This is a genomic window from Starkeya sp. ORNL1, assembly GCF_012971745.1.
Lineage (GTDB): Bacteria > Pseudomonadota > Alphaproteobacteria > Rhizobiales > Xanthobacteraceae > Ancylobacter.
The window spans coordinates 4297598-4410991 of the sequence record NZ_CP048834.1 but is presented as its reverse complement, the minus strand read 5'-3'; the positions used below and the strand labels follow the sequence as shown (position 1 = coordinate 4410991).

Below are 113394 nucleotides of genomic sequence, written 5' to 3'. Positions count from 1 at the left end.
AGCGTCATCTCGAAGAAGCGCGCCTGGGTATGGCCGTTGGTGAAGGCCCCGCCCTGGATCGCCTCGTTGACGATGCGCTTCGGCACGTCGAGCGACCACCAGTAGAAGGGCAGCGACGCCAGCACATAGCCGAGCACGATCAGCTGCTCGCGCCGGCTGTAGCGCCAGACATATTGGAAGAAATTGACCAGCAAAGCCTTTGCGCCCTTCGAAAGCGGACAAGTCCGGGCAGCGGCACAGGCGCAGAGCAGCGCCTTGTCACAGAAGCATTATATAAATCCGGGTTGCACGGACGCAATGTCGATGATCGCACGCCGCGGGTGCTAGGCCTTGACGATGCGTTGAGGCGTCAGGCCGAGGCGGGCGAAGGCGTTGCGGGTGTCGACGATGAGCCGCGCATGCGCGGCGACGAGGGCGTAGTCGATCGCCTCATGGTCGGTTGCCACCAGCACGGCGTCGAAACCGGCGATCGTCGCCGCGTCGAGCGGGGTCGACGGCTTGCCGGCGAGGCGCGGGTGCCGGCGCGTCGGCGGCAGCACCGGCACATGCGGGTCGTGGTATTCGCATAGGCCGCCGCGCTCGTCGATCAGCTCCATCAGCTTCAGCGCCGGGCTCTCGCGGGTGTCGTCGACATCCTTCTTGTAGGCGGCGCCGAGCACCAGGATGCGCGCGCCCGACAGGCCGCGCCCGGCGCTGGCATCGAGCTCGGCGGCGAGCCGGTCGACCACCACATACGGCATGCGGGTGTTGATCTGGCCGGCAAGCTCGATGAAGCGGGTCTCGATATCGAACTCGCGCGCCTTCCAGGTGAGGTAGAACGGATCGATCGGGATGCAGTGCCCCCCGAGACCGGGGCCCGGATAGAACGGCATGAAGCCGAACGGCTTGGTCCGGGCGGCGTCGATCACCTCCCAGATGTCGATGCCCATGGCGGCGTAGACGGTCTTCAATTCGTTCACCAGCGCGATGTTGACCGCGCGGAAGATGTTCTCGGTGAGCTTCACCGCCTCGGCGGTCTGCGTCGAGGACACCGGCACTACGCGCTCGACCAGGCCGGCATAGAGCGCTTCCGCCAGTTCGCCCGCAACCGCGCCGTCGCCGCCGACCACTTTCGGGATGGTGGCGGTGGAATAGCTCGGATTGCCGGGGTCCTCGCGCTCCGGCGAGAAGGCGAGGAAGAAGTCGCGGCCGGAAACGAGGCCGGTCTCCTCCAGGATCGGCTTGACCACCTCGACCGTGGTGCCGGGCCAGGTGGTGGATTCCAGCACGATCAACTGGCCCGGACGCAGCGACGTGGCGATGGTGCGGGCGGTGGCGACGACGAAGGACAGCTCCGGTTCGCGCTGGCGTGTCAACGGCGTCGGCACGCAGATCACCAGCACGTCGCAGCCGCCAAAGGCGTCGACGCTGGCGGTAACCTCGAAGCGCCCGGTGGCGAGCGCGGCTTCCATGCGTTCCGCCGGGATATAGCGGATGACCTGCTTGCCGGCGGCGATCTCGGCAACGCGCCTGGCATTGATGTCATGGCCGAGCACGGGAAAGCCGGCCTCGACCGCGACCAGCGCCAAGGGCAGGCCGACATAGCCGAGCCCGATGACGCCGATGCGCGCGCGGCGCTCGGAGATCAGTCCCTTGAGCTGAAGGGCGGGCGAAGCGTCTGGCTGCATGGCGGATCTCGGGCGGGTTGTGCGTAGGTCTTAAAAGCACGGGCGCCGATGATTGCCAATGCGCGGGCGACGGCGGTCAAATCATACCGCCTTGCCGCAGCGCCGCGATCTCGGCCTCGGTGAGGCCGAGCACATCGGCCAGCACCTCCTCGGTATGCTGGCCGAGCCGCGGCGGCGCCGCAGCATCGTCCATCGGGCTGTCGGCGAGCCTGAGCGGACTGCGCACCCCCGGTGCCACCACCCCGCTGGCATGCGGCAGGGCGAGGGCGAGGCCCCGCGCCAATGCCTGCGGCTCGGCGAAGGCCTGCTCGATGGTGTTGATCGGGCCGCACGGAATGCCTTCCTTCTCCAGCGCCGCGATCCAGTCGCGCGTCGTCCGCGCCCGCATGGCCGCCGCGATGAGCGGGATCAGCGCCTCGCGGGTCGCCACGCGGCCGGCATTTGTGGTGAAGCGCGCATCCGCCGCTACGTCCGGCAATCCGGCGACGCGGCAGAAGCGGGCGAACTGGGTGTCATTGCCGACGGCGAGGATGAGATGGCCGTCGGCGGTCTCGAACGCCTGGTAAGGCACGATGTTCGGGTGCGCATTGCCGAGCCGCTGGGGCACGCGCTCGGAGACCAGCTGGTTGAGCGCCTGATTGGCGAGGCTCGCCACCGCCACCTCGAACAGCGCGAGGTCGATATGCTGGCCGCGGCCGGTGGCGTGGCGCTGCTGCAGGGCGGCGAGGATGGCGATTGTGGCGTTCAGCCCGGTCAGCACGTCGACCAGCGCGACGCCGACTTTCTGCGGCTCGCCGCCGAGTGCGCCGGTGATCGACATCAGGCCCGACATGCCCTGGATCATGAAATCATAGCCGGCGCGTCCGGCTTCCGGGCCGGTCTGGCCGAAGCCGGTGATGGAGCAATAGATCAGCCGCGGATTGATCGCATGGAGGCCGGCATAATCGAGCCCATAGGCCTTGAGGCCGCCGACCTTGAAGTTCTCCACCACCACATCGCTCAGCTCGGCGAGGCGGCGCACCAGCGCCTGCCCCTCGGGGCGAGCGATGTCGATGGTGACGGATTTCTTGTTGCGGTTGGCAGAGAGGAAATAAGCGCTCTCAGCGGTAGGCTTGCCCTCCGCGTCGGCGAGCCAGGGCGGACCCCAGCCGCGGGTATCGTCGCCGGCACCGGGCCGTTCGACCTTGATGATCTGGGCGCCGAGATCGCCGAGCGTCTGCGTCGCCCACGGCCCGGCCAGCACACGCGAGAGATCGAGCACGCGGATGCCGCTGAGCGCCTTCAGTCCTGTCGTCGTCATTTCACGCCTGCGAAGCTTGCCAATCACCGGAGCCGCTTCGTGAAGCTTGCGAATCCGGTCCACCCAGACCTTCGCCGTTCGGCGTGTTTTGTCCAGCGGGGGACCGTCACCTGTTGAAGCGGCGCGCAATGAGGTGGTCGAGCGCGACGCGCCCCGGACCCTGCGCGATCAGTATCAGGAAGCATGTCGCCCAGGTGCCGTGGATCGGCCACGCATCGGGATAGACGAAGATCTCGATCACCAGCGTCATGCCGAGCAGCGCCAACGCGCCGAAGCGGGTGGCAAGCCCGAGCACCAGCAGCACCGGGAAGAAATGCTCGGCAAAGGCGGCGAGATGCGCGGCGATCACCGGATCGATTAGCGGCAGGCGATACTCGTTCTGGAACAGATAGATGGCGTTCTCCGAGACATGCCAGCCCTCGACCTTGGTCTGGCCGGACTGCCAGAACACTGCCGCCATCGACAGGCGCGCGACCAGGGCCGTCAGGTCGTAGGGGATGCGGCTGAGGAGGCCGATGACCGCCGGCTGCCGCCGCGTCTCCGCAATGCCGGGCGTGATCGTCATGGTGTGAGCGTCGGACATGGCTTCTCTCCCGTCCTGGATCTAGCGGAAGGCGGCGAAGACGCCGGCCTCGAAGGCGCCGGTCAGGTTTGCCGTCAGGTCGAACTGCGGATCGTCGGCAAACGCCACCTCGGCGGCGGCCCCCAGCGCGGCGCCACCAGCGAGCGCCCGAAGGAACGCCGCGCCGCCCGGCGGCAGTCGCCGCACCAGCACGTGAAGCGCCGGACGGATGATGAGCGCGTCCTCGCCGGTCCAGGCGTCGAGCGGCGCCAGCGGCATCTCCCCGGCATTCATCGCCCAGATGGTGACCACCGGATGGACCGAGCGCAGCACGCTCAAAGAGGGGTGTGGTTCGAAGACGAGGTCGAACAGGCGCTCTTGCGACACGCCAGCAAGCGCGGAGGGCGCGAGCGGCGCCACGTCGGCGGCGTGATAGGCGTGCCCGCGCGCCGCCTCCAGCCGGATCACGTCCGGCAGATAAGGCAGCTCCGCCGCCGGCGCGAAGCCGGCGACGAAATCGGCGAATTCATCGCCATAGAACAGCAGCAGCGGCGTGCGCGGCGGATGCGCGGCGATGAAGGCGCGCGCCATGCCGGCAAAGAACTCCTCGCCGACCAATTTTTCTGCCACCGGGAAGCGCGCCGCAAGCGCGCGGCCGAGCCCGTAGGCGACATTGTTGCGATAGACCTCGAAACGCCGTTCCGGCCGCGGGCCGTTCCATGAGGTAATACCCTCGGGAACGCCGTCGGCCTCGTGCAGGGCACCGGCGAAGCGGCTTTGCGTGGCGAACGACATGGCCCGCCCTCACGCCGCCTTGCCGAGCCGCGCCGCGCGGTCGAGGGCCGCCTGCGCCGCCAGCACCTCGGCGCGCAGCACCGGCCATTCCGGCACGTCATTGTCCCATTCGACCAGGCTGGCGATCGAGCCGGTCCGCGCCAGCACCGCGTCATAGAGCGCCCAGACCGGATCGGTCACTGGCGTATCGTGGGAATCGATCAGCAGCGGCGCGCCGGCATCATCCACCGTCTCGGAATGGCCGCTGAGATGGATCTCCCGCACCAGATGCAGCGGGAAGTCCGCGAGATAGGCGCGCGGATCGAGCCGGTGATTGGTGGCGGCGACGAAGACATTATTGACGTCGAGCAGCAGGCCGCAGCCGGTGCGCTTCGCCACCTCGGCGAGAAAGACGGTCTCGGCAATCGTGCTCTGCTCGAACAGCACATAGGTCGCCGGGTTCTCCAGCAGCATCTGCCGGCCGAGGAAATGCTGCACCTCGTCGACATGCTCGGCCACCCGCGCCAGCGTCTCCTCGGTATAGGGCAGCGGCAGCAGGTCATTGAGGAAGACGGTGTCGTGGCTCGACCAGGCGAGATGCTCGGAGAAGCTTTCCGGCTGGTAGCGATCGCACACCGCCTTCAGGCGGGCGAGATGATCGCGGTCGAGCGGCTGCATCGAGCCGATGGAAAGGCCGACACCATGGACCGAGAGCGCATAGTCTTCGCGCAGCCGGCCAAGCTGGGCATGCGGCGGTCCGCCGGCGCCCATGTAATTCTCGGCATGGACCTCGAAGAATCCGATGGGCTGTGGCGCGCCGTTGATGGCGGCGAAATGCTCCGGCTTGAAACCGACGCCGGCGCGGGGAGGAAGCTGTGAGGGGGTCATGGTCTGCCTCGCCTGAAGCTATTCCAGATACGGAAGGAGGCGGCGCGACGTCTCCCGCCGCGCCGCGCAGTCGGGTAGCGTCCGCGATCAGGTCGGCGCCGGCCCCTGCGTGAGCGAGCCGATGCCGTTCGGGGTCTTGATGGAGACGCAGGTGCCGGCCGGGACCAGCTTCCAGGCGTTCTTCTGGTAGTCGACCCTGGAGGTGCCGGCGCAGGTGGTGCCGGGGCCGGCGGCGCAGTCATTCTGCCCCTTCATCGCAATGCCGTAGCATTTCTCCTTAGCCGGCTCCTGGGCAGAGGCCGGAGCGGCGGCGACGGTGAGCGCGGCGGCCACGGAAGCGGCCAGCGCGGCAGTGGTGAATGTGTTCATGGTGAGCTCCTGAACAGGATGCGAGGCGATGCGCGGGCGCTCAGGCCTTGCCGGGCTTCAGCGAGCCCATGCCGTGCGGCGTCTTGATGGTCATGCAGGTGCCGGTCGGTACCAGCTTGAAGGACCCCTTGTCGTAATCGGCCTTCGAATGGCCGGCGCAATCATGGTTGCCGGCGGCGCAGTCATTCTGTCCCTTCATGGCGACGCCGTAGCATTTCTCCTTGCCGGCATCCTGCGCCGAAGCCGGAACCGCCACTGCGGCAATGGCGGAGGCCAGCGAGCCCGCAAGCGCGATGGTGAGCATGCGATTGTTCATCGGGAAATCCTCGTTAAGAAGAGCAAGCCGGAAGTGGCTGGCATGGGGCTCTACGGAACGAGGTCGGGTCGTGTTACGCAGGCAGGGGAAAAATTCGTCGTCGCGATGCACACGAATATTTTCTCGAAACGTGTGTAACAAAGCGAGGTACGCTCGCGTAGTGAGATACGTCGCGTGAAAGCTTCGATGCGCGAAGACGAATGGGCCTCGTGGATGCGTGCGGCGATCGCGGGCGACGCCGACGCCTATCGGCATTTCCTGCAGGCGCTGACCCCGCATCTGCGCGCCATGGCGCGGCGGCGCTGCGAGCAGATGGGCATGCCGCGCAGCGATGCGGAGGATCTGGTGCAGGAGGCGCTGCTGACCATCCATGTGAAGCGCGGCAGCTGGGATGCCGCGCGCCCGATCGGGCCATGGATCTCGGCCATCGTGCGCAACAAGCTGATCGACAGCCTGCGCCGCCGCGGACGCACCATCCACGTGCCGATCGACGACGTGATGGAGACGCTGGAGGCCGAGGATCACGGCGACGGCCTCGATCATATCGACGTCGAGCGCCTGGTGATGCAATTGAGGGAGCCGCAGCAGAGCATCGTGCGCGCCGTCTCGCTCGCCGGTGCCAGCATCCGCGACACCGCCCTGAAGCTGGGCATGAGCGAGGGCGCGGTGCGCGTCGCACTGCACCGCGCGCTCAAGACCCTGGCCGCGCTGTACCGGAGTGAAGTGCCGTGAAGACCGACGACCTCATCAATGCCCTCTCCCAGGACGCCCCGGTGCGCTGGCGCTTTGGTCGGACGCTGATGCTCGCCGTCGCCGGCGGCGCGCTGGTGGCGGCGTTGCTGTTCTTTGCCCTGATGGGACCGCGGCCGGATTTCATGGATGCGGCCGGGACGGTGCGCTTCCTCTTCAAGTTCGTTCTCACCGTGATCCTGGCCACGACCGCGACCGGCCTGATCCTGCGGCTGGCACAGCCCGGGGCGCCGACCGGCGGCTGGCGCTGGGCACTGATCCTGGCACCGGCGCTGCTCGCCATCGCCGTCGTCGCCGAACTCATGGTCATGCCGGCGGAGACCTGGGGTACGCGCCTCGTCGGCACCCATGTGCGCTTCTGCCTCACGCTGATCCCGATGCTGGCGATCGGCCCGCTCGCGCTGCTGCTGCTGGCGCTGCGGCAGGGTGCGCCGACCCGTCCGGGCGTTGCCGGCGCGGTGGCCGGGCTGGCGGCGAGCGGCATCGCCGCGACCTTCTATGCCGCCAATTGCACCGACGACAGCCCGCTGTTCGTCGCCACCTGGTATCCGATCGCGATCGGCTTCGTCACGCTGGTCGGCTATCTCGTGGGGAATCGCGTGCTCAGGTGGTGAGAAGCGGCACGCCTTCGATTTGCGCGTTGCGGCGGATCGCCTGCGGCGGCTGACCGAAGGCGCGGAGAAACGCGCGGCGCATGCGCTCGCGATCGGCAAAACCGGTCTCGCTGGCCACCACATCGATCGGATGTCGGCTGCTCTCCATCATCAGCCGCGCCGCTTCGACCCGCAAATGCTCCACCGCTTTCGCCGGTGACTGCCCGGTCTCCGAACGGAAGGCGCGGCTGAACTGGCGCGGGCTGAGATGCGCCGCCTCGGCAAGCTGCTCGACCGAAAGCGCGGTGTGCAGGTTCCGCTTCGCATAGTCCAGCGCCACCTGGATGCGGTCCGACTTCGGTTCCAGCTCCAGCAGCGCGGAGAATTGCGACTGGCCGCCGGCCCGGCGATGATAGACCACGAGCTTGCGAGCGACGCTTCGGGCAAGCGCGGCGCCATGGTCCTTCTCCACCATCGCCAGTGCGAGATCGATGCCGGCCGTCATGCCGGCCGAGGTCCATATCGGCCCGTCAATGATGAAGATGCGGTCCTCCTCGACCCTGACCTTGGGAAACTGCGCCTGAAGCTGGCGCGCGAAGCCCCAGTGCGTGGTCGCGCGCCGGCCGTCCAGCAGCCCGGCTTCCGCGAGGACGAAAGCGCCGGTGCAGATCGCGGCGACGCGCCGCGCGATCGTGGGCGCCGCGCGTACATATTCGATCAGGCCCGGTGTCGATTCCACCGGCTCGAGCCCGCCGCCCGCGATCAGCGTGTCGAACGGCGCATCGCCGAAGGGTTCGGTGTCCATCGTCAGCCCGAGGGAGGTGCGCACCGACCCACCATGCTCCGACAGGAAATGCAGATCATAAAGTGGGGCGTTGCCGGTGACGTTGGCGATCTCGAACACCGAAACCGCAGCGAAGGTCATCACCTGGAAGTCGGGGAACGCGATGAAGCCGATGCGTTGCATGGGCGGGCTCCTGTGGCGGACGCATATGTCCTGAAACGAGGTATATACGACATATGAGACAGGAGGCAGCGGATGTAAACCCTTTGCCCATGGAGCCGGCCATCGCCGGCAGAGCAAAGGACTTACCCAATGACCACCCTCTCCAAAGGTACCGCCCTCGTCACCGGCGCTTCCAGCGGCATCGGCGCCGTCTATGCCGACCGGCTGGCGCGCCGCGGCTATGATCTCATCCTGGTAGCCCGCCGCCGCGACCGGCTCGACGCCCTCGCCCGCCGCATCTCGGACGAGACCGGCCGCTCGGTCGAGACGATCGGCGCCGATCTCGGCAATGCCGCCGATCTCGAGCGCGTCGCAGCCACGCTCGCCACCGATGCCAGCATCACCTTGCTGGTCAACAATGCGGGCTTCGCCGCCACCACGCCGCTGCTCGCGTCCGATGCCGGCAAGATGGACGAGATGATCACGCTGAATGTCGGCGCACTCACCCGGCTGACTTATGCCGCGGCGCCCGGCTTCGTTGCCCGCGGCGGCGGCACCATCATCAACATCGCCTCCATCGTCGCCATCGCGCCGGAACTGCTCAATGGCGTCTATGGCGGAACCAAGGCCTATGTGCTCGCCTTCACCCAGTCCCTCCAGCATGAGCTGGCGGACAAGGGCGTGCGTGTCCAGGCCGTGCTGCCGGGAGCTACCGCGACCGATTTGTGGAGCAACGCCGGCATGCCGATCGAGAATCTGCCGAAAGAATGGGTGATGAGCGCGGAGGATATGGTCGATGCCTCCCTCGCCGGGCTCGATGCCGGCGAGATCGTGACCATCCCGGCACTGCCGGACATCGCCGAATGGGACACCTTTGAAGCCGCGCGACGCGCCTTTGCGCCCAGGCTTTCCGCCATCAAGCCGGCCACTCGCTATGGCGCTACGCAGCGTCCGGCAGCCTGAGCGCCGCCGATCCGGGAGACAGACCCATGTATATCCAACGCAGCATTGCTGCCGCCGGCCTCCTGCTGGCCACCATTGGCAGCGCACAAGCGCAGACGCTGAAGCCGGGAGCGGCGCATAGCATCGACATCGCCGGCGCCGCGGGCTGCGCCTATTACACGGTCGCGGCGGACGGCTTCCATCTCGTCGCCACCCTCGCCCGCGTTGAGACCGGCGAACCTCCTCTCCGCGTCAGGGCCGTGCTGGCGCCGGGCCAGAGCGTGACCTTTTCCGCACCCGGGCCGGCCGGCACGGCACCAGTCGCGCTGGAATTCAGCCGGCAGGATGACCGGCTGATCGTGTCCCGTCTCGCGAGCTCGGACTGAGCGCCGCCGCTGGAACGGTGCTCGCCGGCGCCAGCAGCGCCAGCGCGCAGCCGACGAACATGGCGAGCGCGAGCATGGCCCAGGCCTCGTTGATGGCCTGGGTCAGCGCCACCTTCTCCACCAGCGGACGCACAAAGGCCTCGATGTCGGGGTCGATCGGCAGCGTGATCGGCCCGGTCAGCGTGCCCGGCGGCAGGCCGATGAGGTCGGCCGCGGAGGCGTCGCCGGCCACCAGGCGCTGCCTCAAGGCTTCGCCAAGCACCGGCGCCCGCCCGAACATGACGGTGTCGATCAACGCGATGCCGATGGCGCCGCCGAGATTGCGCATCAGATTGAACAGGCCGCTGGCATCGGGCACCTGTTCGGGCGCCAGCCGGCCGAGCGCCAGGCGGGTCGGCGGCAGCAGGCACAGCATGATCGCGGCGCCGCGTACGATCTGCGGCCAGAACATGCCGTCATAATCGGTCTCGCGGGTCGAGAACGCGCTTAATGCGAGGCCGATGCCGAACAGCAGGAAGCCGGCGATGGTGAGTAGCCGCGCCTCGGTCCGGCGCTCCAGCGCCACCGCCAGCGGCGAGGTGACGAGCTGGGTGACGCCGGTGACCAGCATCACCACACCGATGGCGAGCGGCCCATGTTCGCGCACGAAGGCGAGGAACACCGGCATCAGATAGACCGAGCCATAGAGCCCCATGCCGAGGATGAAGCTGAGCGCGCAGCCAATGGCGAAGCCTCGGTCGCGGAACGTGCGCAATTCGACGATCGGCGTCGCGCCGCCGAGCATGCGCCGCACGAAGAAGCCTCCGGCGAACAGGCTGGCGCCGAGCAGGGCGAGCACCGCGGGCGACAACCAGCCGCGCTGCGGTGCCTCCTTCAACCCGATCTCGAGGCTGGCGAGGCAGATGGCGAGCAGAGCGAGGCCGAACGCATCCAGCGTCCGCAGCAGCGCGCGGTCGGTATCCTCCCGTGCCAGCATCATGAGGCCGATGGCGCAGGCGAGGATGCCGGGCACGACATTGACCAGGAACAGCCAATGCCAGGAGGTGGTCTCGGTGATCCAGCCGCCGACCACCGGGCCGACGGTCGGCGCCAGCACCGCGAGCATGCCGGCGAGAGTGGTGGCGAAGCCCTGCAGGCGGAACGGGAACAGCAGGAACACCGCGGAGAACACCAGCGGGATCAGCATGCCGCCGGAGAACCCCTGCACCACCCGCGCCGTCACCAGCGAGGCAAAGCCGGTACTGGCGGCGCAACCGATGGAGGCGAGTGTGAAGGCGCCGACCGCAAACGCGAACAGCCGTCGCATGCCAAGCGCGCGGGTCAAAAGGCCGGTCAGCGGGATCGCGATCACCTCGGCGATGAGATAGGCGGTCTGGATCCAGCTCATCAGCTCGGCGGGGATGCCGAGCGCGTCGCGGATCGCCGGCAGCGAGGTCGCCACCACCTGGATGTCCAGCACCGCCATGAACATGCCGAGGCACATGGCGGCGAAGCCAAGCCAAGTCTGTGCCTGCACCGTCTCGGGAGGCGGCGCGGCGTCCGCCTTCACGCCTGCACCTCCCGCCCGCCACCGATGCCGAGCGCGGCATTCTCCGTGCGGATGCGGACATAGAGGATGACCGCGTTCAGCGCCGAGAACAGCACGGCGAACCAGATGAGGCCGAACATCAGCGGCAGCACCGCGATCTCACCGGCAACCACCACATAGTTCGGATGCGAGAAGAACCGGTAGGGGCCGCGCTGCACCAGCGGGGCGTCGGGCAGCACGATGATGCGCGTGGTCCAGCGCCGGCCCAGCGAGCCGATCACCCAGACCCGCAGCACCTGCAGCAGGGCGTAGACGACCAGCAGCAAAAGGCTGACCGGCCGTCCGGGAGCGAGCCACCACAGCCCGGCCAGCCACAGCGCGTGCAGCGCGACCATATAGGCATAATGCTCGCGCCCCACCTCGCGCGCCCCGCTCGCCTTGAGCCGCGCCGTGTTGCGGTTCGAGAGTACCAGTTCGCCAAGCCGTTGCAGCGTGACGAAGCCGAGGATGAGGATGGCTTCCATAGCTCCCGCCCTCTCAGGCCGCGCGGGCGAGCGAAACGCAGGAAGCGGTGAAGCCAGGTCCCATCGAGACCAAAGTCGCCCGCTCCGGCAATCCATCCGCGATCACGCGCTCGAAGATGAATAGCACGGTTGGCGCCGACATGTTGCCGAACTCCGCCAGCACGCCGCGCTCGTGATCGAGCGAGCCCTGGTCGAGACCGAAGGAGCGCTCGATCGCCGCCACCACCTTGGTGCCGCCGGGATGGCAGACGAAGCGGCCTATATCCTCCAGCGTCAGCCCGATCCGGCCGAGTATATTGGTGACGGCGGGCTTGAGGTTGGTGGCGGCGAACGACGGCACGTCCGGCACCAGCACCACGCCGAAGCCGACCGGATCGATGCTCCAGCCCATGATGCCGAGCGTGTCGGGCCAGAGATGCTCGCCGGCGCCCTCGACCAGTGCGATGCCCTCTTCCCCGGTGCGCAGCACGCACGCCGCGGCGCCGTCGCCGAACAGCGCGGTCGAGATCAGGTTCGCCTTGTCCGGCCGGTCGAGGCGGAAGGCCAGCGTGCTGAGCTCGACCGTCACCATCAGCACCGTCGATCCGGGCCGCGCCTGGGCGAGGCGCGCCGCCACCGCGAGCCCGGTGACGCCGCCGGCGCAGCCGAGGCCGAACACCGGCACGCGCTCGACATCGGGACGGAACCCCATGCGCTCATGCACCACCGCATCGATGCTGGGGGTGGCGATGCCGCTTGTGGAGATGAAGACAATTGTATCGACGTCCGCGGCGGTGCAGCCGGCACCATCGAGGGCGCGCCTCGCCACCTCGACAAACAAGGCGCAGCCGGTCTCCATATAGACGGCGGTGCGCTCCGGCCAGCCGCGCGGCTCCAGATACCAGTCGAGCGGGCGCGCCGCGTAGCGCTGGCGGATGCCGGTCGAGGCGAAGATGCCGCCCATGGTCTCGGAATTGGCAAATATGTCGGCGAAGAACCGATGCATCTGCGTGGCGACTTCGGATTGCACCAGTACGTGCTCGGGCACCGCGGTGGCGAGCGAGAGCAGGCTGGCACGCGGCACGCGCTCGTCGCGGGCCGGCACGCCGCGCGTGTCAGCGTAAGTGTTCGGGGCAGAGGGATCGCTGTCGGATATCAGGCGCATGGATGTCACTCGTGCGGAGCCCCCGCTTCATGAGGCAGACGCCGCCCCGCGCGCCGGCATTCCATCGCGTCGCCGTGAACGTGATCACGACCTCGTTACACACCGCCTGAGTGGGAAACGGGAATGAATCGCATGTCGCCGACGTCCATAGGGCGGCTGTTGCTACCAGCCCGCCCGGACCCCGAGGCCATGGAAGAGATCGCCACCCTTGTCGAACCGCACATACCGGCGCTGCGCCGCTTCGCCTGGGCGCTGCTGCGCGACGAGGAAGGCGCCGACGATCTGGTGCAGGACTGCCTGGAGCGCGCCATCGGCCGCTGGCACTTGCGGCGGCGCGACGGCAATGTCCGCGCCTGGCTGTTCACCATCCTGCACAACCTCTTCATCAGCGGCCTGAGGGCACGGCGGCGGCGCGGCGAGCACGTCACCTTCGAGGATGACGACATCCCCGCCACCGGCGAGAGCGATCCGGAGGGACGGCTGATGCTGCGCGACGTGCTGGCCGGGGTCGACGCCTTGCCGGCCGAGCAGCGCAGCGTGCTGCTGCTCGTGGGCGTCGAGGAGCTCGAATATCAGGAAGTGGCGCGGATACTGGATGTGCCGATCGGCACCGTCATGTCGCGCCTCAGCCGCGGCCGCGAGCGGCTGCGGCAATTTCTCGGCACCGGCCAGGCCGGTTTGAGGAGGGTGAAGTGAGTGAGCCCGGCGGCCCGATCGGGGAAGACGACCTGCAGGCCTATGTCGACGGGCGGGTGGCGCCATCGCGCCTCGCCTTCGTCGAAGATTTCGTCCACGGCAATCCCGCGCTGGAGAACCGGCTTGCCGCCTATCGCAGCCATCGCGACCAGCTGGCCGCGCGCCTGCGCCACCGCGCCGAGGCGCCGATCCCGGCGCGGCTGCGCATCGCCGCCATCGCCGCCCATCGCAATCGGCGCCACCGGGCGCTGCTCGGCCGGGTCGCCGCCGCGTGCCTGATCTTCACCGCGGGGGCCGGCACCGGCTGGCTGGCCAACGCCATGAGCGGGCCTGCGCAGCAGGCGGCCATGTCCGCGCCGGACCAGGTCGCCCAGCTCGCCGTCGCCGCGCACCGCCTGTTCGTTTCCGACGCTGCACACCCTGTCGAGGTCGGCGCCGAGCGCGGCGACCATCTCGCCAACTGGATCTCGACGCGGCTGAACCATGTGCTGCCCGTGCCCGACCTCAGCGCCAATGGCTTCCGGCTGATCGGCGGGCGGATCCTGCCGGGGGGCGAGGATGCGGCGGCGCAGATCATGTACGAGGATGCGCAGCACCAGCGCCTGACCATCTACATCAAGACGGGCGAGACCGGCACGAGCCGCCCGGAATTCATCAGCCATGCCGGCGTCTCCACCTTCGTCTGGCGCGACGATGGCTGTGGCTATGCGATTGCCGGCAAGTTCGACCGCGCGCGGCTCGGACAGGTCTCGGACGCCGCCTTCGAGCAGATGGAGGCAGCGGAGGATTCGAAATCCTGACCGCCTTGATATCGGACTAGGACTTCCCTCTCCCCGATGGGGAGAGGTGGAGAAAACTCCTCGGACCGCCCAGATTAAATTACGTGTCAAACACCTATGAACCGACACGCCGCAGCATCAGCGCCGCCAACCCGGCGGCGAAAGCTGTCACCCCCGCACACACCGTCGCCGCGATGACAAGCGCGTGGGCGAAGGCGCCATGCGCGGCGGCCAGCAGCGGCGCGGCGATCTCCGGCGATAGTTTCCCGGCGGCGACCACCGCGCCGTCGAGCGTGCGCCGCGCGGCAGCGAGCGCGTCCGCCGGCACATCCAGCGCGATATCCGCCATGGTGAGACGATAGAGCGCCGCCACGATGCTGCCGAGCACGGCAATGCCGAGCGCGGCGCCGAATTCGAAGCTGGTCTCGGATATGGCGGAGACTGCCCCGGCCCGCTCCGGCGGCGCCACCCGCATCACCAGATCGGTGGTCAGCGTGCCGACCGGCGACAAGCCCAGGCAGAACATCACGATGGCCGGCACCAGCACCGGCAGTGGCGCCGCCGGATCCATCTGCGTCATCAGCGCAAAGCCGAGGGTGGCGAGCAACAGGCCGCCGACCACGACATAGACCGGCCGGACAAAGCGCACCACGAAAGGCGTGCCCAGCGAACCGGTGATGAAGGCCAGCCCGGACGGCGCCGTCCACAGCCCGGCTTCGAACGGCCCCATGCCGATGACCAGCTGGAGATATTGCGAGATGAACAGGAAGATGCCCATGGCGCTGAACAGCGCCAGCATGTTCACCGTCAAAGCGGTGCCAATCGCCGGATCGCGGAACAGGCCGAGATCGATCAGCGGATCGGCCAGCCGATGCTGGCGGCGCACGAACAGCGCGCCAACGGCGATGCCGATGAGGATAGCGAACAGGCTTTCCGAACCGAGCCCGTCCTCGGCGATCCGCTTCACGCCATAGATCACCGCCAGCACCGCAATGACTGACTGCACGGCGCTGAGGATGTCCATGCGCCCGGCATGGTCGTCGCGATATTCCGGAAGCAGGAACGGGCCGAGCACGAGCAGCAGCAGCATCACCGGCACGCCGAGCAGGAACACTGCGCCCCACCAGAAATGCGCCAGCACCGCACCGCCGATCAGCGGCCCGATGGCGGCGCCGGCGGAGAAGCAGGCGATCCATACACCGATGGCGAAGGTGCGCTGGCGATCGTCGAGGAACATGTTGCGGATCAGCGAGAGCGTGGAGGGCGCCAAGGTCGCCCCGGCAATGCCGAGCAGCGCCCGCGCGGCGATCAGCGTCGCCGCGCTGGTGGCGAAGGCGGCGAGCGTCGAGGCGAAGGCGAACGCCGCCGCCCCGATCAGCAGCAGGCGACGCCGGCCGATGCGGTCGCCGAGCGTGCCCATGACGATGAGTGCGCCGGCCAGCAGGAAGCCGTAGATATCGATGATCCAGAGCAGTTGCGCGGCGGACGGCGCGAGATCGAGGGCAAGGTGCGGAACGGCGAGGTTCAGCACGGTGAGGTCCATCGAATAGACCAGGCACGGCAGCGCGATCACCGCCAGCCCGATCCATTCCCGGCGCGTCGCCCTGGGCGCCGCCGACGTACCGGGCTGCAACATGATCGGTGTCTCCGCATCAAGGCACTGCCACCGGAGAACTCCGGCGGGGAGCGATGGAATAGCCGAGACCTTCCGCAATGGCCACCCGATTGCCCTGAAGGCAGCGGCGGTGAACGGCGTGCGCCGGCCGCGCGCCCCAGGGACGCGGCAGAAGAAACCTGTCTCCACGCAATTGCGCGAAGCTGATCGACATCATGCGACCAGAACAAGTTGCGCTTTATAAGTATTCAAAAACATAGCGATTGAGAACGCCGGTTGGTTCGGCTAATGCCCGCCGATCCGGGAAGATGCCCGGCAGGCGAACGCGGCGACGATGGCGACCACGGCCGGCGACCTCTTGAAGCTCTTCCTCGCCGAGCGCAGCCGGCTGGTGCGCGCCATCGGGCGCATCGTCGGCAGCCATGCGACCGCCGAGGACATTGCGCAGGACACCTATCTGCGGCTCCAGGGCCAGCCTGTGACCGGCAGCGACAAAGGCCTGCTGTTTCGCACCGCCCGCAACCTCGCCATCGACCATCTGCGCGCCGGCAAGGTCCGCGCCGCCTATGCCGAGAGCGTGCCGCGCCAGGAGGCCGGCGACGAGCCGCAGGCCGACGAGGCGATGATCGCCCGCGAGGAGTTCGCGCACTTCATGGCGGCGCTGCGCACGCTGCCCGAGCGCACCCAGCGTGTCTTCCTGCTCAACCGGCTGGACGGCATGACCTACAAGGCCATCGCGGCCACCCTCAAGGTGTCGGTCAGCACGGTGGAGAAGGACATGATCCGCGCGCTGGAGCTGTGCCGGCGGTTCAGGAATGAGTGGGCGATGAGGGATTCCGATGGGACGGACGTTCCATGAGCGGAAGCCGCACCGCAGGAAGGCGTACCGATTTGACCGATCGAAACGGGCCGGATGAGATCTCCGAGCGGATCGCCCGCGAGGCCACGGCCTGGTTCGTGCGCCTGAACGACCCCTCGGCCAGCACCGCGGACCAGGCGGATTTCCAACGCTGGCACTCCGCGAGCCCCACCCACGCCGCCGCCTATGCCCGCATGGGCGAATTGTGGGAGGGGACGCGGGAGGTCGCGGGCGCTCTGGGCGCCGGCCATTGGTATCGCACGCCGCAGGAAGCCGAGACGCCGCACTGGCGTGGAGGCCTGCTCACCCGCGCCGCATTCGCCGTCGCCGCACTGCTGCTGGTGGCGGGCGGCGCGATCTGGCGCGATCCCGGCCTGTTCGACCGGCTCACCGCGGACTATGCCGCCGCCCCCGGCTCGCATATCGAACGCACGCTCACTGATGGCACCCGGCTCTATCTCGATGGCGACGGCGCCGCCGATGTGCGGATCGATGAGCGCACCCGCGAGCTGACGCTGCTGCGCGGACGCGCCTTCGTCGATGTCGCGCACGACGCCGCCCGGCCGTTCCGCGTCCATGCCGGCGGCGCCGAGGTGCAGGTGCTCGGCACGGCGTTCGGCGTCGCGCGCGACGCGGAAGCGGTCGTCGTCACTGTGGAGCGCGGGCAGGTTGCAGTTGCCGCCCAAGGCACTCCGGCAGGCAACGCCCTGCTGACACCGGGCCAGCGGGTGAAGGTGGCGGACGGCAAGGTCAGCGCCACGCAGACGGTGGATACCGAGACTGCGCTCGCCTGGCGCCGCGGCCTTATCGTGTTCGACCGCGCCTCGCTCGCCGAAGTCGTCGAGGATCTCGACCGCGCCATGCCCGGCCGGGTGGTGCTGACCGACCCGCATTTGCGCGCGCTGACCTTGTCCGGAGTGTTCCGCGCCGATGAACCGGGCGCGGTGCTGGAAGCGCTGCGCAGCGCGCTCGGCTTGAGGACGGTGTCGATCCCCGGCATTGCTACGCTCATCATGAGATAATTCACCGCGACACTTCTATCGCCAAGGTGTTTAGGCCAATTCTAATCTTTGAAAAATCTTGAGGACTCGATCACTGCCAACCGTTCCATAGCTGAAGGCAGCAAAAGCGGCCACGAATGCTATGGGGTACGGGGAATGAAGAGACGTGTCTCGGCGCGTCGGCGCCTGCTGTGCGGCGCCTCCGCGCTGGTGCTGACGATGGCGGCGATGTCGCTGCTGCATCCGGGAGCAGCGCTCGCGCAGGCGGCGGCGCAGCCGCAGGCCAGATCCTGGCAATTCAACATCCCGGCCAAGCCGCTGCTCGCCGCGCTGGCCGACTTCACCGCCTTGACCGGCGTGCAGGTGGTGCGCTCGAGCGGGGAAGCGCTGGGCGGCTCCTCGGCGCCGGTCTCCGGCACGCTCACCGCGGCGCAGGCGCTGGCGAGGTTGCTCGCCGGCACCGGACTTTCCGCCCGCTTTACCAATGCCTCGACGGTCGTGCTGTCGCGGCCCGGCGAGGCCACGCGGCCCGTCGGCGTCGCGCCGGACGGATCGGAAGAACTCGATCCCATCGACGTCACCGCCAATGTCCCGCCGGCCGACGCGCCTTACGCGACGCCGGGGCCGGTGAGCTATATTTCCGGCGAGCAGGTGGAGCGGCTGCCGCCGACCTCGCTCGGCGACATCTTCCGCGACACGCCCGGCGTAATCGCGACCGGCAACCGCATCGGCGCCTCGGTGGACCTCAACATACGCGGCCTGCAGGGCCAGAACCGCATCAATGTCATGGTCGACGGCACCCGCCAGACCAACAGCTCCTATCGCGGCTATCGCGGCAGCCGCAACGAGGTCTATATCGACCCGGACTTCATTGGCGGCGTCGACATCAACAAGGGTCCCTATGGCGGCGCCGGCGGCGTCGGCGCCATGGGCGGCGTCGTCAATATGCGCACCATCGAGGCCGGCGACATATTGAAGCCCGGCGCCGAGTATGGCGCGCGGCTGAAGGGCAGTCTCGGCAGCAACACCGTCACGCCGCCCGGAGCCCATTCCTACGACTACGAGACCAGCGCCCCCGATTTCTTCAATGGCGACGCATGGTCGGGAAGCGTCGCCGCCGGCTTGAAGAAGGACAATTACGAGTTCGTCGCCGCAGCCTCACGGCGCAAGGCCGGCAATTACTTCGTCGGCACCAATGGCGCCGACAGCTTCCTCGACGATCGAACCGGCGGGACACCGGTCGAACGCGCGTTGTCGCCGATCAAGCCGGGATGGGAGGCCTTCAACACCTCGCAGGATGTCGCCTCGTTCCTCACCAAGGGCAAGGTCGGCTGGGGCGACGGGCAGGCGCTGGAACTCGGCTATATCTATTACAACAATAAATATGGTGACTATAATGAGACGCTGCTGTCCTTCGTCGGTCATCCGACCATCATAACGCCTTATGAACAATTCGGTCTTGCCGAGACGACGACCAATACCTTCACCTCGAAATATACCTACGATCCGGACAGCGACTACATCAACTTCACCGCCCACGCGTGGGTCTCCGATGTCGAGACCTTCAGCCAGGTGCTGAAGGATTTCAACGCCGTGCCGGAAGCCGACGGCAAGACCCATATCCGCACCTATGGTGGCGACGCCGCCAACATTTCGCTGTTCGACACTCCGCTTGGACAGCTGCGCGTGAACAACGGCGCAGAAACGGTCTATGAGATGGCGGACGAGAACCCCGTCTATTCTTACGGGCTCCAGAGCAAGAACCCGAGCGGTAATCGGCTTCTGCTCAGCGCCTTCAACCAGTCGAAGCTGGAGATGACGGACTGGCTCGCCCTGCTTGGCGGCCTGCGGTACGATTATTACGAGCTCACGCCGACCGACCAACTCAGCGACTATCCCGCAAAGGATGGCGGCCGGCTCAATCCGTCGGCCGGCGTCGAGCTTACTCTGGCGAAAGGCTTCCAGCTGTTCGGGCTCTACACCGAGGGCTGGCGGCCGCCGAGCCTGCGTGAATCGGCGTCGCTGACCTTCGCGACCGTGCTGCCGAACCCGGACCTGGAGCCGGAGACGTCCAAGAATGCCGAGTTCGGCACCAACCTGCTGCGTGATGATGTCTTCATCGCCGGCGACAAGCTGCGGCTGAAGGCATCCTATTTCAACAACAACTACGACAATTACATCATCCGCACGCGCATTCCGGACAACCCGTCCTATTATACATGGACGAATATTCCGCGGGCGAAGTTCGTAGGCTATGAATTGTCCGGCTCCTACGATGCCGGCAAATTCTTCGTCGAAGCCAGTTTCACCAGATACACCGATATCCAGTTCTGCGGCGAAGGCGGCGTATGCGGCTTCGATGTGGCCTCAGGCGACTACGGCCTGGTGAGCATTCCCCCGGAATATTCGGGAACCATCACCGCCGGCATCCGCCTGTTCGACGAGGCGCTCACGCTTGGCGGCCGGGCCTATTTCTTCGGCGAGCGCTATGGCGGCTATCGCCTGCTCGGCGGTGCCGTCAATGCGCCCACCTACTGGACGTCCAACACCATCGTCGACTTCTTCGGCAGCTACAAATTCAACGACGACGTCACCTGGGATTTCAGCCTGGAGAACGCCTTCGACCGCTATTATCTCGACCCGCTCTCGACCGGCCTGCTGCCCTCGCCCGGACGAACCATGCGCACCAGCGTGAGCTGGCGGTTCTGATAACCCGATCCCGTCATCCCGGAACGGCCGCAGGCCGTATCCGGGATCGCGTGACGCCAATGGGCTCAGTCGATTCGGTATCTTCCCTCCTCTCCCCGAGGGGGAGAGGGTCGGGGTGAGGGGGCTCTACGGCTCCGCAATGGAGTTCCCCCTCACCGACCCGCTTTGCGGGCCACCTCTCCCCGCCGGGGAGAGGGAAAGTTTCAGTTTGATCACCCGGCATTCAATTCCTGCCCGACGAGTTCGAGCACATAGCTGAATGCCGCTACCGCGCCGGCCTGGGCGCGCAGATCCTCGTCCGGCGTCAGCTCCACGGCGTCGAGCGCCGCGGTGAAACGGCGCCAGTGCAGCCCGCGCCCTTCGGCGTGACCGGCGAGGTGCCGCGCGCCGAAACCGTCCGACAGGCCAAGCTTGCCGGCTTCCCTGGCGAGGATGGCGGCGCCCATGTTCGAGCCTTCGACCACATAGAGCCAGCCCAGCGCCTCCGGCACCGGAAGCGCAGGCGCGCGCTCGTCCAGCTCCGGCACCGACAGGCCGAGATCGGCGAAGTCGCACTCCACCGCGATGAGGCGAGCGCGCTCCGTGAGGTCCGGCAGCACGGCCTGGAGCTGTGCATCCGCATGGAGCGGCGCCACTCGCCGATGCAGGCGGTGCTGGAAGTGCAGGAAGCGCGCATAATGCTCGCGGCTGGCAAAGGGCTCCGCCGCCATCACCGCCTGGTCGACCTGCTCATGCAGCGCGGTGGAAGCCGCCCTCAGCCGCTTGGCCCGCCCTTCCGGACTGATATTCGTTGCTGCTATCGTCATGTTGTTCCACTCCAATACCCCTCAATACCAAGACGTTTGAGCGATGCAATTCCCCACCTGCCATCGCCGATAACTCTGGAATCTTTCTATCTGCCGATGAACCATGTGTTTCCGCTCCCCAGCCACGACACGGGCGCCACCTTCGCCGTCCAGTGCGCGCCTCCCTGGCTCACCGTGCGCTTCCGCGCGCCGCAGCGGGCGGTGAGCTGGTCGCTGAACCGGCCCGGTCTCGTCGACGCGACGGACGTGGCGTGGCTTCAGGTGCGCGATGCCGACCTGCCAGCGGATCGCGAACCGGCCGAGTGGTTCGCGGAGAAGCTCGCATCGGTCGGGCTTGCAGACGCGGTAGGCATGATGACCGCCCGCGACATCGCCAGCTTCGTGCATCGCGCGGTCTTGGTCGAAGCGGTCGAGGCGCATTGCGTGGTGACGCTCGGCCTCAATAATGGCGAGCGGGTCGGCAGCAGGATCGCCCAGCCGCGCCGCTATCAGCCGGGCACCGTGAACATACTGTGCCACGTGTCGCAGCCGCTTACCGATGCGGCGCTGCTGGAGGCCGCCTCCCTCGCGGCGCAGGCGCGCACCGTCGCGATCGTTGAGGCCGATTATCACCGCGTCGGCCAGTCGCTCACCGTCACCGGCACCGGGACCGACTGCATCGTGATGGCGGCGCCGCTCGGACCCGAGCCCGCCGCCTTCGCCGGCATGCACACCGCGGTCGGCGAAGCGGTCGGCGCCTGCGTGCTGGAGGCGACGACGGCCGCGCTCACCGCATGGATCGACGCGCGCTAAGCCATCCCGTCGAGCAGTTCTTCCATGGTGTCGACCAGTATGTCCGCATGCTCGGTGGTGACGCAGAGCGGCGGGCGTATCTTCAGCACATTGCCATATTGCCCGGCGGCACCGATCAATATGCCACTCGCCCTGAGGCCATTGATCAGCCCCTTGGCGATGCCGGGCCTGGGGCCATCCTCGGTGCCGAACTCGACGCCGAGATAGAGACCGGCGCCGCGCACCGCGGTGATCGGCGCGCTGCCCTGCAGCCGCCTCAAGCGCCCCATCAGATGGCGGCCGACGTTCGCCGCATTGGCGATCAGCCCGTCCTCCTCGATCGCCTCCAGCACGGCGAGCGCCGCAGCGGTGGCGACAGGGCTCGCGGCGAAGGTGTTGAAATAGCCGAAATCGGCGCAGAAATCGGCGAGGATCTCCGGCCGCGTCACCACGCCGGCGATTGGATAGCCGTTGCCCATCGGCTTGCCCATGGTGACGACATCCGGCATCACGCCGTGGCGGGCGAAACCCCACATGCCCTCGCCGGTGCGCCCGAAGCCGGGCTGCACCTCGTCGGCGATGAACAGGCCGCCGGCGGCATGCACCGCCTCGATCGCGGGCTTCAGCAGGCCGGGCGGATCGGCGAACACGCCATCGGACGAGAAGATGGTATCCACCAGCAAGCCGGCAAAGCGGATGCCGTCGGCCTCCATCGCGGCGATGGCGCCGGACACCGCGTCGGCAAAGCCCTGCGCCACGTCATTGCCGAAGATCGCGGGATCGGGCGGCGGCACCATGCGCACATGCGGCGGCGGACCGCCGGTCTTGTAGGAAGACGGCGAGACCTCGGTCACCGCGGCGGTATTGCCGTGATAGGCGGTGCGGGTAACGACAAAGCCGCTGCCCCCGGACGCTTTCCTGGCGAGGCGCAAGGCGAGGTCATTGCTCTCGCTCCCGGTGCAGGTCAACACCAGATTGGAGAGCTCGGACGGGAAAGTGGCGAGCAGTTTCTCGGCATAATCGTGCAACACGTCGAACAGGTAGCGCGAATGGATGTTCAGCTCGCCGACCTGCCTGCGAACCGCCTCGACCACCTTGGGATGGCAATGCCCGACGGTCGGCACGTTATTGTAGAAGTCGAGATAAGCCCGCCCGTCCGAGGCGTAGAGATAGGCGCCCTCCGCGCGTACCATCTTCAACGGCTCGTCATAGAACAGCACCGAACCGGCGCCGAAGCTCTTCCTGCGCCGCTCAACCAGCGCGGCGATGTCCGGATCTAATCCGGAGGTCGGCCGTTCGCCGAAGGCGTTCAAGGCAAGGATTTGCAGTTCCTGGGTTTTCATGACGCTGCTTTCTCGCCTTCCACGGCATGGGTCTCGAGGAAGGCGCGCGCCAGGGCGACGGTGCCCTGCGTGTAGCCTTCGCCCAGCGCCTGAGCCGTCGGCGTTTCCGAATGCGAGGCAATCCAGGCGGTCAGCAGCATGCGCCGCAGCATGATGAAGACCGGCAGAATGGCGCACTCCTCATCGGGAAGCGGCGCCACGGTGCGGTAACCGGCGATCCAGGCGGCCTGGAGCTCGGGAATGTGCGGCTCATGCTCGATGAAGCTGATCGCGGCGGCGAAGTCATAGAGATACCAGGAGAAGCCGCAATCATCGAAGTCGATCACCGAGAGCGTGTCACCGTCGACCAGCAGATTGGCGACGCGCATGTCGGCATGGACCAGGCCGAAGCGGCGCTCGCTCTTGCCATAGGCCTCGACCTTTTGGCGTAGCACGCGCGCGGTGCGCTCCAGCACCGCCCTGCCCTCCGGCGTCAGGCCGAGCCCGGCGCGCCAGTCGCCCCAGAGCTGCACCGCGCCGAGCATGGCGTCGAAGTCCCAGACCTTGCGCACGAAACCATCAGGACGCTGCCAGCCCCTGGCATGGGCATGGAGCCGCGCATTGATGGCGCCGAGCTCGCGGAACCAGCGCGCCATGTCCTCATTCTCAGCCGGCTCGCGTCCTTGGACCAGACCGAAGGCGACGACATGGCGGGTGACGCCGTCATCGTCGATATCGGCGATCAGTTCGCCATCCACCTGCGGGATCGGCGTCAGCGTCGGCACCACTTCAGTGCCCCCGAGCGCACCGAGCCAGGCCAGTTCCGAGGCGATCTCCGCCCGGGTGTGGTAGCCGGGCCGGTGGACCCGGAACACCACGTCGCGGCCGGTGGCGGGATCATGGGCGCGGAAGGTGGCGTTCTCGGAAATGGTGAGCAGGCGCAGGTCGGTCCCGTTCGACAGGCCCCAGCGCGGCAGCGCGGCGCGCAGCCCGGATTCCAGCCGATCGAGGAAGTGCGCGTCATACATGGTGTCGGTCATCCGAGCCTCATCAGCGCCTTGAGGTCCGACAGTCTCATCACGTTGCAGTAGATCATGTTGATGATTTCAAGCTCGCGCCTGTGCAGCTCATCGGTCGCCGCCGCGCAGCAATCCTCCAGCACCACGACGTCGAAGCTCTCGTCTGCCAGGCTGCGCACGGTTGAGGAGATGCACTGGTCGGTGAAGATGCCGACGCAGATCACGGTGCGGATGCCGAGATTGGCGAGGACAAGCCGCAGATTGGTACCGGTCAGCGCGCTGTCCGTGGTCTTGATGACAACGATCTCGTCGCCCTCGGGCGCCAGAGCCTCGACCAGTTGCGAAGGGTCCTCATCCTTCGGCAACAGCAGATTGTTGAAGCCCGGCTTCTTCTGGCTCAGCGAGCGGTCGCGACCGTCTTTGGTACGGCAGGCGATGCGGGCGAACAGCCGCTCGATGTCGGCACCCCGGAACAGCGCGAGCAACTCGGCGATGTTGGGGATCACCGTGCCGTGCATGCGCTCATGGAACGGCGACCAAGCGTCATAGTGGGCGCGCTCGGCCTCGCTCATGAGGCCCGCGCGGTCGGGCCGCGCCAGATAGGTGTTCTGCACGTCGATGACCAGCAGCGCGGTGGTCGCCGGGTCGAGCACCGGATTGTCCGGCTCCGGCGCCAGCGCGTAATAGAAGGAACGGTTCTCGGTCTTCCAGCCCATCACGCCGCATCCTTCGCGCCGGCTGCGTGCTTGTCGAGGAAGCCGAGCAACACCGAGTCATAGGCGGCGGGTTCCTCATAGAACGGCATGTGGCTGGAGTTCGGGAACACGACCAGCTCGGCCTGGGCGAGCCCCTGCTTCATGCGCAATGCGCAGGCCGGGGTGATCTCATCATGCTTTCCGACGGTGATCAGCACCGGGCAGGCGATGCGCGGCAGATCGGCGGTGCGGTTCCAGTCCTTGAGGTTGCCGATATAGAGGAATTCGTTCGGTCCCTGCATCGTCATATAGGGCACGACGTTCCAGTCATTCAGCGAAGCCATCAAGGGTTTCGGCCAGATGCTGAGCCGGCACACATGTCGGTAGTTCATCAGCGTGATCGCCGCCTGATATTCCGGATGGTGGTAGCTGCCATCCGCCTCATGGGCGAGCAGCATCTCCACCGTCTCGGTGCCCAGCGCCGAGCGCAGCCGGTGCATCTCCTGCATCAGATGCGGCAGGTCGGCAGCGGTGTCCTCGAGGATTAGCGTCTTCAGCGCTTCCGGGTAGGTGAGCGCATATTCGATGGCGAGCCAGCCGCCCCAGCTGTGGCCGATGAGGTGCACCTTGCCGAGCCCGAGCGCGCGCCGCACCGTTTCGGTCTCCTCGACATAGCGGGTGATCGACCAGAATGCCGGGTCCTCCGGTCGGTCCGAGGCACCGCAGCCGAGCTGGTCGAAGGCGACAACGCGATAGTCATGATCCGTCAGGAAGCTGTGGGCGTCGCGCAGATAGTCGCACGGCAGGCCGGGCCCGCCATTCAGCAGGAACACCACCTCCTCGCCGACCCCGTAGGAATAGGCGACGACGCGATGGCCATCGACCTCGATCTCGATCCGCTCGTCTGCCGGGCGTTGCTGCCACATGACTATTTCCCCGCCACCGACACCTCGACCCGAGCACGCTCCAGAGCGCGGCTGATCGCGCCCTCGGGCGGCTCGTCGACGACGAGGCGCTGTATGTCCGGAATGCGCGCCCAGATGGCGAGCGCCTGCACGTCGAACTTCTTGTGGTCGGAGACGATGATGGTCTCCGACGCCCGGTTCATCATCGCCTTGTAGACCCAGGCGGCTCCCGCCTCGGCGTCCGCTAGGCCCTCGGTGGTGAGCCCGGAAATGCCGAGGATGGCGCGGTTCACATTGTAGGATTGCAGGAAGTCGATGGTCTCGGCGCCGACCATCATGCCCTCGCGCGCATCATAGCGGCCGGGGCACATGATGACGTCGATGGTCGGATTGGCCGCCACCACCGTCGCCACCGAGAAGGAATGGGTGATGACGGTGAGGTCGCGGCATTCCGCGGCCATGCGGCGGGCGACATGGGTGGTGGTGGCGCCGGCGCCGATGGCAATGACTTCCTTCGGCTTGATGAACTTCACGGTGAGCGCCGCGATCGCCTCGCGCTCCGCCACCATCAGCCGGTGGCGCTCGGTGACGGAGGGCTCGGCGGCGAACGGGCGCACCGCGCCGCCATAGGTGCGGCTGATGAGGCCGCGCTCCTGCAATTCGAACAGATCGCGCCGGATGGTCTCTGTGGAGACGTCGAGATCGGCGGCGAGATCGCCGACCCGCAGCGTGGCGGACGCCATCATCTCCGCGAGGATGCGCTCCTGCCGCGAGGATTTGTCCAGCCGCAATTTCCGCGGGGGCGGGAGGTTGCGCGGCGGTGGATCGAGCTTGTTCATGCCGCTTGCCGCCGTCGTACCAGCACGCCGACCAGCCCGCCGGCGAGGAGAATGGCGGCAGCGCATACGGTCGCCATAGTGCCGAGCGCCGGCACCATCGGCGTATAGCCGGCGACCATCTTGGCATAGAGCCATTCCGGGATCGTGCTGTCGGCGCCCGTCGTATAGAGCGACAGCGGGAAGTTGCTCCAGGACAGCAGGAACGCGAACAGCATGCCGGACCATATGCCCGGCCACAGCAGCGGCAGCGTCACCTCGCGCAGCACCTGGAGGCGCGAGCAGCCGAGGTCGAACGCCGCTTCCTCCAGCGAGGGGTCGAAGCCATAGACCTGGATGGCGATCACCAGCGTCACCACCGGCACGATCCACACCATGTGGGCGAACACCGCGGTCATCCAGGTGGTCTGGATACCCACGGCATTGAAGCCGAGCAGCAGCGCGAGGCCGAGCACCGGCTGTGGGAAGAAGATCGGCAGGATGATGAGCTTCTGGTAGAGCCGCCGCCCCTTCCAGTCATAGCGGGCGAAGGCCAGCGCGCCGAAGGTGGCGATCACCACCGAGAACACCGTCACCAGCAGCGCAACGGTGATCGAGGTCTTCACGATCATGCCGATCTCGATCGAGGCGAACATCTTGTCCCACCAGTCGGTGGAGTACGCCTTGATCGGGAAGCCGAAATAGCGGCTCTTGTTGAAGCTGGCGAGCCCGCCACAGATGATCGGCAGATAGATCACGACCAGGACGAAGATCGTCCAGGCCCAGATCAGTGCGTTGGTCCGCTTCACCGCGCGTCGCATCTCAGCGCCTCCCCAGCATGCGGTCGAGGTCGAGCTTCGACAGCGCGAACAGCGTCAGCGCCGCGATGAAGACGGTAACCACCACCGAGAGCGCCGAGCCGAGCGGCCAGTTCTGCGAATAGGTGAAAGCGATCTCGATATCGTGGGAGATGACGATCACCGACTGCCCGCCGAGGATCTTCGCCTCCGCCGTGGCGCCGATGCCGAGCACGAAGGTGAGCAGCATGCCGATGAGGATGCCCGGCATCGCCAGCGGCAGTTCGATCTCGCGCCAGATGAACAGCCGGCCGGCTCCCAGGTCGCGCGCGGCGTCGACCAGGTCGCGTGGCACCAGCGCGAGGCCGAGCGTCATCGGGAACAGCATGAAGGGCAGATAGGTATAGACCATGCCGAACAGCGTCATGCCCGGCGTGAACAGCACCTCGGGCCCGCCGCCGAGCCCGAAATACTTCAGCGTGCCGTCGAGCACGCCGTTCTTGATGTAGAACAGCACCCAGCCATAGAGCCGCACGTTCTCCGAGACGAACAGCGGGAAGACGAACAGCACGCTGATCAGCGGCGAGGCGCGGCCGAACACCATGTTGAGCCCATAGGCGATCGGATAGGAGATGACCGCGAGGATCGCCACGGTGAACAGCGCGAAGCCGCACGACCACAGGAAGGACAGCCACACCGTGTTGGTGGGGTCGAAGAGGGTGGCGAAGTTCTCCAGCGTGAAGCTGCGAAACACGTCGAAGCTGCGCGGCGTGGCGAAGGCATAGCCGAGAATGGCGATCATCGGCGCCAGGAAGCCTATGCCGAGCAGGATGGCGACGGGCAGCGCGCAGCGCGCGCCGAGCGACAGCATGCGGGCGCGGCGCAGCTCGTTGGCGGTCTCCGGCAGGCGGGCGAGAGCGATGTCGGCCATCCGCTCAACTCCCGAGGGTGAAGGCGTCGGCGGCGTCCCAGCCTATGGTGACGCGGCGGTCGGCGCCGGCCCGCAAGGCGCGGCCACGCGAAAGCTCGACCAGCATGACCTTCTCGCCGACGCGGACCTGGTACTGGATGCGCGAGCCGAGCGAATATTCGTTGTAGACGAGGCCCTCGATGCGATTGTCGGCGACGTCGCCGGGACCAAGGAAGCGCATATATTCCGGGCGTACCATGATGAGCGCCTCGTCGAGCTCGGCGCCGTCATCCGGCGGGCGCAGCCGAAAGCTGCCTTCGACATCGATGCCGGACCATACGTCGTCCGGGCCGCGCCGCACCTTGATGGTGTTCACCTCGCCGAGGAACTCGCAGACGAAGCGGTCGACCGGGGCGCCATAGATCTCCTCGGGGGTACCGACCTGCACCAGCTTTCCCGCGCGCATCACGCCGATGCGATCGGACATCACCATCGCTTCTTCGAGGCTGTGGGTGATGTAGATGAAGGTCTTGCCGGTCTCGCGATGGAGATCCTTCAGCTCCTTCTCCAGCGTCTTCTTCAGCTTGTAGTCGATGGCCGAGAGCGGCTCGTCGAAGAACAGCACTTCGGGATCGTAGGCGAGCGCACGGGCGAGCGCGACGCGCTGGCGCTCGCCGCCGGAGCACTTCATCACGTTCTTGTCGTGATAGTTCTCAGGCAAGCGGACGAGGCGCATCAGCTCCAGCGCCCGCACCTTGCGCGCCGCAGTGTCGATGCCCTTCACCTTCAGCGGAAAGGCGATGTTGTCGCCGACGCTCTTGTGCGGGAACAGCGCCAGCGACTGGAACACCAGGCAGGTCGGCCGCTTGTTCGGCGGCACGTCATTGATCAGCTTGCCGTGCAGCGTGATGTTGCCCTCGGTCGGATAGTCCATGCCCGCGAGCATGCGCAAGAGCGTGGTCTTGCCGGAGCCGGACGGGCCGACAATGGTGAGGAACTCGCCCTCGACGACATCGAGGTCGATGCTCTCCACCGCGGTGAAGGTGCCGAAGGTCTTGCGCACGCCGACAAGCTGGAGGATCGGCTTCGGCTGGGTATCGATCACCGCGCTGGGCGAAGTCTGGAGCATCGTGTCTTCCGTTTTGGGCAGGCTACAGCCCGCCGCCGGCGCGCTCCCGCGCACCGGCCCAATCCATCCGCCTGGTCGATCAGCCGCGAAGCCGCTTGGCGGCATTCATCACGTCGAGCGCCTTGTCGTAATCGGGCACGATATCGTACTCGACCGAGCGGGCCATTTCCTCTTCGAGGCTGTCCCACTGGATGGCGTCAAGCTCTTCCTTGGTGAAGAGATCGAAGCACGCCTTGTTGCCCATCTGCGCCACCGGATTGAACGTGCCCTCGGCGAACGCCACGGTGTGCGCCACCTTGGGATCCTGCACATATTTCAGGAATTCGATGGCGAGCGGCGACAGGTTCGGGTTGTTCACCGTCGAGGTCACCTCGATCCAGGAGATGCCGCCCTTGCCGCCTTCCATCGGCCCCTTCAGCGGAGTGATGCCGCGCAGGTTCGGGTGGCCGTCGGCGCGCGCCGGCGAGACCGAATAGGTGCCGCCGGTGAGATGCAGGTCGATCTCGCCGGAGATCAGCGCCTGGTTCATCGAGGCGATGTCGCCGATCAGCTTGGCGCCCTTGAAGATCCGCTTGGCGGTCTCCTCGAACTTCGCCATCTCGTCGGGCGTGTGGACCTTGAACGGGTCGATATTGGCGAGCACGAAGATGTTGAAGACGTTCCAGTCGTCGGATTCCAGGATGCCGTATTTGCCGGCCATGGACGGCTCGTTGAAGATGTTCCAGCCCTCGCCCTCGGCGGTCTTGCGGCTCACCTTGTCGGTGTTGACGACGAAGCTGTAGGGCCCGAAGCGCTGGCAGCTGCCGATCAGCTCCTTGCCGTCGGCGCTCATCGCCCACTTGTAGGGCGGCTTGAACATCGGCAGCATCTTGTCGAAGAACGGCTCGAACTCGGCGCGCGGCAGCGGCTTGATGAGCTTCTCGGGCAGCATCACCTTGCGTGCCCAGGGATTATTGACGTTGATCAGGTCCCAGGTGTTGATCTCGCCGGCGCGCAGGCGGTTGATCATGGTGGGGTCGTTGGTGAGGCTCTCGGCCTTCACCGTCGCGCCCTTGAGCTGGCGGAACGGGTCGAGCACCTGGGCGGAGTTGTAGCCCTCCCAGCACAGTATGTTCAGCTCCTTCTCGCGCGCCGCGAACGCCTTGTTGATGCCGAGCATCGGGCCGGCGGCGGCGAGTGCGCCCATGCCCTGCAGCACAGACCTTCTGGAAATCCCTGCCATCACGAAATATCCCCTCGTTTGTTGGCGCGGGATGCTATCTCCGCGCATTCGCCACGCATCAGGCCGGTCACGTGTGGTTCTGATGTTGGAGTTTGTGCGAACCTAAACATCCCTGTTTGGGCTTTACAACATCAAACATGCATCGCACCCTGCTGAAAACGCAGGCAGCCCAATCTTTCGGCAGCATCACTGTCCGATGCTGCGAAGGAGAGCTTAAGCCTTTGCCGTTTCAGCAAAAACAGAGGGATTGCGAGACTATGTTCACGTCGCTAGCGGGGAAGACCGTCATCGTCACCGGTGCCAGCAAGGGCATCGGGCGCGGCATTGCGCGGCGGTTCGGCGAGGCCGGGCTGAACGTCCTCGTCGTCAGTCGCAACCTCGAAGAGGGCGAGAAGGTCGCCGCCGAGATCGGCGCGCATGCGTCGGCCTTCGCCGGCGATGTGAGCGTGCCCGGGGACTGCTCGGCGATGGCCGCCTGCGCCATCGACCGCTATGGCAGCATCGACGTGCTGTGCGCCAATGCCGGCATCTTCCCGGCAGCCAAGCTCGGCTCGATGACCGCGGCCGATTTCGACCATGTCATCGGCACCAATCTCAAGGGCACCTTCCTCTCGGTCTCCGCCGTGCTGCCGGAGATGAAGGCGAAGAAGAAGGGCCGCATCGTGCTGACCTCCTCCATCACCGGCCCGATCACCGGCTATCCCGGCTGGTCGCACTATGGCGCCTCGAAGGCCGGCCAGCTCGGCTTCATGCGCACCGCGGCGATAGAGCTGGCGCCGTGGAACATCACCGTCAATGCGGTGATGCCCGGCAACATCCATACCGAGGGGATGGACGGCATGGGCGCCGACTACATCGCCTCGATGGCGGCCTCGATCCCGATGAAGCGGCTCGGCAACGTCACCGACATCGCCAATTCCGCGCTGTTCTTCGCCTCCGAGGAGGCGGCCTACATCACCGGCCAGACCATGGTGATCGATGGCGGCCAGGTGCTGCCGGAATCGCTCATGGCGCTGCAGGAGATGGGCACGGCTTGAGCAGGCACCACGTCGTCTTCGGAGCGTGACCGCAGCGCCGAAGGAGCACCAAGCCCCCTCTCCCCGAGGGGGAGAGGGTTGGGGTGAGGGGAGATCCGCTGCCCTGCAATCGTGCGCCCCCTCACCGACCCGCTTCGCGGGCCACCTCTCCCCAACGGGGAGAGGGAAGTAAGTCCCCTCACTTCGGCACGGCATCTGCCAGCGACTGGAACATCTTGTTCTCTGCGGCGATCAGTTGCGCCAGCTCGGCACCCTCGAGGAAGGTCGGCTGGGTGCTCCAGCGCTCGAACTCCGTCTTCATCTCCGGCGTGTCGAACACCGCGCGCAACGCCTTGACGATGGTGGCGATGCGGTCAGCCGGCGTGCCCTTCGGCGCGAACACCCAGTTGCGGATGCAGAAGGTCGAATCATAGCCGAGCGAACGCGCGGTCGGGACGCCCGGCGCAAAACGGTCCGGCTCCGGTGAGAAGGACAGGATCAGGCGCACGCCGTTCGACTGGATCGCACCGAGTTCGCCGATCGAGAACACCGCCACCTCGGCATGGCCGCCCATCAGGTGGGTGATGCGCTCCGGGGTGGCGCTGGCGCGGATATAGCGCGGGTTCAGCCCGGAAGCGCGCGACAGCGTCAGCGAGGCGAAATGGATGCCCGAGCCGATATTGGTGGATTCGCGGATCGAGCCGGGGTTCTTCTTCGCGGCGGCCAGCAGATCGCCGAAGGTCTTGTAGGGCGAGGTCTCGGCGACAGCGTAGACGAGGCAGAACTTGCCGAACTCGGCGACCGGCTCCAGCGCATCCGGCCCGAAATCGGCGAGCCCCATCACCTGCGCGGTCATGATGCCCTGGTGCGAGAGCAGCAGCGTGTAGCCGTCGGCTGGCGAATCCTTCACCTGCCGGCTGCCCACCGCACTGCCGGCGCCCGGCACGTTCAGCACCACGACCGGCTGCGGCAGGATCTTCTTCTCTTCGATGATGCGCGTGATGATGCGGGCATAGATGTCGCTGGTCCCGCCGACCCCGAACGGCACGATGAGGCGGATCGGCTTGTCCGGGAACGCCTGCGCCCGGGCGGCAGGCGGGGTGAGCAGCATCGAGGCCAGCGCCAGCGCACCGGCAGCAAGTAACGACCGTTTCTTCATGATAGTCCTCCCTGGTACTCGTTCTTTGTCTGGATAGGCAGTGCCCGTCATCGCTGGTCCGGCGGAACCGGCAGGCCGCCGGCAATGGCGGGTCGGCGACCGCCGCCACGCAGCAGCGGCCACGCCAGCAACGCGACCGCGACCAGCAGCAATGTCATGGCGATCGGCCGGGTGAGGATCTCCGAGAGATCGCCGCCCGACGACATCAGGCCGGAGCGCAGTTCCTTCTCCGCCAGCGGTCCGAGCAGGAAGCCGATCAGGAACGGAGCGAGCGGCACCCGCGCGAATTCCAGCGCGACGCCGACCAGGCCGAACGCCAGCATGATCCAGGAATCGAAGGCCCGGTTGTTGAGCGCATAGGAGCCGACCACGCAGAACACCAGGATCGCCGGGAACAGCCAGGCGCGCGACAGCAGCATCATCCGGGCGAACAGCATCACCCCGACGGTCATGAACACGAACATCACCACATGCGCGAACAGATGCGCGGCGATGATGGTGTTCACCACTTGCGGGCTCTTCAGATAGAGCAGCGGGCCCGGCTGGAGATTGTGGATGGTCAGCGCGCCGAGCAGGATGGCGTCGGTCAGGCCGCCGGGAATGCCGAGCGTGAGTAGCGGGATCAGGCTGCCGCCGGTGGTCGCGTTGTTCGCGGTCTCGGCGGCGACGATAGCTTCCTCGCTGCCCTTGCCGAACTCTTCCGGCGTCTTCGAGAGGTTCTTCGCCGTGGTGTAGGCGACGATCGAGGCGATGGTGGCGCCGACGCCCGGCAGCACGCCCATGGCGATGCCGATCAATGATGAGCGCAGCATGTTCCAGCCATAGCGCACATAGTCGGCGAACGAGGTGAGGATGCCGCGCATATTGGCGCGCACCCGGTCGGTGTCCTGCTGTTCGATATTGAAGGTGTCCGCCAGCACCTGGCTCACCGCGAACAGGCCGATCATCACCGGCATGACGTCGAGCCCGGCATCCAGCTGGTGGAAGCCGAAGGTGAGGCGCAGCGTGCCGGAACTCTCGTCGACGCCCGGCAAGGACAGCATGGCGCCGAGCAGTGCCGCCATCAGGCCCTTGAGCAGCGAGCCGCCGCTGAGCGAGGCGATCAGCATCAGCGCGACGCAGACGATGGCGAAATTCTCCCATGGCCCGAAGGCGATGGCGAGCCGCGCCAGCGGCGGGGCGAGCAGTACCAGAGCGAACCAGGACAGCACGCCGCCGACGATCGAGCCGGCATTGCCGAGGCCGAGCGCCCGCCCGGGGTGGCCGGCCTTGGCCAGCGCATGGCCGTCGAGGCAGGTCATGATGGCGTTCGGCTCGCCGGGAATGCGCATCAGGGTCGCGGTGATGAGCCCGCCGCTAACACCGCCGACGAAGATGGCGATGAGCAAGGTGACCGCGTTGACGCTGGTCATGTAGTAGGTGAAGGGCAACACCAGCGCCATCAGCATGCCGGCGGTGATGCCCGGCAGCACCCCGACCATGATGCCGAGCAGCACGCCGCACAGCATGATGAAGAACGGCAGCGGCGTCAGCAGATGCGTGAAGGCGTCGAGCATGCGGGCGTCCTATGGCAGCGCGACGATGAGGACGCGGGTGAAGAGGAAGTTCAGCGCGACGCCGATGAAGACGGCGATCAGGCCGGCAACGACGAGGTCGCGCGGACGCCGGTCCGACATCGCAAAGCCGATCACCGCGACGAAGACGATGGTCGCCCACAGGAAGCCGACCGAGGTCAGGGTCAGCGCCGCGATGTAGAGGGTGAGGCCGGCGAGCACGCCGACGGCGAGGAAAGGCCGCCTACGATGCGTCTGGTCGCCGTCGTCGGTGAGCCCGCTGATCAGGCTGGTGTCGGAATCCCCGATCGCATAGCCAAGCAGCACGCGAGCGATCAGCAGGATCGCCAGGCCCGCCAGCAGCACGCTGACCAGTTTCGGAAACGCGCCGGCGCCAAGTGGATCGTAAGGGGACGGACGTACTTTACTGGCTTCCCACCAGACGATGGCGCTGACCGCAAGCGTCGACAGGCCGAATGCCAGATTGGTGGCAGCGAAGCGGCGCGCTTCTTTCACGAACAACCCCATTGATACACGACATCGCGCACGCCTCTCGCGGTGACGAGATGCGCGGTCGCACGGCCCTGTCGAGTTGGGAATGGGAAGCGACGTTCGGACGTGTTGGCGTCGTGTCGCCGTAGCGGCGGCGTACTGTTGGCGTTCCCCAGACCTCTGCCCCGTCGCGTCGTAGTGCGGAGCCGCTGCCGCAGGTGCATCGCCCGCCGCAGTCATTAATATGATAATACTTATTCCCGAATGAGCGTCAACCTCCTCTACGGCAGGCTGCCATGCTTTCGGGCGAAGATTGCTGGTCTGCTTTGACCGGGGCGGGTCGGATTCCGATGTCTCGCGCGGCCTCTAGGTCAGCCGGGCGGCAGCCGGCGAGGTGTCTATAGATCTATAATTACCGTTGACTTTTCAGACCTGCTGCGGTCTCGTTCCGTCAAGTCGGCGCGCAACAAGCAGCGCCACAAACAAGAGCCTACCGGGAGGAATGAACCATGAAACGCCCCGACCATCGCCTCGATCGCCGGACCGTCCTGACCGGGCTGCTCGCCGCCCCGGCCATCCTTCGCGTCTCGCAGGCCTCGGCGCAGGCCAAGTGGCCCTCGCAGCCGATCCACGTGCTGGTGCCCTACGGCCCCGGCGGCGCGGCCGACACCGTGTGCCGCACCGTGTTCACGCGGGTCTCGGAGATCCTCGGCCAGCCCTTCGTCATCGAGAACCGCACCGGCGGCAACACCGTGGTTGCGGCCTCCGCCACGCTGCAGGCGCCGCCTGACGGCTACACTTTCATGGTGAACTCGTCGCAGGTCATCGTGAACCCGATCCTGATGACCGACGTGCCGTTCGATTTCCGCACCGCCTTCGCGCCGATCACCAAGCTGTCCTCCTATCCGCAGGTGCTCGCGGTGCGCACCGATTTCCCGGCGCAGACGCTGGCGGACTATGTCGAGTACGCCAGGCAGCAGCCCGGCGACGTCACGTGCGGCACGCCCCCTTCCGCCGGCATGGGTCACATGGCCTGCGCCCAGTTCCAGCGGCTCAAGGACATCAAGCTCGAGCACGTGCCCTATCGCATCGCCACCGAGGCGGCGCGCGACGTTGCCGGCGGCACACTCGATTCGGTGTTTCTCACGGTCTCGACCATCCAGCCGCCGCTGCAGTCCGGCAAGGTGCGCATTCTCGCGGTGACCAGCGCCAAGCGCGTGCCGACCATGCCCGACAAGCCGACCTTCGCCGAGAACGGCATGCCAGGCTTCGACATGGACGACTGGAACGGCCTGTTCGCCGCCAAGGGCGTGCCGGACGACATATTGGCGAAGATGCAGGTGGCCATCGCCGAGGCCAGCAAGGACCCGGCGGTGGTGGCCCGCCTCACCCCGCTCGGCACCCAGCTGGTCGGCAGCACCACGGCACAGTTCGAGGCCTTCCTGAAGGAGCAGACCGAGGTGCTGTCCAAGGTCATCAAGGATGCCAACATCAAGCTCGGCTGATCCCGCCCCGCGGGCACGCGCCACGCAGCCTTCGCCGTGCGCGAAGGCATCTGCGCCAATCAAGGAACCAGCACCATGCGGCGCAGCGTCAATGTCCCGGACCTCGTGGCCGGCCTCCTGCTGATCGCGGTGGCGCTGCTGGCGCTGTGGCTCGCCTGGCCGCTTCGCACCGGCACCAGCTTCCGCATGGGCCCCGGCTACCTGCCGCAGGCGCTTTGCTATCTGCAAATCGCGCTCGGCCTGATGATCGTCGCGCAGAGCTTCTTCGGTGTGGGTGTGCCGTGGGAGCCCTGGGTGCCACGGCCGATCATCGGCATCCTCGCCAGCGTCACTTTCTTCGCGCTGACCATCGAGCGCTTCGGGCTCGTCGTCGCGGTGTTCGGCCTCACCGTGCTGGCCTGTCTCACCTATCACGGCACAAGAATATGGGAGGCGGCGGCGCTCGGCGCGCTGCTTGCCGGCTTCTCGGTACTGGTCTTCGTCACCGGCCTGCAACTGCCCATCCCGATCTGGAAGGGCCTGTGATGGACACGCTGATCGCCTTCTCCCACGGCATGCTGGTCGCGCTCGAGCCGATCAACCTGTTCTATTGCCTGGTCGGCGCGCTGGTTGGCACGCTGATCGGCGTGCTGCCGGGGCTCGGCCCGGTGGCGACGGTGGCGATGCTGTTGCCCGTCACCTTCTATCTGCAGCCGGTCTCGGCGCTGATCATGCTCGCCGGCATCTATTACGGCGCGCAGTATGGCGGTTCGACCACGGCGATCCTGGTCAATCTGCCCGGCGAGAACTCGTCGGTGGTCACCTGCCTCGACGGCTACCAGATGGCGCGCCGCGGCCGCGCGGGCCCGGCGCTCGCGGTGGCCGCACTGAGCTCGCTGTTTGCCGGCTGCGTCGCCACCCTCTTCATCATCCTGTTCGCCCCGCCGCTCGCCGAGGTCGCGCTCGCCTTCGGCCCGGCGGAGTATTTCTCGCTGATGCTGCTCGGCCTGATCGCCGCCATCGTGCTGGCACAGGGCTCGATCCCCAAGGCGCTGGGCATGATCGTGCTCGGACTGGTGCTGTCCTCGGTCGGCACCGACGTCAATTCCGGCGGCGCGCGCATGACCTTCGGCATACCGGAACTTGCCGACGGCATCGGCTTCGTGCCTTTGGCGATGGGCCTGTTCGCGGTCGGCGAGATCATCAAGAACCTCGAAAGCCCGGAAAAGCGCAGCATCTTCACTGGCAGGATCACCGACCTCTGGCCGACGCGCGAGGATTTCCGGCGCAGCTGGCCGGCGGCGGTGCGCGGCACCGCGCTCGGCTCGGTGCTCGGCCTGCTGCCCGGCGGCGGCGCCATGCTCTCCTCCTTCGCCGCCTACGCGCTGGAAAAACGGCTGTCGCGCGAGCCGCAGCGCTTCGGTCAGGGCGCGATCGAAGGCGTCGCCGCGCCGGAATCCGCCAACAACGCCGGCGCGCAGACCTCCTTCATCCCGCTGCTCACCCTGGGCATCCCGGCCAATGCGGTGATCGCGCTGATGGCCGGGGCGATGATGATCCACGGCATCCAGCCCGGCCCCCAGGTGATGACCAAGAATCCGGAGCTGTTCTGGGGCGTGGTGGCCTCGATGATCGTCGGCAATCTGATGCTGGTCATCATCAACCTGCCGCTGATCCAGGTCTGGGTCTGGCTGCTGAAGGTGCCCTATCGCTTCCTCTACCCGACCATCCTGGTGTTCTGCTGTATCGGCGTCTATTCGCTCAACAACAGCATGTTCGAGGTGCTGCTGCTCGTGCTGTTCGGCTTCGTGGGCTATGTGCTCTTGAAGCTGCGCTGCGAGCCCGCGCCGCTGCTGCTCTCCTTCGTGCTGGGACCGCTGATGGAGGAGAATCTGCGCCGCGCCATGCAGATTTCGAAAGGCGATCCGGCCGTCTTCGTCACACGCCCGATCAGCGCCGTGCTGCTGCTGCTCGCACTCGGCCTCTTGATCCTGATCGTGCTACCCTCGCTGCGACGCACCCGCGAGATCGCCTTCCAGGAAGAGACCTGACGCCATCACGGATTGCTCTGATGCCGGCGCGCGTATGATCGGCATGGTCGACGATCCACCATGTACCGGGGATTGAAAAACGGACGAGCCCTCTCCTTTTGTTGAAGTTTTCCAAAGCAAGAGGACATGATATCGGATATGGTGAGCATGAACACGATTGGCTCAACAGGCATATTCGAGCAATCACAAGATGCGCGTCAGCACCCTTTCCGAACGCATCGCCAATGAGATCAACAAGCGCGTCCTCGATGGCGAGCTCGGGCCTCATGCGCATCTGCGCGCCGAGCAGCTCTCCGAAGCCTTCGGAGTGTCGCGCTCGCCGATCCGCCAGGCGCTGCAGCTGCTCGAATCCCGCGGCGTCCTCGAACAGAAGGTCAATCGCGGCTTCTTCGTCCGCGAGGGCGTGGCCTCGCAGTTCAGCCATGCTGGCATGCCCGACCAGCTCGACGCACCGGACGTGCATTATCGCCTCGCCGACGACTGGCTGAACGATCGCATCCCGCCGGAGGTTACCGAGCAGTTCCTGCGCGACCGCTATAAGCTCACCAAGGCGCAGGTCATCGAGATCCTCAGCCGTGCCGCCAATGAAGGCTGGGCCGAGCGCAAGGAGGGCCGCGGCTGGCGGTTCCTCGTCGTCGCCAAGGCGACCGAGACGCTGGAGCAGATCTACCGTTTCCGCGCCATCGTCGAGCCCGCCGGTCTGCTGGAGCCGACCTTCAGCCTGGACCGCGCCTCGCTCGCCGAGCAGCGCCGCGTGCAGGAAACGATGTTCCAGGGCGAGATCGAGCGCATGTCGCCCGACCGGCTGCTGATGACCGGCACCAATTTCCACGAAGCGCTGGCGCGCATGTCGAACAATTCGTTCGTCTATCAGGCGGTGGTCCGCGCCAACCGGATGCGGCGCCTGTTGAACTACCGCACCCTGGTCGACCGCGACCGCTTCTACGACCAGGCCCGCGACCATCTGCGCATGGTCGACCTGTTGGAGCGCGGCGAGAACCTCGAATGCTCCTTCGTGCTCAAGCGCCACCTCAGCGGCGCACTGATGCAGCGCGCCGTCTGGCAGAAAATGGTGCCGGCCGACGAGGAGTTCCCCGAGCCGGCCAGACGGAAGAACGAGCCGGTCTGATTTTTTCGCCCCATTCCGTCATCCCGGCCGCAGCGAAGCGTAGAGCCGGGATCGCGTGAAGTCCCGCGCAACACCTTACCTCGCGATCCCGGATCGGCCTTCGGCCGTCCGGGATGACGACAATGGGCTTTGTCAGCCGAACAGCCCGCGGACGTTGCCGATATCCTCCAGCCCGCGCAGCCGACGCAGCAGGCCGGGCGCATCCGGCACCACATCGCTCGACAGTGTCAGGAACTTGGCGTCGAGCTCTTCGGCACTCATCGGATTGCTCGGTGCGCCGCGGAAATCGCTGCGCTCGATGGACAGCCGGCGGCCATCCTTCAGCACCACGGTCAGCACCGTGGCCCAGGCCGGCCCGGGCGGCTCGCTGGCGGGGTTCAGCGTGAGGTGCACCCGCTGCGCCATGTCGATGATGGCGGGATCCTCGTGCGGATTGTCGAGGAACGAGGCCGGCTCCTTCGGGTCGCGATAGAGCGCGGTGGCGATGCAGAAGGGCAGGCTGTACTGCGCCGTGCCGATATCGCTTGGCCGGGTGATGTTGTGATGGCTCAGCACCTTCTCGCTGGTGGCGATATGGATCTCGGCCACATCTTCGGCGGCAAAGCCGTGCTCGGCCCGCAGATTCTCCAGCGCCTGCACCGGCGTGTGTGCGGTGACATGGCACGAATAGCATTTCACGCAGATCTTCGAGGTCTCCCACTGGCTGCCAAGGCCGGCCAGCAGCTTTTCCATGCGCGGCTCGCGGGTGAAGGCGTCGAAGAAGCCGAACTTGCCCTCGAGGATCACGTCCGGCCCCTCGAAGCCGCCCTTGGCGAGGCGTGCGGCGAGCACGCCACCTTCAGAGGCCCGGCCGGTGTGCAGCCGTTTCACCGTGCCGCCGTTTCCTGCCTTGGAGAAAGCGAGCAGACCGGAGCACAGCGAGCCGGCAATGCCGAACGCCTGCGCCATCTGCCCGGCATCGAGCCCAAGCAGGCGTCCGGCGACGACGGTGGAGCCGAACACCCCGGTCAGGCCCGGCGAATGGAAGCCGAGCTTCTCAGCGGTATTGCCCGCGGCGTCGCCGATGCGGGACATGATCTCGCAGCCGGCGACGAAGGCAGTAATGAGGTCCTTGCCGTTCGCCTCGACTTCCTCGCCGACGGCGAACAGCGCCGGCCCCAGCGTCGAGCCGGAATGCACGCCGGCGCTGGGCTGGCGCAGATTGTCCATCTCGAAGGCATGTCCCAGCGCGCCATTGGCCAGCGCCGCGAACGGCGCGACGACGCGGTGGCTGGTGCCGAGGATGGTGCTGGTGCCGCCCGAGCCATAGGCCACCGCGTAGTCGATGACGATACGGCTCCACGGCAAGGTCGAGCCGAAGATCGAAACCCCGACCGTGTCGAGGATCGCGCCGACCGCCTGCCCGCGCACGGTCTCCGGAATGTCGTTGTAGGCGAGGCTGGTTCCGAATTCGGCGAGCGCCTGGCTCTTGGATGGCATTTCGATCTCCCCCTGGACAAGCAAATGCCTGCGCGGATCATCTCCGCGCAGGCCAGATTGGTTCTGCCTACTATGCCTCGGCTTCCGCCTCGGCCACCACCTTGCGCATCTTCTTCACCCGCCGGAACATCGGCGACAGCAGGATGAGCACGGCGCAAATCAGCAGCACGGCGGAGATCGGACGCTCCACCAGGATGCGCGGATCGCCGTTCGACATGGTGAGCGACTGGCGCACCGCCCGCTCCATGGCATCGCCGAGGACGAAGCCGAGGATCAGCGGCGCGACCGGGAAGCTCATCTTGCTCATGCCGTAGCCAAGCAGGCCGAAGAAGACCAAGAGGCCGACATCGAACATGTTGCCGGACACGCCATAGGCACCCGCAATCGCGACGCCGAGGATCGCCGGGTGCAGTACATAGAGCGGCACCCGAAGGATCTGCGCGAACACGCCGACCAGCGGCAGGTTCATGATCAGCAGCACGATATTGCCGACATACATCGAGGCGACGAGGCCCCAGAACACGTCAGGCGATTGCTGCATCATCAGCGGGCCCGGCTTGATGCCCCACAGCACCAGCGCCGACAGCAGGATCGCGGTGGACGCGCCGCCGGGAATGCCGAGGGTGAGCAGCGGCAGCAGCGCGCCGCCAGTGTCGGCGTTGTTCGCCCCTTCCGGAGCCGCGAGGCCCTCGGGAGCGCCGTGGCCGAACTCTTCCGGACGGCGCGAGACCGCCTTCTCTATGCCGTAGGACACGAAGGAGGCGATGGTCGAGCCGGCACCGGGGAGCATGCCGATGATGAAACCGGTGATCGAGCCGTTGAGGAAGGCGAACCGGCAGCGCTTCAGTTCCTCCCAATTGGGCAGGAGGTTGCGGATGCCCTTCGGCACCTTCAGCAGTTCGGCCTTCTGCCCGGCCTCGACATTGAGCAGGATCTCCGAGATGGCGAACAGGCCGACGGCGAGCGACATGAACTCGATGCCGCCGAGCAGCGAACTCTGGCCGAACACGAAGCGTGACTGTGCCGTGAAGAGGTCGGTGCCGATGCTGGCGAGCCACAGGCCGACGAGCATGGCGAGCAAGGCTTTGACGAAGTCGTCGCCGCCGAGCAGCACCACTAGCGAGAGACCCATCACCATCAGCGCGAAATATTCCGGCGACGAGAACGACAGCGCGAACGCCGCGATCGGCGGGGCGATGAAGGAGAGGATCAGCACGCCCACAGTGCCGGCGATGAAGGAAGCGATCGCGGCGATGCCGAGCGCGGCGCCGGCCCGGCCCTTGCGGGCCATCTGGTAGCCGTCGACGCAGGAGATCACCGATGACGGCTCACCCGGCATGTTGAGCAGGATCGAGGTGGTCGAGCCGCCATACTTTGCCCCGTAATAGATACCCGACAGCATGATGATGCCGCCGGTCGGGTCCATGTTGAAAGTCAGTGGCAGCAGGATGGCGATCGTCGCCGACGGGCCGAGGCCGGGCAGGATGCCGACCACGGTTCCGAGGAAGCAGCCGACGAAACACCACATGAGGTTCGCCGGCAGCAGCGCGATGCTGAAGCCATGCGCCAGGCCATAAATTGCGTCCATGGCTCAGAACCCCCACAGCATGCCGACTGGAAGCGGAGCATCCAGCATGACGGGGAAGACGAGATGAAGCGCTATGGCGATGCACACCGCGGTGATGATGCTGGTCCGCCACGAGCGCTCGAACACGAACCGGATCAGGAACAAGGCAACGAAGCCGAAGCCGACGACGAAGCCCACCACCACCATCAGCGGGACGCAGACCGCAAGCGCGGCCCAGGTCGCCAGCGCCCTGGCGATGCCCTGATAATCGAGCGGCCCTTTTGACTTGCCCGTGCCCTTCCGAACGCTGCGCTGGAAGAGATAGAGCGACAGGCCGAGCATGATGACGCCATACATGATCGGAAAGAAGCCGGGACCCGGCCCCTCGCTGCCATAGACCACCCACCCGCTGCCTTCTTTCAGGATATAGGCACTCAGGGCGATCAGCCCGAGACTTGCGAACAAGTCTCCATATGCGATGTTTCTACTCAGCATTTCTCTCACCGACCGGTTTTATTATTGTTGTTGTTCAATCTACCAAGCTCCATGCGGCAAACAGCACGCCCGCGCAGAGCAGTGCGACCAAGGGTTGGAAGCGCGGACGCAACAGCATCAGGCCTGCCACCGATCCGGCAACCAGCCAGGACGGCCAGCCGGCTCCCGAAATACGAAAGATGCCGATGACGCCGGCGAGCAGCAGGCCGGTGCCGATCGGCGCCAGCCCCTGCTCCAGCGCGGTGTGCCAGATCTTGCCCTTGTGCTGCGTCCAGGTGTGCGCCACCGCGTAGCAGAGGATCGAGGACGGCACGAACATGGCCAGGGTCGCGACCAGGGCGCCGCTCCATCCCGAGACCTTCCAGCCGATCAGGGTGACCAGCATCGAACCCGGTCCCGGCGACAGCCGGGCGACCGCGAACAGATCCACGAACTCGCGCGCCGTGACCCAGTGCTGGACATCGACCGCCTGGTGCTGGATCGCCGGCAAGGTGGCGACGCCGCCGCCGATCGAGGCGAGCGAGAATGGCGCGAACACCGCAAGCAAGGTCCAGAGCGGATTCGATTCAGCCATGGCGATGCAGCCTCAGCCAGGCCAGCGCCACGCTGATCGGCGCCAGCAGCAGCACGACGGGAATAAGCGGGAAATGCAGCAGGGCGACGGCAGCGGTGGTCGCGGCCGTCACGACAAGGCCGATGCTGCCTTGGCCGCCCCGCAGCGCACCGCGGATGACGACCATGAGCACGATGCCCATCGCCGCCGCCGTGATCCCCATCAACCCTGCCGAGATCTCGCCAATATCCTTGATGCTGTCATAGATCAGGAAGGCGCCGATGACGAAGAAGAACGGGCCGAACAGCAGCCCGAACACGGCCGACGCGGCACCCGGCGCGCCCCGCAGTTGCTGGCCTATATAGACGACGAGGTTGGTGACATTGGCGCCGGGAATGATCTGGCTGACCGCGAGGCCACTGAGGAACTCGTCTTCGCTCAGCCATTTGCGCTTGGTTACCACCTCCTGGAAGACAATACCGGACATGCCTCCGCCGAACGCGAAGATGCCGATCCGCGCGGTCAGCAGGACGATCTCGTGCAGGGAGACCGTGGGAAGGGTGCGTGCCTCGGTGTCAGCCATGGATCCGCAGCTTCATGGCGTCACCGTTCGGCTGGAACTGCGTTGCGAAAGCCGCCGAGCGCTGCGCCACCATCTCGACGACATGGGCTCCGGCCTTCAGGTCGAGCGCCTGCGGATTGATCTCGCCGTCGATCTCGGCCGGCAGATACTCGACCGCGACGATTTTCCTGTCCGCGATCGTGCAGCGCACGATCAGCGATTCCGCCTCGTGGCCCTTCTTCAGATTGTGCTGGGCAAAGGTGAAATTGCCGAGCGAATAGAAGATCGCCTTGCCTCTATAGACTTCGATGCCCTGGATGACGTGCGGGTGGTGGCCGAACACGATATCGGCGCCGACATCGATGGCATGGCGGCCAAGTTCGGTCTGGTATTCGGCGATCTTCATGAAGCCGCGCGATACCCCCCAATGGAAGGCGCAGACCACGATATCGGCCTGTTCGCGCGCCGCCTTGATGTCGGCGGTGAGTTGCTCGCGGTCTTCCTCATGCAGGCGGGTGCGCACGATGGGCGGCGTGCCGGGCACCTCGAACACCCGCGAGGGCGCCTCATAGGAGGTCCGCGCCCGCATCACCGCGAGGCCGGGATGATCCTTGCCCGCCGCCCATTCCGGAATGAACACCGAGGTGTAGCCGAGCAGGGCGATGCGGCAGCCATCCTTCTCGACGATGGCCGGCTGGTGCGCCTCGGCAAAGTTGCGGCCGCCGCCGGTGTGCCTGATGCCGAGCCGGTCGAGATGACCGATGGTCTCCAGCAGTGCTGGATAGCCGAAATCGAGCATGTGGTTGTTGGCGACGGTGACGGCATCGAAGCCGGCAGCGGCGAGCGCCTGCACTTGCCGCGCATCAGCCTTCCAGTTGGTTTCCTTGACCGACCATGGGGCACCGGAATCGGCGGTCGAGCCTTCGAGATTGCCGAAGGTGAAATCACCGTCCCGCAGCAATTGACCAACATGCTTGAACACACTTGGCGGGTCGTCGCGCTGCACGAAGACGTCTCCGACAAGAAGCATCGTCAATTGCTTCGAAGAACTCATGATCCGGTCCTGCACTCAGTTCTCTAAGGGTGAAAATGCCCCGGCCCAATCAGGGGCCGGGGCAGGCGGACGGTGCTAACCGCCGCTCAGGGATTGGTCTTGATGCCGGCCGACTTCAGCACGTCGCGCATGGTGGCGACGTAGCTCGCCTCGAACGCCTTGAGCTGTTCCGGATCCATGTAGCCGTCCTCGAGCTGGGTCTCGGTGAGGTACTTCTTCCAGCCCGCGGTCTTGACCGCCTTGGCGAACAGGTCGGAGTAGTATTTCAGCACGTCCGGCGGCATGTCCGGCGGCCCAATGACGCCGCGCACCTGGGGCACATTGGCGATCTCAAAACCGGCTTCCTTCAGCGTCGGCACATCCGGGAAGGTGCTGATGCGGGAATTGGCGATCTGCGCCAGCGCCCGAAGCTTGCCGCTCTTCACCAGGCCGGCTTCCTCGCTCGGCTCGATCATCATCATGTCGGTATGGCCGCCGAGCAGCGCGGACATGCGCTCGCCGGCGGAGGGGAACGATACGTAGGACCATTGCGCGCCGGTCTTCGCCATCAGGAGATGGCGGATGATGCCTTCGCGCGCCAGCGCATTGCCGGCCGACTGCTTGTACTTGTTCGGCTCGGCCTTCGCCGCGTCGATGAAGTCCTTCAGCGTCTTGAAGGGCGAGTCGGCGCGCACGCAGATCAGCGCCGGCTCATAGACCAGGTTGGCGATCGGGGTCAGGTCCTGCATCGTCGTGGTCGAGACTTCCTGGACCAGCGGATCGATCAGATAGGTGCTCGAATAGAGCCCGATCGTGTAATTGTCGCCCTTCTTCTCGCCCAGATAGTTGCGGGCATTGGCGCTGCCGCCGCCGGTCTTGTTCACGATCTGGAAGCGGACGGGCAGCAGCCCTTCCTTGTCCATGATGGTGAGCAGAGCGCGGCCGAATATGTCGTTGCCGCCGCCGGGACCGGCATGGACGATGACGGTGACCGGCTGGGTCGGCTTGAACTCCGCATGCGCCGCGCCGGTGAAGGCCAGCGACAGCGCTAGTGCTGCCAAGCTACTCATATGGCCCATATTGAGCTTCATGTTTCTCTCCCTGAGATCGAGGTGCTTTGTGCGCCTTCTTGAGATACCCGCGGCGGCTTTCATGGGCTGCCGCGGGAGATACGTTCAGCGGGCGGTCTCGATGCCGGCGCCCTTGATGATAGCCTTGAGATCCGCGGCATACTTCACCAGGAACGGACCGAGCTGGTCGGCCGGCATGAAGGCCTCCTGCAGCTGGTAGTCGGCAACGTACTTCTTCCAGGACGGCGTCTGGATCATCTTGGCGAACATGTTCTGGTAGAAGGCGACTGCCTCCTTCGACATGCCGGGAGGGCCGACGACGCCTCGCGCCTGGACCGGTATGTCGATATCGAAGCCGGCCTCCTTGATGGTCGGCACGTCCGCCGGGAAGCCGTCGACCCGCTTGTCGGCGACCTGGGCAAGCGCGCGCAACTGGCCGGAACGGACCAGGTCACCGGCTTCCGTGGCGTCGAGCACGTAGATGTCGGTGTGGCCGCCGAGCACGGCCGCGATACGCTCGCCGCCGCCCTGGAACGACACATAGGACCATTGCGCCCCGGTATTGGCCATCAGCAGATAGCGCACCACCGCATCGCGGCCGAGCGGCGAGCCGCCGGACTGCTTGTACTTGTTCGGCGCGGCCTTTGCCGCGTCGACGAAGTCCTTCAGCGTCTTGAACGGCGAATCGGCGCGCACCACCACAAGCGCCGGCTCGACGATCAGATTGGCGATCGGCGTCAGGCCCTGCAGCGAATTGGTGGCGTCCTTCTGCACGATGTAGTCGCTGGTCCAGTTGCTGGCGAACAGCGCGATCGTGTTGTTGTCGCCGGCCAGGCCGGTGACGAAGTTCATCGCATTGGTGCTGCCGCCGCCGGTCTTGTTGACCATGACGAAGCGCACCGGATTGAGCTTCTCCTTCTCCAGCACGCTGATCATGGCGCGGCCGAACACGTCATTCGCGCCGCCCGGCCCAGCATGAGTCACGACCTGGACCGGCTTGGTCGGCACGAAATCCTCGGCTTGAGCCGAACCCGCAATCGCAAGCAGCCCGAACCCGAGTGCTGCGGCCTTCAGAACAAATGACGTCATCGCTTCCTCCGTCCACGTCGTTCATGGCGCGTGGATTAGGATTGTACGTTAACATCGATCAGTGCAATGTCAACGAAACGCAATCGACGTTCGTGAGCATTTTGAACGGCCCAAACGTAAGGTTGCAGTGCACAAACCACGCGGGGAAATGCAATGCGGATGGCACTATTCGGAGCCGGCGCGGTCGGCGGCTATGTCGGCGGATACCTGGCGCATGCGGGTCATGACGTAACGCTGATCGACCTTTGGCCGGCCCATATCGAGGCCATCAGAACGAGCGGGCTCGAACTGTCCGGGCCGGAAGGCGCCACCCGCGTGACGCCGCGGGTCCTCGGCATCGGCGAGGTGTCCTCGCTGGTGAAATCCGAGCCGATCGATGTCGCCTTCGTGTCGGTGAAATCCTACGACACCGAATGGATAGCGACGCTGATCAAGCCGTACCTCGCCAAGGACGGCTGCGTCGTCTCGCTGCAGAATTGCCTGAACGAGGAGACCATCGCCCGCGTTATTGGTCGCGAACGCACGCTCGGCTGCGTGGTCGCCAGCATCTCGGTCGCCCTGTTCGAGCCGGGCCGCATCCGCCGCGAGCGCGCCCGCCGCACCGAGGGACACAATGTGTTCCGGGTCGGCGAGATCGACGGACGGATGAGCGAGCGCGCCAGCCTCATTGCCGACGCCTTGCAGAGCGTTGACAACGCCACCGTGACAGGCAATCTGATCGGCGAGCGCTGGTCGAAACTCGCCAACAACGCCATGAACAGCGGCATCGGTGCCACTACCGGCCTCTCCGCCAAACAGGGCATCGCCCACCCGGTGCTGCGCGGCTTTATGATCGATCTTGCCAGCGAAGCCGCCGGCATCGCGGACCGCCTGGGCCATCGCCTGGAGAAGATCGCCAAGCTGGATGCCGGCCTCTTCGTGCGCACCGCGAACGGGAACCAGGACGCGCGCGCCGAACTCGAACAGAAGCTCATCGCGCTGGCGGATACCTTGCCCGTCGAGCGCCTGTCCTCGATGGGCCAGGACGTGCAGAAGGGCCGCCGCACCGAGATCGACTTCCTCAATGGCTATGTCGTCGACAAGGGCCTCGAGGCGGGCATTCCGACGCCGGCCAATGCGCGCGTGGTCGAGATCGTGCACCGCATCGAACGCGGGGAGCTCAAGGCGGATCTGGGCAATCTAGTGGGGAGCTAGGGCCTGAGAGCCGAAAAACATTCGTCATCCCGGAACGGCCGCAAGGCCGTATCCGGGATCGTGCAAACGCTCTTCAATGTCACGCGATCCCGGCTCTCCGGCTGCGCCTGCGGCCGGGATGACGCAGTGTGAGAGCCCTCACCGCCCCTTGGCGGCGCTGAGGAACGCCTTCGAACCACGCATCATGAACTGCTTCTGGTGGACGTTGATCCAGCGCAGGCCGATGTCCATGTAGTGTGCGACCGAATCGATCTCGTCCTGCACATTCATGCCGGCGACCTTGCCGGCATCGGCAACGCGCTTGATGCCGTCCTCGACCAATGCGCGCACCCTAGGGTTCTTGCGGTCGCCCTTCAGCCCCATCGATTCGGCAAGGTCGTTCTGGCCGAAATAGAAGACGTCGATGCCGCCGAGCTCCAGTATTTCCGGCAGCGCGTCGACACCCGATTTGGACTCGATCATGGCGATGATGATCTTGTCGCGATAGTCGCCCTTGTCCCAGTGGGACATGCCCTCGATCAACGATTCCGCCTCTTCGCGGCTGCCGATCTTGGGCGCCTGGATGCCGCCGGCGCCGCAACTCAGATAGCGGTTTATCAGCCCGGGATCCTTGTTGTAGGGCCGCAGCACCGAAGCCATGCCCGACACCCGCGCCGCGCGCGCCAGTTCTTCCACCAGCTTGAAATCGGTGCTGCTCTGCTCGCAATCGATGAACAGCGCGTCGAAGCCGAGCCCGCCGACGAACTCGACCATTTGCGGCGTCGGGAAATCGCAATTGCAGACGGCGATGACCTTCTCCGCCAGCACCTTCTGCTTGATCGTGTCAGCCATTGGCGTTCCTCGTTTTGTGCTTTGAGTCAGGCTCTGTTCTTGTTGATGAAGTCCCAGTCGAGCTCATAGCCGAAGCCCGGCTTCTCGTTCATGTAGACGTAGCTGTCCTTGATCTGCGCGCGGTCGGAATACATGCCGTGCCACAGCGGGTCGCGGTAGGGCGAGCCGTGGGATTCCACCGCATAGCCGCCGCGCGGGAACGCCGCGACCAGATGGCAATGCAGCTCCGGCGCATGATGCGGTGTGATCAGTACGTCGTGGTGATCGGCGATGTGCGCCACCCGCAGCGCCTCGGTGAGGCCGCCATAGCGCGTGGCGTCGAACTGCATGTAGCGCACGCCGCCGAGGGTAATGAAGTCGCGGCAGGTGAAGCGGGTGATCTCGCGCTCACCATGGGCCAGCGGGATCGGCGAGGCCGCCGCGAGCCGGCCGAAATCCACCGGCTGCAAGTACCAGTGCAGCGGCTCCTCGAGCCAGGTGATGTTGAAGGGCGCCACCGCCTTGGCGAAGGCGATGCAGTCGGTCAGGTCGTAGGCGCCGTTCATGTCGAGCATCAGACCGATATCGTCGCCAATCGCCGCGCGCGTCGCCCGCACGCGTTCGACCTCGTCGTCCATCCGTCCGGCGCCGGTCTTGAGCTTCACCGCCTTGAAGCCGGCATCGACGAAGCTCGCCATCTCGTCGGCGCAGGCGGTGAGCTTCTCGCCTTCGACATAATAGCCGCCGGTCGCATAGGTGAAGATCGGCTTGTTCTCGGCACCGAGCAGGCGGAACAGCGGCATGCCCGCCGCCTTGCCGTGCAGGTCCCACATCGCCATGTCGATGCCGCCGATCGCGCTCATGATTTGCGGGCGCGCGCCACGCGGCAGGCCGCCGCCGCCGACCCGCGGCGCGGTGAGCGAGAACAGCTTCTCCCAGACCCCGATCGGCGAGCGCGCATCCATGCCGATGACGGTCTCCGCGAAGCGCTCGATCCACTTGCAGATCTCGTTCATCGGCGTCGATGAGACCTGCCCGTAACCGACCAGCCCGTCGCTGGAGCGGATCTCGACCAGCACCAAGGTGACGTCTTCGCGCGCCTCATGGGCGGTGTGGTGTTTCCTGCGCAGCGGTGCCCGCAACGGGTGGGCGGTCACGGACTCGACGGTGCTCACAATTTCCTCCGCAGCTTCGTGCCGGCTTTGCGCCGATCAACCATCGTGATTGCACGAGATGGCGTTATAGTGCAATACCTGACGCACGGGCATCGCTCTCGGCACGTCAGGAAAGCGATTGCTCGACACGTTGTTTTTGTGGGATTCGAAGTCGACGGCCGCGAGCCGTGACGAGATCAGGTGATCCATGGATTGGTCAGCTACCCAATATCTCCGGTTCCGCGACGAGCGCACGAGGCCGGCCCGCAACCTGCTGGATGCCGTGCCGAACTTCTCTCCCAAGGAGGTGATCGACATTGGCTGCGGCCCGGGGAATTCGACGGCGCTGCTGGTCGAGCGCTTTCCGGACGCGGCGGTAGCCGGGCTCGATTCCTCGCCGGCCATGCTGGAGGAAGCGCGCAAGGCGCTGCCCGGCACCCGCTTCGAACTGGCGCGGCTCGACGAATGGCAGCCGGACCGCGACTATGACCTGATCTACGGCAATGCCGTGCTGCAATGGCTGCCGGACCACCGGACGCTGGTGCCGAAGCTCGCCGGGCATCTCGCGCCGGGCGGCACGGTCGCCTTCCAGATGCCGGACAATCTCGGCGAGCCGAGCCACGTCTCCATGGCCGACACCGTCGCCGCCGGGCCATGGTCAAGCCGGCTCGAAGCGGCCCGCATTCGCGACGACCTGCTGTCGCCGGCCGGCTATTACGCCCTGCTGTCGCCGATCTGCTCGCAGATCGACATCTGGCGCACCGTCTATCACCATGTGATGGACAGCCCTGAGGCGATCGTCGAATGGTTCAAGGGCTCGGCGCTGCGCCCCCTGCTCGGCAAGCTGGACGAGGACGAGCGCCCGACCTTCCTGGAGGCCTATACGCGGCTCATCACCGAGCGCTATCCGCGCCAGCCGGACGGCAAGGTGCTGCTGGCCTTCCCGCGCCTGTTCATCGTCGCGACGCGGTGATCATTGGTATGTCGTCATCCCGGCCGAGCGTAGCGAGAGCCGGGATCGCGTGCCCGTAGAGTGCGTCACGCGATCCCGGATACGGCCTTGCGGCCGTTCCGGGATGACGTCAAGACTTCTTTACGCCCCCGTATCCGCCACCAGCCCCTGGCCGGTGATGCCCGCGACGGCCACGATCTCGTCATTGTCCGAGGTCTCGCCCGATACGCCCACCGCGCCGAGGATCTCTCCTGCCGCGTCCTTGACCAGTACGCCGCCGGGCACCGGCACGAACAGGCCCCCGACCGCATGGGTCACCGCCGCCAGGAAATGCGGCGGGCGCTTGGCGATGTCGCGGGTGCCGAGGCCCATCGAGATGGCGGCATTGGCCTTGCCCATGGCGATCTCGGCGCGCTTGGTGCTGGTGCCGTCCTGCGCGGCGAGCGCACGCACTGCGCCCCGCGCGTCGAGCACCGCCACGGCGAGCGGATTGAAACCGCGCGCACCCGCATCCGCGAGCACGCCGGCAAGGATCGATTGAGCGACTTCCAGCTTCACGAAGAACCCCCTGAACGATTGAACCGAGCCGCTGGTGTCAGGCTTCCTCCTGGAACGCCTCGACGCGGCCGCGGCTGATGGTCGGCAGCAGCACAATAATGATCAGCACGACAGCCGCCAGCAGCATTGCGCCGCTGATCGGGCTGGTGATGAAGATCATCGGATCGCCATGCGACAGCAGCATCGCGCGGCGGGAATATTCCTCCATCATCGGGCCGAGGATGAAGGCGAGCAGCATCGGCGCCGGTTCCGCGCCAAGCCGGCGGAACACGTAGCCGACAAGGCCGAACAGCGCCATGCAGTAGACGTCGAAGGTCGAGTTGTTCAGGCTGAACACGCCGATGCAGCAGAACACCAGGATGATCGGATAGAGGTACCGGTACGGCACCGAGATCAGCTTCACCCAGAACCCGACGAGGGGCAGATTGAGGATCAGCAGCATCAGGTTGCCGATCCACATCGAGACGATCAGCCCCCAGAACAGCGCCGGCTGCTCGGTCATCACCGAAGGCCCCGGCTGGATGCCCTGGATGATCATGGCGCCGATCATCAGCGCCATCACCGCATTCGAGGGGATGCCGAGCGTCAGCATCGGGATGAAGGAGGTCTGGGCGCCGGCATTGTTGGCGGACTCGGGAGCAGCCACGCCTTCGATCGCGCCCTTGCCGAACTCCCATTGCCGCCGCGAGATCTTCTTCTCCAGCGAATAGGCGCCGAACGAGGCCAGCATGGCGCCGCCGCCCGGCAATATGCCGAGCACCGAGCCGAACAGCGTGCCGCGCAGGATGGGCATCGCCATGCGCCGGAAATCCTCGCGCGACGGCATCAGCGTGGTGATGGTCTTGGTCTGTACGTCCTGGCTGACGCCGCTGCCGAGATTGGCGATGATCTCGCCGAGCCCGAACATGCCCATGGCGAGGATGACGAAGTTCAGCCCGTCGCCGAGTTCGGGAAAATCGAACACATAGCGCTGCATGCCGGAATTGACGTCGGTGCCGACAAAGCCGAGCAGCAGGCCGATCAGGATCATGCCCAGCGCATGCAGCAGCGAGCCGTGCGCCAGCACGATCGAGGCGATGAGACCCAGCACCATCAGCGAGAAATACTCGGCCGGGCCGAATTCGAGCGCGAGATCCGCCAGCGGCGGAGCGAACAGGATGATCACCAGCGTGGCGATGGTGCCGGCAACGAATGAGCCGATCGCCGCGGTAGCCAGGGCGACGCCGGCGCGGCCGCGCTGCGCCATCTGGTAGCCGTCGAGCGTGGTGACGACCGAGGAGCTCTCGCCCGGCAGGTTCACTAGGATCGCCGTGGTCGAGCCGCCATATTGCGCACCGTAATAGATGCCGGCGAGCATGATCAGCGCGGTCTCCGCCGGCAGGCCGAAGGTGAGCGGCAGCAGCATGGCGATGGTCGCCACCGGCCCGAGGCCGGGCAGCACGCCGATCGCGGTGCCGAGCAGCACGCCGATGAAGCAATAAGCCAGATTGGTGAAGCTGAGCGCGGTTTGCAGCCCGAGGCCGAGATCGCCGAGAAGTTCCATGCCAGCGTCCTCAGTTGCCGAACCAGGTGCCGATGAGCGGCAGCGGAACGCCGAGCCCCCGGACGAAGACGAGACTGCAGAAGGCGATAAGCCCGGCGAGGCCGAGCATCGGCATCCATTGCAGGCGGAATTCCGAGCTGCCGGCGGCGCTGAGCAACGCCAGGGCCAGGATCGCCCCGATGAGCCCGAGCGGCTCGGCGAGCACGGCGAAGGCGACGACGCCGGCAAGCACCAGCAGCAGCGGTTTCAGCGCCAGCGTGCCGACCGGCTCGCCGGTGAATTGCACCGAGCGCACGAAGGAGATGACCGCGAACAGGATCAGCAGCAGGCAGACCGCGCCGGGCATGTAGCCGGGGCCCATCCGCCCGGCGGTGCCCATCGGATAGTCCTGCGCGAACCACAGGCCGAAGCCGCCAAAGGCGAGATAGACGAGGCCGAGCCAGAATTCCCTGGGCGCACGAATGGCAAGACGCATCGTGGTCGTTCCCGAATGCGAGGTGAGGAAGAGACGCAACCGCGCCGGCCCGGGTATCACCCCGGCCGGCGCGGTACGCGGAGCGGGCAATCAGTCGATCTTGGCGCCCGATTCCTTCACGACCTTCGACCATTTGTCATAGTCGGCCTTCAGCATGGTCGCGAACTGGTCGCTGGTGCCGCCGACGACGTCACCGCCTTCAGCCAGGATCTTCTCGCGGACCTCCGGGAGCTTGATCGCCTCATTGGCGGCGGCGTTCAGCTTCTTCACCACGTCCGGCGGCGTGCCGGCGGGGACCAGCAGGCCATACCAGGTGCCGGCGTCAAAGCCGGGATAGCCCTGCTCGCCGATCGTCGGCACGTCCGGCAGCGCCGGGCTGCGCTTCACCGCCGAGACCGCGACGGGGCGCAGCTTGCCGGCCTTGATCTGCGACAGCGCGGTCGGCACCGACGACAGCATCACCGGCACACGCCCGCCCATCACGTCGGTCAAAGCCGGCGCCGCGCCCTTGTAGGGGATATGGGTGAACTTGATGCCGGCGGCCTTCTGGAAAAGTTCGCCGGTGAGGTGCGAGACGGTGCCATTTCCGGGCGTCGCCAGCGCGAGCCCATCGGGCGATTCCTTCGCCGCCTTCACCACGTCGGCGAGCGTCTTGTAGGGCGACTGCGCGCCGACCACCATGACGTTCGGCGATTCCGCCAGCATAACCACCGGGATGAAGTCCTTGATGGTGTCGAACGGCAGCTTGGCATAAAGCGACGGATTGATGGAGAAATGCGCGGTCTGGCCGATGACGATGGTGTAGCCATCCGGCGCAGCCTTGGCGACATAGTCGACGGCGATGTTGCCGCCGGCGCCGGCCTTGTTCTCCACCACCACCGGCTGCTTCAGGCTCGCACTGATCTTGTCGCCGATGACGCGGGCAATGACGTCCATGCCGCCGCCGGCGGTGCCGGGCACTACGAGCTTGATCGGCCGGCTCGGATAATCATCGGCCTGCGCCACCAGCGGCAGCATCAGGCCGGCCGCGAAGGCCGCACCGGCGAGGCATGCGGCGCGCCGCGAAAGCCGTAGCGTGCGTGTCCTGAAGTCCATGTTTTCCTCCCTCTGTCGTCTTGTTTGTCGTTTGTCTGTTCGTTGTCCGGCGGGGCCTTTTAGCGACGCGCCGTCTCTTCCAACTCCCTGGGTGGCGGCGCGAGCCCGGTCTCGGTGCCGGATTCCGGCACCGAGCTGCCATAGAGCAGCCCTTCCTTCACCTTCGGCACGGTCTGCGCCGGGTCGAGGATCGGCAAGCCGTGGCTGGGGGCGATGACGCGCACGTCGAGATCGTCGACCAGCCATTGCAGCCGGTCGGCATAGAGATTCATGTCGGTGAACTTGGTCCAGAACAGCGCGCGGTCGGCGAACACCGCGGAGACTTCCGGCAGGTTCAGCGACACCGCCTCCTCGGCGAACAGGCCGCAATGGCCGTCCTCGTGATAGTGGCTGTAGGCGAAGCCATCGCCCGGGAACAGCACCCGCTCCTTGGTGTCGAAGCCCCACCATGTGGTGCGCAGATCGCGGATCACCGGCTCCACGGCGACGAAGGAGCGCCCGCCGAGATCGATGCTGTCGCCGCCCTTCATGTCCATGAGCCGGCCTTCCAGCCAGGGGAAGGCGAGGTGGTAGTCGCACAAATCCCCGCACAGCACCGCCTCGGGATAGCGGCTGAGCACCCGGCCGAGCCCGCCGGAATGCGGCGTCTCCTGATGCGTGACGAACAGGTATTTGAGCGGCGGGCGACCCGCGAGGATCTGCTTCATCTGCTTGTCGAGCAGCGGGAAATCCTTGGGATGCCCGGTCTCTATCAGCATCGAGGCTTCGGTGCCGACCAGCAGGAAGGCGGCGTTGTAGGTGTGGTAGATCTTGCCGTTGGCGCGCTGCTCCAGGCAGTCGCCAAGCCAGAACACGCCTTCGGCGAGTTCGCGCGGCAGCGTCTTGCGTTGCACCATGTTGTGCTCGCACATGGCTTTCACCTCAGCTCGTCGCGATCGACATAATGGGGGGCGACCACGCCGCGATCGAGGTTGCGCAGCACGTCTTCGAACATGGCGACCTGCTTCTCGACGAGGTCGCGGCCGGTGAGGATGCGGCCATAGCCCGGGGCGATAGTCTCGATGTCGTATTTGTCGAACACCGCGGCGAGCTTGCTGCGCAGCGATTCGGTGTCGCCGCCCTCCAGCCACCAGTAGCGGGTGTTCAGCAGGAAGCTGCGCAACTGCGCCGGCGTCGTGGTGTTGTCGTCGACCGACGTGGTCCACGGCCCGGCCGGACTCTGGCTCCATTCATGGGAGAAGCTGTCGGAGGTGAACAGCGTGCGGGTGGCGCCGTCGTAAATCCAGCGCGTGCCGATCAGCCGGATCGGCGCCTGGAAGGCATCGATGGCGCGGCTCTTGTCGCGGCCGACGAAAAGCGTCTGCTTGCGCGCCACCAGCGTGGTCTTCAGCGAATAGGGCTTCTGCTCGGCGGCATCCGAGCGCCCGCCGAAATCCACCCAGAGCGCCGCGTCGGCATTGCCCGAATAGCACTGGATGACATTGAAGTTGGCGGCGATCGCCTCGACATTGCACACCGACATGTATTCGTTGATGCGCAGTGGATAGACCGACAGCGTTGCCTCAGGTTCAAGGATGCTGCCGATCTGCGCGATCAGCGACGGCGCATGGGCGGTGAAGCCGCTGTCCAGCAGCACGGCATCGTCGCCTTCCTTGATCAGATAGCAGTTCGACACCGTGTAGCCGCGCGCATCGGCCGGATAGGCGCTGACGCGCCCGTCGAGTGCGATCACGTTCTGCAACGCATAGAGCCGGCCCGGCACCAGTTCGGCGATGGGACCCATGACAGGAGTGGTCGCGGGCGCAAAAATACGCGGAGGAGCGCTGGCCGCGAGAGCCTGTTCAGCCATTCGGAATTTCCTTGATTGCCGCAGCGAACATCTGCCGCGTGCGCGCGATTCCCCGCAGGCGTTCGCGCCTCGCTGGTGCCCTCATCGATCCTCCCCGCATGGCCCTGCTCATCCCGCCGCTGACGCGGCGACCGGCGAGGCTCATATTGAAAGCGATCTAGAAAGGACTTCCGCAGCGGGTCAAACGACTTATAGTGCGAGGTCATTGAGAAAAACTCAAAGACTCAAACTCAAAGCTCCTCGCATGCGCCTGCCTCCCCTCAATGCGGTACGCACCTTCGAAGTGGCCGGCCGGCTCGCGAATTTCAGCAAGGCCGCCGCCGAGCTGAACGTCACGCCGGGCGCGGTCAGCCGGCAGGTGCGCAAGCTGGAGGACCATCTCGGCATCCGGCTGTTCGCCCGCGAGGGCACCGAGGTACGGCTGACCGAGCACGGGCGGACCTATCTCGCCTCGGTGCAGGACTCATTCCGGCGCCTGGAGAGCGCGACGCGCAACATGGATGCGCAGCAGGCCGCGCATCCGCTGCACATCTGGGGATCGCGCTATTTCATCCGGCTGTGGCTGGTGCCGCGTCTGCCGGATTTCCACCTGCGCTTTCCCGACCAGGAAGTCATCATCAGCCCGGCCCTGCCCGGCGACCCGATGCCGGGCGATGTCGATGTCGCCATCCGGCTCGGCCGGGAGGAACGCTCCGACCTGAGTTCCGACCTGTTGATGCACTGCGCGGTGCGGCCGATGTGCAGCCCGGCCTATCTGCGCAGCAGCCCGCCACTGGAAAAGCCGCAGGATCTCGAGCACCACGCGCTTTTGCAGACCCCGGGCGGCGCCGAAGACTGGAACCGCTGGTACGCCGTCACCGGCGCGCCCGCGGTCCCGATGCTGCATCGCATGACCTTCTCCAGCACTGACATCGCCTATAGTGCCGCGCTGGATGGTGTCGGCATCGTGCTCGGCCGGCGCGGTTTCTTCGAGGCCGACCAGCAGAAGGGCAACCTCGTCGCGCCGTTCGACCGCTTCTATGAATCGCAGGACGGCTTCTATCTCAGTTGCCGTAATGAATGGCCGCGCCCGTTGCGCATCAACCGCTTCCGCAACTGGATGATGGAGCGGCTGAGTGAGGCTCAGGCGCCGCCGAGATAGAGCCGGCGCACGATGTCGCTGTCGCGCAGCGCCTGCGGATCCTCCGCCGCGTGCTCGATCCGGCCGTGCACCAGCACATAGCCGCGATCGGCAATGCGGATGGCCTGCGGGAAGTTCTGCTCTGCCATGAGCACGGTAAGGCCAAGCCTTTGCTTGAGCTCGGCTATGGTATCGATGGTGCGCGCCACCAGGATCGGCGCGAGGCCGACCGAGGGCTCGTCGACCAGCAGGATCTTCGGCAACGTCATCAGCGCCCGGCCTATGGCGAGCATTTGCTGCTCGCCGCCGCTCATCGAGCCGGCAAGCTGGCCGCGGCGCTCCTTCAGGCGCGGAAACGCCTCGTAGCAAAAGGCCAGCGTCTCCACCCGCTTCGGTCGCGCCGCCGCGCGGAAGGCGCCGAGCAGCAGATTCTCCTCGACCGTGAGCTTCGGGAACAGGCGCCGCCCTTCCGGCACGAGGGCGATGCCGAGACCGACAATGTCCTCGGTGGAACGACCGACAAGATCATGCTCGACACCGTCTATGGTGGCGCGCACGCGTCCCTGCGTCGGTCGAATCTGGCCGGTCACGCATTTCATCAGCGTGCTCTTGCCGTTGCCATTGGTGCCGAGCAGCGCGACGGTCTCGCCGGAGGCGACCTTGATATCGATGCCGGTCAGCACGCGGACCGCGCCATAGCCGGCATGCAGCCCCTCTATGGTGATGCTATTGGCCAAGATACGCCCTCTCCACATCGGCGTGCGCCATCACCTCGTGGGGATCGCCGTCGGCGATCTTGCGGCCGGCCACCAGCACCACGATGCGCTGCGAGAAGCGCATCACCGCGCGCATGATGTGCTCGATGAGGATGATGGCGATGCCCTCGCCGTTTAGCCGCTCCAGCAGCTCGACGATCTCGTCGACCTCGCTGTCGGAGAGGCCGGCCATCGCCTCGTCGGCGATAAGGAGGCGCGGGCTGGCAGCGAGCGCGCGGCCGAGCTCCAGCTTGCGCAACTCGACCTGGCTGAGATCCCTGGGACTGCGGTAGGCCTTGGCCCCAAGGCCGATGCTCTCCAGTATCGCCAGCGCCCGGTGTTCGCTGCCCTCCACCGGAGGCGTCGCCAGCGCGAAGCGCAGCGGCACCATCACATTCTCGACCACGCTGAGCTTCTTGAACGGGCGTGGGATCTGGAAAGAGCGCACCAGGCCGCGTCGCGCCCGCTGCCACGCGGGAAGGCCGGCGACGCTGGCGCCTTCGAACAGGATATCGCCGCGCTCCGGATCGAGCGCGCCGGAGATGCAGTTCACAAAGGTGCTCTTGCCCGAGCCATTGGGGCCGATCAGCCCCACCCGCTCGCCGGGCGCGACGATGAAATCGACGGCGTCGAGCGCGGTGAAGCCGCCGAACTGCTTGGTGATGGAGCGTGCCTCCAGGATCGGCGTCATGAGCGCTTCCCCTGCCAAGCCCGCACCAGGCCCACCACGCCGGTCGGCGCCACGGTGACGAACACCACCAGCACGATGCCGACGATCAAGAGATTCGCCGCCGAGGAGATGGTGACGGTGAGCACCTGCTGGGTGGCGCCGAGCAGGATCGCGCCCAGCACCGGTCCCCACCACGTCGCGGTGCCCCCGATCAACGGCATGGCGATGGCGTTCACCGCAATGGCGAGGCTGAAGGCGGAGGGCGGATCGACATAGGTGATGAAATAGGGAAACGGCGCGCCGGCCATGCCCATCAGCGCGCCGCACAGCGTGGTGGCGAGCAGCTTGAGCCGCAGCCCCGGCACGCCGCTCGCCTCCGCGGCGAGTTCGTCGTCGCGAATCGCGGCGAGCCCCATGCCGACCCAGGACCGCTCCACCGCCACCGCGATCAGCACGGCGAAGATGGCCAGTGCCGTCATCACCACCAGCAGATACTGCACATAGCTGGCGAATGGCGCGGTCGCGTCGGGGCGCAGCATATAGGCGCCGCGCGCGCCGCCGACGAAGCTCCAATTGACGATCAGGGTCTGCAGCACCACCGCCAGAGCCAGCGTGGCGATGGAGAAGAATACGCCGCGCAGCCGCAGCGTGAGGAAGCCGGTGCCGAGCCCGAGCAGCCCCGCCACCACGCCGGCGGCGAGGATCGCCACCGGCAAGGGCAGTTCGACGAGGTTCTCCAGCGCGATGGTGGTGTAGCAGCCGACCGCGAAGAAGCCGGCAGTGCCGAAATTCACATAGCCGGCATAGCCGCCGAGGATGTTCCAGCCGGTGGCGAGCACGACATATTGCAGGATGACGTAGGCAGCGAGGAAGTAGTACTCGCTCACCTTGTCACCGAGCGCCATTTCCAGCGCGATCAGCGCGAGGCCGACGACCAGGATCGGCAAGCTGAAGGGCCGCGGCGCGCGGCGAGCGGCGGGCGCCGCGACGGAGGGCAGGACAGCGCTCATCGGCCGAGTATCCCCGCGGGACGGAAGGCAAGGGTCAGCAGCAGCACGCCGAACGCCACCGCCGGCGACCAGGACGGGCCGAAGAAGGTCGAGGTCATGGTCTCGGCGATGCCGAGGATCATCGCCGCGATCAGCGTTCCCGGCAGGCTGGTCATGCCTCCCAGCACGCAGATGGCAAAGGCGCGGCCGATGAATTCGCGCCCGATCGACGGCTCCACCGACTGGATGAGGATCAGCAGCACGCCGGCGACGATGGCGGTTCCGACCGCGATGCCGAAGGCAATCTCCTTGGTCTTCACAGGGCTGGCGCCGATGAGCCGCACCGCCTCCGGATCCTGCGCCACCGCGAGGATGGCGCGGCCGGTGAAGCTCCTGGAGAGATAAAGCTGTACGCCAAGCAGCATGGCGACGCCGGCGATGCAGGGCACGGCGAGGCGCAGCGGGATCTGGACGGCGCCGATCTCGTAGGTCGTGGCAAGATAAGGCAGGTCGATCAGCCGGTAGTCGACGCCGAAGGTCAGCACCAGGCTGATCTCGACGATGAACATGATGCCGAAGAAGAACGCCAGCCCTTGCAGCGAATCGTCGCCGCGCCGTTCGAAGAAATGATAGTAAACCCGGTAGAACAACCGGCCGAACAGGAAGCCGCCGATCGCGAACACAGGCGCTGACAGGAAGGGGTCGACACCGAGGGTATTGATGCTGAGGAAGGCCAGGAACGAGCCGAGCACGACGAAGGCGGGATGGGCGATATTGACGATGTCCAGCATGCCGAAGGCGATGGTCACGCCGAGCGCCACGGCGGCATAGAAGCCGCCGAGCATGATCCCGGAGGCCACCGCATTCAGCAGCAGGTCCCAGCTGAATTCCATATCCGTCCCTACTTCTCCTGATAGAGAGCGACCTCATCCTGAGGCGCTCGGGCAAAGCCCGAGCCTCGAAGGATGTTCGTGGCGATGGCCGTTGCCCGGCTTCAACATCCTTCGAGGCTCGCTTTCGCTCGCACCTCAGGATGACGTGGCGATTTGAGTGAGACACTTGGCGCGCATCACGGAGCGGGCCTCGCCAGCGCGCCGAACGGATACTTCAGGTTCCCGGACTTGAACTTGTCCGGATAGATGATGACCTGTTTGCCGGCTTCCTTGAATTGCCCGAGGTCGTTGCCGACGATGCCCTGGTACTGCACCCAGAGGATGCGCGGCTCGGCCCATTCGCCGCGATCCTGGAACTTTATCTCGCCGCCAATGGTATTGAACGACGTCTGGTGGATGTAGTCCGCCAGCTTGGCGTCATCGAGCGACTTGGTCGCCTCCACTGCCTGGCCGAGGATCTGCAATTCGGCATAGGCGAGCGGCGCGATGTAGAAGCCGAGCGGATCGACGCCCTGCTTCTCCGCTTCCTTCCGGTAGCGCACCAGGAAATCCTCGACGCCGGGGAATTTCATGGTCGGCTCGGGGGCATAGAGGTCATAGGCGACCACGCCATTGAGCGCGGCGCCGAGCTGGCTCTTCAGGGCGGCGGATTGCAGGCCGATCATGCCGCCGCCGAACATCTTCACGTCGAGCCCGACCTCGCGCACCGCGCGGACCATGCCGGCGGAGTCCGGCGGATAGGACGCGACGAACACTACGTCGGGATTGCTCGCCTTGATCGCCCGCACCACCGAGGCGAACTCGATGGTGTTGGGTGGATAGGTGCGGTCATAGACCACCTTGAGGCCGGCCGCCTTGGCGTTGTCGCGCGCGCCGGCGGTGGCGATGGCGGGGAACTCGGCGTCGCCCCCGACGATGGCGATGGTCTTCGGCTTCGGATCCATCGACAGCGCCGCCTGGATGAAGCCCTTGGAGAATTCGGCCTGCGCGTCCGGGCCATTGGGCTGCATCTGGAAATAGCGGCCATACTTGAACTTGTCGTTCGCGGCGAGCCCGAAGAGGGTCATGAAGACCTTCTTCTTCTGCATCACGGTGGGCATGGCGGCGACGATCTGGTTGGTGGCATAGCCCGACACCACCAGGTCGACCTTGTCGACATCGATCAGCTTGGCATAGATGCCCGGCACGGTCGCCGGCGTGCTCTGGTCGTCATAATAGACCAGCTCGACCTTGCGCCCGAGCAGGCCGCCCTTGGCGTTCACATCCTCCGCCCAGAGCTGCATGGCGAGCAGCGCCGACTTGCCGAAGGCGGCGAGCCCGCCGGACAGCGCGATGCCCATGCCGATGCGGATCGGCGCAGCATTGGATTGCGCGAAGGCGGGAATGCTGGCGACCGCCAGCCCCGACGCCAGGGCGGCAACGGCCGCACGGCGGGTGATACCCTGATTGAACCCCATGACGTCTCCTCCGAGGCGATGGCCTTGTGGGCGGGTCGACGGGTTTGATGTCCCGTTCTCTCATCCGCGGCGGCGGCTTGGCGCCCGCTCGCCACGGTGTTCGGCTGGAATTGTGCACATCGAGCAGGCGGGCCATGCGGCCGGGAGTCGGCTGCTGGGCGCAGCGCTATTGAGCAGGAACGCATTACATATTGAGCCGATTGTCAATAGCGCCCGACGGGTCTACAGCATTGTGAGCCGACACCGCACGCGAGCGGCCGGAGGGAGCGGGTGAAGAAGCCGATCAAGACCGACGCAGACGCCGCTTCGCCGCGCAGGAAGGCCGGCGCGCCACCCGCGCCTGCGCCGCGCCGCAGGCCCCGCACGCGGCTCGACCCCGGCGTGCGCGCCCGCATGATCCTCGACGCCGCGGTGGAGTTCTTCGCCGAGCATGGCTTCGAGGCGCAGACCAAGGAACTAGCCCAGCGCATCGGGGTGTCGCAGGGTCTGATCTTCCGCTATTTCGGCACCAAGCAGAATCTGGTCGAGCAGGTCTATGAGAAGGTGTTCCTGCAGCGCTGGTCGCCGTCATGGGAAGCCGGGCTGAAGGACCGCAGCGTCCCCTTCCCCAAGCGCCTGGAGAATTTCTACCTGTCCTATTTTGATGCTGTGGACGAGTATCATTGGATACGCGTCTCGCTCTATGCCAGCCTCGCCGGCCACGACATCATCGCCCGCTACATCCAGACCCGTGTCAATGTCCTGCTGGAGATCATCGTGCGGGAGCTGCGCGTCTATCGCGGACTCGAGGATGACGTGATCGACCCGCTCGAATTCGAGTTGGCGTGGCACCTGCATTCCACCTTCATCTATTTCCTGGTGCGCAAATACATTCATCGCCTGCCGGTGATGGAGGACAAGCCGGCCCTGGTGGCGCGCATCGTCGCCAGCTTCCTGAATGAATTCCAGCCGCCAGCATCTTCGCCCGGCAAGACAGGCCGCCGACGGATGTCCGTCGGCTAGGTCGCGTCGCTATTTCCCCGAGCGGACGCACGGGTGGTTGTCCGGCATTCGCGCAGTGGTCATTCTCGGCGACGCGATGCGGCCATCGGCTCGCGCGGCGCTTATCAGGAGATGCGCATGGTGAAGCCAGTCATGAACCTGGACGAGGTCGAGTTCGACGACGTCGAGGAGAACGGCATCTATACGTCGAGCCGGGCGACGATCAGCGACCATATCGGCGCGAGAAACCTTGGATACAATTTGACCGTCCTGCCGCCGGGCAAGGTTCAGTGCCCGTTCCACTGCCACCATGGCGAAGAGGAAATGTTCTTCATCCTCGAGGGCGAGGGCGAACTCCGCTTCGGCGACAAGCGCTTTCCGCTGCGCCGGCACGACATCATTGCCTGCCCGCCCGGCGGCCCGGAGGTCGCGCACCAGATCATCAACACCGGTACCACGACGATGCGCTACCTCGCACTGTCGACGCTGGTCGAGGTCGAGGCATGCGAATACCCGGATTCCGGCAAGGTGCTGATTGTCGCCGGCAAACGAGGGAAGCCGACACTCCGGAAAATGGTGCGCGCCGAGAACACGGTCGATTACTACGACCGCGAGAACACGTGAAACCCGGCCAAATGGCCGGATTTCCGTGCCCGGGAATCGACGACCTAGAGCTCTTTCCGTTCGGATGGAAACCTCCGAACGATAAGAAAGCGCTTGAGATTCAATAGGCTGGAGCACTCCCTCTTCGACCAGATGATTCCATCTGATCGGGAAATGCTCTAGTTCGAGGCGCGCGCTTCCGCCACCAGTGCCGGCTTGACGCGGTAGAGATCCGGGAACAGCCGCTTCAGGTTCGCCACCTTCGGCAGGTCATTGAAGACGATGTAGGGGTAGGTCGGGTTCTGCACCAGGAAATCCTGATGGTAGTCCTCGGCCGGATAGAAGCTGCGGTCCATCTCGATCCTGGTGACGATGGCCGCCGGAAACACCCGCGCTTGACCCAGCTGGGCGACATAGGCCTTGGCGACGCTGGCCTGCTCCGCGCTCACCGGGAAGATGGCGGAACGATATTGCGTGCCGACATCCGGGCCCTGCCGGTTCAGCTCGGTCGGGTCGTGCGCCACCGAGAAATAGATCTGCAGGATGCGCCCATAGCTGATCTTGCGCGGATCGAAGGTGACCTGCACCGATTCCGCATGGCCGGTGCGCCCGCTGCCCACCGTCTCGTAGTGCGCCGTGGATTTCTCGCCGCCGGCATAGCCGGAGACGGCATTGCTGACGCCCTCGACATGCTGGAACACGCCCTGCACGCCCCAAAAGCAGCCGCCGGCAAGCACCGCGACTTCGGATCCCGCTGGCGGCGCGGCTTCGTCGACGGCGGGCGCCGGGATGACCCGCGCATCTTCGGCCGACGCGCGCGTGGCGGCAAGACCGAGGCCGGCCACCGCCAGCAGCGCGCCAAGTGCAAGGACGAAGCGGCGCGGCTTTGCGGCGCCGGTGCGGATCGGATCAGGCATCGCTTCGGTCATGGTCAGCTCCGAGGGGATCGAGGAAACGGATTCGATGGTGCGCGCGCTCACGCCGTCACCGGCTTGAAGGTCATGGCGACGCCATTCATGCAGTAGCGCAAGCCGGTCGGCTTCGGGCCGTCGTCGAACAGATGCCCGAGATGGCCGCCGCAGCGGCTGCAATGCACCGCGGTGCGTACCATGCCGTAGGTGGTGTCGCTCTCGGTGCCCACCGCCTTGTCGATTGGCGCCCAGAAGCTCGGCCAGCCGGTCTGGCTGTCGAACTTGGTGGTGGAGGAGAACAGCGGCTGGTCGCAACCGGCGCAGGCAAAGTCGCCGCGACGATGCTCGTCGTTCAGCGGGCTGCTATAGGGCCGCTCGGTGCCGCTCCTGCGCAGCACCGTATATTGCTGCGGCGTCAGCCGCTTGCGCCATTCCTCATCGCTGTAGGCGACGGGGAAAGCCCCGGCAGCAAGCGCACGCCACGACGAGGACATGGCCGCGAGCCCGAGCGCTCCACCGATCAGCAGCCGGCGTCTTGCAATCATGACGAAACCCCTCCGCGCCGGCGACGCCGGCATATTGGGATGTACGTTGTATTTTGGCGGGAATTACCGACCTCACGGCTAGTTTACCCAGGCGCAGCTCCGAAGCCCGGCCGAGATGCGTGAAGGCGGATGCGCTGCCATGTGTCATTCGCGCCGTCGTCAAGCCGTGTATATTTCTCCCATGCACAACGTGACCGATCATTTGCGCGCAATGTATGAGGACACTCCGGTTCTCGTTGCCGCCTATGATCCGTTCGATCGCCTGCGCTATGCCAATCGCGCGTTCCGCGGCGCCTTCTTCATCGAGCCCGCGGAAGAGCCGTTCTGGCCCGAGCTGATGCGGCGCAATTTCCACGCCGGCCGCGGCACCGTGATCCGCGCACCGGATTTCGAGGAATGGCTGGTCTCCACGCTGTCTCGTCGCGGGAAGGCCGGCTTCCGCGCGTTCGAGACCGACCTTGCCGACGGCCGCTGGCTATGGATGACGGAGACGGTCGATGCCGAGGGCTGGATGCTGTGCATCGCCAGCGACATCACCTCGCTGCGCGCCGAGGACCGCGCGGTCCGGCAGGATCGCGACTTCGCCATCAAGGCCGCCCAGACCGACGATCTCACCGGCATCGCCAACCGGCGCTATGTCACGACGCGGATCGAGGACATGCTCGGCCAGGCTGCTGCTGATGGCAGCACAGCGGGCAGCGTCGCCGTGCTCGATCTCGACAATTTCAAGTACATCAATGACCGCTATGGCCACCATGTCGGCGACGTGGTGCTGCGGGATTTCGCGCGGCGGATCCAGGCGCAGGTGCGGCGCACCGATTGCTTCGGCCGGGTCGGTGGCGAGGAGTTCATCCTGGTGCTTCCCGGCACCTCGGCCGCCCAGGCGGCGCTGCTGATCGAGCGCATGCTCACCGTGATCCGGCGCTCGCGGCCGCTGAGCGACCGGCCGGAATTCGGCTACACCTTCTCCGCCGGCGTCTCGGAGACCCTGCCCGATGATAGCGTCGCCAGCCTCTACACGCGGGCGGACAAGGCGCTCTATGCCGCCAAGCTCGCCGGCCGCAATCAGCTGGTGACCGACAGTCCCGCCAGCGAGCCGACCCCGCGCCAGGCGTGAGGGCGGCGAATCTCCTCGCCTAGCGCCGGAACCAGCTGCCGCGCGCCACGGGAATCGCGATGGTCAGGCCATACGCCGCGAGGCCAATTCCATAGACGGCAAAGAAGCTCTCCAACGAGCCGGTGAGCTGGAGCACGATCCAGCCGCCGCCGAGCACCGTCATAACGCGGAGCAATCCTCCGAGCAGTGGCCAGCCGAGGCGGCCGGCGCCCTGGCAGGCGAAGTACAGCGTGATGCCGAGGCCGAAGAAGCCGAAGAACGGACCGACGGTGCGCAGATAGGCGGTGCCGGTGGCGAGCACCTCGGGATCGGTCTCGAACAATCGCAGCCAGGCCTCGGGCCAGATGGCGGCGGCGATGCCGATCGCCTCGGTGAGCGCGAAGGCCAGCGCACCACCGATCAGCGCGATGCGCAGCGCCCGCCGGCCTTGCCCGGCGCCGATATTGGTGCCGACGAGGGCGACCAACGGCGCGCCGAGGCCGAAGCCGAGCGGCGGCAGCAAATATTCGAGGCGAGTGCCGGTGCCGAGGCCGGCGACGCTCGCCGCATTGGAATGGGCGGCGACCAGCGCCATCGCCCCGGCAATGGTGATGTTGATCTGCAGCGTGTTGACCGCACCGACCGCGCCGACGGCGAGGATCTCCCGCGCCGGTGCCCAGCGCAGCCGCACCACGCGGAATCGTGCGAGGTTGCGCCCGCTGGCGACATACCAGCCGAGCACCAGCGTGCCGAGCGCGTAGTAGATCAGCAGCGCGATGCCGCCGCCGGCGATCCCCATTGCCGGGATCGGGCCGAAGCCGAAGATCAGGCAGGGCGACAGCGGGATCAGCAGCACCAGGCCGCCGCAGATCACCACGCCCGGCACCAGCATATTGCCGGTGCCGCGGATGATGCTGGCCAGCGCGCTGAAGATCCAGATCAGCAGCATGCCGGAGAAGATGATGCCGGAATAGGTCAGTGCCGCCTCGAGCGAGGCGCCCTCCCCGCCGAGCAGCCGGTAGAGCGGACGCCCGGCAAAGAGGATCACCAGCATAAAGAACAGGCCGAAGACGGCGCAGATGACGATGGAGTGGAACACGAAGGCATCGGCCTTGTCGCGCTGCCCGGCACCGAGCGCGCGGGCGATGGCCGAGGAGATGCCGCCGCCCATGGCGCCTTGCGACATGTTCTGCATCAGGATCAGCACCGGTGTGACCAGCGCCATGGCAGTGAGCGCCTCGACGCCGAGATGCGCCACGTACCAGAGCTCGACCAGGCCGGTGGCGGAGTGCGCCATCATCACCAGGATATTGGGCCAGGCCAGCCGCAGCAGCACGACGAGCGGCGGCGCTTCGAGCAGCATACGGGTCCGCGCATCCATCCGCGGCGCCGAGGCCGGCGGCGCGGGCGCCTCGTCGCTGCCTTCGAAATCAGTGAGTGTGGCTTCCATCGATGCCGACCATATCCCGCAGCGGAAATTACTGGCATATGCACATTTATGTCGTTTAGGTGCATATGCTAATGTCGTCAAGCAACCAGGGGGAAACGCCGAATGGCGCACGTTCAAAACTCCGAGCAGCTGCGTGCAGCTCTCAATGAGAAGGCAGCGACGCTCGACTGGCTGCCGCCCGCCAATGCCTGCAGCGCCACGGCACTACGCAAGGCGACGCGGCGGATTTCGCAGCTGTTCGACGACGTGCTCGCGCCGACCGGGTTACGATCGACGCAGCGTTCGATCCTGGCTCACATCGCCCGCGCGGGTTCACCGACCATGGGCGAACTGGCCGCCTTGTTGGTGCTGGACCGGTCCGCTCTCGCTCATAATCTGAAGCCGCTGGAGCGCGACGGCTTGGTCGCGACGCGGCCGGACGCGACGGACCGGCGCAGCCGCCGGGTCGCCCTGACCGCGGCCGGCATGGCGAAGCTCAAAAGCTCGATGCCGCTCTGGGTGGAGGCTCAAGCACGCTTCGAGCGCGCCTTCGGCGCCGGCCGCGCCGAGGAGCTTCGCGGCGTCCTGGCGGATGTTGCCGCGCTGGCGTTCGATGAGGAGACCGGCAAGGACAAGGCCCGCGGATAGTCGGCAGCGGTGCTGGCAGGCGGCCGAACCCGCGCTCAGGGGCGAGCCGCGTCCCCCACACCCTGCGGCAGCAGGAATGGCGTGCCGGGCGTCCAGTTGGCCCGGGATCGCACGCCGTAAATATGCTCGATCGCCTCGTCGGTCATGATCTCGGCCGGCGTGCCCGCCGCGGCGACGCGACCGTGGCGCAGCGCCACGATGCGGTCCGCGGCCATGGCGGCGAGATTGAGATCGTGGAGGATGGCAAGCACGCCCAGGCCCTCGCCGGCGAGCGTGCGCATCAGCCGGATGACCATGAGCTGATGGGCGAGATCGAGGCTCGCCGTCGGCTCGTCCAGCAGGAGATAGCCGGGCGGCTCGCCATTCTCCAGCTGCAGCAGCACGCGCGCCAGCTGCACCCGCTGCATCTCGCCGCCGGAGAGCCGATCATACGGATGATCGTGGAAGGCGAGCATATCGACCCGCGCCAGCACCCGCCGCACCTTGAGCTCGACCTGGTGCCCGGAAGCACCGATACCCACCACTTCGGCGACGCTGAACGGGAAGGCGACATGTACGCTTTGCGGCAGCACCGCGCGCATCGCCGCAAGCTGGCGCGGGGCCAGCTCCCGCAACATCCGGCCATTGATCGTCACGTTGCCTTCGCGGGGCCGGATCTCGCCGGCCAGCACCTTCAGCAAGGTGGATTTGCCCGCGCCGTTCGGCCCGACCAGCACCGTCACGCTGCCCGGCACGACGGTCACATCCGCGGCCTCCAGCAGCGTCTTGCCGCCCGCCCGCACCCCGATGGCTGTTGCGGTGTACATCACATCACCCGAACAGCGCGGCGCGCCGCCGCAGCAGCAGGCCGATGAAGAACGGGGCGCCGAGCGCCGCGGTGACGACGCCGAGCGGCAGCTCCGCCGGGCTCGCCAGCGTGCGCGCAGCGACATCGGCCAGCAGCAGCAGCGCGCCGCCCAGCAGCATGGAAGCAGGCAGCAGCTTGCGGTGGCCGGAGCCGATCATCAGGCGCAGCAGATGCGGCACCACGAGGCCGACAAAGCCGACCACACCCGCCACCGCTACCGCGGCCCCCGCTCCCGCCGCCACCGCTGCGATCGCCAGGCGCTTGGTGCGCTCGACATCGATGCCGACATGGAAGGCTTCGGCCTCGCCGAGCGCCAGCGCATCGAGCGCACGCGCCAGCGGCCAGCAGGCGGCCATCAGGAACAGGACGAAGGGCGTCGCCGCCACCACCTTGGCCCAGGTGGCGCCACCGAGGCTGCCGAAGGTCCAGAAGGTAAAGTCGCGCAGTTGCTGGTCCGAGGACATGAACACCATCACCCCGGTGCCGGCGCCGGCCAGCGCGCTCACCGCAATGCCGGCGAACAGCATGGTCGCCACCGAGGTGCGGCCCTTGTGGGTGGCGATGGCATGCAGCAGCCCGGTCGCCAGCAAGGCGCCGAGAAACGCCATGATCGGCAGGCCGAAAGTGTTGACGACATGTGGCAGGTACGCCGCCGCGCTCGCCCCGAGCACGATCCACATCACCGCGGCGAGCGCGGCGCCGTTGGAGATGCCGACCAGCGCGGGATCGGCCAGCGGATTGCGGAAGATGCCCTGCATCACCGCGCCGGCGCTGGCGATGGCGCCGCCGACCAGGAAGCCGAGCACGCTGCGCGGCAGGCGCACATCGAGCACGATGATCGCCTCCCGGGTCGCCCGCACCACCGTCGGGCCGGAGAGCCCATGCCACAGCACTTCCAGCACCCGCTGGAACGGGATCACCACCGGGCCGACCGACAGCGAGACGATGAAGGCCAGCACGGCGAGCAGTGCGCACGCCGGCAGGCCGGCCCGGCCGAGTGCGACATGGCGGGCCGTCGCCATGCCGTCACCGCTGCTGATTTCCGCGCTCATTGGCCGGGCTTCGTCTCGGTCGACGACTTTGCCTCGCTTTGCGTCCAGGGACGCTCCGGCAAGGATGGCAGCGCCAGTTCCGGATAGATGGCGGCGGCAAGATCGCGCGCCGCCTGGGGGGTGCGCGGCCCGAAGGCCAACGCATAGCCGCCGTCGATCCGGTAGATGTGGCGCTTGGCGGCGGCCGGCGTTCCGGCGAAGGCCGGCAGAGCGATGACCGCGTCGTCGCTCAGATTATGGCTGCGATCCTTCATCAGCACGATGGCGTCGGGCTCGGCGGCCAGCATGGCCTCGTCGACTGCGGGCTTGAACCCGCTCATGCCGGCCATGGCGTTGTCGATGCCACCGAGGGCGAGGATGGCGTCGGCGCTGGTGTGGGTGCCGCCGACCACCGGCGCATTGGCGGAGGCGGAGAGCACGAAGACCGCCTTGCGATGCTGCACGATCTTGGCGCGAATGGCGGCGAGCGCCTCGAAATCCTGGCTGACCGCCGCAGCCACCTGCGCACCGGCTTCCGGCACGCTGAGCACGTCGGCGACGAAGCGGATATTTGCCACCAGCTGGGCAGGATCGCGCGCCTCGGGAAATGTCACGAACGGCACCGAGGCGCTGCGCAGCACATTGACCGCATCCGGCGGGCCGGCCCCCTCGGTGGCGATGATGATGCTCGGGCTCACCGACAGCACGCCTTCCGGCGAAAGGGCGCGGATGTAGCCGACATTGGGCTTGGTCGCGAGCGCGGAGGACGGAAAGGTGCTGCTGATATCGACCGCGGCCACCCGATCGCCGAGGCCGAGCGCATAGACGATCTCGGTCGCGGCACCGCCGATGGTCACGATCCGGCTGGTGTCGGCGACATGGATGGTGCGGCCGACGGCATCGGTCACGTCATGGGCGGGAGGCGATTGCGCCAGAGCGGCGAATTGGTTTCCGCAAAGGATAGACAGCGCCAACATCGCAGCCACGCCGCCTGTTCGCATCCGATCCATCACACCATATCTCCATTGCGCCCCGGCCCCCTCCTAGGGCGGAGCAGAAAGATTGTCGATCAGAAATTCCAGATTGGAATTACTATAATTCGCGAATCAAGACTCATTCCAAAGTAGCTAACTCGCATACTTTTAATAATTCTATTTTTCTGCCGTATATTTGACACAAGATTTACTGTCGCATACTTCTCAGAATGCGAACGGCACATGGGGATGCGCCGTCGTGGACCGTGAGGCCTGGCGAGAGATCCGCCGCCTTGCGGCTGCCGGCTGTCTCTCGTGGCTTGGGGAAAATCATGGCTTCGAACAATATTCGCGCAGCGCGAACCGTGCGGCGCGCACTGCCCCTCGTCTCGGGAGTCTCGCTCATCTCGCTGCTCGCCGCCTTGCCGGCGTCGGCCCAGCAGGCCGCCACCCAGCCGGCACCCGCCGCAGCGTACGAGACCGGCGAATATATCGAGCTCGATCCGATCACCGTGGTCGCCACGCGCACCGAGCAGAGCTGGATCGATACGCTGGCCGGCGTCAGCGTGGTACGTCCAGAGCAGCTCGAGCAGATGATGCCGGTGCGCACCGAGGATCTGTTCCGCGGCATGCCGGGCGTCACCGCCATCCAGAACGGCAATACCAGCCAGACCTCGATCAATATTCGCGGCCTGCAGGATTTCGGCCGTGTCGCGGTGATCATCGACGGCGCCCGGCAGAACTTCACCCAGCTCGGCCACGCCAATGCCGCCGGCTCGTTCTTCGTCGAGCCCGGCCTGATCGCCGATGTCGACGTGGTGCGCGGGCCGGTCTCGAACATTTACGGCTCGGGTGCGATCGGCGGCGTGGTCACCATGCGCACCAAGGACGCCGACGACATTATCGCCCGCGGCCAGACCTGGGGCGTGGAGACCGACGGCGAATTCGGCAGCAACGGTCCGATGGGGTACGGCTCGGTGCTGGGCGCAGCGCAGATCGGCGAGAATGTCGATCTGTTCGGCGGCGGCACCTTCCGCAAGCAGGACGAATACAAGGACGGCAACGGCGATACCGTCAACAATACCGGCTACGAGACCTGGACTGGTATCGCCAAGGCGACCTTCCGCCCGGCCGATTTCCACGAGATCAAGCTTACTGGCTTGAATTATGAGAGCCAGTACACCACCAGCAATGAAGACAGCGCCACCACGACGCAATACAACACCGATGTGGCCAATCGCACGGTGACGGCGAGCTGGAACTACTCGAACCCCGACGACAATCTCTTCGATTTCCGCAGCACGGTCTATTGGAACCAGGTCGAGCAGAACCAGGTGAAGGTGGCTGGCAGCAACAACGCGATCACCGGCAATATCGGCGATCCGCGCACCTTCACCATCGATACGGTGGGCTTCGACGCCTACAACACCTCGCGCTTCGAGTGGGGCGCGGTGCAGAACGCCGTCACCTATGGCGGCGACTATTTCCACGACGACGTCGACAATGTCGATAATTACGGCTTCGGCGACGGCTACAACCCGTCGGGCGAGCGCGGCGTCGGCGGCGCCTTCGTGCAGTGGAGCGCGAAATACGCCAACTGGCTCGAGTTGATCACCGCGCTGCGCTACGACACCTATTCGCTCGACGGCGACGGCGTCTCCGCCGATGGCGACCACCTCTCGCCGAAGATCACGCTCGGCATCACCCCGTGGTCCTGGCTCACCGTCTACGGCACCTATGCCGAGGGCTATCGCGCCCCGGCGGTGACCGAGACGCTGGTTGCCGGCGACCATCCGGCCTTCTTCCCGGGCGGGGCCCCGCCCTTCGAATTCGTGCCGAACCCCAATCTCAAGCCCGAGATCGGCGAGAACAAGGAACTTGGCGTCAACATCAAGTATGATGGGCTGTTCACCGCCGGCGACAAGCTGCGGGTGAAGGCCAACATCTACCAGAACGATGTCGAGGACTATATCGAGCTGGTCACCTACGGCCCGCCGCGGTGCATCGTGCCGAATCCGAGCCCGGTCGGCCCGCCCTGCTTCGCCTATAATGACTACTCGCTCGCCCAGTACCAGAACGTCGAGGAAGCGCGGCTGCGCGGCTTCGAGTTCGAAGGCACCTATGATGCGAGGAAGTGGTTCTTCAGCCTCGCCGGGCAGATCACCGAAGGCGAAGTCACCGCCGGTCCGGACGAAGGCCAGCCGCTCTCGACCATTCCGCCGGATCAGCTGACTGCCACCCTCGGCGCCCGCTTCCTCGACGAGAAGCTCACCGTTGCCGTGCGCTGGACCGCGGTCGCAGCGAAGACGGCGGCCGACCTGCCGGACGATTCGGTCTACGAGCCGACCGACAGCTTCAACCTGGTCAGCATCTATGCCGGCTACCAGCCCTCGCCCAACACGCTGTGGCGGCTCTCGGTCGAGAACCTGCTCGACGAGCAATACACCCAGTACCAGAACTTCCTGCCGAGCGCCGGACTGACGGTGAAGGGCGGGCTGACCATCCGCTTCGGTGGCGGGCAGGTCGCGTCCGCCGCCACGCCTGCCCTCATCACGAAGTGAACCGCTGGAGCATGCTCCGCAAAAATCGGAACATGCTCCACTTGTTGAATACAGAGCCTATTCGCCCGGGTGCTTCCATCCGAGCGGATAGGACCCCAGAGTTGGAGTGAGATCGATGTTCCTGGCCATGAACCGCTTCAAGGTGAAGCACGGCTCCGAGACCGAGTTCGAACGCGTCTGGCGCGAGCGCGACACGCACCTCGCCACTGTCCCCGGCTTCGTCAGCTTCGCGCTGCTGCGCGGCGCCGAGCGCGAGGACCATACGCTCTACTCGTCCCACACCATCTGGGCTTCGCGCGCCGATTTCGAGGCCTGGACCCATTCGGAAGCCTTCCGCTCCGCCCATCGCAATGCCGGCGGCAACAAGCCGCTCTATCACGGCCATCCCGAGGTCGAGCTGTTCGAATCAGTGCTGGAGCTGAACGCGCTGGGAGAGGCTGCGTAGCCTGCCCGCCCCACGGAACCGGGCCGGCTGATATTCATCCCGGCGGCGCCGTGCCTGATTGGATTGCGATCCTGTACCCTAGCTTGACGACAGCGGGTTCGACGTTGGGCCTCCGTTGCAAGACCTGGGGCAATGGGCATGGATCGCATCGAAGCGATGAGGGTGTTTGTCGCTGCCCTCGATGAGGGCAGCCTCGCCGCTGCGGGGCGAAAGCTCGGTCGCTCTCCGGCCGCCGTCAGCCGAGCCATCGCTTTTCTGGAGCATCACGTCGGCACCGAGCTCCTTCACCGCACGACGCGGGCGATCAAGCTCAGCGAGGCCGGCGCGCGGTATGCCGCTGCGTGCCGCCGCGTCCTGATCGACCTCGAAGAGGCCGACCTGAGCGCGGCCGGCGAGCGCACCGCCCCGCGCGGGACACTGACGGTGACCGCCCCGCCGATCAGCGGCGAAGAGATATTGCGCCCGATCATCGACGCCTATCTCGACGTCTATCCGGCCGTCTCGGTGAATCTCATCCTGCTCGACCGCAACGCCAATCTGGTCGACGAGGGCATCGATATCGCCCTGCGCGTCGCCGAGCTCCAGGATTCCTCGATGGTCGCGGTCAGGGTCGGCGGCGACGTAAAGCGGGTCATCGTCGCCTCGCCGCGATACCTCGCCGGACATCCTCGCATCGACGAGCCCGCTGACCTCGTCAAGCACCACATCATCAGCACGACCCATTTCGGACGGGATGCCTGGGTCTTTCCGCCCGTGCCGGGCAGCACGATCGCGCGCTCGATCCACTTCACGCCCCGGCTGGTGGTCAACAGCGTCCGGGCCGCGCTCGCATCGGCCGTGGACGGCCACGGCGTGACGCGTCTCTACACCTACCACGTGGCGGAGCGGGTGCTGGATGGCTCGTTGAAGATCGTGCTCCGTGACGCCGAGCCCTCGCCCATGCCGGTTCATCTGATCACGCCGCAAGGGCGGACCTCGGTGCCGAAGGTCCGCGCTTTCATCGACTTTGCGGCTCCGCGCCTGCGCGCCGAGTTTGCGCGCCTCTCCGCCGGGGCCGGCGCGCTGAAGCGCTGATTGCGCGGGACTGTTCCACAAATCGGAAGGCTGACTTCCAGACGACGACTATTAATCCGATTTCCGAAAGACCTCATGTTGTCACGCATCGGCCTTACCGGGCCGCCGGCGGCAATTCCGCCAGCCGGAAGCCACCATTGAGGCTAGCCATGAGCAATCAGCAGAAGGTCGCCATCATAACCGGGGCATCGCAGGGTATCGGCGCCGCCCTGGTCAAGGCATATCGCGACCGCAATTTCCGTGTCGTCGCAACGTCGCGTTCGATCAAGCAGGGCGGCGACCCCGATGTCCTCGCCGTCCCCGGCGATATCAGCGATCCGACGACCGCCGAACGCGTCGTCAAGGAGGCGCTTGCGCGCTTCGGGCGGATCGACACGCTGGTCAACAATGCCGGTATCTTCATCGCCAAGCCGTTCATCGAATACACCGCCGAGGACTTCGCCGCGAAGATCGCGACCAACCTCGCCGGCTTCTTCCACATTACGCAGCGCGTCGCGGCCGAGATGCTGGGCCGGGGCTCCGGCCACATCGTCAGCATCACTACGAGCCTGACCGATCATGCGATCGCCGGAGTGCCGACAGTGCTGGCCAATCTCACCAAGGGCGGCATCAACTCGGCCACCAAGGCGCTCGCCATCGAATATGCCGCGAGGGGGATTCGGGTGAACGCCGTTTCGCCCGGCATCATCAAGACCCCGATGCACGCGCCCGAGACTCATGAGTTCCTCGCCGGGCTCCATCCGGTCAAGCGCCTCGGCGACATCCGCGACGTCGTGGAAGCGGTACTCTACCTTGAGACCGCCGGCTTCGTGACCGGCGAGATCCTTCATGTCGACGGCGGCCAAAGCGCCGGTCATTAAGGGAGGCCACAATGCCCATCGTCACCATCCAGGTCACTCGCGAAGGAACCGGCGACGGCCGCACGTCCGTCACGTCGGAGGAAAAGGCCGCGCTCATTGCGGGGGTCAGCCAGTTGCTGCTCGACGTGCTCCACAAGCCGCTCGAGGCCACCTTCGTCGTCATCGAGGAGGTCGAGACCGAAAACTGGGGCTGGGGCGGCTTGCCGGTCCAGGAATTCCGCAAGCGACGCGCCGCCGGCGGCAGCTAGCCGGGGCCGGGGGCGGGCGACTTCCGGGGCCACGCATTGTCGTGTTACCCGGGATGCCCGGATAGGCTTCCCGCGAAGGACGACCATGGCGCTCGACCTCGACCGGCTCAGGGCGGAGACGCCCGGCGTCGCCCACCGTATCCATCTCAATAATGCCGGCGCCAGCCTGATGCCGGCGCCGGTGCTGGAGACCATGATCGCGCACCTGCGGCGCGAGGCCGAGATCGGCGGCTACGAGGCCGCGGCGGAGGCATCGGAGCGGATCGACAGCATCTATGACCAGGTCGCACGGCTGATCGGCGCATCGCGGGACGAGATCGCGCTCACGCCCAACGCGACCGTCGCCTGGCAGATGGCGTTCTACGCGTTGAGCTTCCGCGAGGGCGACCGCATCCTGACCACGCGGGCGGAGTATGGCGCCAATTTCGTCGCCTATCTCCAGGTCGCCAGGCGAACCGGCGCGGTGATCGAGATCATTCCGGACGACGCCTCCGGCGCGCTCGATCCCGACGCCCTGGAGCGCATGATCGACGGCCGCGTGCGGCTCATCTCCATCACCTGGATCCCCACCAATGGCGGCCTGGTCAATCCGGCGGCCGAAGTCGGGCGCATCGCCAAGGCGCACGGCATTGCCTATCTGCTCGACGCCTGTCAGGCGGTCGGACAGATGCCGGTGGATGTCGAGGCCATTGGCTGCGACATCCTCTCCGCACCCGGCCGCAAATTCCTGCGCGGTCCGCGCGGCACCGGCTTCCTCTATGTCCGGCGCGAGCTGATGATGCGGCTGGAGCCGCCGATGATCGATCACGACGGCGCCCATTGGGCAGCCCCCGATCGTTACGAGCTGAGGCCCGACGCCCGACGCTTCGAGAGCTGGGAGAACAACTACGCGGCGCGCCTCGGTCTTGGCGCCGCCATCGACTATGCGCTGGCGATCGGGCTCGCGGAGATCGAAACCCGTTCCCGCGCACTGGCGAGCCAATTGCGGGACCTGCTTGCCGAGATCCCGGGCGTGAAGCTGTACGATCTCGGCCGGGATCCCGCGGCCATCGTGTCGTTTTCCGTGGCGAGGCATGACGCAAGCGCAGTGAAGCGCCACGCCGCCGAGCACGGCATCAATGTCAGCACGTCCAGCCCGTCGAGTACGCTGCTCGACGCGACGGCGCGCAACCTGCCCACGCTGGTGCGTGCCTCGCCGCACTACTTCAACACGCGGGAGGACATCGAGGCCCTGGCGCGGGGGGTTCGCACGCTGGGTTGAAGCAGCGCCGCCGCCGAGCGGTTTGCGCAATTTGCGCAACACGGTTGAGTTTATGCGCAGCCTGCGCAATTAATGATCTGCTAAGCCCGCGGAAAGAGCGGGCTCTCAACAAAAACTGCGCGCACCGCGCAGATGTGGAGGCGATTATGCAGATTCCGATCAAGCGAGCCATCGAACGCGTCCCCGGCGGCATGATGGTGGTGCCGCTGCTCATAGGCGCCGTGATCGCCACCTTCTTTCCCGGTACGCCCAAATTCTTCGGCTCGTTCACCGGCGCGCTGTTCTCCGGCGCCCTGACCATCCTGGCGGTGTTCTATGTCTGCATGGGCGCCAGCATCAGCTTCAAGGCGACGCCGTACATATTGAAGAAGGGCGGCACGCTGCTCGCCGTGAAGGTCGGCATCGCCATCATCCTCGGCATCGTGTTCGGGCGCTTCCTGGGCGAGGCGCCGGTGACGGCCGGCATGTTTGCCGGCCTGTCGACGCTCGCCATCGTCGCGGCGATGAACGACACCAATGGCGGCCTCTACATGGCGCTGATGGGCCAATATGGCCGTCCGCGCGATGTCGGCGCCTATACGATCATGTCGCTGGAATCCGGTCCGTTCCTCACCATGATCACGCTCGGCGTGGCCGGGCTCTCGGCCTTCCCGTGGCAGACGCTGGTCGGCTCCATCCTGCCGCTGATGGTGGGCATGCTGCTCGGCAATCTCGACCGCGAGATGCGCGATTTCCTGAGCCGGGCAATCCCGGTGATGATCCCGTTCTTCGCCTTCGCGCTCGGCACCGGCCTCGATCTCACCAAGGTCTGGCAGGCCGGCCTGCTCGGCCTCGGGCTCGGCGTCGCCGTCGTGATGGTGACCGGCATCCCGCTGTTCTTCGCCGACCGGGCGACGGGCGGAACGGGCGTTGCCGGCGTCGCCGCGGCTTCGACCGCGGGCAATGCGGCCGCCGTGCCGGCGATCATCGCCGCTGCCAATCCCGCCTACGCGGAAGCCGCGCCGCCGGCCACCGTGCTGGTCGCGGCCTGCGTGGTGGTGACCGCGATCCTGGTGCCGCTCGTCACCGCCTGGACCGCCAGGGCCTTCGGCCAACCGGCGGAACCGACTGACGAAACCGCCGCGGCCGAGGTGTCCCCGTCCCCGGTCGCAACCCCCGCCGGGCACTGACATGAGCACGCGCTGGCTCATCCTCGCCGACGACCTGACCGGTGCGGCGGACTGCGCCATCGCCTTCGCACGACGCGGCCTTGCCTCGGCGGTAAGCTGGGGCGAGCGCCTCGATGCGGCGGCGTGGCCCGAGGTCTTCTCCTATGATGCGAACAGCCGCGGCATGACCGCCGGGCGGGCTGCGCTCACCCATGGCGCCGCACTCGAACAACTGTTCGGCGAGGGCCGCGTGCTGTTCAAGAAGATCGACTCGACGCTGCGCGGCCAGCCGGCGGCCGAGACGGCGGCAACCCTCGCCTTCCTGAAAGTGCGCTCGGGCAGGGCCTTCGGCATTTTCGCCCCAGCCTTCCCGACCACCGGCCGCACCACCGTCGACGGCCACATCCACGTTAATGGGCGGCCACTCGAGGAGGCCGAAGTCTGGCAGCGCGACCACAGCTATCCCAGCGCTGACCTTCTCGAGGTGCTGGCGAGTGCGGACATCGCGACCGAACATGTGCCGCTCGCGGTGATCCGCGCTGGCGGCGACGCCTTGCGGGCAGCGCTGAATGTGATCGCGGCGCGAGGCGAGATCGTCGCGGTCTGCGACGCCGAGACCGATGACGATCTGCACCGCATAGCCGAGGCGAGCCTGCCGGTGTCCGCGGGCACCTTCTTCATCGGCAGCGCTGGCCTTGCCCATGCGCTGGCCGCGAGTATGCCGGGCGAGGCAATGGAGCCTCCGCGCTTCGCCCCCTCGACCCAGGGTGCGCTGATGGTGGTCGGCTCGCTCGCAGTGGCGTCGCGGACCGGCGCCCGCAAGCTGGTTGCGGGCGGCGGTATCGTCCATGTGCCGGTCGAGCCGGCCACATTGCTCGGGGCGCCGGAAGGCCGCGTCGCGCTGGGCCGACAGGTCGTCCATCTGCTCGACGCCGGCGAGGATGTGCTCGTCGAGATCCTGATGAATGAGGAACCCGACATGTCGCTGGGCCCGCAGCTCGTCGAGGGCCTTGCCGAGGCGCTGAAGCCGGCCGCCTCGCGGATGAGCGCCTTCGCCGCCACCGGCGGCGAGACCGCCTCCGCCTTGCTTTCCAGCTTCGGCGTCAACGGCATCCGCCTGATCGACGAGATCGAGCCCGGCGTCGCGCTGGGCCTGACGCTCGGCGGGCTCGAAATCCCGGTCGTGACCAAGGCCGGCGCCTTCGGCGACGAGGACAGCCTCAGTCGCATCGCCGGCCGGCTCCGCGCCATCCGCAGCAAAGGCACGATTCTCAAGGAAGGAATCCCGGCATGAGCGGCTCCGTTACGGGCCTCCCCACCATCGCGATCACCATGGGCGATCCCGCCGGGATCGGGCCCGAGGTCATCATGAAGGCCCTAGCGCATGGCGAGGTCCTCGCGATCTGCCAGCCACTGGTGATCGGCGACGCCGCCCGCTTGCGGCAGGCCGGCCGGATCGTCGGCAGCGACCTTGCGGTCGAAGCGCTGGACAGCGCCGCCGATGCGCACTTTCCTTCCAGGGCCGTGCAATGCGTCGACCTGAAGCTGGTGCCGCCGGACCTGCCGTTCGGCAAGGTGTCGGCGATCGCCGGCGAGGCGGCCTATCGCTACATCGAGAAGGCGGTCGAGGTCATCAAGGCCGGCTTCGCGGACGCGATCTGCACCGCCCCGATCAGCAAGGAGGCGCTGCACGCCGCCGGCCACAAATATCCCGGCCACACCGAGCTGCTGGCATTCCTGACCGGAACGCCAGAAGTCTCGATGATGCTGGTCTCCCCGAAGCTGCGGGTGATCCATGTCACCACGCATATCGGTCTGATCGATGCCATCGCCAAGATCGAGCCCGGCCTGGTCGAGCGGGTGATCACCCGCGGCCACGACGTGCTGGTGAAGGCGGGGATTGCCAATCCGAAGATCGGCGTCTGCGCCATCAATCCGCATGCCGGCGAGAACGGCCTGTTCGGCCATGGCGAGGAAGCGGCGAAGATCACGCCCGCCATCGAGGCCTGCCAGGCCAAGGGCTGGGACGTGCGCGGGCCGCTGCCCGCCGACACTTTGTTCTATCTCGCCGGACGCGGCGACTTCGACATGGTGGTGGCGATGTACCACGATCAGGGCCACGGCCCGATCAAGGTGCTTGGGCTCGAGGCCGGCGTGAACATCACCGTCGGCCTGCCGGTGATCCGCACCTCGGTCGATCACGGCACCGCCTTCGACATTGCCGGCACCGGCGTCGCCGATGAGCGCAGCCTGATCGAGGCGTTGCGTCAGGCCGTGGGGCTTGCACCCAAACGCGTCCAGATTCATTGAGCCAAAGCATGTTCTGATCGCAAAAGTCTCCAACTTTTGCGGAACATGCGCTAATCGTTCGGGCCCCACCCCTGCAAGGCCCTGATATGCGCAGCAAGGAGCGCCGCTCCCTCCTCCTCGACGCGCTGCAGACCGGCGAGGTCGACGTCGTGGACCTCGCCGAGCGCTTCGGCGTGTCGGCCTCGACGGTGCGACGCGATTTGCAGCGCCTCTCCGGGGAGAACGCGGTCCAGCGCACTTATGGCGGGGCGATCCTCACCACCCACGGCCGGGAGGCGACGCTCGGCGAGCGGCAGGCGGTGCAGGGCGCCGAGAAGCGCGCCATTGCGCTGGCCGCATTGGCCTCCATCGAGGATGGCGAGACGCTGATCCTCGACGCCGGCTCGACCGTCATGGCGCTGGGCATGCTGCTCCGGGGCCGAAAGCTCAGCATCGTCACCAACAATGTCGCGCTGCTGCCGTTCCTGGCAGGCGAGCCGGGCATCGACGTCACCGTGCTGGGCGGCGGCTTGCGGGCCAACAGCATGGGCACGGTCGGCCCGCTCGCCATTGACGCGCTGCGTCGCATCACCGCCGACCGGGTGTTCATGAGCGCCGACGGCGTCGTCGCCGGCCGCGGGCTGTGCGAAGCCAGCCTCGACCAGGTGGCGCTCAAGAGCCTGATGATGGAGCAGGCCCGCGAAGTCGTGGTGCTGGCGGACACGACCAAGCTTGGGCGTTCGGAACAATCGGCCTGGGCGCCGCTGCCGCCCCGCTGGCATCTCGTCACCGACGCACCGGCAACCAGCCGTCAGGTCGCCGCCCTCATCGCGGCCGGCGCGCAGGTCACCACCACCAAGGTGTGATCGTCAGGAATATTCCCGACCTTACCGACAGGCTTCTGGAGCATTTCCCAATCAGATGGAATCATCTGATCGAAGAGGAGTTGCTCCAGTCGATTGAATCTAGAGCACTCATGTGTCGTTCGGATGGTTCCATCCGAACGGAAAGGGCTCTAAGGGTGCGCCATTCCCGCGCCCATCTCCTCGCACAGCCGGGTCGCCTCGTGGCTGACCAGCGTGTGATACATGCCGGCGCTCTTCAGCACGACCTGGGGCGGCCCGTCCTCCGCCAGCTTGCCGTCGCGCAGCATGACGACGCGGTCGAAGTCCCGGATCGTCGACAGCCGGTGGGCGACCGCGATGACGGTGCGTCCGGTGAAGAGCTGGCTAAGGGCTTCGCGGATCGCATCTTCCGCCTCGCTGTCGAGTGCGGACGTCGCCTCGTCCAGTATCAGCAGCGGCGCATCCTTGAGAAAGGCACGAGCGATGGCGATACGCTGGCGCTGGCCGCCGGAAAGCTTGACGCCACGGTCGCCGACCACGGTATTCATGCCATGTGGCAGGTTCTTGATGAAGGGTTCGCAGCGTGCCGCCTTCGCCGCCTCCCAGACCTCGGCATCCGTCGCATCGGGCCGGCCATAGCGGATATTTTCCAGCAACGTGCGGTTCAGCAGTGCCGTGTCCTGTGGCACCACGGCGATGGCATGACGCAGGCTCTCCTCGGTGGCCCGCGCAATGTCGTGGCCGTCGATGAGGATGCGCCCGCTCTTCACATGGTAGAAGCGCTGCAGCAGCGCGATCAGGGTCGACTTGCCGCCGCCCGACGGACCCACCAGGCCGACGCGCTGGCCGGGCTCGATCTCCAGGTCAAAATGATCGAACACCTGCTTGCCGTCGCGATAGCCGAACGAGATGTTCTCGAAGCGGATGCGCGCGCCGTTGGGCACCAAGGCGGACGCCTGCGGATGGTCCTCGAGCTCGTGCGGAGAAAGCAGCGTCGCCAGCGCTTCGGACAGACGCGCCATGTGCTGGGTGACATCGACCAGCGCCACCGCGAGGTCGCGCGTGGCGCTCAGCACCGAGAGACCGAGAGTGCAAACCAGCACCACGTCGCCGGTCGTTGCCCGGCCGGCCTGCCACAGGCTGATCGCCCAGGCGAGCAGCGCCAATGTCATGACCACGACGACGAGGGCGTGGATGAGGCGCAGCTTCTCCAGATAGAGCAGGCTGCGCCGGCGCGCCGTCATCTCCTCGGTCACCGTCGAATCGAAGCGGGAGTGCTCGCGGGCGATGCCGCCGAACGCCCGCACCAGTGCCATGTTGCCGATAACGTCGACCATCTGGCCATCGACCGCCGCGGCCTTGTCGGCGAATGCGTGATGCAGGGGCCGACCCGCGGCGGCGATCCTGAACATCACTAGCATGACGGCGGCCGCGACCACGACGAGCACGCCCGCCATCTCGCCGCTGACCATGGTCAGGAAGGCTATGGCGCCAATGGTGGCGACCAGCGGCGGCAGCACATTCCAGACGAACATGTTCTCGATCTGGAACACGGCGTTCGAGGTCGCGGTAATGCGGCTGGTCAGCACCCCGGGCAAGCGGTCGGCAAAATAGTCCGGCGAGTGGCCGGTGAGGTGCCGAAACAGGTCGGAGCGCAGATCGCCGGTGACGCCGACGAAGGTCGAGCTCGCCCGCCAGCTGGCAACCCGCCACAGCAGATTGTCGGCCGAGACGAGGGAGACGAGCAGGACGAAGGCGATCCAGGGATGGGTCGCCTGCCCACTGCCGACGGCAGCCGGCCCGGCGGACAAGGTGTCCACCAGGAATTTCACGCCGTATTGCGTGCTCACCGAGCACGCCACCGCGCCAAGCACCGCGACCAGGATCACCGTATGGGCGATCGGCCTCCGGCGCAGATAGCGCAGCAGGAATGCGATGGGCCTGTCGGCGTAGTGGCAGAGATCGTCGGCGCGGGTGGAGGTGGGCTGCCGGTTCACCAGCGGCGTTGCCGGCGTGGCGCGGGGAATGCCGGCGGGAAGCACCCAGCCGATGTCTGCATTGCGCTCCAAGACGAGTTCTCCGATGGGCTGATCGAGAGGACGGTCAGGGACGGTACCGGGCGCTTCTTTGCTCGGTGCCGCGATTTTAACTGCGAACCTGGCGATTCGTTGCATCGCAGATGATCAACCGAATGCGCGCGGCCGGCGGCGAAATCATGTATTTCCAATGGCGCGTGGTGAGGTATTCAGGTCAGCGTTAATAAAATCAAGGGCTTGGCGCTGGCGGCGTGCCGGATTGCCGCGGTCCATACTCCGGCCCGCGCGAATGATTTCATCCTAGAGACGAGAAAATGCTGCGCAAGCTGCAGTCGAAATAACCTTTTTACTCCAAAAGTCATTCAACTTTTGCTGAGAATGCTTTGGTTTCCGGCATGGCCAGCGTGACGAGCAGTAGCCCGATCGCTGCCAGCACCGCGAGCGTGGCGAAGGCGCTATAGCTGCCGAAGGAGTCGGCGACATAGCCGGCGAGCGTGGTGCTGATGGAAGCGCCGATGCCCATGGCGCAGCCGACGGCCCCTTGCGCGAGATTGAAATGCCCGCTGCCCCGGGTGAGATCGGCAATGGTGAGCGGCACCAGCACGCCCAACGCCGCCGCGGAGGCGCCGTCGAGGATCTGCACCAGCACCAGCAATTGCGGATCCCCGACCAGCGCGAACAGCAGGCCGCGCATCGCGAGCGCGGCGAAGCCGATGATGAGCAGTGGCCGCCGTCCCCAGCGCGACGCGAAGTGGCCGACGAAGGGCGAGAGCACCGTCACCGTGAATTGCGGCACCACGATCGCCGCGGCGACGATGATGGTGGCGGACTGTGACGAGCGCAGCGTGAGCATGCTCGCCGCCAGCGGCAGCATCGCCGCATTCGCGAGATGGAACATCACCACGCAGGCGGCAAAGATGACGAGCGTCCGGTTGCGGGCGAGTTCGATGAGCCCGGCGGCCGGGAAACCGGTCCGGCCTGGCGCCGTGGTGGGCCGCCGGATGGTCGCGAGGTCGATCTCCGCAGGCCGGATCCGCAGCACGCAGATGATCGCCGGTATCACCAAGGCGGCCGCCAGCAGGAACACCGCATGGTTCGACAGATAATAGCCGGTCGCACCCATCACTGCGGCGGCGATGCCGGTGCCTGCCGAGGCGAAGGCGGCATTGCGCCCCAGCCGCTCGCTGATGCCGCGCTCGCCGACCAGAGCGAGGCTGAGCGAAACCAGAGCCAGGCCGAGCACCAGGCTCGCCGCCGCATGAAGGATACGGGAGGCGAGTACCACCGGGAAGATCGGCCAGAGCGCGAAGGCAACGGCGCTGAGGCCGATGATGACCAGGGAGATCGCCGCCGCCATGCGCAGCGAGCGGATGCGATCGACCAGCGCACCCATCGGGATCTGGCCGATCAGGCTGACCAGGCCGCTGATGGTCAGGACCAGCCCGATGTCGACCTGCGTCCATTTCTGCGATGTGAGATACACGGCGACGAACGCACCGAACCCGGTCTGCACGTCGGCGACGAAGAACACGAACCAGTCGAGGCTGCGACGGCTGCGCGCGGAGACCGGGTGGGCGCGGCCGTCGCCCGCCCCGCCGAGGTTCTCGGCTTGAAACCGATGACGCTCTGTGCCCCCTGTCGCCCGCTCCACCGCGTCCGTCGTCATTACGGATTCGGTACTGGAACCGGGGTCGCCGGCGCGGGTGGCGAGGTGGAGGGCGAAGTCGGCGGCGAAGTCGATGGCATCGCGGCGGGCGTTGCCGGCGGGGGCGGCGCGGTGGTCGTGCCAGCCGTGGGCGCGGCTGCCGCCGTCGCGGTGGGGGGCGCCGGCATCGCGTCGGCACGGCCGACGACGACGACCGGCTCGCCGGGCTTGTAGATCGGCGCCACCCGCAACTGGTCACGCGAGAGTTCGGCGACGACGCGATCCATATTCTCCTTGGCGAAATGCAGCACCCGCCAGTCCACCGCGATCTGACGGCTGCCCACCCCAAGGAACCCACCGAAATCGATGATCGCGGCACGGGTTGTCCCGGCGCGGTCGACGATGACATCGACGATGCGCCCCATATCCTCGCCGTCCGCGCTCTCCACCGGCTTGCCGAGCAGCGTGTCGGCGGTATCGCCATCGATGACCACCGCCGGCGTGCCCATGGTCTTCTGCGCCTTGGCCGCATCGGGCGCGTTCGCTTGCGCCGGCGCGGCCGGCTGCGGTGCAGGAGGTGGCTGGGTCGTGGTGACCGGTTGCTGTGCCGTGGGCGTCGCAGGAGCCGCCGGCTGCGCTGGAACTGTGGGCGATTGGGCGTGCGCCATGTCACAGACGGGCAGAGCGAGAATGCCGCCGGCCCACATGATCAGGGCGAGCCGCGAGATCATGGCGAGCCGCGAGATCAGGGCGAGCCGCAAGCGAGGCGTTGGGATGAAGGCGCTCATTTCTGGTTCCCCTGCCCGGAAAAGCTCATGACCCGCGTCGAAGTTCCCGCGCGCCGGCCTCCTGAGCCACCACGCGGGACACGCGAGATCGTTCCCCCGCGAGGGGAACTAGGGCGCGGGGGAAGGGAAGCAATACCGTGAGGTATGCGCTGTCCGGGCACGGCCCGCCTGCCGGGCGGGCATCGCCAGGCCAGTCCGGCTAGCGTCGTTCAGGGCTTCGCGCGCTTGAACGTGATGAGGACATAGCCCGATCCGCTCTTGGCCTCGAACGCGGGTGGCCGGGCTTTCTTCGGGTCCGGAGCGTTGTCGACGATCGTCAACGTGTCGCCGTCCAGCGCGTAGATTCCCTTCCACGCCTGCCCTTTTGCGGTGCCTTCGGTATTCTCGAAGTCGATGGCCGCGGGCTTCACGTTCGCATCCATGCGGACCGATCCAGCATAGACGAGCTTGCCGTCCCTGGACTGGATGTGGAAGCGGTTGCCGGTGAAAGCGAGTCGATGTCCGACAACGTCCTCGGCCGCCTTGCCGTCGCGCTCCGCCTTTGTCGCCGTCCAGTTGCCTTGCAGGTTCGTCTCGGCCGACGCGGCCGGCTGCCCATAAAAAAGAACAAGCGAGACACTGAAGATCAACCCGCATATCGCGGAGATTAACCTGTGCATACTACGCCTCCCTGGTGGGGTATAAGTGTTCTTCTATGAGCGCAGGATACTTTTTCTGTTCCGAGGAGGGAAGGCGATTGAGAGACCGGGCTCGCCCCCTACTCGACGACCATCACAAAATGAGGATTAGACCAGTGGCTGCCAGCGTCGCCACCCAGATCAGATCGAGATTGATCCATCCACGACGCAGAAACGCCAGGCCCAGCCATTCATAGACCAGACCCGCTATTGCGGCTGTCACGACAAGCATCGCGCCGGTATGCACGGCCACGGCCGCAAGAGAAATCGGCAAGGATCCCGCCGCCATCAGGTCCTGCGCCGGGGAGGCCGAGAGGCATAGCGGGATGATGACCGGGACCAGCATCAGGCCAGCGCCATGGCCGGTCGCCATCATGAACGACCACAGCCCAAGTCCGACCATGCCGGTCTGCATGCCGACCCGCACCCGGTGGCGATGGCCGTAAAGCGCGTAATAGCAGGCCCAGCCCAGGAGCACGATTCCGGCAGCCGGATCAAGAAAGCGTCGATCCAGAACGGTTCCGAGCATCACGACCGCGGCGACGACGACGGCGATCGAAATCGCGTGTCCCACAGCGATCGGGATGAGTGACAGCCACACCACCCGCCGGCTGCGCCGGTTGAACCCGAGCGCGACCGCGAACAACCAGCCCATGGCAGGGTTGATGCCATGGAATGCGCCAAGGCCGGCGAGCACGAGCCAGGGCGATATATCCGTCATCGGCCGTGACCGACTACGCGACCCGCTGCATTACGGGTAGCAATAGGAATCCGACGAGCAATCGCCGCCTTCCAGGCGCACCTGGTGAGGACGATGCCCTTTTGGCCAGTCGACGAAGAAGCGTTCGTCGAATTGGATGCCGCCATTCTCGCCGACATCCAGTTTCACCATCCAGCCGTCGATACCCTCGGGATAGAATTGCGGGTCGATCGCGCCATAAAGCGAGTTGGTGAAATAGACCCGCTTGCCATCCCGGCTGATCTCGACCATTTGCGGGCCGCCATTGAGCGCACCGTTCGGTGCCTTGGGATGGGACGCCTTCGAGACGATGCCGCCGATGCGGACCTTGCCGGCGAGCTTCGGGTTCATCGGGTCCGACACGTCATATTGCAGCATGTCGCCAGTGCCCCAGCACGACACGTAGAGGAAACGGTCGTCCATCGACAGGTCAATATCGGTGACGAGCGGCGGAACCGCCTTGAAGCCCTTCAGCAATGGCGGCAGGTCGTCCGCATCGGCTGGCTCGGCGGGAATATCGATGACCTTCTTGACCGCCCACTTGTCGCCATCGCGATACCAGGTCCAGATCGACGAGGACAGATCCTTCAGGCAGATCACGCAGCCGACGAACCCGTAGGCCTTGGTCGGATCATGAGCGGGCCGCAGCTCGAACACGAGCTGATATTCCTCGCCCAGATCGATTTCCTGCAAATGCTTGCGCGTGTGCAGATCCCAGAAATGCAGCCGGCGTCCGTACTGGCTGCCGAGCAGGATTTCGGGAACGAGGCCATTCTCGAAAGTATCCGGCGTTCCCCATTCGCTCGTCACCATCGTGTCGTGGCCGAGGTGCCACCAGAAATCGTAAGCCAGCTCCTGAGGACCTCGATTGATCTCCCATTTGCCGAGGACATTGAAGCTCTCCGGATCCAGCAGGAAGATCCCGCCGGGCCGCTTGCCTTCGGGATTGCCGAGTGCGTTGACGTAGATGCCTTCCGGTCCGCAGTGGATGGTATGCAGCCGGGAATAGCCGGCCTTCTCGATGACTTCTTCGGGTTCGATCACCTTCACGATCTTCGGGTTCCGAGGATCGGGCCTGGTGTCGATGATGTGCAATCGTGAAGAGCGAAGGCCCGGCACGACGAGATAGCGTCGTTCCATATGCGGGTGCGGGGCGTTCGGGCACAGGCAGGACGAGCACGCATTCCAGCCGAAATGATGAAGCTCATCGCCGACATTCGGCATGTCGACCTGTGCGACGATCCGCGAGTAGCTCGCGGAGTTCGGGTCGACGTCGACCACGGCGATTGCGTCGGGTTTCTTGCGGTCCGGATCGAAGGCCGCGACATAGGCCAGGCTTTCGCTCGGCGCCTTGGCCGCCATCCTCGGCGAGGGATAAAACGAGGGATCGGGTTGCCACGTTGCCATGCTCATCCTCCCTGGTTGCCGCGACCCCCGGCCGCGACTGGGAATAGGCTAAGCCCGCTGCAAGAAAATGTCGCGCAGACATTCATCCTCGCTTGCAACGCCCGGATGCCTACTCCCCCGCACCCCTCCGCAGCGCCGCCGGCCCCAGCTTCTTCAATTCCCCAACCGATCGCAGCCCCATCAACCCCAGCGTGATGTCCACCTCTTCCGCGAGGTGGCGGATGATCCGCGCGACCCCCGCCTCCCCGGCCGCGGCCAGCCCATATGCATAGGCCCGCCCCAGCAGCACACCCGACGCGCCGAGCGCGAGGGCCTTGACGATGTCGGCGCCGCGGCGGAAGCCGCTGTCGATCAGCACCTCAAGCCCGCCATCGACCGCCTCGACGATCTCCGGCAGCACCGAGATGGTCGAGGGGGCGCCGTCGAGCTGGCGGCCGCCATGGTTGGAAACGATGATCGCGTCCGCCCCCGCCTCGCGCGAGCGCACCGCGTCCTCGGCTCCGAGTATGCCCTTCAGCACCAGTCTGCCGGTCCAGCGCTGGCGCAGCCAGTCGACGTCGGCCCAGCTCAGTTTCGTGTCGATGCGCCGCGAGACATTGGCGGCCTGCTCCAGCACGCCGGTGCCGAATTCCGGCCGGTGCGCCAGCGCGCCCATCCGCGGCACCCCAGTGCGCAGCATGTCGAGGCACCAGCCGGGCTTGGCGAGCAGCCGCGTGGCGAGGCCTGGTCCCACCCGCGTCAGCGAGCGAAAGCCGTTGCGCACATCGCGCTCGCGCACCGAGGTGATGGCGGTGTCAACGGTGAGATAGAGCGTGTCGATCCCCGCCGCGCGCGCCTGGTCGAGCAGTTCGTCCATGATGGCGCGATCGCTCAGCACATAGAGCTGGAAGTGCAGTGGCCCGCTGGTCGCGTGTCGAAGCTCGGCAAGCGAGGCGATGGAGAAGGTCGAGAGGCACAGCGGCACGCCGGCGGCGTGCGCGGCCCGCGCTGCCGCGATTTCGCCGTGCCCGGCATAGAGCCCCAGGAAGCCGACCGGGCCGAGCATGAAGGGCAAGGCGTGGTCTGCGCCGAGGAAGCGGGTGGTGAGGTCGCGCTGCGAGACATCGACCAGCACCCGGGGGCGCAGCGTCCAGCGCCCGAAATCGCGGCGATTGGCGCGCAGCGTCTCTTCGTCGAAGGCGCCGCCGTCGATATAGTCGAACATGATGCGCGGCAGCCGGCGCCGGGCGGCCTGCCGCGCATCCTCGACATTCACCAGCTTCATGGCGGCAGCCCCTCAATGTCGATCCGGCATAGCGGGATCGACGGCGTCGAGGAAGTCGGTGACCACATCGCTGCCTTCGACGGGCGGGCAGCCAACCATCACCGCAATGGCGAAGCCGATCAGCGAGGAAATCGGTGTGTGCGTCGCTGCCCCGGCACGCAGATTCATCACCAGCGTCGGGCACAGGAACAGGGCGAGCCGCAGCACCTCGCGCCAATCGTCCGCCAGCAGGCCGCGTTGCTTCAGCGTGGCAAGCAGCGGCCGCCACACACTGTCCGCCTTGGCGGCGAGCAGATCGCGCCGCACCGGTGACAGCGCCCAGTCGGTCTCGACCATCAGCCGATCCCCCTCGACGCGGGCCGAGGCCGTGAAGCGCTCCGTGGCGAGAGCGGGATCGTAGAGCCAGAACGGATGGGCGAAGATGTTGTGGAAGGTCGCCTTCACCTCGGCCAGCAGCGCCGGCACGCTGGAGCCGGCGAAGGCCGGATCGAACAGCGCGAGCGCGGCGCCTCCCTCGCGCTCCTCGTACCAGACATTGGCGTTGTGCGCGTCGCCATGCGCGACCACGCCACCGCAATCGGCCAAACGCTCCGGGGTGAGCCGGGCATGGGCGCGCGCGAACAGCTCACGAAGCGTCCGGCTGTAAGGCCGGCCATTGATGACGAAGCCGAGCCCGGCGAATTCCTCCCAGTCGAGCACCACGCCGGGAAAGCGGAAGCTCTTGCCGACATAGAAATCCGCCAGCCGCCCGCCGGGGAAGCGCCCGGTGTGGCGATCCACCAGCCGCTCATGGAACAGCCGGTGGATCGGCTCGGCCGCAACCTCGCTCGGCGAGACTTCATGCAGCGTGCCGAGATAGACCGCGGCGAGCTTCGCCCCGAGCGCCCGCTCGGCCGCCACCGCCCGGGCCCGACGCGCCGGGTCGTCGGCAAGATCGAGCTCGCGCAGCACGTCGGAGAAGCGCGGCTGGTGGCGCCGGCGATAGATCAGGATCTGCTCGCCCGGCGAGGTGGAGACGTGCAGCGGCTGGTCCACCGGCAGGCCGGCCCTGGCGAGAATGTCGGCGCGGTAATATTCCCCCGCCATCGCCTCCTCGCCTTCCTCCTGGTGGAACTTGAAGAAGAAGGCCCCTCGCTCGCTCTCGATGAAGCCGTTGAGCGAATTGAGGCTGTAGCGGTCGAGATTGATCCGTACCGTCTGTGCCTCCAGGCCGAACAGGTCGCGCAACAGCTCGGCAAGACGGCGCTCCGCTGCACCGGCATCGGACGCGGCGAGCGCGCGGATCTCGGCAGTGCGGCTCGGCGCCGTCATGACGGGCGCACGATGGTCTTGAGCCCCCTCGCCTCGCCGGCAATCAGCCGATCATAGGCGGCCGGCACCTCGTCGAGCGTGATCTGCCGGTCGACAAGGCGCGCCAGATCGCCGGCGAGCGGGCCGAGCAGGGCGACCGCCTCCGACAGCTCATCGGCGAAGGCGTGGCAACCGATGAGCGCGATCTCGCGCTCGACCAGCAGATTGGGATCGAGCGGCAGGCTTCCATGATAGATGCCGACCAGGGCAATGGTGCCGCCGGCCCCCATTGCCCCGACCAGCTGACCGAGCGCCGCGACATTGCCGGTCGCCTCGATGGCGGCGAGGGGGGCATCGGTGTCGCCGATCACCGCTGAATCGAGCGCGACGACGCGCCCGCCGGTCACCTCGGCGACGAGGCCCGCGCGGTTCGCATTGCGGTCGGCAATGAACAGCGGCCCGCCATGACGCTTGCCCAGAACCAGTGCGGCGAGGCCACCGATCGGCCCGCAGCCGACCACCAGCACTGGCTGGCCCGGGCGGGCACTTAGCCGGCTCACCGCATGCAGTGCCACGGCGAGCGGTTCCGCCATCGCCGCCACCGCCGGATCGATGCCGGCCGCGACAGGCAGCAGCAGCCGCGCCGGGAGCACGATCTCCTCGGCGAACCCACCATCGCAGGCCTCGCCGACGAAGCCGAGGCGGCGACACAGCTGTTGCCGGCCAGCGCGGCAGGCGGCGCACGCCCCGCACCAGAAGCGGGAATCCGCCACGACATGGTCGCCGACCTTGAACCCCTCCACCGAGGGATGGATGGCGCTGACGATGCCGGTCAGCTCATGCCCGGCGATGGACGGCGCGCGGGTGATCCATTGGCCGGTGCGGTAATTATGCAGGTCCGAGCCGCAAATGCCGGCCGCGGTGACGGTGAGGCGCACCCAGCCTGCGAGCAAGTCGCCCGGCGCGGCGACCTCCTCGACGCGCAAATCGCCGGCCTTGTAGAGACGCACCGCCTTCATCGCCCAGCTCTCTTCACACCGTCAGCTTTTGCGCGCCATCAGCCCGTCGCGGACTTCCGACACCGCATTCTCGTGTGCGCTGAAGCCCTCATAATGCGCGAGCCGGCGGGCGTGGCCAGCCAGTTCGGGATAAGCCGCGGAGGTGACGTAGCCCACCGAGGAGCGCTTGAGGAAATCCGTCACCGAGAGCGGCCCATAGGTGCGCGCCCAGCGGCTGGTCGGCAGCACGCAGTTCGGCCCGAGCACGAAATTGCCGATGGTCACCGGTGTGTGCGGCCCCATCAAAATCTCCGCCGCATTGGTGATGCGGCCGAGATGCACGAACGGCTCGGTCGAGAGCAATTCGAGATGCTCCGGCGCGTAGTCGTTCACGAAGCGATAGCTCTCCTCCAGCGAGGGCGTCAGCACGATCCCGCCGAACGGGCCGGTAAGCACGGTACGGGAGAAGCCGACGCGCTGTTCGGTCATGCGCGCCCAATGGCCGGGCAGCGCCGCGCGCGCCTCTTCCGCAACGCGGCGGCTGTGCGTCACCAGATAGGCCGAGGAATCCGGGCCGTGCTCGGCCTCGATCAAGAGGTCAAGCGCCGCGAGCGCGCCGTCGATGCTGTCATCGGCGAAGATCAGCGCCTCCGAGGGACCGGCAGGCAGGCCGGTATCCATCACGTCGGAGAGCAGGCGCTTCGCCGCCACCAGCCATGGGCTGCCGGGGCCGACGATCTTGATCGCGGCCTTGACCGTCTGCGTGCCATAGGCCACCGCCGCCACCGCCTGCGCGCCGCCGCATTTGTACACCGTCTCGACCCCGGCGAGCCGGGCGGCGACCAGCGTCGCGGCATCGACCGAGCCGTCCGGCGTCGGCGGCGTGACGATGGACACGCTGGGTACGCCGGCCACCACCGCCGGCACCGAAGTCATCATCGTCACGGACGGGAACGCGCCCTTGCCGCGCGGCACATAGAGCGCCACGGAATCGATCGGGGTCCAGCGGTCGCCGGCAAAGGCACCGGGGCGCACCTCCTTCAGCCACATCGGCTCGGGGCGCTGCTCCTCATGGAAGGCGCGGATATTGGCGATGCCGTAACGGATCGAGGCGATCACCTCCGGCTCCACCGCGCTGAAGGCGGCCTCGAACTCCTGTTCGCTCGCCTTCAGCGTGTCGGGCGTCACCGCGGCGCCGTCGAGATCGCGGCCGAACCGGGCAAGCGCGACGTCCCCCTCCAGGCGCACCGCCTCGATGATGGGGCGCACCTTCTCCATGAAGCTCGAGAGGTCGGCTTCCGAGCGTCGCAACAGCTTTGCCCGCGCAGCGGCGTCGAGCGTGGCGAGTTCATGGAAATTGCAGACGTCGGACATTGCGAGGCCCCGGAATGCGTGAAGGTCCACCGGCAATATGTATAGGCATATCGAACCCGGGCGTGAGACCAAAACTTCGGCGACGGCTGCCCATTCGACAGGCGTTCAGACGGAGGCGAGGAAGCCGCCATCCACCGCAATGCACTGGCCCGTAATGTAGGCGGAGGCATTGGCGGCGAGGAAGATCGCGGCGCCGCGCAGATCATCGAGGTCGCCGAAGCGCTGCATCGGGATCTTCGCCAGCATGCCCGCCTGCCAGCCTTCGTTCTCGTAGAACACCTCGGTCATGGCGGTGCGGAAATAGCCCGGCGCGATGGCGTTGACCCGGATGCCGAGCGGCGCCCACTCGGCGGCAAGCGCCCGCGTCATGCCGAGCAGGCCGGTCTTCGACGAGCCATAGGGCACCGCTGTGGGAATGCCGACCTCGGAGGTGAGCGAGCACAGATTGATGATGGCGCCGCCGGTGCCGTCGCGGCTCATGCGCCGCGCCGCCGCCTGCGCCACGAAAAAGGCACCCTTCAGATTGGTGTCGAGAATGCCGTCCCACAGCGCCTCCTCCACCTCCAGCGACGGGCAGACCTGCTCGATGCCGGCATTGTTGATGAGGATGTCGAGACCGCCCAGCCGCTCGGCCGCTTCTTCGACGCCGGCGCGGCAGCGCGCGACATCGGTGACGTCGAGCGCGACCGGCACCGCCTTGCGCCCCGCGGCGCTGACAGCCTCGAGCACCGCATCGAGTGAGGTGACCCCACGCGCCGTGACCGCCACATCGGCACCCGCCGCCGCCAGCGCCTCGGCGATGGCCCGGCCGATGCCGCGGCTGGCGCCGGTGACGAGGGCTTTGCGTCCGCTCAGATCGAACAGGGAATTCACCGACACCACATCCTCCACGCGCTGCGGCGCTTCACAAGACCACGCCCGCCCGCTCCCCGCCAAGGCAACATAAGGGCCGTGGCTCCCGGGCCGAGAGGAATTGGGGCTTGGTTGCTCAGCTCGCCGGGCGAGCGGAAGATAGGCTTTTTCGCTATCAATAACCGATTCATATTGAGAGTTGGCCGGCTCCGTTGTATCTCCCTTTCACAAACGCCAAAGAGGACCGACGCATGGAGGCTCCGCGCTACCCCCACGACAAGGTCGCGGATTTCGCCACGCGGGTGTTCTCAGGGCTTGGCCTGCCAGAGGCCGATGCGCGCAGCATCGCCGACGATCTGGTCGAGGCGGACCTGCGCGGTCTCGCCTCGCATGGCGTCGCCCGCATCCCGATCTATTCGCGCCGAATCCGCGAAGGCGTCATCAATCCCACGCCGGACATCACCGTCGAGGAGGTCACGCCGGTCGCCAGGCTGGTGAGCGGCGATGACGGCATGGGCTTCATCGTCGCCCATCGCGCCATGGAAGAGGCGATAGGGATCGCAAAGACCTTTGGCGTCGGCCTCGTTGCGGTGAAGCGCAGCACGCATTTCGGCATGGCGGCGCTCTATGTGCAGCAGGCGATGCGCGCCGGCCAGATCGGGCTCGCCTTCACCACCTCCTCGCCGGCTTTGCCGGTGTGGGGCGGACGCTCGGTCTTCCTCGGCGCCGCGCCGCTCGCCGTCGGTGCCCCCGGCCAATCGGGACCAGGCTATCTGCTGGACATGGCGATGACGGTGATCGCGCGCGGCAAGATCCGGCTCGCCGCGCAACGCGGCGAGCCCATCCCTGAGGGCCTCGCGCTCGATGCCGAAGGCAACCCGACCACCGACGCTAAGAAGGCGTTCGAGGGCGTATGCCTGCCGATGGGCGGACCCAAGGGCGCGGCGCTGTCGATGATGATGGACGTGCTCGCCGGCGTCTTCACCGGCTCGGCCTTTGGCGGCGAGGTGCGCAGCCTGTATTTCGATTTCGAGGCGCCGCAGGATGTCGGGCATCTCCTGGTGGCGCTCGATCCCGGCCTGTTCGTCGGCGACGCCTTCGGCCCGCGCATGGACGAACTGGCGGCACGGGTGAAGGAGTTGCCGCGCGCCGCCGGCTTCGACGAGATCATGATGCCGGGCGAGCCGGAGGACCGGCGCGCGCAGGACAACCGCCAGCGCGGCATCGTGATCACCGAGGACGTGATGGCGCAACTGCGCGAGGAAGCCGATCGCTTCGGCGTCGCGCTGTTCGTCTGAGGTCTTTAGATGACAGCCCGCCCCCGCATCGCGCTCATCCACGCCACCCCGGTGGCGATGGCACCGATCCAGGCCGCCTTCGCGGCTGACTGGCCGGAAGCGGAGCTCACCAATCTGCTGGACGATTCACTGTCGATCGATCGCGCCCGGTCGAAAGAGATGACGCCAGAACTGACCGACCGGATCGTCGATCTCGCCCGCCATGCCAGGCGCACCGGCGCGGACGCCATCCTCTATACCTGCTCGGCCTTCGGCGCCGCCATCGATCAGGCGGCGCGCGAGTTCCTCATTCCGGTGCTGAAGCCGAACGAGGCGATGTTCGAGACCGCGTTCGCGGCCGGCGCGCGCATCGGCATGCTCGCCACCTTCCCGCCGGCCGTCGCCAGCATGGAGGAGGAGTTCGCAGCCGATGCCCATCGGCTGGGATGTGCCGTGACGCTTAGGACGGTGCTCGCCGCCGGCGCCATGGATGCGCTGCGCGGTGGCGACGCTGCGACCCACAATCGGCTGGTCGCCGAGGCAGCAGTGGGTATGGGCGATGTCGATGTCGTCATGCTGGCGCACTTCTCCACGGCGCAGGCCGAGCCGGCGGTGGCGGCACGGATCGCCGTGCCGGTGCTCACCTCGCCGCGCTCGGCGATTGCCAAATTGCGCCCGCTGCTCGCGGTGTAGATGCCGAGCGCCTTCCATAGATAGGGATCTGGTCGGCAAAGGCCGCGGCGTCCGAGTGCGCCGCCTTAAGAGCCGGTCCCGGTGAGATACGGGCCGCGCTGCAGCGGCTCCTTCTCGGTAATGGCGCCGACGATATGCCGGCGCATGAAGTGCGAGGCGTCGAGATTGTCGCCGCGCTCGATCAGGCCAATGATTTCCAGATGCTCGCGGCATTGCAGATGCAGCCGCTCGCGCCGCACCATGGAGCGATACTCCAGCAGCTTGCGGGTACGGTTGAGCCGTATCAGCGCCTGGTGCAGGAACGGATTGCCCGACATGCGCAGTATTTCCTCGTGGAACTGCGAATTGAGGGTCATCAGCCGCTCGGCCGGCAGGCGCTCGATATCACCATTGAGCAGCACTTCCTGGATGCGCTTCTGTTCTTTGAGCGCGGCCCAATCGATCTGGAAGGTCGGCTCCAATAGCCCGGGAGGTTCGATGATGCTGCGGCAGCGATAGATCTGCTCCAGTGCTTCCGGCGTCTTCGCCACCGGCAGGAAGCGCCAGCCATAGCCCTGCTTGCGCTCGGCCCAGCCCTCATTGGTGGCGCGATTGAGGATGTCCATCAGCTCGGACTTGGTGAGGGCATAGCGGGTACGCAGGAAATGCTCCGTCACCTCGTCGGGTATCGCATCCTTCAGCCAGTCCTCGGCGAGGCGATAATAGCTCTCGGGCGCGTCGACCGGGCGCGCGGCCTCCAGTTCCTCGGGGCTCGGCCCAGCGGTCTCGCGCACGAAGAAGCCGCGATTGGGATGCTTCAGCAGCGCGCCCTGCTCGGCGAGGTTCTGCAGCGCTTCCCGCACCGGAGAACGCGATACGCCGAAGCGGTCCGCCAGCTTCTGCGTGCTGAGATGGGCGTCCGGCGCGAATTCCCCGGCGAGGATCATGTTCCGGATTTCGTGCGACAGCCTTTCGGTCAGACGGTTGGCGGCCATGCATCTCTCGTGAGGTCGGTCGAACGACGGATTGCTTCCATAAAGGAAAGCAAGCGGCGCCTTCAAGTCGGTTCGCCCATAGGCGTACAGATACGCAGGAAAGCCAATTTTTCGGACGATTGCGCGCAAATTGCAATCGCGCCGCCGGTCTGCCCCACATCATTGAATTTGTGGAGCCTATAGGTTCACCCGAATGACGTTGCCGTCAATCTCAATTGGATTTTTAGATTGACAAATCCATGATGTTTGACGCCTCATAGCGACGGGACAACCGCGTAGCCCACCTGGCATCGGCGGTCGCGGCTGGAGATCATGGATGAAACTGGCAGTACTTCCCGGCGACGGCATCGGGCCGGAAATCTCGGCGTCTGCGATTGAGGTGCTGAACCATCTCGACCGGATCATCCCGCTGGGCTTCAGCTACGAGACCCATGAGGTCGGCCTGGCGCGCCTGAAGGCCGACGGCACCACCTTCCCGGATTCTGTGCTGGAAGCGTGCCGCGCCGCCGACGGCATCATCCTCGGCCCGGTGTCGCATTCCGACTACCCGGCGCGCGCAGAAGGCGGCATCAATCTCTCCGCCGACCTGCGGGTGCGGCTCGATCTCTACGCCAATATCCGACCGGCCAAGTCGCGCCTGGGCCTGCCGCATTGGGGCCGGACGCCGATGGATCTCGTCATCGTCCGCGAGAATACCGAAGGCTTCTATTCCGATCGCAACATGTATTGGGGCATCGGCGAATTCATGCCGAGCCCGGACATGGCGCTCTCGGTGCGCAAGATCACCGCGCAGGGTTCCTCGCGCATCGCGCGGATGGCGTTCGAGCTGGCCCGCGAACGGCGCAGCAAGGTCACCGCGGTCCACAAGGTGAACGTCATCAAGGTGTCGGAGGCGCTGTTCCTGCGCGAAGTGCGCAAGCTGGCGGAGGAATTCCCGGACGTCGCCTATGACGAGCAGCTGATCGACTCGATGGCCGCGCTGCTGGTGCGCGACGCCCAGCGCTACGACGTCATCGTCACCACCAACATGTTCGGCGACATCCTGTCCGACGAGGCGGCCGAGCTTTCCGGCAGCCTCGGCCTCGGCGGCGCGATCAATGCCAGCGACGTGCATTGCATGGCGCAGGCGCAGCATGGCTCCGCCCCCGACATTGCCGGCCAGGACAAGGCCAATCCGGTATCGCTGATCCTGTCTGTCGCCATGCTGCTCGGCTGGCTGGCGCGCAAGCATGGCCGCCGCGACCTCGCCCGGGCGCAGGAACTGATCGAGCGGGCGGTCGATACGCTCGCCGCCGACACGGCGACGCGCACCGCTGATCTCGGCGGCAAGCTCGGCACAAGGGCCTATACGCAGGCACTGTGCGAGGAGATCAGCCGACTGGGCGCCATGGCGCCGGCATGAGCGCCGGCGGCATGGAGATCGTTCTACGGGATAATCTTTTTACGCCAACAAAATCAAAAATCACGACGGACCGGCGAACATCGAAGCCTGAGATAAACGCCGGATTTCCTCGGAAAGTGAAATCTGCCAAGCGCCTTCAATGATTGACGATCTGGATTTTAACGACTTATAATCCAATAAATAATGGCAAAGCGTGAAAACATGCTGCCAAGAGGAAACGCCAGTCAAGGAGATATCCATTGCTGGGGAACCGAGCCGAATTGGGCGGCGCGGCCGTCGTTACGGCAGTCGCGGCCTTCTTTCTCTATTTCAGTTTCCAGATCCAGGAGCCGATGACCGGCGACCCGCTGGGGCCGAGATGGCTGCCGATAGTGCTGTCCTCGTTCATCCTGGCGCTCGGGCTCATGCAGTGCTGGATCGCGCTGCGCGAACCGGCCGATGCCCATGACCAGCTCATTGCCCATGCGCCCACCGGCCATGCCGGCCTCGGCATGGTGATCATCGCCTCGCTGCTGACGCTCGCTTATGCCGGCACGCTGGAATTGCTGGGCTATGCGCTGGCGACCGTGCTGTTCGCGATCATCGCCTATTTCGTCTGCGGACGCCGCTCGCTGCCGATGGCGATCGTCTCCGGCGCGGCCATGGCCGCCTGCTTCTATCTGCTGTTCGTCTTCGGCCTGCAGACCGCGCTGCCCACCGGCACCATCTTCGGAGGCCTGTGATGGACGGAAGCGTCATTTCCGGCCTGATGTTCGGCTTCTCCGAAGTCCTGTCCTCGCCGACCAATCTCGCCATGATCGCGCTGGGCTGCGTGCTGGGCACCTGGATCGGCATGATGCCCGGCATCGGCCCGCCCGCCGGCATCGCTTTGTTGCTGCCCTTCACCTATGGGCTCAATCCCACCGCCGCGCTCATCCTGTTCAGCGGCATCTATTTCGGCGCCATGTATGGCGGCTCGATCTCCTCGATCCTGATCAACATGCCCGGCGACGCCGGCTCGGTGATGACGACGCTCGATGGGCATCCCATGGCCCGCAAGGGCCGTGCCGGGGCCGCGCTGGTGATATCGGCGGTGGCCTCCTTCGTCGGCGGCACCATCAGCATCCTCGGCCTCACCTTCCTCGCCACCTATCTCGCGCGCGTCGCCGTCGGCTTCGGGCCGGCGGAGTATTCCGCGCTGATGGTGCTGTCGCTGGTCGGCACCGCCTCCTTCATTGATGGCACCGTGGTCAAGGGGCTGATCGTCGTCAGCTTCGGCCTGCTGCTCGGCACGGTCGGCATCGATCTGCAGACCGGCTCCACCCGCTTCACCTTCGGAATGGCCGAACTCTATGACGGTGTCTCCTCGATCGCCGTCATCGTCGGCATTTATTCGATCTCCGAGGCGTTGGAAGGCATTCGGCGCTATTACAATGGCGAGGTCGATACCTTCGCCCAGGTCGGCCGCCTGATGATGTCGCGCGAGGAATGGGTGCGCTCGCGCTGGGCGATGGTGCGCGGCTCATTCGTCGGCTTCTTCACCGGCATCCTGCCGGGCCACGGCGCTACCATCGCCACCTTCGTCTCGTATACGGTCGAGTATCGTATCAGCAAGCACAAGGAAGAGTTCGGCAAGGGCGCGCCGGAAGGCGTCGCCGGGCCGGAGGCGGCGAATAACGCCGCAGCCTCCGGCGCCATGGTGCCGTTGCTGACGCTTGGCATCCCTGGCTCCGGCACCACCGCGGTGATGCTCGGCGCGCTGCTGATCTACGGCATCCAGCCCGGCCCGAAACTGTTCGAGCAGCATCCCGACATCGCCTGGGGTGTGATCGCCAGCCTCTATGTGGCGAATGTCGTGCTGGTCATCCTCAATATCCCACTGGTCGGCTTCTTCGTCCGGCTGCTGAAGGTGCCGCCGCTGACGCTCAATCTCGGCATCATCGTGCTGGCCATCTCCAGCGTCTACATCATCAATCTCAGCGTGCTGGAGACCGGCATATCGGTGGCGTTCGGCATCATCGGCTACGCCATGCGCCGGCTCGCCTATCCGATAACGCCGCTGATCCTCGGCCTCGTGCTGTCACCCTTGCTTGAGCAATCGACCCGGCAGGCGCTGACACTGGCCGGCGGCAGCTGGTGGGGCGTGGTCTCGCATCCAATCGTCGCGGTGCTGCTCATCGCCTCGGCCATCCTGCTGCTGGCCGCCATTGTCGGGCCGCTGATCTCGAAATTCGGCCAGCACACCAGAGAAGCAATCGAAAAGGCAGAAACAGAAGCCGTCGAAAAGGCGTGAAAAGCGCCATCACAGGGAGGAGCGGAACCATGAAGTCACTTGTAATCGCAGCCGGCCTTGCATTGCTCGCGGCAGGGGCGCCGGTAGAGGCCGCAGATACGCCTTTCTCGCAGCTCCAGATCATCGTCGGCGCCACGCCGGGCGGCGGCTTCGACCTTACCGCCCGCGCGGTGGAGAAGACGCTGCTGGCCGAGAAGCTGGTCACCGTGCCGACCGTCGTCGAAAACCGGCCGGGTGCCGGCGGCGCCGTCGCCTGGGCTTCGATGAACCGATTTGCCGGCAATCCATCCTATATCTCGCCAATGTCGGCGGCGATGATCTCGGCGGACCTGCAGAACGTCGCGGGCGTCAAGCTGGAGGAATTCACCCCGCTCTCGATGCTCGTCACCGAGGATCTGTGCATCGGGCTGAATCCGAAGGGGCGCATCAAGACCATCCAGCAGCTGGTCGAGGAGATGAAGAAGGATCCCGAGCAGGTCCGGCTCGGCTTTTCCACCGCCATCGGCACCCAGAACCACATTGCGATCGCGCTGCTGGCCGAGGCGATCGGCGTCGACATCAAGAAGCTGCGCACCGCGGTGTTCAAGTCCGCGGGTGAATCCACCGTGGCGCTGCTCGGCAACAATATCGACGTGTCGGTGTCGGGCCTCGCCACCTACGCGCCCTACCAGCAGAGCGGCGAGCTGAGCTGCGCGGCGATCGCCTCCGAGAAGCGCGCGGCGGCGCCTTACGACAATATCCCGACGCTGCGCGAGCTCGGCATTCCCGTGGCCTACAGCTCCTATCGCGGCTTCATCGCTCCGAAGGGCCTGTCGCCCCAGAACATCAAATACTGGGAAGACACCATCAGCAAGATGCGCCAGAGCCAGACCTGGAAGGACCTGGCCAAGCAGAACCTCTGGAGCGACTACTACATGAACAGTGCCGACATGCAGAAATTCCTTATCGAGGAACGCGCAAAGACGAAAGAGATACTGACCAAGCTCGGCATTATCAGCGGGTAGAGCGGCGTTCTGCCGCCAATCTATATTCGAATTCCTGATGAAAGGTAAGAAGATGGCTCTCGACAGCCTTGAACGTGCCCCAGCGATCGCCAAATCGTTCAGTCCGAGCGACGCCAACGTCCTGGCGATCGCCGAACCCGGCGATTACCGGCGCGATCCGACCCGCTGGGGCAGCGAGGAGGTGGCGGCTCAATTCCCGGGCTTCCAGCATCTGGAAGTGCGCACGCGCGGCGCTACGATCCGGCTTCGCCATGGCGGTTCCGGGCCGCCCTTGCTGCTGGTCCACGGCAATCCCGAGAACCATGTGTGCTGGTACAAGGTCGCCGCGGAACTCGCGAAGGATTATCACGTCATCCTTCCTGACCTGCGCGGCTATGGTGACAGCTCACTTCCCGAGCCCGGCGAGAACCACATCAATTACAGTTTTCGGGCAATGTCCGAAGACCTGATCGATGTCATGGACATGTTCGGCTACGACAAGTTCTTCATCGCCGGCCATGATCGCGGCGGGCGCACCACCTACCGGCTGTGCCTCGACCATCCGGAGCGGATCCGCAAGGTCTGCCTGATGGACATCATCCCCAATTCCTTTGTGTGGACCAACATCACCAAAAGCTGGGTGGTGGGCACGTGGCACTGGGGATTCATGGCGCAGCCGGCGCCCTTCCCCGAGCGGCTGATCAGCGCCGTGCCGGCGGAATACTTCATCAAGAGCCGCATGGTGATCCGCGGCGGCACCGGTCTCGGCTTCCTGACCGACCTCGCCATCAACGAATATATCCGTTGCTACACGCTCAAGACCATCACCGGCTCCTGCAATGACTACCGGGCGACGGCGACCTGCGACTACGACATGGACATGGCGGACAAGGACACTAAGACCGACCTGCCCCTCATGCTGATCTGGGGCGCGCGCGGCCATAGTCCGGACCGCGCCAAGAAGTTCATGGATATCTGGCACAGCTTCGCGACCAATATCGAGCACGCCGAAGGCCTGAACTGCGGGCACTATATCCAGGAGGAAGTGCCGGAGATCATCATCGAGAAGTATCGCAACTTCTTCGTCTGATCCGGCAGCAATCCGGGCAGCGCTGACGCTCCTCTATCCGGGCGTCAGCGCATCCTGCCTCATCGCCATAGACATCGGGTCGAGCAGTTCTTCCAGCGTCACAGGATCGATGGCGAGCGAAGCCGCCACATCCTTGACGGTTCGTCCCGACCGCAGCGCTTCCTTGGCGATCTCGGCGGCACGCCCATAGCCGACCACCGGTACCAGGGCAGTCGCCAGCGAGATGCTGCCTTCCGCTCCGGCCCGGCAGCGTTCGACATCCGCTTCAATGCCACGGACGCAGCGCTCGGCAAGATTGGTCATGGCGCGGCCGAGCAGCCGCATCGAGGTCAGCAGATTGTAGGCGATCAGGGGCTCGAACGCGTTCAGCTGCAGCTGGCCGCCCTCGGCCGCCATGGTCACGGCGAGGTCGTTGCCGATGATCTGGTAGCAGACCTGGTTCACCGATTCCGGAATGACGGGGTTGACCTTGCCTGGCATGATCGACGAGCCGGGCTGAACCGGCGGCAGGCGGATCTCGCCGAGACCGCTGCGCGGCCCGCTCGACAGCAATCTGAGATCGTTGCAGATCTTCGAAAGCTTCACCGCGATCCGGCGGAGGATGCCGGAGAAATTGACGAAGGCGCCGGTGTCCCAGCTGGCTTCCATCAGATTGCCGGCGGCAATGAGCGGCAGGCCGGAGATCTGCGACAGCTCGGCGATCGCGCGCTGCGCATAGGCGCGTGTCGCATTGACCCGCGTGCCCACAGCCGTGCCGCCGAGGTTCACTTCCCGGAAGAAGCAGGCGACCTCCTCCAGCCGCGCGGTGTCCTCGGTCAGCGTCGCGGCGAACGCCTCGAACTCGAGGCCAAGCGTGATCGGCACCGCCTCCTGCAACTGCGTGCGGCCGATCTTGACCGTCGTCGAGAATTCGCGCGCCTTGCTCTCGAAAGCCGCGATGAGCGCCGCAAGCGAGGCCTGGAGCTCGGAACAGCTGAGCATGATCGCCAGTCGGACCGCCGTTGGATAGACGTCATTGGTCGACTGCGACATGTTCACGTCGTCATTGGGATGAACCGTCAGGTATTCGCCACGCGGCCGGCCGAGATGTTCCAGCGCACGATTGGCGATGACCTCATTGGCGTTCATGTTGGTCGAGGTGCCGGCGCCGCCCTGGAACACATCGACGACGAACGCGTCGATCAGCTGGCCGGCAATGATGTCGTCGCAGGCGCCGACGACGGCGGAGAATTTCGGCTCGGCCAGCGCGCCCGCGGCATGATTGGCGATGGCAGCGGCCTTCTTGACCATCGCCAGCGAACGCACGAGCGCCGGGAAATGGCTCAGCGTAATGTCGGACAGGCCGAAATTCTCGACCGCCCGAAGTGTCTGGATGCCGTAATAGGCGTCTTCGGGTACAGCCCGCTCGCCGAGGGAATCCCGTTCGATCCGCGTGCGCATATGTGCTCAGCCCGTCCCGCGATCCATCGGCAGGATGCGCACCCGGCGACCCGTTGCGGCGGCCAGCGCATTCGCCACCGCCGGGCCGACCGGCGGCAGACCGGGTTCGCCGACGCCGGTCGGCTTCTCGCCCGACGGCACGATATGCACCTCGATTTTGGGCATCTCGCTGATGCGCAGCACCTCGTAGCTATCGAAATTGGTCTGGTCGACCTTGCCGTCGCTCAGAGTGATCTGCGAGTGCAGGATCGCCCCGAGGCCGAAGCCGATGCTGCCTTCCATCTGGGCACGCACCTGGTCCGGATTGACCGCGACGCCGCAATCGACCGCGCAGACCACACGCTCCACCCGGAAGCCGCCTTTGCGGTCGATAGCGATCTCCGCCACCTCGGCGGCGACGGTGCCGTAGAACTCGTGCACCGCGACGCCGCGAAAGCGCCCCTCCGGCAGAGGCCGGCCCCACCCGGCCTGTTCCGCTGCCAGTTTAAGGACGCGGAGGTGGCGTGGGTTGCCTGCCAACAGCTCCTGCCGGAACACGATCGGATCGCGCCCGGCGAGCGCGGCGAGCTCATCCACCATCGTCTCCATCACATAGGCGGTGTGGCTGTGGCCGACCGAGCGCCACCACAGCAAGGGCACCCCGACCTTGGTGGTGGTGAGGTCCAGCGCGAAGTTGGGAACCGCATAGGGCGTGTCGACCACGCCTTCCACGGAACTCCAGTCGACGCCGTCCTTGACATAGGCATCGAACAAGGTGCCGCCCAGGATCGACTGGGTGACGATACGATGCTTCCAGCCGACCAGCTTGCCGGCGGCGTCCAGCCCGGCCTTGACTACATGCAGGGCCATCGGCCGATAGCGGCCGCCGGTGATGTCGTCCTCGCGGGTCCAGAGCACTTTGACCGGCGCGCGCCAGCCAATCGCCTTTGCGCACTCCACCGCTTCCACGGCGATCTGGGCGTCTGGCGTGCCGCGGCGCCCGAAGCCGCCACCGGTCATCATGACGTGCAGCTTCACATTCTCCAGCGGCAGCTCGGCCGTGCGCGCCGCGACCGCGTGATAATGATCGGTGAGCTGGAAGCCGCCCCAGAGTTCGAGCTGGTCGCCCCGGCGCCACGCCACTGCATCGAGCGGCTCCATGGGAGCATGCGCGAGATAGGGGAATTCGTATCTCGCCTCCACCACCCTGGCTGCGCCGGCGAGCGCCGCGTCGGGCTCGCCGCGCGTGACCGCCACCGCCGTCGGTGGCTCGGCGGCGAGGCGCTTATACTCGGCCATCAGTTGCTCGCTGCCGCGCTTCTCGGCGGTTTCGAGCGCCCAGTCCACGGTCAGTGCCTCGCGGCCCTTGATCGCTGCCCAGCTGTTGTCGGCCAGCACGGCGACGCCGCGGGAAATGGCGACCACCTCGACCACGCCCTTCACCGCTTTCGCCGCCCTGGCATCGAACGAACGGACGGTGCCGCCGAACTGCGGGGGATGGGCGATGACGGCGGTCAGCATGCCCGGCAGCTTCACATCGATCGTGTAGGTCTGGCGGCCCGTTGATTTGTCGGCGCTGTCGAGGCGCCGGAAGGTCTCGGTGCCGATATAGTTCCAGTCCTTGGGGTTCTTCAGCACGATGTCCGTCGGCACCGGAAGTTTCGCGGCCGCCTCGGCCAGGGCACCGAACGAAGCGCTCTTGCCAGACGAATGGCTGACGACGCCGCGCTTCACCGTGATCTGCGCGGCGGGCAGCTTCCATTCCGCGGCGGCCGCCTGGACCAGCATGGCGCGCGCCGTGGCGCCGGCGAGCCGGTAGCGCTCGAACGAGGAACTGGTCGCCGTGGAGCCTTGGGTCTCCTGCTTCTCTCCGCCGGTGGCGAGGTTGGCATATAGCTTCGGATTGCCGGCGGCACCTTCCGCGCGCATCTGCGCAGGATCAGCGTCGAGTTCCTCGGCCACCAGCGTGGCGATGCCGGTATAGATGCCCTGGCCCATATCCACATGAGCCGAGAGAACGGTCACGCTGCTGTCGGGGGCGATCCGAAGATAGGCTTCGAACGGGGTCTGCCCGGCCGCCGGCGTCCCCTGTTGCTCGGCGGCGAACAGTGGCATGCCGAGCGTCAGCCCAGCGCCAGCGACGCCGGTGACGAGAAGGAAATGGCGGCGCGACAGGTTCGGCTGGGGGCGTTTGAAGGGAGCGCGCATCGGTCAGGCTCCCATGATCCGGGCGGCTTCGTGGATGCCGGCGCGGATGCGATGATAGGTGTTGCAGCGGCACAGATTGCCGTCCATCGCGGTGTCGATGTCGGCGTCGGTGGGTTTCGGCGTGTCCGTCAGCAGCGCGACCGCCGCCATCACCTGGCCGGACTGGCAGTAGCCGCACTGCGGCACGTCGAGCGCCACCCAGGCCTTGCGGACCGCCTCGCTCGCCTTGCCGGACAGTCCTTCGATGGTGGTGATCCCCTGCCCTTCGACCATCGACACCGGGGTGACGCAGGAACGCGCCGGCACGCCGTCGACATGGACGGTGCACGCCCCGCATTGCGCGGCGCCGCAGCCGAACTTCGTTCCGGTCAGCCCGATGAGATCGCGCAGCACCCACAGCAGCGGCATATCCGGGTCGGCATCGACCTCGTGGACGGCTTCATTGATGGTGAGCTTCATCGCTTGCGTCCTGGTTTGAGGTAGAGCTGCCGCCATGTGCCGTCACAGCGTCATGCGGTGTGAGACGTTCTTGACGACGGTGTAGTGCGACAGCCCTTCCGCTCCGCCCTCGCGGCCATAGCCGCTCTCCTTGACGCCGCCGAACGGGGTCTCGGCCACGGAGGCTTCCAGCGTATTGATCGAGATGTTGCCGGCCTCGATGCACTCCGACAGCTGATGAGCGTTGCGAGCGGAATGCGTGAAGGCATAGGCGGCGAGGCCGAAGGGCAGCGAATTCGCCTGCTCGATCGCATCGTCGAGCGAGCGCACGGGGTTGATGAGCGCCAGCGGCCCGAAGGGTTCCACATGCATGGCCTGGGCGTCGTCGGGCAGGTCCGACAGCACGGTCAACGGGAAGAAGTAGCCGCGATTTCCGACGCGCTCGCCGCCGGCGAGCACGCGCGCGCCCTTAGCCCTCGCGTCGGAGACCAGCGCTTCGAGAGCGTCGATACGGCGATGGTTCGCCACCGGCCCCATCTGGATGGCGGGGTCCAGGCCGTTGCCGACCTTGATGGTCCTCGCCCTCTCGGCGAACGCTTCGGTGAATGCCGCGTACAGCTTCTCATGCACGAAGAAGCGGGTCGGCGAGGTGCACACCTGGCCGGCGTTGCGGGCCTTGCGCGCCACCGACGTCAGTGCCGCGGCGATTGGGTCGACATCATCGCAGACGATGACCGGCGCGTGCCCGCCGAGCTCCATGAGCACCGGCTTCATGTGCCGCGCGGCGATGCCGGTCAGATGCTTGCCCACCGCCGTCGATCCGGTGAAGGCCACGAGCCGGATCGGCGTCTGCGGGATGAGATACTCGGAGATCTCGGAGGGCATGCCGAAGACGAGGTTCAGCACACCGGCGGGCAAGCCGGCATCATGGAACGCGCGGGCGATATGGATCGCGCCGGCCGGGGTTTCCTCCGAGGCCTTCAGGATGATCGAGCAGCCGGCCGCCAGCGCGCCGCCGATCTTGCGGGCCGGCTGGCTCATCGGGAAGTTCCACGGCGAGAACGCCGCGACCGGACCGATCGGCTGATGCAGCACGATGTAGCGAATGTCGGATTCGCTCGGAATCACCCGGCCATAGGTCCGCACGGCCTCCGCCGCATCCCACTCGAAGAACTCACAACCGCGCTGCACTTCCTGCCGGGCCTGGGTGATCGGCTTGCCGTGCTCCAGCGTGATGGCGTAGGCGATCTCCTCGGTCCGCTCGCGCATCAGGGCGGCGGCCTTCAGCATCACGGCGGCGCGCTTCGCCGGCGACGTCCGGCTCCAGATCTTGTGGCCTTCCACTGCGGCGGCCAGCGCGTCGTCGAGATCCGCGCGACGGGCAATCGGAAGCATTCCGATCACGCTCTCATCCGCAGGATTGAGGACCGGCTGCGTCTCCGCAGACTTTCGCCATTCACCCGCAATATAAAGCTGGAGATCAGGGTAGGTCGTCATGATGTGCCTTATGAAACGCGCAGGTTCGACTTCTGGAGTGGAAGCCTGCTGACCCGACGAAGCCATCGCTGCGACGGCGTCGCGAAAAGCCGATAGGCGCGAATCTGCACGACAGCGATCTATCGCTCAATTGTCATTTATGGTATTAATTGATCGTCAGTTATTATAGGTACGACGCATGAAGCTCGCGCTCAGGCATATCGAGGCGTTCCTTGCGGTCGCCGAGCACGGCAATTTTTCCACCGCCTCCCGGCACCTGCATGTCGCTCAGCCCGCTTTGTCGCAGGCGGTGAAAGACCTGGAGGCGGAACTCGGCGTGCGCCTGTTCGATCGGACCACTCGTCGCGTCGAGCTCACCGCCGCAGGCCTCGAATTCCAGGGGTCGACCTCGAAGATTCTCGAGGATCTTGAACACGCCGTCGAAAACGTTCGCGATCTGGCGACGCGGCGGCGCGGCCGCATCAGGGTTGCCGCGCCGCCGCTGCTGTCATCGGTGATCCTGCCGCAGGCCATAGCGGCGTTCCACCGCGACTATCCCGGCGTCGCGATCGAGCTGATCGACATCGGCACCGAAGAGATCGTCGCAAGCGTCGTTACCGGCAAGGCCGATTGCGGCCTGGGAACATTCTCGCCCAGCGAGGAAGGCATCGAGCGCACCTTGCTGATGCGCGACAACCTGATGATGTTCTGCTCGCCCGAGCATCCGGCTCATGATTTGACGACCGTCGCCTGGTCTGAACTTCGGGACCAACCGCTGATCGCGCTGACCCGGACCAGCGGCATTCGCCTGCTGATGGACATCGGCATCGAATCCGCGGGCATCTCGGCGAAGCCGGCTTTCGAAGTATCGCTGATAACGACGGCCCTTGCCCTGGTGGAAGCGGATCTCGGCGTTTCCGTGCTGCCGTCCTACGCGCTGGCCGCCGCTCGCCACTACGCCGTCATTGCGAGGCCGCTGGTCGATCCGGTGATCTCCCGCGACGTCGTCCTGATCCATGCCAGTGGCCGTTCGATCTCTCCTGCTGTCGCGACCTTCAGCGGGGTGCTGCGCAGCTACGCGCAAAAACTCACGCCAGCTCAGGGCGTGGCCGAAAACTCATCCCGGAAACCAAGAACCACGTCATCCTGAGGTGCTTGGGCAAAGCCCGAGCCTCGAAGGATGCTCATACCTGGTAAGCGTTGCCCTGCTTCAGCATCCTTCGAGGCTCGCTGCGCTCGCACCTCAGGATGACGTGGTTGCCTTTGAGGCCATCCCCTCACGGCCGCATATAATTCCCGCCATTCACGTCCATGATCATGCCGGAGATGAAGCTCGCGGCCGGCGCGCACAGGAAGGCGATCGGCCAGGCCACCTCCTCGGGCTGGGCCGCACGCTTCAAGGGCTGCTTGGCCAGGGCCGGGCGAAGATCGAGATCCTTCAGCATCGGCGTGTCGATCGTTCCCGGCGCGACGCCGTTGACCAGCACGCCAGAGGGCGTGTAGCGCGCCGCCAGATAGCGAACCAGGGTATGAAGCCCGCCCTTGGTGACCGCATAATGCGGGCCGACGCCCGGGAATGTGCCGCCGGTCAGGGCCGCGACCGAGCCGACCAACACCATCCGCCCGCTGCCCCTCGCCGCCATCCTGTCGGCGAAAGCACGCGCCAGGCGCATCGGCGCCTTGAGATTGGTATCGAGGGCGAGCGTGACTTCTCGCTCCCAATCATCGTGGTCCCAGTCGATCGGCCGGTAGATTCCCGCGCCGACGACGAGAGCATCGACGTCGCCCGCCCATGCGGCCAATTCATCCGGCGCTTCTGGCCGCGAAATATCGAGCTCCAGTCTCGCCGCGGGTTTCCCGTCCGAGACCAGTTCCGCCGACACTGCCTCGCAACTGCGAACGTCGGTCAGCAGCACCTCGGCACCGAGTGCAGAGCATGCGCGAGCAACCGCGGCGCCGATGCCGCCGGCAGCGCCGGTCACCAGAACCCGATTGCCCTCCAGGCTGAAAGCCTTGCGTGCGTGCGTGACCATGGTCTCGACCGTTTCAGGCATGGATGTCTCCTTTGGCTTGGTCACGGTGGCTTTCGAGCATGAAACGGGTGACTTGGCGGAACAGTGTCGTCTCAGGTTCGGCCAGCTTCAGCACGATGTCGAAGTGGTTGGTGTTGGCGTATTCGGTGCACGAGACCGTCGCGCCGGCGTCGATGCAGAGCTTTGCGTAATGCCGCGACTGCCGCTTGAACTCATCGGTGTCGGTTTGCGCAAAGGCGACATGCACGCGTGCCTGCGGCACGATGGGCAGCGCCACGGGACTGTTGCGCCTCGCCTGCGCCTTGCCAAGCTTCATCCAGTCATTGACATGGCAATGCCGCAGCGGTTCGAGGTCGAACAGCCCGCTCAGCAGCGTCGCGCTGCATATGAGACCGGATGGCAGTCCCTCAGTGGCTTGCCATTGCTCATCGAGCAGCATGGCGGCGAGGTGGGCTCCTGCGGAACTGCCGCAGATATGGATCCGCGTAGGGTCGAAACCCAATCGCGCCGCGTTGCGCCACAGCCAGACGATCGACAGTCGCGCCTGCCGCACGATCTCGCCGATAGGAACCAGTGGCGCGAGGCTGTAATTGATCGCGGCGACCGCAAAGCCGGCCTTGCACAGCGCCGGCGCCATGAAGCTCGATTCATCCTTCGACAGCGCGCGCCAGAAGCCGCCATGGATGAACACGAAGAGCGGCGCGCCGGCGTGAGGCACGAACAGGTCGAGCGTCTCGTCGGCGCCTGGTCCATAGGCGATGTCCACCTCGCCCTTCAGCGTCCGCTTGGCGGCACGGCTCAGCCTTGCATAGGCGTCGATGAAGATGTCGACGTCAGGCACCGTGCCGCGGGCGAAATATTCGCGGTCCAGCGCCTGCCGGTCCAGATTGCGATAGCTCGGTTTGGGCATGCTTGGTGTCCGGCGCCGACGCCTGGGTCCGCATCGCGCGGACCCAGGTCTTTCATTGGGTCAGGGATAGATCTTCTTGGGGTTCTTGCCGGGTTCGTAGGTCGACACGTCGGCATTGGTGTATTCATAGACTGCGTGATGGAACTGCGCGCAGTTGCCGAGCTTGTCGCAGCTGATCCGGCCGGAAAGTCCGTCGAACTGCGTGGCGAATACCGCGTCGCGCAGCGCTTTCTTGCCGATCAGCATGTCGCCATTGTCGTTGGTCACGGCGACCTTCTCGATGGCGTTGAGCGCGGCAGTGGCGGCGTCATAGGCGTTGGCGTGGTAGCCGGAGATCGGCGCCTCGCCATACGCCGCCTTGTACGCCT

Annotated in this window: 112 protein-coding genes (2 of these 112 only partly in view); 40 read left to right on the top strand and 72 right to left on the bottom strand. The window is 66.2% G+C overall.

Features of this window, described 5'->3' with window-relative positions; all coding sequences use genetic code 11:
- From G3545_RS20985 to G3545_RS20950, 8 genes are all read right to left on the bottom strand, one after another.
- Nucleotides 1-194, bottom strand: the start of a protein-coding gene (locus tag G3545_RS20985; RefSeq protein WP_170015336.1) for an ABC transporter ATP-binding protein. 2551 nt of this gene lie to the left of the window's left edge; the window shows 194 of its 2745 coding nt (coding positions 1-194); its start codon is at nt 192-194; its stop codon lies beyond the left edge, outside the window.
- Nucleotides 195-323: 129 nt separating this feature from the next.
- Entirely contained in the window at nt 324-1667 is a 1344-nt protein-coding gene (locus tag G3545_RS20980; RefSeq protein WP_170015334.1) for a nucleotide sugar dehydrogenase, read from the bottom strand.
- 76 nt (nt 1668-1743) lie between these two features.
- Nucleotides 1744-2967, bottom strand: a complete 1224-nt coding sequence (locus G3545_RS20975; protein ID WP_170015332.1) for a CaiB/BaiF CoA-transferase family protein — start codon at nt 2965-2967, stop codon at nt 1744-1746.
- A gap of 106 nt (nt 2968-3073) precedes the next feature.
- Nucleotides 3074-3532, bottom strand: coding sequence for a DoxX family protein (locus tag G3545_RS20970; RefSeq protein WP_246702927.1), 459 nt, complete (start codon nt 3530-3532; stop codon nt 3074-3076).
- A 39-nt stretch (nt 3533-3571) separates the two neighbouring features.
- Complete coding sequence (locus tag G3545_RS20965) at nt 3572-4324, bottom strand: DNA-binding domain-containing protein (RefSeq protein ID WP_170015328.1); 753 nt, start codon at nt 4322-4324, stop codon at nt 3572-3574.
- Nucleotides 4325-4333: 9 nt separating this feature from the next.
- Nucleotides 4334-5191, bottom strand: a complete 858-nt coding sequence (locus tag G3545_RS20960; protein ID WP_170015326.1) for a DUF692 domain-containing protein — start codon at nt 5189-5191, stop codon at nt 4334-4336.
- A gap of 87 nt (nt 5192-5278) precedes the next feature.
- Nucleotides 5279-5560 (bottom strand): DUF2282 domain-containing protein, encoded by a 282-nt coding sequence (locus G3545_RS20955; protein ID WP_170015324.1) that lies wholly within the window; start codon nt 5558-5560, stop codon nt 5279-5281.
- Between the two features lie 40 nt (nt 5561-5600).
- On the bottom strand, nt 5601-5876 hold the full coding sequence (locus G3545_RS20950) for a DUF2282 domain-containing protein (RefSeq protein WP_170015322.1): 276 nt from the start codon (nt 5874-5876) through the stop codon (nt 5601-5603).
- A gap of 174 nt (nt 5877-6050) precedes the next feature.
- On the opposite strand from G3545_RS20950, the gene G3545_RS20945 reads away from it, so the two are divergent.
- Nucleotides 6051-6608, top strand: coding sequence for a sigma-70 family RNA polymerase sigma factor (locus G3545_RS20945; protein WP_170015320.1), 558 nt, complete (start codon nt 6051-6053; stop codon nt 6606-6608).
- On the top strand, nt 6605-7240 hold the full coding sequence (locus G3545_RS20940; RefSeq protein WP_170015318.1) for an NrsF family protein: 636 nt from the start codon (nt 6605-6607) through the stop codon (nt 7238-7240). The genes G3545_RS20945 and G3545_RS20940 overlap by 4 nt, the downstream gene beginning before the upstream one ends.
- Here the strand turns inward: G3545_RS20940 and G3545_RS20935 are convergent.
- Nucleotides 7230-8186: a GlxA family transcriptional regulator gene (locus tag G3545_RS20935; protein WP_170015316.1), complete on the bottom strand. Its 957-nt coding sequence runs from the start codon at nt 8184-8186 to the stop codon at nt 7230-7232. The two genes, G3545_RS20940 and G3545_RS20935, sit on opposite strands and share 11 nt — an antisense overlap.
- Nucleotides 8187-8315: 129 nt before the next feature.
- Between G3545_RS20935 and G3545_RS20930 the strand changes: the two genes are divergently transcribed.
- Together G3545_RS20930 and G3545_RS20925 are read left to right on the top strand one after the other, a co-directional pair.
- The gene (locus tag G3545_RS20930) at nt 8316-9128 is read left to right on the top strand and encodes an SDR family oxidoreductase (protein WP_170015314.1); all 813 of its coding nucleotides are present in this window, start codon (nt 8316-8318) and stop codon (nt 9126-9128) included.
- Between the two features lie 26 nt (nt 9129-9154).
- Entirely contained in the window at nt 9155-9493 is a 339-nt protein-coding gene (locus G3545_RS20925) for a hypothetical protein (protein ID WP_170015312.1), read from the top strand.
- Here G3545_RS20925 and G3545_RS20920 read toward each other — a convergent pair.
- From G3545_RS20920 to G3545_RS20910, 3 genes are read right to left on the bottom strand one after another with little or no spacing between them, the layout of a single operon-like run.
- The gene (locus G3545_RS20920; protein ID WP_246702504.1) at nt 9441-11042 is read right to left on the bottom strand and encodes a DHA2 family efflux MFS transporter permease subunit; all 1602 of its coding nucleotides are present in this window, start codon (nt 11040-11042) and stop codon (nt 9441-9443) included. The genes G3545_RS20925 and G3545_RS20920 overlap by 53 nt on opposite strands.
- Nucleotides 11039-11545, bottom strand: a complete 507-nt coding sequence (locus tag G3545_RS20915) for an isoprenylcysteine carboxylmethyltransferase family protein (protein ID WP_170015310.1) — start codon at nt 11543-11545, stop codon at nt 11039-11041. Before G3545_RS20915 ends, G3545_RS20920 begins: the two co-directional genes overlap by 4 nt.
- 13 nt (nt 11546-11558) lie before the next feature.
- Nucleotides 11559-12689 (bottom strand): type III polyketide synthase, encoded by a 1131-nt coding sequence (locus G3545_RS20910; protein ID WP_170015308.1) that lies wholly within the window; start codon nt 12687-12689, stop codon nt 11559-11561.
- Between the two features lie 189 nt (nt 12690-12878).
- Here G3545_RS20910 and G3545_RS20905 point away from each other — a divergent pair, with 189 nt between their 5' ends.
- Together G3545_RS20905 and G3545_RS20900 are read left to right on the top strand one after the other, a co-directional pair.
- A complete protein-coding gene (locus tag G3545_RS20905; RefSeq protein WP_170018196.1) occupies nt 12879-13385 on the top strand; it encodes a sigma-70 family RNA polymerase sigma factor in 507 nt (168 codons plus the stop codon).
- Nucleotides 13382-14185: an anti-sigma factor gene (locus tag G3545_RS20900; RefSeq protein WP_170015306.1), complete on the top strand. Its 804-nt coding sequence runs from the start codon at nt 13382-13384 to the stop codon at nt 14183-14185. The genes G3545_RS20905 and G3545_RS20900 overlap by 4 nt, the downstream gene beginning before the upstream one ends.
- A gap of 94 nt (nt 14186-14279) precedes the next feature.
- Here the strand turns inward: G3545_RS20900 and G3545_RS20895 are convergent, their stop codons facing one another.
- Nucleotides 14280-15800, bottom strand: a complete 1521-nt coding sequence (locus G3545_RS20895; RefSeq protein WP_170015304.1) for an MFS transporter — start codon at nt 15798-15800, stop codon at nt 14280-14282.
- Nucleotides 15801-16113: 313 nt separating this feature from the next.
- Between G3545_RS20895 and G3545_RS20890 the strand changes: the two genes are divergently transcribed.
- The 3 genes from G3545_RS20890 to G3545_RS20880 all read left to right on the top strand — a co-directional run bounded on the left by G3545_RS20890 (nt 16114) and on the right by G3545_RS20880 (nt 20348).
- Nucleotides 16114-16638: a sigma-70 family RNA polymerase sigma factor gene (locus tag G3545_RS20890; protein WP_170015302.1), complete on the top strand. Its 525-nt coding sequence runs from the start codon at nt 16114-16116 to the stop codon at nt 16636-16638.
- A 32-nt stretch (nt 16639-16670) separates the two neighbouring features.
- Nucleotides 16671-17660: a FecR family protein gene (locus tag G3545_RS20885; RefSeq protein WP_246702503.1), complete on the top strand. Its 990-nt coding sequence runs from the start codon at nt 16671-16673 to the stop codon at nt 17658-17660.
- 135 nt (nt 17661-17795) lie between these two features.
- On the top strand, nt 17796-20348 hold the full coding sequence (locus G3545_RS20880) for a TonB-dependent receptor (protein ID WP_170015298.1): 2553 nt from the start codon (nt 17796-17798) through the stop codon (nt 20346-20348).
- A 212-nt stretch (nt 20349-20560) separates the two neighbouring features.
- Here the strand turns inward: G3545_RS20880 and G3545_RS20875 are convergent, their stop codons facing one another.
- The gene (locus G3545_RS20875) at nt 20561-21154 is read right to left on the bottom strand and encodes a biliverdin-producing heme oxygenase (RefSeq protein WP_170015296.1); all 594 of its coding nucleotides are present in this window, start codon (nt 21152-21154) and stop codon (nt 20561-20563) included.
- Nucleotides 21155-21250: 96 nt separating this feature from the next.
- On the opposite strand from G3545_RS20875, the gene G3545_RS20870 reads away from it, so the two are divergent.
- Entirely contained in the window at nt 21251-21946 is a 696-nt protein-coding gene (locus tag G3545_RS20870) for an adenosylcobinamide amidohydrolase (protein ID WP_170015294.1), read from the top strand.
- On the opposite strand, the gene G3545_RS20865 is transcribed toward G3545_RS20870, so the two are convergent.
- The 9 genes from G3545_RS20865 to G3545_RS20825 form a co-directional block, all read right to left on the bottom strand.
- Nucleotides 21943-23268, bottom strand: a complete 1326-nt coding sequence (locus G3545_RS20865; RefSeq protein WP_170015292.1) for an aspartate aminotransferase family protein — start codon at nt 23266-23268, stop codon at nt 21943-21945. The two genes, G3545_RS20870 and G3545_RS20865, sit on opposite strands and share 4 nt — an antisense overlap.
- On the bottom strand, nt 23265-24287 hold the full coding sequence (locus G3545_RS20860) for a phosphotransferase (protein ID WP_170015290.1): 1023 nt from the start codon (nt 24285-24287) through the stop codon (nt 23265-23267). The genes G3545_RS20865 and G3545_RS20860 overlap by 4 nt, the downstream gene beginning before the upstream one ends.
- Nucleotides 24284-24982 (bottom strand): isochorismatase family cysteine hydrolase, encoded by a 699-nt coding sequence (locus G3545_RS20855; protein ID WP_170015288.1) that lies wholly within the window; start codon nt 24980-24982, stop codon nt 24284-24286. Before G3545_RS20855 ends, G3545_RS20860 begins: the two co-directional genes overlap by 4 nt.
- The gene (locus G3545_RS20850) at nt 24982-25887 is read right to left on the bottom strand and encodes a proline iminopeptidase-family hydrolase (protein ID WP_170015286.1); all 906 of its coding nucleotides are present in this window, start codon (nt 25885-25887) and stop codon (nt 24982-24984) included. The genes G3545_RS20855 and G3545_RS20850 overlap by 1 nt, the downstream gene beginning before the upstream one ends.
- A gap of 2 nt (nt 25888-25889) precedes the next feature.
- Complete coding sequence (locus tag G3545_RS20845; protein ID WP_170015284.1) at nt 25890-26705, bottom strand: DeoR/GlpR family DNA-binding transcription regulator; 816 nt, start codon at nt 26703-26705, stop codon at nt 25890-25892.
- Nucleotides 26702-27502 carry an ABC transporter permease gene (locus G3545_RS20840; RefSeq protein ID WP_170015282.1) on the bottom strand — a complete coding sequence of 267 codons (801 nt, stop codon included), beginning with the start codon at nt 27500-27502 and terminating at the stop codon, nt 26702-26704. Before G3545_RS20840 ends, G3545_RS20845 begins: the two co-directional genes overlap by 4 nt.
- A 1-nt stretch (nt 27503) precedes the next feature.
- Nucleotides 27504-28409, bottom strand: a complete 906-nt coding sequence (locus tag G3545_RS20835; RefSeq protein ID WP_170015280.1) for an ABC transporter permease — start codon at nt 28407-28409, stop codon at nt 27504-27506.
- A gap of 4 nt (nt 28410-28413) precedes the next feature.
- Entirely contained in the window at nt 28414-29517 is a 1104-nt protein-coding gene (locus G3545_RS20830) for an ABC transporter ATP-binding protein (protein WP_170015278.1), read from the bottom strand.
- 79 nt (nt 29518-29596) lie between these two features.
- A complete protein-coding gene (locus tag G3545_RS20825; protein WP_170015276.1) occupies nt 29597-30739 on the bottom strand; it encodes a PotD/PotF family extracellular solute-binding protein in 1143 nt (380 codons plus the stop codon).
- A gap of 257 nt (nt 30740-30996) precedes the next feature.
- On the opposite strand from G3545_RS20825, the gene fabG reads away from it, so the two are divergent.
- Entirely contained in the window at nt 30997-31776 is a 780-nt protein-coding gene (gene fabG, locus G3545_RS20820; RefSeq protein WP_170015274.1) for a 3-oxoacyl-ACP reductase FabG, read from the top strand.
- A 178-nt stretch (nt 31777-31954) separates the two neighbouring features.
- On the opposite strand, the gene G3545_RS20815 is transcribed toward fabG, so the two are convergent.
- From G3545_RS20815 to G3545_RS20805, 3 genes are read right to left on the bottom strand one after another with little or no spacing between them, the layout of a single operon-like run.
- A complete protein-coding gene (locus G3545_RS20815) occupies nt 31955-32914 on the bottom strand; it encodes a tripartite tricarboxylate transporter substrate binding protein (RefSeq protein WP_170015272.1) in 960 nt (319 codons plus the stop codon).
- Between the two features lie 47 nt (nt 32915-32961).
- A complete protein-coding gene (locus tag G3545_RS20810; RefSeq protein ID WP_170015270.1) occupies nt 32962-34470 on the bottom strand; it encodes a tripartite tricarboxylate transporter permease in 1509 nt (502 codons plus the stop codon).
- A 9-nt stretch (nt 34471-34479) separates the two neighbouring features.
- On the bottom strand, nt 34480-34983 hold the full coding sequence (locus G3545_RS20805; protein ID WP_170015268.1) for a tripartite tricarboxylate transporter TctB family protein: 504 nt from the start codon (nt 34981-34983) through the stop codon (nt 34480-34482).
- Nucleotides 34984-35468: 485 nt separating this feature from the next.
- Here G3545_RS20805 and G3545_RS20800 point away from each other — a divergent pair, with 485 nt between their 5' ends.
- The 4 genes from G3545_RS20800 to G3545_RS20785 all read left to right on the top strand — a co-directional run bounded on the left by G3545_RS20800 (nt 35469) and on the right by G3545_RS20785 (nt 39623).
- The gene (locus G3545_RS20800; RefSeq protein ID WP_170015266.1) at nt 35469-36464 is read left to right on the top strand and encodes a tripartite tricarboxylate transporter substrate binding protein; all 996 of its coding nucleotides are present in this window, start codon (nt 35469-35471) and stop codon (nt 36462-36464) included.
- Between the two features lie 75 nt (nt 36465-36539).
- Complete coding sequence (locus G3545_RS20795) at nt 36540-36989, top strand: tripartite tricarboxylate transporter TctB family protein (RefSeq protein WP_170015264.1); 450 nt, start codon at nt 36540-36542, stop codon at nt 36987-36989.
- Nucleotides 36989-38494 carry a tripartite tricarboxylate transporter permease gene (locus G3545_RS20790; RefSeq protein ID WP_170015262.1) on the top strand — a complete coding sequence of 502 codons (1506 nt, stop codon included), beginning with the start codon at nt 36989-36991 and terminating at the stop codon, nt 38492-38494. Before G3545_RS20795 ends, G3545_RS20790 begins: the two co-directional genes overlap by 1 nt.
- Nucleotides 38495-38684: 190 nt before the next feature.
- Nucleotides 38685-39623 carry a GntR family transcriptional regulator gene (locus G3545_RS20785; RefSeq protein ID WP_170015260.1) on the top strand — a complete coding sequence of 313 codons (939 nt, stop codon included), beginning with the start codon at nt 38685-38687 and terminating at the stop codon, nt 39621-39623.
- A 132-nt stretch (nt 39624-39755) separates the two neighbouring features.
- Here the strand turns inward: G3545_RS20785 and G3545_RS20780 are convergent, their stop codons facing one another.
- The 8 genes from G3545_RS20780 to G3545_RS20745 form a co-directional block, all read right to left on the bottom strand.
- Nucleotides 39756-41102, bottom strand: coding sequence for an MmgE/PrpD family protein (locus tag G3545_RS20780; RefSeq protein WP_170015258.1), 1347 nt, complete (start codon nt 41100-41102; stop codon nt 39756-39758).
- Between the two features lie 70 nt (nt 41103-41172).
- A complete protein-coding gene (locus G3545_RS20775; RefSeq protein WP_170015257.1) occupies nt 41173-42690 on the bottom strand; it encodes a tripartite tricarboxylate transporter permease in 1518 nt (505 codons plus the stop codon).
- Nucleotides 42691-42693: 3 nt separating this feature from the next.
- Nucleotides 42694-43134: a tripartite tricarboxylate transporter TctB family protein gene (locus G3545_RS20770; RefSeq protein ID WP_170015255.1), complete on the bottom strand. Its 441-nt coding sequence runs from the start codon at nt 43132-43134 to the stop codon at nt 42694-42696.
- A gap of 64 nt (nt 43135-43198) precedes the next feature.
- Entirely contained in the window at nt 43199-43738 is a 540-nt protein-coding gene (locus tag G3545_RS20765) for a chromate transporter (RefSeq protein WP_170015253.1), read from the bottom strand.
- Nucleotides 43731-44300, bottom strand: a complete 570-nt coding sequence (locus tag G3545_RS20760) for a chromate transporter (protein WP_170015251.1) — start codon at nt 44298-44300, stop codon at nt 43731-43733. The genes G3545_RS20765 and G3545_RS20760 overlap by 8 nt, the downstream gene beginning before the upstream one ends.
- Nucleotides 44293-45309, bottom strand: a complete 1017-nt coding sequence (locus G3545_RS20755; protein WP_170015249.1) for a CapA family protein — start codon at nt 45307-45309, stop codon at nt 44293-44295. The genes G3545_RS20760 and G3545_RS20755 overlap by 8 nt, the downstream gene beginning before the upstream one ends.
- Before the next feature lie 110 nt (nt 45310-45419).
- On the bottom strand, nt 45420-46403 hold the full coding sequence (locus G3545_RS20750; RefSeq protein WP_170015247.1) for a tripartite tricarboxylate transporter substrate binding protein: 984 nt from the start codon (nt 46401-46403) through the stop codon (nt 45420-45422).
- 84 nt (nt 46404-46487) lie between these two features.
- Nucleotides 46488-47471, bottom strand: coding sequence for a tripartite tricarboxylate transporter substrate binding protein (locus tag G3545_RS20745; RefSeq protein WP_170015245.1), 984 nt, complete (start codon nt 47469-47471; stop codon nt 46488-46490).
- A 159-nt stretch (nt 47472-47630) separates the two neighbouring features.
- Between G3545_RS20745 and G3545_RS20740 the strand changes: the two genes are divergently transcribed.
- Nucleotides 47631-48665 carry a 2-dehydropantoate 2-reductase gene (locus G3545_RS20740; RefSeq protein WP_170015243.1) on the top strand — a complete coding sequence of 345 codons (1035 nt, stop codon included), beginning with the start codon at nt 47631-47633 and terminating at the stop codon, nt 48663-48665.
- A 138-nt stretch (nt 48666-48803) separates the two neighbouring features.
- Here the strand turns inward: G3545_RS20740 and G3545_RS20735 are convergent, their stop codons facing one another.
- A complete protein-coding gene (locus tag G3545_RS20735) occupies nt 48804-49496 on the bottom strand; it encodes an aldolase/citrate lyase family protein (RefSeq protein WP_170015241.1) in 693 nt (230 codons plus the stop codon).
- A gap of 26 nt (nt 49497-49522) precedes the next feature.
- Entirely contained in the window at nt 49523-50650 is a 1128-nt protein-coding gene (locus tag G3545_RS20730; protein ID WP_170015239.1) for a mandelate racemase/muconate lactonizing enzyme family protein, read from the bottom strand.
- A gap of 187 nt (nt 50651-50837) precedes the next feature.
- On the opposite strand from G3545_RS20730, the gene tam reads away from it, so the two are divergent.
- Entirely contained in the window at nt 50838-51602 is a 765-nt protein-coding gene (tam, locus tag G3545_RS20725) for a trans-aconitate 2-methyltransferase (RefSeq protein ID WP_170015237.1), read from the top strand.
- 120 nt (nt 51603-51722) lie between these two features.
- Here the strand turns inward: tam and G3545_RS20720 are convergent, their stop codons facing one another.
- The 6 genes from G3545_RS20720 to G3545_RS20695 form a co-directional block, all read right to left on the bottom strand.
- Complete coding sequence (locus tag G3545_RS20720; protein ID WP_170015235.1) at nt 51723-52139, bottom strand: heme-binding protein; 417 nt, start codon at nt 52137-52139, stop codon at nt 51723-51725.
- 37 nt (nt 52140-52176) lie between these two features.
- Complete coding sequence (locus tag G3545_RS20715; RefSeq protein WP_170015233.1) at nt 52177-53682, bottom strand: tripartite tricarboxylate transporter permease; 1506 nt, start codon at nt 53680-53682, stop codon at nt 52177-52179.
- Between the two features lie 10 nt (nt 53683-53692).
- Nucleotides 53693-54157 carry a tripartite tricarboxylate transporter TctB family protein gene (locus G3545_RS20710; protein WP_170015231.1) on the bottom strand — a complete coding sequence of 155 codons (465 nt, stop codon included), beginning with the start codon at nt 54155-54157 and terminating at the stop codon, nt 53693-53695.
- A 90-nt stretch (nt 54158-54247) separates the two neighbouring features.
- Nucleotides 54248-55252 carry a tripartite tricarboxylate transporter substrate binding protein gene (locus G3545_RS20705; protein ID WP_170015229.1) on the bottom strand — a complete coding sequence of 335 codons (1005 nt, stop codon included), beginning with the start codon at nt 55250-55252 and terminating at the stop codon, nt 54248-54250.
- A gap of 59 nt (nt 55253-55311) precedes the next feature.
- Nucleotides 55312-56163, bottom strand: coding sequence for an MBL fold metallo-hydrolase (locus G3545_RS20700; RefSeq protein ID WP_170015227.1), 852 nt, complete (start codon nt 56161-56163; stop codon nt 55312-55314).
- 5 nt (nt 56164-56168) lie between these two features.
- On the bottom strand, nt 56169-57035 hold the full coding sequence (locus tag G3545_RS20695; RefSeq protein WP_170015225.1) for a hypothetical protein: 867 nt from the start codon (nt 57033-57035) through the stop codon (nt 56169-56171).
- 310 nt (nt 57036-57345) lie between these two features.
- Here G3545_RS20695 and G3545_RS20690 point away from each other — a divergent pair, with 310 nt between their 5' ends.
- Nucleotides 57346-58242, top strand: a complete 897-nt coding sequence (locus G3545_RS20690) for a LysR substrate-binding domain-containing protein (RefSeq protein ID WP_170015223.1) — start codon at nt 57346-57348, stop codon at nt 58240-58242.
- Here the strand turns inward: G3545_RS20690 and G3545_RS20685 are convergent.
- The 5 genes from G3545_RS20685 to G3545_RS20665 form a co-directional block, all read right to left on the bottom strand.
- Nucleotides 58224-58958: an ABC transporter ATP-binding protein gene (locus tag G3545_RS20685; RefSeq protein WP_170015221.1), complete on the bottom strand. Its 735-nt coding sequence runs from the start codon at nt 58956-58958 to the stop codon at nt 58224-58226. The genes G3545_RS20690 and G3545_RS20685 overlap by 19 nt on opposite strands.
- Nucleotides 58948-59667, bottom strand: coding sequence for an ABC transporter ATP-binding protein (locus G3545_RS20680; RefSeq protein WP_170015219.1), 720 nt, complete (start codon nt 59665-59667; stop codon nt 58948-58950). Before G3545_RS20680 ends, G3545_RS20685 begins: the two co-directional genes overlap by 11 nt.
- Nucleotides 59664-60656, bottom strand: a complete 993-nt coding sequence (locus tag G3545_RS20675) for a branched-chain amino acid ABC transporter permease (RefSeq protein WP_170015217.1) — start codon at nt 60654-60656, stop codon at nt 59664-59666. Before G3545_RS20675 ends, G3545_RS20680 begins: the two co-directional genes overlap by 4 nt.
- Nucleotides 60653-61528, bottom strand: coding sequence for a branched-chain amino acid ABC transporter permease (locus tag G3545_RS20670; RefSeq protein WP_170015215.1), 876 nt, complete (start codon nt 61526-61528; stop codon nt 60653-60655). The genes G3545_RS20675 and G3545_RS20670 overlap by 4 nt, the downstream gene beginning before the upstream one ends.
- A gap of 176 nt (nt 61529-61704) precedes the next feature.
- Complete coding sequence (locus G3545_RS20665) at nt 61705-62985, bottom strand: amino acid ABC transporter substrate-binding protein (protein ID WP_170015213.1); 1281 nt, start codon at nt 62983-62985, stop codon at nt 61705-61707.
- A gap of 270 nt (nt 62986-63255) precedes the next feature.
- Here G3545_RS20665 and G3545_RS20660 point away from each other — a divergent pair, with 270 nt between their 5' ends.
- Both G3545_RS20660 and G3545_RS20655 read left to right on the top strand, forming a co-directional pair.
- A complete protein-coding gene (locus tag G3545_RS20660) occupies nt 63256-63987 on the top strand; it encodes a TetR/AcrR family transcriptional regulator (RefSeq protein ID WP_170015211.1) in 732 nt (243 codons plus the stop codon).
- A 117-nt stretch (nt 63988-64104) separates the two neighbouring features.
- A complete protein-coding gene (locus tag G3545_RS20655) occupies nt 64105-64590 on the top strand; it encodes a cupin domain-containing protein (RefSeq protein WP_246702502.1) in 486 nt (161 codons plus the stop codon).
- A 158-nt stretch (nt 64591-64748) separates the two neighbouring features.
- Here the strand turns inward: G3545_RS20655 and msrA are convergent, their stop codons facing one another.
- Together msrA and msrB are read right to left on the bottom strand one after the other, a co-directional pair.
- Nucleotides 64749-65498, bottom strand: coding sequence for a peptide-methionine (S)-S-oxide reductase MsrA (gene msrA / locus G3545_RS20650; protein ID WP_246702501.1), 750 nt, complete (start codon nt 65496-65498; stop codon nt 64749-64751).
- 47 nt (nt 65499-65545) lie between these two features.
- On the bottom strand, nt 65546-66025 hold the full coding sequence (gene msrB / locus G3545_RS20645) for a peptide-methionine (R)-S-oxide reductase MsrB (protein WP_170015209.1): 480 nt from the start codon (nt 66023-66025) through the stop codon (nt 65546-65548).
- Nucleotides 66026-66206: 181 nt separating this feature from the next.
- Between msrB and G3545_RS20640 the strand changes: the two genes are divergently transcribed.
- Nucleotides 66207-67142: a GGDEF domain-containing protein gene (locus G3545_RS20640; protein ID WP_170015207.1), complete on the top strand. Its 936-nt coding sequence runs from the start codon at nt 66207-66209 to the stop codon at nt 67140-67142.
- A 19-nt stretch (nt 67143-67161) separates the two neighbouring features.
- Here G3545_RS20640 and G3545_RS20635 read toward each other — a convergent pair whose 3' ends face one another.
- Nucleotides 67162-68571, bottom strand: coding sequence for an MATE family efflux transporter (locus G3545_RS20635; RefSeq protein WP_246702500.1), 1410 nt, complete (start codon nt 68569-68571; stop codon nt 67162-67164).
- Between the two features lie 102 nt (nt 68572-68673).
- Between G3545_RS20635 and G3545_RS20630 the strand changes: the two genes are divergently transcribed.
- The gene (locus G3545_RS20630) at nt 68674-69198 is read left to right on the top strand and encodes a MarR family winged helix-turn-helix transcriptional regulator (protein WP_170015205.1); all 525 of its coding nucleotides are present in this window, start codon (nt 68674-68676) and stop codon (nt 69196-69198) included.
- Between the two features lie 35 nt (nt 69199-69233).
- Here G3545_RS20630 and G3545_RS20625 read toward each other — a convergent pair whose 3' ends face one another.
- From G3545_RS20625 to G3545_RS20615, 3 genes are read right to left on the bottom strand one after another with little or no spacing between them, the layout of a single operon-like run.
- The gene (locus G3545_RS20625; protein ID WP_170015203.1) at nt 69234-70004 is read right to left on the bottom strand and encodes a heme ABC transporter ATP-binding protein; all 771 of its coding nucleotides are present in this window, start codon (nt 70002-70004) and stop codon (nt 69234-69236) included.
- A 4-nt stretch (nt 70005-70008) separates the two neighbouring features.
- Nucleotides 70009-71097, bottom strand: coding sequence for an iron chelate uptake ABC transporter family permease subunit (locus G3545_RS20620; RefSeq protein WP_246702499.1), 1089 nt, complete (start codon nt 71095-71097; stop codon nt 70009-70011).
- Nucleotides 71094-72053, bottom strand: coding sequence for an ABC transporter substrate-binding protein (locus tag G3545_RS20615; RefSeq protein ID WP_170015201.1), 960 nt, complete (start codon nt 72051-72053; stop codon nt 71094-71096). Before G3545_RS20615 ends, G3545_RS20620 begins: the two co-directional genes overlap by 4 nt.
- Before the next feature lie 329 nt (nt 72054-72382).
- On the opposite strand from G3545_RS20615, the gene G3545_RS20610 reads away from it, so the two are divergent.
- The 10 genes from G3545_RS20610 (at nt 72383) to G3545_RS20565 (ending at nt 82802) form a co-directional block, all read left to right on the top strand.
- Nucleotides 72383-74611 (top strand): TonB-dependent hemoglobin/transferrin/lactoferrin family receptor, encoded by a 2229-nt coding sequence (locus G3545_RS20610; RefSeq protein WP_170015199.1) that lies wholly within the window; start codon nt 72383-72385, stop codon nt 74609-74611.
- A gap of 115 nt (nt 74612-74726) precedes the next feature.
- Nucleotides 74727-75056 (top strand): antibiotic biosynthesis monooxygenase, encoded by a 330-nt coding sequence (locus tag G3545_RS20605; protein WP_170015197.1) that lies wholly within the window; start codon nt 74727-74729, stop codon nt 75054-75056.
- Nucleotides 75057-75194: 138 nt separating this feature from the next.
- Nucleotides 75195-76130, top strand: coding sequence for a LysR family transcriptional regulator (locus G3545_RS20600; protein WP_170015195.1), 936 nt, complete (start codon nt 75195-75197; stop codon nt 76128-76130).
- A 149-nt stretch (nt 76131-76279) separates the two neighbouring features.
- Complete coding sequence (locus G3545_RS20595; protein ID WP_170015193.1) at nt 76280-76990, top strand: SDR family oxidoreductase; 711 nt, start codon at nt 76280-76282, stop codon at nt 76988-76990.
- An 11-nt stretch (nt 76991-77001) separates the two neighbouring features.
- Entirely contained in the window at nt 77002-77238 is a 237-nt protein-coding gene (locus G3545_RS20590) for a 4-oxalocrotonate tautomerase family protein (protein ID WP_170015191.1), read from the top strand.
- An 85-nt stretch (nt 77239-77323) separates the two neighbouring features.
- On the top strand, nt 77324-78499 hold the full coding sequence (locus G3545_RS20585) for an aminotransferase class V-fold PLP-dependent enzyme (protein WP_170015189.1): 1176 nt from the start codon (nt 77324-77326) through the stop codon (nt 78497-78499).
- Nucleotides 78500-78645: 146 nt separating this feature from the next.
- Nucleotides 78646-79668 (top strand): 2-keto-3-deoxygluconate permease, encoded by a 1023-nt coding sequence (locus G3545_RS20580; RefSeq protein ID WP_170015187.1) that lies wholly within the window; start codon nt 78646-78648, stop codon nt 79666-79668.
- 1 nt (nt 79669) lies between these two features.
- Nucleotides 79670-80941 (top strand): four-carbon acid sugar kinase family protein, encoded by a 1272-nt coding sequence (locus G3545_RS20575; RefSeq protein WP_170015185.1) that lies wholly within the window; start codon nt 79670-79672, stop codon nt 80939-80941.
- Entirely contained in the window at nt 80938-81957 is a 1020-nt protein-coding gene (gene pdxA, locus G3545_RS20570; RefSeq protein ID WP_170015183.1) for a 4-hydroxythreonine-4-phosphate dehydrogenase PdxA, read from the top strand. The genes G3545_RS20575 and pdxA overlap by 4 nt, the downstream gene beginning before the upstream one ends.
- A gap of 86 nt (nt 81958-82043) precedes the next feature.
- Nucleotides 82044-82802 carry a DeoR/GlpR family DNA-binding transcription regulator gene (locus tag G3545_RS20565; protein WP_170015181.1) on the top strand — a complete coding sequence of 253 codons (759 nt, stop codon included), beginning with the start codon at nt 82044-82046 and terminating at the stop codon, nt 82800-82802.
- Nucleotides 82803-82951: 149 nt separating this feature from the next.
- On the opposite strand, the gene G3545_RS20560 is transcribed toward G3545_RS20565, so the two are convergent.
- From G3545_RS20560 to G3545_RS20510, 11 genes are all read right to left on the bottom strand, one after another.
- On the bottom strand, nt 82952-84706 hold the full coding sequence (locus G3545_RS20560) for an ABC transporter ATP-binding protein (RefSeq protein WP_246702926.1): 1755 nt from the start codon (nt 84704-84706) through the stop codon (nt 82952-82954).
- A gap of 469 nt (nt 84707-85175) precedes the next feature.
- Nucleotides 85176-86483 (bottom strand): MFS transporter, encoded by a 1308-nt coding sequence (locus tag G3545_RS20555; RefSeq protein WP_170015177.1) that lies wholly within the window; start codon nt 86481-86483, stop codon nt 85176-85178.
- Nucleotides 86483-87250 carry a PRC-barrel domain-containing protein gene (locus G3545_RS20550; RefSeq protein ID WP_246702498.1) on the bottom strand — a complete coding sequence of 256 codons (768 nt, stop codon included), beginning with the start codon at nt 87248-87250 and terminating at the stop codon, nt 86483-86485. The genes G3545_RS20555 and G3545_RS20550 overlap by 1 nt, the downstream gene beginning before the upstream one ends.
- Nucleotides 87251-87459: 209 nt before the next feature.
- Nucleotides 87460-87879, bottom strand: a complete 420-nt coding sequence (locus G3545_RS20545) for a TIGR03067 domain-containing protein (protein ID WP_170015175.1) — start codon at nt 87877-87879, stop codon at nt 87460-87462.
- A 142-nt stretch (nt 87880-88021) separates the two neighbouring features.
- Nucleotides 88022-88648: a hypothetical protein gene (locus G3545_RS20540; protein WP_170015173.1), complete on the bottom strand. Its 627-nt coding sequence runs from the start codon at nt 88646-88648 to the stop codon at nt 88022-88024.
- Nucleotides 88649-88678: 30 nt separating this feature from the next.
- Nucleotides 88679-90073, bottom strand: coding sequence for a selenium-binding family protein (locus tag G3545_RS20535; RefSeq protein ID WP_170015171.1), 1395 nt, complete (start codon nt 90071-90073; stop codon nt 88679-88681).
- A gap of 109 nt (nt 90074-90182) precedes the next feature.
- On the bottom strand, nt 90183-91337 hold the full coding sequence (locus G3545_RS20530; protein ID WP_170015169.1) for an alpha-hydroxy acid oxidase: 1155 nt from the start codon (nt 91335-91337) through the stop codon (nt 90183-90185).
- 12 nt (nt 91338-91349) lie between these two features.
- Nucleotides 91350-92648, bottom strand: coding sequence for a phosphotransferase (locus tag G3545_RS20525; RefSeq protein WP_170015167.1), 1299 nt, complete (start codon nt 92646-92648; stop codon nt 91350-91352).
- The gene (locus tag G3545_RS20520; RefSeq protein ID WP_170015165.1) at nt 92645-93646 is read right to left on the bottom strand and encodes an alcohol dehydrogenase catalytic domain-containing protein; all 1002 of its coding nucleotides are present in this window, start codon (nt 93644-93646) and stop codon (nt 92645-92647) included. Before G3545_RS20520 ends, G3545_RS20525 begins: the two co-directional genes overlap by 4 nt.
- Nucleotides 93647-93667: 21 nt before the next feature.
- Entirely contained in the window at nt 93668-94999 is a 1332-nt protein-coding gene (gene hisD / locus G3545_RS20515; protein ID WP_170015163.1) for a histidinol dehydrogenase, read from the bottom strand.
- A gap of 105 nt (nt 95000-95104) precedes the next feature.
- Nucleotides 95105-95878, bottom strand: coding sequence for a glucose 1-dehydrogenase (locus G3545_RS20510; protein WP_170015161.1), 774 nt, complete (start codon nt 95876-95878; stop codon nt 95105-95107).
- A gap of 224 nt (nt 95879-96102) precedes the next feature.
- Here G3545_RS20510 and G3545_RS20505 point away from each other — a divergent pair, with 224 nt between their 5' ends.
- The gene (locus tag G3545_RS20505) at nt 96103-97149 is read left to right on the top strand and encodes an Ldh family oxidoreductase (RefSeq protein ID WP_170015159.1); all 1047 of its coding nucleotides are present in this window, start codon (nt 96103-96105) and stop codon (nt 97147-97149) included.
- Between the two features lie 9 nt (nt 97150-97158).
- On the top strand, nt 97159-97821 hold the full coding sequence (locus G3545_RS20500; RefSeq protein ID WP_170015156.1) for an aspartate/glutamate racemase family protein: 663 nt from the start codon (nt 97159-97161) through the stop codon (nt 97819-97821).
- Between the two features lie 65 nt (nt 97822-97886).
- On the opposite strand, the gene G3545_RS20495 is transcribed toward G3545_RS20500, so the two are convergent.
- Nucleotides 97887-98795 carry a GntR family transcriptional regulator gene (locus G3545_RS20495; protein WP_170015154.1) on the bottom strand — a complete coding sequence of 303 codons (909 nt, stop codon included), beginning with the start codon at nt 98793-98795 and terminating at the stop codon, nt 97887-97889.
- A gap of 316 nt (nt 98796-99111) precedes the next feature.
- On the opposite strand from G3545_RS20495, the gene G3545_RS20490 reads away from it, so the two are divergent.
- From G3545_RS20490 to G3545_RS20470, 5 genes are all read left to right on the top strand, one after another.
- Nucleotides 99112-100197, top strand: a complete 1086-nt coding sequence (locus G3545_RS20490) for an isocitrate/isopropylmalate dehydrogenase family protein (protein WP_170015152.1) — start codon at nt 99112-99114, stop codon at nt 100195-100197.
- Nucleotides 100198-100436: 239 nt separating this feature from the next.
- Nucleotides 100437-100919: a tripartite tricarboxylate transporter TctB family protein gene (locus tag G3545_RS20485; protein WP_170015150.1), complete on the top strand. Its 483-nt coding sequence runs from the start codon at nt 100437-100439 to the stop codon at nt 100917-100919.
- Nucleotides 100919-102469 carry a tripartite tricarboxylate transporter permease gene (locus tag G3545_RS20480; RefSeq protein WP_246702497.1) on the top strand — a complete coding sequence of 517 codons (1551 nt, stop codon included), beginning with the start codon at nt 100919-100921 and terminating at the stop codon, nt 102467-102469. Before G3545_RS20485 ends, G3545_RS20480 begins: the two co-directional genes overlap by 1 nt.
- Nucleotides 102470-102498: 29 nt before the next feature.
- Nucleotides 102499-103473, top strand: a complete 975-nt coding sequence (locus G3545_RS20475; protein ID WP_170015148.1) for a tripartite tricarboxylate transporter substrate binding protein — start codon at nt 102499-102501, stop codon at nt 103471-103473.
- Nucleotides 103474-103510: 37 nt separating this feature from the next.
- Nucleotides 103511-104542, top strand: a complete 1032-nt coding sequence (locus tag G3545_RS20470; protein ID WP_170015146.1) for an alpha/beta hydrolase — start codon at nt 103511-103513, stop codon at nt 104540-104542.
- Between the two features lie 33 nt (nt 104543-104575).
- Here G3545_RS20470 and G3545_RS20465 read toward each other — a convergent pair whose 3' ends face one another.
- The 4 genes from G3545_RS20465 to G3545_RS20450 are packed head-to-tail and all read right to left on the bottom strand — an operon-like array spanning nt 104576 to nt 110104.
- Nucleotides 104576-105982: an aspartate ammonia-lyase gene (locus G3545_RS20465; RefSeq protein WP_170015144.1), complete on the bottom strand. Its 1407-nt coding sequence runs from the start codon at nt 105980-105982 to the stop codon at nt 104576-104578.
- 6 nt (nt 105983-105988) lie between these two features.
- On the bottom strand, nt 105989-108169 hold the full coding sequence (locus G3545_RS20460; protein WP_170015142.1) for a xanthine dehydrogenase family protein molybdopterin-binding subunit: 2181 nt from the start codon (nt 108167-108169) through the stop codon (nt 105989-105991).
- 3 nt (nt 108170-108172) lie between these two features.
- Nucleotides 108173-108628 carry a (2Fe-2S)-binding protein gene (locus G3545_RS20455; protein WP_170015140.1) on the bottom strand — a complete coding sequence of 152 codons (456 nt, stop codon included), beginning with the start codon at nt 108626-108628 and terminating at the stop codon, nt 108173-108175.
- A 42-nt stretch (nt 108629-108670) separates the two neighbouring features.
- Nucleotides 108671-110104 (bottom strand): NAD-dependent succinate-semialdehyde dehydrogenase, encoded by a 1434-nt coding sequence (locus tag G3545_RS20450; RefSeq protein WP_170015138.1) that lies wholly within the window; start codon nt 110102-110104, stop codon nt 108671-108673.
- A 178-nt stretch (nt 110105-110282) separates the two neighbouring features.
- On the opposite strand from G3545_RS20450, the gene G3545_RS20445 reads away from it, so the two are divergent.
- Nucleotides 110283-111233: a LysR family transcriptional regulator gene (locus G3545_RS20445; RefSeq protein WP_170015136.1), complete on the top strand. Its 951-nt coding sequence runs from the start codon at nt 110283-110285 to the stop codon at nt 111231-111233.
- A gap of 127 nt (nt 111234-111360) precedes the next feature.
- Here the strand turns inward: G3545_RS20445 and G3545_RS20440 are convergent, their stop codons facing one another.
- The 3 genes in view from G3545_RS20440 to G3545_RS20430 are tightly spaced (at most 60 nt apart) and all read right to left on the bottom strand, a layout consistent with a single transcriptional unit that may run on beyond the window.
- The gene (locus G3545_RS20440; protein ID WP_170015134.1) at nt 111361-112137 is read right to left on the bottom strand and encodes an SDR family oxidoreductase; all 777 of its coding nucleotides are present in this window, start codon (nt 112135-112137) and stop codon (nt 111361-111363) included.
- Nucleotides 112130-113026 (bottom strand): alpha/beta hydrolase, encoded by an 897-nt coding sequence (locus G3545_RS20435; protein WP_170015132.1) that lies wholly within the window; start codon nt 113024-113026, stop codon nt 112130-112132. Before G3545_RS20435 ends, G3545_RS20440 begins: the two co-directional genes overlap by 8 nt.
- A gap of 60 nt (nt 113027-113086) precedes the next feature.
- Nucleotides 113087-113394 carry the 3' portion of a branched-chain amino acid ABC transporter substrate-binding protein gene (locus tag G3545_RS20430; RefSeq protein ID WP_170015130.1) on the bottom strand. The gene runs 952 nt beyond the window's last position, so 308 of the gene's 1260 nt are visible here — the last part of the coding sequence; the start codon falls outside the window, past its right edge — the gene reads right to left on this strand; it ends in the stop codon at nt 113087-113089.

Bases quoted from the DNA above. Each gene is read 5' to 3' on its own strand.
- G3545_RS20980 (WP_170015334.1), bottom strand. From the start codon at position 1,667: ATGCAGCCAGACGCTTCGCCCGCCCTTCAGCTCAAGGGACTGATCTCC.
- G3545_RS20905 (WP_170018196.1), top strand. From the start codon at position 12,879: ATGGAAGAGATCGCCACCCTTGTCGAACCGCACATACCGGCGCTGCGC.
- fabG (WP_170015274.1), top strand. From the start codon at position 30,997: ATGTTCACGTCGCTAGCGGGGAAGACCGTCATCGTCACCGGTGCCAGC.
- G3545_RS20670 (WP_170015215.1), bottom strand. From the start codon at position 61,528: ATGGAATTCAGCTGGGACCTGCTGCTGAATGCGGTGGCCTCCGGGATC.
- G3545_RS20445 (WP_170015136.1), top strand. From the start codon at position 110,283: ATGAAGCTCGCGCTCAGGCATATCGAGGCGTTCCTTGCGGTCGCCGAG.
- G3545_RS20600 (WP_170015195.1), top strand. From the start codon at position 75,195: ATGGATCGCATCGAAGCGATGAGGGTGTTTGTCGCTGCCCTCGATGAG.
- G3545_RS20955 (WP_170015324.1), bottom strand. From the start codon at position 5,560: ATGAACACATTCACCACTGCCGCGCTGGCCGCTTCCGTGGCCGCCGCG.
- G3545_RS20760 (WP_170015251.1), bottom strand. From the start codon at position 44,300: ATGGCTGACACCGAGGCACGCACCCTTCCCACGGTCTCCCTGCACGAG.
- G3545_RS20680 (WP_170015219.1), bottom strand. From the start codon at position 59,667: ATGACGCCGATCCTGGAGGCACGCTCCATCACCAAGCAGTTCGGCGGC.
- G3545_RS20870 (WP_170015294.1), top strand. From the start codon at position 21,251: ATGAACCATGTGTTTCCGCTCCCCAGCCACGACACGGGCGCCACCTTC.
- G3545_RS20975 (WP_170015332.1), bottom strand. From the start codon at position 2,967: ATGACGACGACAGGACTGAAGGCGCTCAGCGGCATCCGCGTGCTCGAT.
- G3545_RS20550 (WP_246702498.1), bottom strand. From the start codon at position 87,250: ATGAGCGCCTTCATCCCAACGCCTCGCTTGCGGCTCGCCCTGATCTCG.
- G3545_RS20790 (WP_170015262.1), top strand. From the start codon at position 36,989: ATGGACACGCTGATCGCCTTCTCCCACGGCATGCTGGTCGCGCTCGAG.
- G3545_RS20925 (WP_170015312.1), top strand. From the start codon at position 9,155: ATGTATATCCAACGCAGCATTGCTGCCGCCGGCCTCCTGCTGGCCACC.
- G3545_RS20640 (WP_170015207.1), top strand. From the start codon at position 66,207: ATGCACAACGTGACCGATCATTTGCGCGCAATGTATGAGGACACTCCG.
- G3545_RS20440 (WP_170015134.1), bottom strand. From the start codon at position 112,137: ATGCCTGAAACGGTCGAGACCATGGTCACGCACGCACGCAAGGCTTTC.
- G3545_RS20775 (WP_170015257.1), bottom strand. From the start codon at position 42,690: ATGGACGCAATTTATGGCCTGGCGCATGGCTTCAGCATCGCGCTGCTG.
- G3545_RS20890 (WP_170015302.1), top strand. From the start codon at position 16,114: ATGGCGACCACGGCCGGCGACCTCTTGAAGCTCTTCCTCGCCGAGCGC.
- G3545_RS20935 (WP_170015316.1), bottom strand. From the start codon at position 8,186: ATGCAACGCATCGGCTTCATCGCGTTCCCCGACTTCCAGGTGATGACC.
- G3545_RS20625 (WP_170015203.1), bottom strand. From the start codon at position 70,004: ATGTACACCGCAACAGCCATCGGGGTGCGGGCGGGCGGCAAGACGCTG.
- G3545_RS20690 (WP_170015223.1), top strand. From the start codon at position 57,346: ATGCGCCTGCCTCCCCTCAATGCGGTACGCACCTTCGAAGTGGCCGGC.
- G3545_RS20785 (WP_170015260.1), top strand. From the start codon at position 38,685: ATGCGCGTCAGCACCCTTTCCGAACGCATCGCCAATGAGATCAACAAG.
- G3545_RS20465 (WP_170015144.1), bottom strand. From the start codon at position 105,982: ATGCGCACGCGGATCGAACGGGATTCCCTCGGCGAGCGGGCTGTACCC.
- G3545_RS20460 (WP_170015142.1), bottom strand. From the start codon at position 108,169: ATGCGCGCTCCCTTCAAACGCCCCCAGCCGAACCTGTCGCGCCGCCAT.
- G3545_RS20860 (WP_170015290.1), bottom strand. From the start codon at position 24,287: ATGACCGACACCATGTATGACGCGCACTTCCTCGATCGGCTGGAATCC.
- G3545_RS20555 (WP_170015177.1), bottom strand. From the start codon at position 86,483: ATGACGACGGACGCGGTGGAGCGGGCGACAGGGGGCACAGAGCGTCAT.
- G3545_RS20580 (WP_170015187.1), top strand. From the start codon at position 78,646: ATGCAGATTCCGATCAAGCGAGCCATCGAACGCGTCCCCGGCGGCATG.
- G3545_RS20745 (WP_170015245.1), bottom strand. From the start codon at position 47,471: ATGACGTCATTTGTTCTGAAGGCCGCAGCACTCGGGTTCGGGCTGCTT.
- G3545_RS20495 (WP_170015154.1), bottom strand. From the start codon at position 98,795: ATGGCCGCCAACCGTCTGACCGAAAGGCTGTCGCACGAAATCCGGAAC.
- G3545_RS20500 (WP_170015156.1), top strand. From the start codon at position 97,159: ATGACAGCCCGCCCCCGCATCGCGCTCATCCACGCCACCCCGGTGGCG.
- G3545_RS20960 (WP_170015326.1), bottom strand. From the start codon at position 5,191: ATGACCCCCTCACAGCTTCCTCCCCGCGCCGGCGTCGGTTTCAAGCCG.
- G3545_RS20830 (WP_170015278.1), bottom strand. From the start codon at position 29,517: ATGCTCCAGACTTCGCCCAGCGCGGTGATCGATACCCAGCCGAAGCCG.
- G3545_RS20735 (WP_170015241.1), bottom strand. From the start codon at position 49,496: ATGGCTGACACGATCAAGCAGAAGGTGCTGGCGGAGAAGGTCATCGCC.
- G3545_RS20435 (WP_170015132.1), bottom strand. From the start codon at position 113,026: ATGCCCAAACCGAGCTATCGCAATCTGGACCGGCAGGCGCTGGACCGC.
- G3545_RS20535 (WP_170015171.1), bottom strand. From the start codon at position 90,073: ATGGCAACGTGGCAACCCGATCCCTCGTTTTATCCCTCGCCGAGGATG.
- G3545_RS20610 (WP_170015199.1), top strand. From the start codon at position 72,383: ATGGCTTCGAACAATATTCGCGCAGCGCGAACCGTGCGGCGCGCACTG.
- G3545_RS20825 (WP_170015276.1), bottom strand. From the start codon at position 30,739: ATGGCAGGGATTTCCAGAAGGTCTGTGCTGCAGGGCATGGGCGCACTC.
- G3545_RS20815 (WP_170015272.1), bottom strand. From the start codon at position 32,914: ATGAAGAAACGGTCGTTACTTGCTGCCGGTGCGCTGGCGCTGGCCTCG.
- G3545_RS20590 (WP_170015191.1), top strand. From the start codon at position 77,002: ATGCCCATCGTCACCATCCAGGTCACTCGCGAAGGAACCGGCGACGGC.
- hisD (WP_170015163.1), bottom strand. From the start codon at position 94,999: ATGTCCGACGTCTGCAATTTCCATGAACTCGCCACGCTCGACGCCGCT.
- G3545_RS20840 (WP_170015282.1), bottom strand. From the start codon at position 27,502: ATGCGACGCGCGGTGAAGCGGACCAACGCACTGATCTGGGCCTGGACG.
- G3545_RS20715 (WP_170015233.1), bottom strand. From the start codon at position 53,682: ATGGAACTTCTCGGCGATCTCGGCCTCGGGCTGCAAACCGCGCTCAGC.
- G3545_RS20525 (WP_170015167.1), bottom strand. From the start codon at position 92,648: ATGACGGCGCCGAGCCGCACTGCCGAGATCCGCGCGCTCGCCGCGTCC.
- G3545_RS20615 (WP_170015201.1), bottom strand. From the start codon at position 72,053: ATGTTGGCGCTGTCTATCCTTTGCGGAAACCAATTCGCCGCTCTGGCG.
- G3545_RS20845 (WP_170015284.1), bottom strand. From the start codon at position 26,705: ATGAACAAGCTCGATCCACCGCCGCGCAACCTCCCGCCCCCGCGGAAA.
- msrB (WP_170015209.1), bottom strand. From the start codon at position 66,025: ATGATTGCAAGACGCCGGCTGCTGATCGGTGGAGCGCTCGGGCTCGCG.
- G3545_RS20800 (WP_170015266.1), top strand. From the start codon at position 35,469: ATGAAACGCCCCGACCATCGCCTCGATCGCCGGACCGTCCTGACCGGG.
- G3545_RS20750 (WP_170015247.1), bottom strand. From the start codon at position 46,403: ATGAAGCTCAATATGGGCCATATGAGTAGCTTGGCAGCACTAGCGCTG.
- G3545_RS20850 (WP_170015286.1), bottom strand. From the start codon at position 25,887: ATGTGGCAGCAACGCCCGGCAGACGAGCGGATCGAGATCGAGGTCGAT.
- G3545_RS20620 (WP_246702499.1), bottom strand. From the start codon at position 71,097: ATGAGCGCGGAAATCAGCAGCGGTGACGGCATGGCGACGGCCCGCCAT.
- G3545_RS20910 (WP_170015308.1), bottom strand. From the start codon at position 12,689: ATGCGCCTGATATCCGACAGCGATCCCTCTGCCCCGAACACTTACGCT.
- G3545_RS20505 (WP_170015159.1), top strand. From the start codon at position 96,103: ATGGAGGCTCCGCGCTACCCCCACGACAAGGTCGCGGATTTCGCCACG.
- G3545_RS20565 (WP_170015181.1), top strand. From the start codon at position 82,044: ATGCGCAGCAAGGAGCGCCGCTCCCTCCTCCTCGACGCGCTGCAGACC.
- msrA (WP_246702501.1), bottom strand. From the start codon at position 65,498: ATGACCGAAGCGATGCCTGATCCGATCCGCACCGGCGCCGCAAAGCCG.
- G3545_RS20780 (WP_170015258.1), bottom strand. From the start codon at position 41,102: ATGCCATCCAAGAGCCAGGCGCTCGCCGAATTCGGAACCAGCCTCGCC.
- G3545_RS20970 (WP_246702927.1), bottom strand. From the start codon at position 3,532: ATGACGATCACGCCCGGCATTGCGGAGACGCGGCGGCAGCCGGCGGTC.
- G3545_RS20675 (WP_170015217.1), bottom strand. From the start codon at position 60,656: ATGAGCGCTGTCCTGCCCTCCGTCGCGGCGCCCGCCGCTCGCCGCGCG.
- G3545_RS20755 (WP_170015249.1), bottom strand. From the start codon at position 45,309: ATGCTTCTTGTCGGAGACGTCTTCGTGCAGCGCGACGACCCGCCAAGT.
- G3545_RS20705 (WP_170015229.1), bottom strand. From the start codon at position 55,252: ATGGACTTCAGGACACGCACGCTACGGCTTTCGCGGCGCGCCGCATGC.
- G3545_RS20855 (WP_170015288.1), bottom strand. From the start codon at position 24,982: ATGGGCTGGAAGACCGAGAACCGTTCCTTCTATTACGCGCTGGCGCCG.
- G3545_RS20575 (WP_170015185.1), top strand. From the start codon at position 79,670: ATGAGCACGCGCTGGCTCATCCTCGCCGACGACCTGACCGGTGCGGCG.
- G3545_RS20950 (WP_170015322.1), bottom strand. From the start codon at position 5,876: ATGAACAATCGCATGCTCACCATCGCGCTTGCGGGCTCGCTGGCCTCC.
- G3545_RS20740 (WP_170015243.1), top strand. From the start codon at position 47,631: ATGGCACTATTCGGAGCCGGCGCGGTCGGCGGCTATGTCGGCGGATAC.
- G3545_RS20665 (WP_170015213.1), bottom strand. From the start codon at position 62,985: ATGGGGTTCAATCAGGGTATCACCCGCCGTGCGGCCGTTGCCGCCCTG.
- G3545_RS20470 (WP_170015146.1), top strand. From the start codon at position 103,511: ATGAAAGGTAAGAAGATGGCTCTCGACAGCCTTGAACGTGCCCCAGCG.
- G3545_RS20930 (WP_170015314.1), top strand. From the start codon at position 8,316: ATGACCACCCTCTCCAAAGGTACCGCCCTCGTCACCGGCGCTTCCAGC.
- tam (WP_170015237.1), top strand. From the start codon at position 50,838: ATGGATTGGTCAGCTACCCAATATCTCCGGTTCCGCGACGAGCGCACG.
- G3545_RS20490 (WP_170015152.1), top strand. From the start codon at position 99,112: ATGAAACTGGCAGTACTTCCCGGCGACGGCATCGGGCCGGAAATCTCG.
- G3545_RS20605 (WP_170015197.1), top strand. From the start codon at position 74,727: ATGTTCCTGGCCATGAACCGCTTCAAGGTGAAGCACGGCTCCGAGACC.
- G3545_RS20455 (WP_170015140.1), bottom strand. From the start codon at position 108,628: ATGAAGCTCACCATCAATGAAGCCGTCCACGAGGTCGATGCCGACCCG.
- G3545_RS20795 (WP_170015264.1), top strand. From the start codon at position 36,540: ATGCGGCGCAGCGTCAATGTCCCGGACCTCGTGGCCGGCCTCCTGCTG.
- G3545_RS20530 (WP_170015169.1), bottom strand. From the start codon at position 91,337: ATGAAGCTGGTGAATGTCGAGGATGCGCGGCAGGCCGCCCGGCGCCGG.
- G3545_RS20450 (WP_170015138.1), bottom strand. From the start codon at position 110,104: ATGACGACCTACCCTGATCTCCAGCTTTATATTGCGGGTGAATGGCGA.
- G3545_RS20700 (WP_170015227.1), bottom strand. From the start codon at position 56,163: ATGTGCGAGCACAACATGGTGCAACGCAAGACGCTGCCGCGCGAACTC.
- G3545_RS20475 (WP_170015148.1), top strand. From the start codon at position 102,499: ATGAAGTCACTTGTAATCGCAGCCGGCCTTGCATTGCTCGCGGCAGGG.
- G3545_RS20835 (WP_170015280.1), bottom strand. From the start codon at position 28,409: ATGGCCGACATCGCTCTCGCCCGCCTGCCGGAGACCGCCAACGAGCTG.
- G3545_RS20710 (WP_170015231.1), bottom strand. From the start codon at position 54,157: ATGCGTCTTGCCATTCGTGCGCCCAGGGAATTCTGGCTCGGCCTCGTC.
- G3545_RS20595 (WP_170015193.1), top strand. From the start codon at position 76,280: ATGAGCAATCAGCAGAAGGTCGCCATCATAACCGGGGCATCGCAGGGT.
- G3545_RS20765 (WP_170015253.1), bottom strand. From the start codon at position 43,738: ATGGCTGAATCGAATCCGCTCTGGACCTTGCTTGCGGTGTTCGCGCCA.
- G3545_RS20880 (WP_170015298.1), top strand. From the start codon at position 17,796: ATGAAGAGACGTGTCTCGGCGCGTCGGCGCCTGCTGTGCGGCGCCTCC.
- G3545_RS20540 (WP_170015173.1), bottom strand. From the start codon at position 88,648: ATGACGGATATATCGCCCTGGCTCGTGCTCGCCGGCCTTGGCGCATTC.
- G3545_RS20480 (WP_246702497.1), top strand. From the start codon at position 100,919: ATGGACGGAAGCGTCATTTCCGGCCTGATGTTCGGCTTCTCCGAAGTC.
- G3545_RS20965 (WP_170015328.1), bottom strand. From the start codon at position 4,324: ATGTCGTTCGCCACGCAAAGCCGCTTCGCCGGTGCCCTGCACGAGGCC.
- G3545_RS20635 (WP_246702500.1), bottom strand. From the start codon at position 68,571: ATGGAAGCCACACTCACTGATTTCGAAGGCAGCGACGAGGCGCCCGCG.
- G3545_RS20630 (WP_170015205.1), top strand. From the start codon at position 68,674: ATGGCGCACGTTCAAAACTCCGAGCAGCTGCGTGCAGCTCTCAATGAG.
- G3545_RS20895 (WP_170015304.1), bottom strand. From the start codon at position 15,800: ATGTTGCAGCCCGGTACGTCGGCGGCGCCCAGGGCGACGCGCCGGGAA.
- G3545_RS20810 (WP_170015270.1), bottom strand. From the start codon at position 34,470: ATGCTCGACGCCTTCACGCATCTGCTGACGCCGCTGCCGTTCTTCATC.
- G3545_RS20865 (WP_170015292.1), bottom strand. From the start codon at position 23,268: ATGAAAACCCAGGAACTGCAAATCCTTGCCTTGAACGCCTTCGGCGAA.
- G3545_RS20520 (WP_170015165.1), bottom strand. From the start codon at position 93,646: ATGAAGGCGGTGCGTCTCTACAAGGCCGGCGATTTGCGCGTCGAGGAG.
- G3545_RS20915 (WP_170015310.1), bottom strand. From the start codon at position 11,545: ATGGAAGCCATCCTCATCCTCGGCTTCGTCACGCTGCAACGGCTTGGC.
- G3545_RS20585 (WP_170015189.1), top strand. From the start codon at position 77,324: ATGGCGCTCGACCTCGACCGGCTCAGGGCGGAGACGCCCGGCGTCGCC.
- G3545_RS20695 (WP_170015225.1), bottom strand. From the start codon at position 57,035: ATGGGTCCCATCGCCGAACTGGTGCCGGGCCGGCTCTATGCGTTGCAG.
- G3545_RS20655 (WP_246702502.1), top strand. From the start codon at position 64,105: ATGGTGAAGCCAGTCATGAACCTGGACGAGGTCGAGTTCGACGACGTC.
- G3545_RS20875 (WP_170015296.1), bottom strand. From the start codon at position 21,154: ATGACGATAGCAGCAACGAATATCAGTCCGGAAGGGCGGGCCAAGCGG.
- pdxA (WP_170015183.1), top strand. From the start codon at position 80,938: ATGAGCGGCTCCGTTACGGGCCTCCCCACCATCGCGATCACCATGGGC.